At 70.7% G+C, this 112,764-nt stretch carries 101 protein-coding genes, 1 rRNA gene and 2 pseudogenes (1 of these 104 only partly in view); 60 read left to right on the forward strand and 44 right to left on the reverse strand.

All coding sequences use genetic code 11. The features are described from left to right. The 10 genes from rrf to ACWD5Q_RS11805 all read left to right on the forward strand — a co-directional run. A 5S ribosomal RNA gene (gene rrf, locus ACWD5Q_RS11760) occupies positions 1-95 on the forward strand; the annotation flags it as partial. A 62-nt stretch (positions 96-157) separates the two neighbouring features. Further along, positions 158-814 (forward strand): HAD family hydrolase, encoded by a 657-nt coding sequence (locus ACWD5Q_RS11765; RefSeq protein WP_451426847.1) that lies wholly within the window; start codon positions 158-160, stop codon positions 812-814. A gap of 93 nt (positions 815-907) precedes the next feature. After that, positions 908-1,642: a VC0807 family protein gene (locus ACWD5Q_RS11770; protein ID WP_451426848.1), complete on the forward strand. Its 735-nt coding sequence runs from the start codon at positions 908-910 to the stop codon at positions 1,640-1,642. Between the two features lie 111 nt (positions 1,643-1,753). Beyond that, positions 1,754-2,995, forward strand: a complete 1,242-nt coding sequence (locus tag ACWD5Q_RS11775) for an MFS transporter (RefSeq protein WP_451426849.1) — start codon at positions 1,754-1,756, stop codon at positions 2,993-2,995. Beyond that, a complete protein-coding gene (locus ACWD5Q_RS11780; RefSeq protein WP_451426850.1) occupies positions 2,946-4,118 on the forward strand; it encodes an acetoin utilization protein AcuC in 1,173 nt (390 codons plus the stop codon). Before ACWD5Q_RS11775 ends, ACWD5Q_RS11780 begins: the two co-directional genes overlap by 50 nt. 229 nt (positions 4,119-4,347) lie before the next feature. Then, a complete protein-coding gene (locus tag ACWD5Q_RS11785) occupies positions 4,348-5,163 on the forward strand; it encodes a phosphatase (protein ID WP_451426851.1) in 816 nt (271 codons plus the stop codon). 129 nt (positions 5,164-5,292) lie between these two features. Then, on the forward strand, positions 5,293-5,505 hold the full coding sequence (locus ACWD5Q_RS11790; protein ID WP_004984898.1) for a helix-turn-helix domain-containing protein: 213 nt from the start codon (positions 5,293-5,295) through the stop codon (positions 5,503-5,505). A 142-nt stretch (positions 5,506-5,647) separates the two neighbouring features. Next, positions 5,648-5,746 (forward strand): 30S ribosomal protein bS22, encoded by a 99-nt coding sequence (locus ACWD5Q_RS11795; protein WP_003948845.1) that lies wholly within the window; start codon positions 5,648-5,650, stop codon positions 5,744-5,746. Between the two features lie 291 nt (positions 5,747-6,037). After that, complete coding sequence (locus tag ACWD5Q_RS11800; protein ID WP_451426852.1) at positions 6,038-7,099, forward strand: NAD-dependent epimerase/dehydratase family protein; 1,062 nt, start codon at positions 6,038-6,040, stop codon at positions 7,097-7,099. 14 nt (positions 7,100-7,113) lie between these two features. Then, the gene (locus ACWD5Q_RS11805; RefSeq protein WP_451426853.1) at positions 7,114-8,160 is read left to right on the forward strand and encodes a lysophospholipid acyltransferase family protein; all 1,047 of its coding nucleotides are present in this window, start codon (positions 7,114-7,116) and stop codon (positions 8,158-8,160) included. A gap of 114 nt (positions 8,161-8,274) precedes the next feature. Here ACWD5Q_RS11805 and ACWD5Q_RS11810 read toward each other — a convergent pair whose 3' ends face one another. The 3 genes from ACWD5Q_RS11810 to ACWD5Q_RS11820 all read right to left on the reverse strand — a co-directional run bounded on the left by ACWD5Q_RS11810 (position 8,275) and on the right by ACWD5Q_RS11820 (position 12,179). Continuing rightward, on the reverse strand, positions 8,275-9,498 hold the full coding sequence (locus tag ACWD5Q_RS11810; protein ID WP_451426854.1) for a DUF5667 domain-containing protein: 1,224 nt from the start codon (positions 9,496-9,498) through the stop codon (positions 8,275-8,277). 400 nt (positions 9,499-9,898) lie between these two features. Then, on the reverse strand, positions 9,899-10,672 hold the full coding sequence (locus tag ACWD5Q_RS11815) for an ECF subfamily RNA polymerase sigma factor, BldN family (RefSeq protein ID WP_451426855.1): 774 nt from the start codon (positions 10,670-10,672) through the stop codon (positions 9,899-9,901). A 580-nt stretch (positions 10,673-11,252) separates the two neighbouring features. Next, a complete protein-coding gene (locus tag ACWD5Q_RS11820; RefSeq protein ID WP_451426856.1) occupies positions 11,253-12,179 on the reverse strand; it encodes an HAD family hydrolase in 927 nt (308 codons plus the stop codon). A 172-nt stretch (positions 12,180-12,351) separates the two neighbouring features. Between ACWD5Q_RS11820 and ACWD5Q_RS11825 the strand changes: the two genes are divergently transcribed. The 6 genes from ACWD5Q_RS11825 (at position 12,352) to hemB (ending at position 19,430) form a co-directional block, all read left to right on the forward strand. Beyond that, positions 12,352-12,651: a glutaredoxin family protein gene (locus tag ACWD5Q_RS11825; protein WP_451426857.1), complete on the forward strand. Its 300-nt coding sequence runs from the start codon at positions 12,352-12,354 to the stop codon at positions 12,649-12,651. Between the two features lie 307 nt (positions 12,652-12,958). After that, complete coding sequence (locus ACWD5Q_RS11830; protein ID WP_451426858.1) at positions 12,959-13,726, forward strand: redox-sensing transcriptional repressor Rex; 768 nt, start codon at positions 12,959-12,961, stop codon at positions 13,724-13,726. Next, positions 13,723-15,537 (forward strand): glutamyl-tRNA reductase, encoded by a 1,815-nt coding sequence (locus ACWD5Q_RS11835; protein ID WP_451426859.1) that lies wholly within the window; start codon positions 13,723-13,725, stop codon positions 15,535-15,537. Before ACWD5Q_RS11830 ends, ACWD5Q_RS11835 begins: the two co-directional genes overlap by 4 nt. Next, positions 15,534-16,577: a hydroxymethylbilane synthase gene (hemC, locus tag ACWD5Q_RS11840; protein WP_451426860.1), complete on the forward strand. Its 1,044-nt coding sequence runs from the start codon at positions 15,534-15,536 to the stop codon at positions 16,575-16,577. Before ACWD5Q_RS11835 ends, hemC begins: the two co-directional genes overlap by 4 nt. Further along, positions 16,574-18,280 carry a uroporphyrinogen-III synthase gene (locus ACWD5Q_RS11845; protein WP_451426861.1) on the forward strand — a complete coding sequence of 569 codons (1,707 nt, stop codon included), beginning with the start codon at positions 16,574-16,576 and terminating at the stop codon, positions 18,278-18,280. Before hemC ends, ACWD5Q_RS11845 begins: the two co-directional genes overlap by 4 nt. A gap of 157 nt (positions 18,281-18,437) precedes the next feature. Further along, positions 18,438-19,430: a porphobilinogen synthase gene (gene hemB / locus ACWD5Q_RS11850; protein ID WP_451426862.1), complete on the forward strand. Its 993-nt coding sequence runs from the start codon at positions 18,438-18,440 to the stop codon at positions 19,428-19,430. On the opposite strand, the gene ACWD5Q_RS11855 is transcribed toward hemB, so the two are convergent. Beyond that, complete coding sequence (locus ACWD5Q_RS11855; RefSeq protein ID WP_451426863.1) at positions 19,427-20,635, reverse strand: amidase; 1,209 nt, start codon at positions 20,633-20,635, stop codon at positions 19,427-19,429. The genes hemB and ACWD5Q_RS11855 overlap by 4 nt on opposite strands. A gap of 430 nt (positions 20,636-21,065) precedes the next feature. Between ACWD5Q_RS11855 and thrS the strand changes: the two genes are divergently transcribed. Continuing rightward, on the forward strand, positions 21,066-22,304 hold the full coding sequence (gene thrS, locus ACWD5Q_RS11860; RefSeq protein WP_451426864.1) for a threonine--tRNA ligase: 1,239 nt from the start codon (positions 21,066-21,068) through the stop codon (positions 22,302-22,304). Positions 22,305-22,650: 346 nt separating this feature from the next. On the opposite strand, the gene ACWD5Q_RS11865 is transcribed toward thrS, so the two are convergent. Then, a complete protein-coding gene (locus ACWD5Q_RS11865) occupies positions 22,651-23,487 on the reverse strand; it encodes an alpha/beta fold hydrolase (protein ID WP_451426865.1) in 837 nt (278 codons plus the stop codon). Between the two features lie 424 nt (positions 23,488-23,911). Between ACWD5Q_RS11865 and ACWD5Q_RS11870 the strand changes: the two genes are divergently transcribed. From ACWD5Q_RS11870 to ACWD5Q_RS11880, 3 genes are all read left to right on the forward strand, one after another. Beyond that, positions 23,912-26,704, forward strand: coding sequence for a helix-turn-helix transcriptional regulator (locus tag ACWD5Q_RS11870; RefSeq protein WP_451426866.1), 2,793 nt, complete (start codon positions 23,912-23,914; stop codon positions 26,702-26,704). 151 nt (positions 26,705-26,855) lie between these two features. Beyond that, positions 26,856-27,791: an alpha/beta hydrolase gene (locus ACWD5Q_RS11875; protein ID WP_451426867.1), complete on the forward strand. Its 936-nt coding sequence runs from the start codon at positions 26,856-26,858 to the stop codon at positions 27,789-27,791. 125 nt (positions 27,792-27,916) lie between these two features. Continuing rightward, positions 27,917-29,215, forward strand: coding sequence for a helix-turn-helix domain-containing protein (locus ACWD5Q_RS11880; protein ID WP_451426868.1), 1,299 nt, complete (start codon positions 27,917-27,919; stop codon positions 29,213-29,215). 203 nt (positions 29,216-29,418) lie between these two features. On the opposite strand, the gene ACWD5Q_RS11885 is transcribed toward ACWD5Q_RS11880, so the two are convergent. From ACWD5Q_RS11885 to ACWD5Q_RS11895, 3 genes are read right to left on the reverse strand one after another with little or no spacing between them, the layout of a single operon-like run. Beyond that, positions 29,419-30,267 (reverse strand): DUF4253 domain-containing protein, encoded by an 849-nt coding sequence (locus ACWD5Q_RS11885; protein WP_451426869.1) that lies wholly within the window; start codon positions 30,265-30,267, stop codon positions 29,419-29,421. A 35-nt stretch (positions 30,268-30,302) separates the two neighbouring features. Beyond that, positions 30,303-30,542, reverse strand: coding sequence for a DUF397 domain-containing protein (locus ACWD5Q_RS11890; protein WP_451426870.1), 240 nt, complete (start codon positions 30,540-30,542; stop codon positions 30,303-30,305). Then, positions 30,539-31,366: a DUF5753 domain-containing protein gene (locus ACWD5Q_RS11895; protein ID WP_451426871.1), complete on the reverse strand. Its 828-nt coding sequence runs from the start codon at positions 31,364-31,366 to the stop codon at positions 30,539-30,541. Before ACWD5Q_RS11895 ends, ACWD5Q_RS11890 begins: the two co-directional genes overlap by 4 nt. Before the next feature lie 113 nt (positions 31,367-31,479). Between ACWD5Q_RS11895 and ACWD5Q_RS11900 the strand changes: the two genes are divergently transcribed. Continuing rightward, positions 31,480-31,878 (forward strand): ATP-binding protein, encoded by a 399-nt coding sequence (locus tag ACWD5Q_RS11900; RefSeq protein ID WP_451426872.1) that lies wholly within the window; start codon positions 31,480-31,482, stop codon positions 31,876-31,878. Between the two features lie 207 nt (positions 31,879-32,085). Here ACWD5Q_RS11900 and ACWD5Q_RS11905 read toward each other — a convergent pair whose 3' ends face one another. After that, positions 32,086-34,431: an ATP-binding protein gene (locus ACWD5Q_RS11905; RefSeq protein WP_451426873.1), complete on the reverse strand. Its 2,346-nt coding sequence runs from the start codon at positions 34,429-34,431 to the stop codon at positions 32,086-32,088. A 132-nt stretch (positions 34,432-34,563) separates the two neighbouring features. On the opposite strand from ACWD5Q_RS11905, the gene ACWD5Q_RS11910 reads away from it, so the two are divergent. After that, positions 34,564-35,460 (forward strand): hypothetical protein, encoded by an 897-nt coding sequence (locus tag ACWD5Q_RS11910; RefSeq protein ID WP_451426874.1) that lies wholly within the window; start codon positions 34,564-34,566, stop codon positions 35,458-35,460. Between the two features lie 231 nt (positions 35,461-35,691). Here ACWD5Q_RS11910 and ACWD5Q_RS11915 read toward each other — a convergent pair whose 3' ends face one another. Then, entirely contained in the window at positions 35,692-36,459 is a 768-nt protein-coding gene (locus ACWD5Q_RS11915; RefSeq protein WP_451426875.1) for a DUF4232 domain-containing protein, read from the reverse strand. A 162-nt stretch (positions 36,460-36,621) separates the two neighbouring features. Between ACWD5Q_RS11915 and ACWD5Q_RS11920 the strand changes: the two genes are divergently transcribed. Next, positions 36,622-37,995 (forward strand): helix-turn-helix domain-containing protein, encoded by a 1,374-nt coding sequence (locus tag ACWD5Q_RS11920; protein WP_451426876.1) that lies wholly within the window; start codon positions 36,622-36,624, stop codon positions 37,993-37,995. Positions 37,996-38,074: 79 nt separating this feature from the next. On the opposite strand, the gene argS is transcribed toward ACWD5Q_RS11920, so the two are convergent. Further along, entirely contained in the window at positions 38,075-39,835 is a 1,761-nt protein-coding gene (gene argS / locus ACWD5Q_RS11925; RefSeq protein ID WP_451426877.1) for an arginine--tRNA ligase, read from the reverse strand. 228 nt (positions 39,836-40,063) lie between these two features. On the opposite strand from argS, the gene lysS reads away from it, so the two are divergent. Next, positions 40,064-41,809: a lysine--tRNA ligase gene (gene lysS, locus ACWD5Q_RS11930; RefSeq protein ID WP_451426878.1), complete on the forward strand. Its 1,746-nt coding sequence runs from the start codon at positions 40,064-40,066 to the stop codon at positions 41,807-41,809. 89 nt (positions 41,810-41,898) lie between these two features. On the opposite strand, the gene ACWD5Q_RS11935 is transcribed toward lysS, so the two are convergent. From ACWD5Q_RS11935 to ACWD5Q_RS11945, 3 genes are all read right to left on the reverse strand, one after another. Further along, positions 41,899-43,176 (reverse strand): DUF2637 domain-containing protein, encoded by a 1,278-nt coding sequence (locus tag ACWD5Q_RS11935; RefSeq protein WP_451426879.1) that lies wholly within the window; start codon positions 43,174-43,176, stop codon positions 41,899-41,901. A 178-nt stretch (positions 43,177-43,354) separates the two neighbouring features. Further along, the gene (locus ACWD5Q_RS11940; RefSeq protein WP_451426880.1) at positions 43,355-44,290 is read right to left on the reverse strand and encodes a DUF3558 domain-containing protein; all 936 of its coding nucleotides are present in this window, start codon (positions 44,288-44,290) and stop codon (positions 43,355-43,357) included. A gap of 125 nt (positions 44,291-44,415) precedes the next feature. Then, positions 44,416-45,282 carry a DUF3558 domain-containing protein gene (locus tag ACWD5Q_RS11945; RefSeq protein WP_451426881.1) on the reverse strand — a complete coding sequence of 289 codons (867 nt, stop codon included), beginning with the start codon at positions 45,280-45,282 and terminating at the stop codon, positions 44,416-44,418. A 195-nt stretch (positions 45,283-45,477) separates the two neighbouring features. Between ACWD5Q_RS11945 and ACWD5Q_RS11950 the strand changes: the two genes are divergently transcribed. Then, complete coding sequence (locus ACWD5Q_RS11950) at positions 45,478-46,671, forward strand: RtcB family protein (RefSeq protein ID WP_451426882.1); 1,194 nt, start codon at positions 45,478-45,480, stop codon at positions 46,669-46,671. A 27-nt stretch (positions 46,672-46,698) separates the two neighbouring features. Here ACWD5Q_RS11950 and ACWD5Q_RS11955 read toward each other — a convergent pair whose 3' ends face one another. From ACWD5Q_RS11955 to ACWD5Q_RS11965, 3 genes are all read right to left on the reverse strand, one after another. After that, positions 46,699-46,872 carry a hypothetical protein gene (locus ACWD5Q_RS11955; protein WP_451426883.1) on the reverse strand — a complete coding sequence of 58 codons (174 nt, stop codon included), beginning with the start codon at positions 46,870-46,872 and terminating at the stop codon, positions 46,699-46,701. Beyond that, positions 46,869-47,648 (reverse strand): SDR family NAD(P)-dependent oxidoreductase, encoded by a 780-nt coding sequence (locus ACWD5Q_RS11960; RefSeq protein WP_451426884.1) that lies wholly within the window; start codon positions 47,646-47,648, stop codon positions 46,869-46,871. Before ACWD5Q_RS11960 ends, ACWD5Q_RS11955 begins: the two co-directional genes overlap by 4 nt. Positions 47,649-47,833: 185 nt before the next feature. Then, a complete protein-coding gene (locus ACWD5Q_RS11965) occupies positions 47,834-48,169 on the reverse strand; it encodes a YnfA family protein (RefSeq protein ID WP_451426885.1) in 336 nt (111 codons plus the stop codon). Positions 48,170-48,283: 114 nt separating this feature from the next. Between ACWD5Q_RS11965 and ACWD5Q_RS11970 the strand changes: the two genes are divergently transcribed. The 5 genes from ACWD5Q_RS11970 to ACWD5Q_RS11990 all read left to right on the forward strand — a co-directional run bounded on the left by ACWD5Q_RS11970 (position 48,284) and on the right by ACWD5Q_RS11990 (position 53,341). Further along, positions 48,284-48,739: a hypothetical protein gene (locus ACWD5Q_RS11970; protein WP_451426886.1), complete on the forward strand. Its 456-nt coding sequence runs from the start codon at positions 48,284-48,286 to the stop codon at positions 48,737-48,739. A gap of 253 nt (positions 48,740-48,992) precedes the next feature. Beyond that, the gene (locus ACWD5Q_RS11975; protein WP_451426887.1) at positions 48,993-50,135 is read left to right on the forward strand and encodes an LLM class flavin-dependent oxidoreductase; all 1,143 of its coding nucleotides are present in this window, start codon (positions 48,993-48,995) and stop codon (positions 50,133-50,135) included. Beyond that, positions 50,132-50,851, forward strand: coding sequence for an FMN reductase (locus ACWD5Q_RS11980; protein WP_451426888.1), 720 nt, complete (start codon positions 50,132-50,134; stop codon positions 50,849-50,851). Before ACWD5Q_RS11975 ends, ACWD5Q_RS11980 begins: the two co-directional genes overlap by 4 nt. 214 nt (positions 50,852-51,065) lie before the next feature. Next, positions 51,066-51,776, forward strand: a complete 711-nt coding sequence (locus ACWD5Q_RS11985; protein ID WP_451426889.1) for a response regulator transcription factor — start codon at positions 51,066-51,068, stop codon at positions 51,774-51,776. 116 nt (positions 51,777-51,892) lie between these two features. Then, on the forward strand, positions 51,893-53,341 hold the full coding sequence (locus ACWD5Q_RS11990) for a HAMP domain-containing sensor histidine kinase (RefSeq protein WP_451426958.1): 1,449 nt from the start codon (positions 51,893-51,895) through the stop codon (positions 53,339-53,341). Positions 53,342-53,358: 17 nt separating this feature from the next. Here ACWD5Q_RS11990 and ACWD5Q_RS11995 read toward each other — a convergent pair whose 3' ends face one another. Next, entirely contained in the window at positions 53,359-55,311 is a 1,953-nt protein-coding gene (locus tag ACWD5Q_RS11995; RefSeq protein WP_451426890.1) for an amino acid transporter, read from the reverse strand. Between the two features lie 542 nt (positions 55,312-55,853). Between ACWD5Q_RS11995 and ACWD5Q_RS12000 the strand changes: the two genes are divergently transcribed. The 4 genes from ACWD5Q_RS12000 to ACWD5Q_RS12015 all read left to right on the forward strand — a co-directional run bounded on the left by ACWD5Q_RS12000 (position 55,854) and on the right by ACWD5Q_RS12015 (position 59,266). Further along, positions 55,854-56,258, forward strand: a complete 405-nt coding sequence (locus ACWD5Q_RS12000) for a hypothetical protein (RefSeq protein WP_451426891.1) — start codon at positions 55,854-55,856, stop codon at positions 56,256-56,258. A gap of 417 nt (positions 56,259-56,675) precedes the next feature. Further along, on the forward strand, positions 56,676-57,692 hold the full coding sequence (locus tag ACWD5Q_RS12005; protein ID WP_451426892.1) for a cytochrome c oxidase assembly protein: 1,017 nt from the start codon (positions 56,676-56,678) through the stop codon (positions 57,690-57,692). Positions 57,693-57,900: 208 nt separating this feature from the next. Further along, entirely contained in the window at positions 57,901-58,530 is a 630-nt protein-coding gene (locus ACWD5Q_RS12010) for an alpha/beta hydrolase (protein WP_451426893.1), read from the forward strand. A 259-nt stretch (positions 58,531-58,789) separates the two neighbouring features. Continuing rightward, complete coding sequence (locus tag ACWD5Q_RS12015; RefSeq protein WP_451426894.1) at positions 58,790-59,266, forward strand: hypothetical protein; 477 nt, start codon at positions 58,790-58,792, stop codon at positions 59,264-59,266. Between the two features lie 77 nt (positions 59,267-59,343). Here the strand turns inward: ACWD5Q_RS12015 and ACWD5Q_RS12020 are convergent, their stop codons facing one another. Then, positions 59,344-59,937 (reverse strand): sensor histidine kinase, encoded by a 594-nt coding sequence (locus ACWD5Q_RS12020; RefSeq protein WP_451426895.1) that lies wholly within the window; start codon positions 59,935-59,937, stop codon positions 59,344-59,346. Between the two features lie 105 nt (positions 59,938-60,042). Here ACWD5Q_RS12020 and ACWD5Q_RS12025 point away from each other — a divergent pair, with 105 nt between their 5' ends. The 3 genes and pseudogenes from ACWD5Q_RS12025 to ACWD5Q_RS12035 all read left to right on the forward strand — a co-directional run bounded on the left by ACWD5Q_RS12025 (position 60,043) and on the right by ACWD5Q_RS12035 (position 62,403). Further along, entirely contained in the window at positions 60,043-60,807 is a 765-nt protein-coding gene (locus tag ACWD5Q_RS12025; protein WP_451426896.1) for a MerR family transcriptional regulator, read from the forward strand. 122 nt (positions 60,808-60,929) lie between these two features. After that, positions 60,930-61,076: pseudogene (locus tag ACWD5Q_RS12030) on the forward strand (alpha/beta fold hydrolase); the annotation flags it as partial. A gap of 697 nt (positions 61,077-61,773) precedes the next feature. Beyond that, complete coding sequence (locus tag ACWD5Q_RS12035) at positions 61,774-62,403, forward strand: hypothetical protein (protein WP_450702016.1); 630 nt, start codon at positions 61,774-61,776, stop codon at positions 62,401-62,403. Here the strand turns inward: ACWD5Q_RS12035 and ACWD5Q_RS12040 are convergent. Together ACWD5Q_RS12040 and ACWD5Q_RS12045 are read right to left on the reverse strand one after the other, a co-directional pair. Next, positions 62,373-63,599, reverse strand: coding sequence for a hypothetical protein (locus tag ACWD5Q_RS12040; protein WP_450702015.1), 1,227 nt, complete (start codon positions 63,597-63,599; stop codon positions 62,373-62,375). The genes ACWD5Q_RS12035 and ACWD5Q_RS12040 overlap by 31 nt on opposite strands. A 2-nt stretch (positions 63,600-63,601) precedes the next feature. Beyond that, the gene (locus tag ACWD5Q_RS12045; protein ID WP_450702014.1) at positions 63,602-64,708 is read right to left on the reverse strand and encodes an ImmA/IrrE family metallo-endopeptidase; all 1,107 of its coding nucleotides are present in this window, start codon (positions 64,706-64,708) and stop codon (positions 63,602-63,604) included. Between the two features lie 244 nt (positions 64,709-64,952). Between ACWD5Q_RS12045 and ACWD5Q_RS12050 the strand changes: the two genes are divergently transcribed. Further along, positions 64,953-65,435: a DUF5994 family protein gene (locus ACWD5Q_RS12050; RefSeq protein WP_369365184.1), complete on the forward strand. Its 483-nt coding sequence runs from the start codon at positions 64,953-64,955 to the stop codon at positions 65,433-65,435. 52 nt (positions 65,436-65,487) lie between these two features. On the opposite strand, the gene ACWD5Q_RS12055 is transcribed toward ACWD5Q_RS12050, so the two are convergent. The 11 genes from ACWD5Q_RS12055 to ACWD5Q_RS12105 form a co-directional block, all read right to left on the reverse strand. Continuing rightward, positions 65,488-66,681, reverse strand: coding sequence for a PP2C family protein-serine/threonine phosphatase (locus ACWD5Q_RS12055; protein ID WP_387144423.1), 1,194 nt, complete (start codon positions 66,679-66,681; stop codon positions 65,488-65,490). Between the two features lie 132 nt (positions 66,682-66,813). Then, positions 66,814-67,326, reverse strand: coding sequence for a DUF5994 family protein (locus ACWD5Q_RS12060; RefSeq protein ID WP_229865389.1), 513 nt, complete (start codon positions 67,324-67,326; stop codon positions 66,814-66,816). Positions 67,327-67,581: 255 nt separating this feature from the next. Continuing rightward, positions 67,582-68,556 (reverse strand): STAS domain-containing protein, encoded by a 975-nt coding sequence (locus ACWD5Q_RS12065; RefSeq protein WP_190179072.1) that lies wholly within the window; start codon positions 68,554-68,556, stop codon positions 67,582-67,584. Positions 68,557-69,346: 790 nt separating this feature from the next. Next, the gene (locus ACWD5Q_RS12070) at positions 69,347-69,880 is read right to left on the reverse strand and encodes an NUDIX domain-containing protein (protein ID WP_382075918.1); all 534 of its coding nucleotides are present in this window, start codon (positions 69,878-69,880) and stop codon (positions 69,347-69,349) included. Between the two features lie 27 nt (positions 69,881-69,907). Next, the gene (locus ACWD5Q_RS12075) at positions 69,908-70,951 is read right to left on the reverse strand and encodes a serine hydrolase domain-containing protein (protein ID WP_388951338.1); all 1,044 of its coding nucleotides are present in this window, start codon (positions 70,949-70,951) and stop codon (positions 69,908-69,910) included. 94 nt (positions 70,952-71,045) lie between these two features. Next, the gene (locus ACWD5Q_RS12080) at positions 71,046-72,134 is read right to left on the reverse strand and encodes a glycosyltransferase family 4 protein (protein WP_067057800.1); all 1,089 of its coding nucleotides are present in this window, start codon (positions 72,132-72,134) and stop codon (positions 71,046-71,048) included. 23 nt (positions 72,135-72,157) lie between these two features. After that, complete coding sequence (locus ACWD5Q_RS12085; RefSeq protein ID WP_451426897.1) at positions 72,158-72,694, reverse strand: dCTP deaminase; 537 nt, start codon at positions 72,692-72,694, stop codon at positions 72,158-72,160. Further along, a complete protein-coding gene (dcd, locus tag ACWD5Q_RS12090) occupies positions 72,691-73,230 on the reverse strand; it encodes a dCTP deaminase (RefSeq protein ID WP_451426898.1) in 540 nt (179 codons plus the stop codon). Before dcd ends, ACWD5Q_RS12085 begins: the two co-directional genes overlap by 4 nt. Beyond that, positions 73,230-74,465 carry a bifunctional metallophosphatase/5'-nucleotidase gene (locus ACWD5Q_RS12095; protein WP_451426899.1) on the reverse strand — a complete coding sequence of 412 codons (1,236 nt, stop codon included), beginning with the start codon at positions 74,463-74,465 and terminating at the stop codon, positions 73,230-73,232. Before ACWD5Q_RS12095 ends, dcd begins: the two co-directional genes overlap by 1 nt. After that, complete coding sequence (locus ACWD5Q_RS12100; RefSeq protein WP_369365171.1) at positions 74,462-75,781, reverse strand: UDP-N-acetylglucosamine 1-carboxyvinyltransferase; 1,320 nt, start codon at positions 75,779-75,781, stop codon at positions 74,462-74,464. The genes ACWD5Q_RS12095 and ACWD5Q_RS12100 overlap by 4 nt, the downstream gene beginning before the upstream one ends. A gap of 2 nt (positions 75,782-75,783) precedes the next feature. Continuing rightward, complete coding sequence (locus tag ACWD5Q_RS12105; RefSeq protein WP_369365170.1) at positions 75,784-76,221, reverse strand: ATP-binding protein; 438 nt, start codon at positions 76,219-76,221, stop codon at positions 75,784-75,786. 175 nt (positions 76,222-76,396) lie between these two features. Between ACWD5Q_RS12105 and ACWD5Q_RS12110 the strand changes: the two genes are divergently transcribed. Then, positions 76,397-77,668, forward strand: a complete 1,272-nt coding sequence (locus ACWD5Q_RS12110) for a helix-turn-helix domain-containing protein (RefSeq protein WP_079088059.1) — start codon at positions 76,397-76,399, stop codon at positions 77,666-77,668. Next, complete coding sequence (locus ACWD5Q_RS12115; protein WP_355941094.1) at positions 77,665-78,219, forward strand: flavoprotein; 555 nt, start codon at positions 77,665-77,667, stop codon at positions 78,217-78,219. Before ACWD5Q_RS12110 ends, ACWD5Q_RS12115 begins: the two co-directional genes overlap by 4 nt. Before the next feature lie 68 nt (positions 78,220-78,287). On the opposite strand, the gene ACWD5Q_RS12120 is transcribed toward ACWD5Q_RS12115, so the two are convergent. From ACWD5Q_RS12120 to ACWD5Q_RS12140, 5 genes are all read right to left on the reverse strand, one after another. Next, positions 78,288-79,997 carry a relaxase/mobilization nuclease domain-containing protein gene (locus tag ACWD5Q_RS12120; RefSeq protein WP_390682968.1) on the reverse strand — a complete coding sequence of 570 codons (1,710 nt, stop codon included), beginning with the start codon at positions 79,995-79,997 and terminating at the stop codon, positions 78,288-78,290. Then, positions 79,994-80,644, reverse strand: coding sequence for a MobC family plasmid mobilization relaxosome protein (locus ACWD5Q_RS12125; protein ID WP_369365165.1), 651 nt, complete (start codon positions 80,642-80,644; stop codon positions 79,994-79,996). The genes ACWD5Q_RS12120 and ACWD5Q_RS12125 overlap by 4 nt, the downstream gene beginning before the upstream one ends. A 119-nt stretch (positions 80,645-80,763) precedes the next feature. Then, positions 80,764-81,621, reverse strand: coding sequence for a DUF2637 domain-containing protein (locus tag ACWD5Q_RS12130; protein WP_058083974.1), 858 nt, complete (start codon positions 81,619-81,621; stop codon positions 80,764-80,766). 220 nt (positions 81,622-81,841) lie between these two features. Beyond that, entirely contained in the window at positions 81,842-83,092 is a 1,251-nt protein-coding gene (locus ACWD5Q_RS12135; protein WP_451426900.1) for a DUF3631 domain-containing protein, read from the reverse strand. 137 nt (positions 83,093-83,229) lie between these two features. Beyond that, positions 83,230-83,472, reverse strand: coding sequence for a helix-turn-helix transcriptional regulator (locus ACWD5Q_RS12140; RefSeq protein ID WP_094056861.1), 243 nt, complete (start codon positions 83,470-83,472; stop codon positions 83,230-83,232). A gap of 479 nt (positions 83,473-83,951) precedes the next feature. On the opposite strand from ACWD5Q_RS12140, the gene ACWD5Q_RS12145 reads away from it, so the two are divergent. Both ACWD5Q_RS12145 and ACWD5Q_RS12150 read left to right on the forward strand, forming a co-directional pair. Next, positions 83,952-84,248 (forward strand): helix-turn-helix domain-containing protein, encoded by a 297-nt coding sequence (locus tag ACWD5Q_RS12145; protein WP_390682967.1) that lies wholly within the window; start codon positions 83,952-83,954, stop codon positions 84,246-84,248. A gap of 1 nt (position 84,249) precedes the next feature. Then, positions 84,250-85,587: a tyrosine-type recombinase/integrase gene (locus tag ACWD5Q_RS12150; protein WP_058081476.1), complete on the forward strand. Its 1,338-nt coding sequence runs from the start codon at positions 84,250-84,252 to the stop codon at positions 85,585-85,587. A 76-nt stretch (positions 85,588-85,663) separates the two neighbouring features. On the opposite strand, the gene ACWD5Q_RS12155 is transcribed toward ACWD5Q_RS12150, so the two are convergent. Then, on the reverse strand, positions 85,664-86,161 hold the full coding sequence (locus tag ACWD5Q_RS12155; RefSeq protein WP_451426901.1) for a hypothetical protein: 498 nt from the start codon (positions 86,159-86,161) through the stop codon (positions 85,664-85,666). A 571-nt stretch (positions 86,162-86,732) separates the two neighbouring features. On the opposite strand from ACWD5Q_RS12155, the gene hemL reads away from it, so the two are divergent. From hemL to ACWD5Q_RS12195, 8 genes are all read left to right on the forward strand, one after another. Then, positions 86,733-88,052: a glutamate-1-semialdehyde 2,1-aminomutase gene (gene hemL, locus ACWD5Q_RS12160; protein WP_451426902.1), complete on the forward strand. Its 1,320-nt coding sequence runs from the start codon at positions 86,733-86,735 to the stop codon at positions 88,050-88,052. After that, the gene (locus tag ACWD5Q_RS12165) at positions 88,049-88,723 is read left to right on the forward strand and encodes a histidine phosphatase family protein (protein WP_451426903.1); all 675 of its coding nucleotides are present in this window, start codon (positions 88,049-88,051) and stop codon (positions 88,721-88,723) included. The genes hemL and ACWD5Q_RS12165 overlap by 4 nt, the downstream gene beginning before the upstream one ends. Positions 88,724-89,017: 294 nt before the next feature. Further along, entirely contained in the window at positions 89,018-90,349 is a 1,332-nt protein-coding gene (locus tag ACWD5Q_RS12170; protein ID WP_451426904.1) for a hypothetical protein, read from the forward strand. Between the two features lie 66 nt (positions 90,350-90,415). Further along, positions 90,416-91,051, forward strand: a complete 636-nt coding sequence (locus tag ACWD5Q_RS12175; RefSeq protein WP_451426905.1) for a TlpA family protein disulfide reductase — start codon at positions 90,416-90,418, stop codon at positions 91,049-91,051. A 1-nt stretch (position 91,052) separates the two neighbouring features. Then, on the forward strand, positions 91,053-91,826 hold the full coding sequence (locus ACWD5Q_RS12180) for a cytochrome c biogenesis CcdA family protein (RefSeq protein WP_451426906.1): 774 nt from the start codon (positions 91,053-91,055) through the stop codon (positions 91,824-91,826). A gap of 3 nt (positions 91,827-91,829) precedes the next feature. After that, the gene (gene resB / locus ACWD5Q_RS12185; RefSeq protein ID WP_451426907.1) at positions 91,830-93,665 is read left to right on the forward strand and encodes a cytochrome c biogenesis protein ResB; all 1,836 of its coding nucleotides are present in this window, start codon (positions 91,830-91,832) and stop codon (positions 93,663-93,665) included. Then, positions 93,662-94,744: a c-type cytochrome biogenesis protein CcsB gene (gene ccsB / locus ACWD5Q_RS12190; RefSeq protein WP_451426908.1), complete on the forward strand. Its 1,083-nt coding sequence runs from the start codon at positions 93,662-93,664 to the stop codon at positions 94,742-94,744. The genes resB and ccsB overlap by 4 nt, the downstream gene beginning before the upstream one ends. Positions 94,745-94,935: 191 nt before the next feature. Continuing rightward, on the forward strand, positions 94,936-95,346 hold the full coding sequence (locus ACWD5Q_RS12195; protein WP_451426909.1) for an SRPBCC domain-containing protein: 411 nt from the start codon (positions 94,936-94,938) through the stop codon (positions 95,344-95,346). A gap of 11 nt (positions 95,347-95,357) precedes the next feature. Here the strand turns inward: ACWD5Q_RS12195 and ACWD5Q_RS12200 are convergent, their stop codons facing one another. The 4 genes from ACWD5Q_RS12200 to ACWD5Q_RS12215 form a co-directional block, all read right to left on the reverse strand. Then, entirely contained in the window at positions 95,358-96,902 is a 1,545-nt protein-coding gene (locus tag ACWD5Q_RS12200; protein ID WP_451426910.1) for an ABC transporter substrate-binding protein, read from the reverse strand. Positions 96,903-97,029: 127 nt separating this feature from the next. After that, positions 97,030-99,117: a hypothetical protein gene (locus ACWD5Q_RS12205; protein WP_451426911.1), complete on the reverse strand. Its 2,088-nt coding sequence runs from the start codon at positions 99,115-99,117 to the stop codon at positions 97,030-97,032. A gap of 162 nt (positions 99,118-99,279) precedes the next feature. After that, the gene (locus tag ACWD5Q_RS12210; protein ID WP_451426912.1) at positions 99,280-100,338 is read right to left on the reverse strand and encodes a sulfite oxidase; all 1,059 of its coding nucleotides are present in this window, start codon (positions 100,336-100,338) and stop codon (positions 99,280-99,282) included. A gap of 111 nt (positions 100,339-100,449) precedes the next feature. Then, positions 100,450-100,842 (reverse strand): PLD nuclease N-terminal domain-containing protein, encoded by a 393-nt coding sequence (locus tag ACWD5Q_RS12215; protein ID WP_451426913.1) that lies wholly within the window; start codon positions 100,840-100,842, stop codon positions 100,450-100,452. 88 nt (positions 100,843-100,930) lie between these two features. Here ACWD5Q_RS12215 and ACWD5Q_RS12220 point away from each other — a divergent pair, with 88 nt between their 5' ends. The 6 genes from ACWD5Q_RS12220 (at position 100,931) to ACWD5Q_RS12245 (ending at position 109,202) form a co-directional block, all read left to right on the forward strand. Beyond that, complete coding sequence (locus tag ACWD5Q_RS12220) at positions 100,931-102,388, forward strand: menaquinone biosynthesis decarboxylase (RefSeq protein ID WP_451426914.1); 1,458 nt, start codon at positions 100,931-100,933, stop codon at positions 102,386-102,388. Further along, the gene (mqnP, locus tag ACWD5Q_RS12225; protein ID WP_451426915.1) at positions 102,385-103,287 is read left to right on the forward strand and encodes a menaquinone biosynthesis prenyltransferase MqnP; all 903 of its coding nucleotides are present in this window, start codon (positions 102,385-102,387) and stop codon (positions 103,285-103,287) included. Before ACWD5Q_RS12220 ends, mqnP begins: the two co-directional genes overlap by 4 nt. Before the next feature lie 156 nt (positions 103,288-103,443). Then, a complete protein-coding gene (locus tag ACWD5Q_RS12230) occupies positions 103,444-104,127 on the forward strand; it encodes a UbiX family flavin prenyltransferase (RefSeq protein WP_451426916.1) in 684 nt (227 codons plus the stop codon). A gap of 133 nt (positions 104,128-104,260) precedes the next feature. Further along, complete coding sequence (locus tag ACWD5Q_RS12235) at positions 104,261-104,716, forward strand: Lrp/AsnC family transcriptional regulator (RefSeq protein WP_451426917.1); 456 nt, start codon at positions 104,261-104,263, stop codon at positions 104,714-104,716. 78 nt (positions 104,717-104,794) lie between these two features. Next, positions 104,795-105,958, forward strand: coding sequence for an aminofutalosine synthase MqnE (gene mqnE, locus ACWD5Q_RS12240; RefSeq protein ID WP_451426918.1), 1,164 nt, complete (start codon positions 104,795-104,797; stop codon positions 105,956-105,958). A gap of 91 nt (positions 105,959-106,049) precedes the next feature. Then, entirely contained in the window at positions 106,050-109,202 is a 3,153-nt protein-coding gene (locus tag ACWD5Q_RS12245) for a BTAD domain-containing putative transcriptional regulator (RefSeq protein WP_451426919.1), read from the forward strand. Here the strand turns inward: ACWD5Q_RS12245 and ACWD5Q_RS12250 are convergent. Both ACWD5Q_RS12250 and ACWD5Q_RS12255 read right to left on the reverse strand, forming a co-directional pair. Continuing rightward, positions 109,186-109,950: an ABC transporter permease gene (locus ACWD5Q_RS12250; protein WP_451426920.1), complete on the reverse strand. Its 765-nt coding sequence runs from the start codon at positions 109,948-109,950 to the stop codon at positions 109,186-109,188. The two genes, ACWD5Q_RS12245 and ACWD5Q_RS12250, sit on opposite strands and share 17 nt — an antisense overlap. Beyond that, the gene (locus tag ACWD5Q_RS12255; RefSeq protein WP_451426921.1) at positions 109,947-110,885 is read right to left on the reverse strand and encodes an ATP-binding cassette domain-containing protein; all 939 of its coding nucleotides are present in this window, start codon (positions 110,883-110,885) and stop codon (positions 109,947-109,949) included. Before ACWD5Q_RS12255 ends, ACWD5Q_RS12250 begins: the two co-directional genes overlap by 4 nt. A gap of 193 nt (positions 110,886-111,078) precedes the next feature. Here ACWD5Q_RS12255 and ACWD5Q_RS12260 point away from each other — a divergent pair, with 193 nt between their 5' ends. From ACWD5Q_RS12260 to ACWD5Q_RS12275, 4 genes and pseudogenes are all read left to right on the forward strand, one after another. Continuing rightward, a complete protein-coding gene (locus ACWD5Q_RS12260) occupies positions 111,079-111,603 on the forward strand; it encodes an N-acetyltransferase family protein (RefSeq protein WP_451426922.1) in 525 nt (174 codons plus the stop codon). Between the two features lie 121 nt (positions 111,604-111,724). Further along, positions 111,725-112,024 (forward strand): DUF4229 domain-containing protein, encoded by a 300-nt coding sequence (locus ACWD5Q_RS12265; protein ID WP_451426923.1) that lies wholly within the window; start codon positions 111,725-111,727, stop codon positions 112,022-112,024. 140 nt (positions 112,025-112,164) lie between these two features. After that, positions 112,165-112,389 (forward strand): annotated as a pseudogene (locus tag ACWD5Q_RS12270) (hypothetical protein); the annotation flags it as partial. Between the two features lie 223 nt (positions 112,390-112,612). Beyond that, on the forward strand, positions 112,613-112,764 hold the 5' portion of the coding sequence (locus ACWD5Q_RS12275) for an AMP-dependent synthetase/ligase (protein WP_451426924.1). 1,786 nt of this gene lie beyond the right edge of the window; the window shows 152 of its 1,938 coding nt (coding positions 1-152); it begins with the start codon at positions 112,613-112,615; its stop codon lies off the right edge, out of view.

Consider the following 112,764-nt stretch of genomic DNA (forward strand, 5'->3'; position numbering starts at 1 on the left):
AAACGCCCGGTTACATTTCGAACCCGGAAGCTAAGCCTTACAGCGCCGATGGTACTGCAGGGGGGACCCTGTGGGAGAGTAGGACGCCGCCGAACAATCTTTGGAGGAAACCCCCGTGCCAGTCGGCACGGGGGTTTTCTGCGTTTAGGGTCGAGTCATGCGCTACGACCTCGTCATCTTCGACAACGACGGCGTACTCGTCGACAGTGAGCCCATCTCCAACCGGCTCCTGGCCGCCTATCTCACCGAGCTGGGCCACCCGACCACGTACGAGGATTCCATTCGGGACTACATGGGAGCAGCGATGCACCGCGTCCACGACCTCGTGGGGGAACGGACCGGGCAGCGGCTGCCGGACGACTTCGACGACGTCTTCCATGCCCGTGTCTTCGCCGCGTTCGCACAGGAGTTGAAGCCCGTGACCGGAGTCGTGGACGTCCTGGAGAAGCTGAGCGCCGACGGGATCCCGTACTGCGTGGCATCGTCCGGTAGCCATGAGCGCATCCGTGTGGGACACCGCACGACCGGGCTCGACCGGTGGTTCGACGACGGCCGGATCTTCAGCTCGCAGGACGTGGGGCGCGGTAAGCCGGCGCCCGACCTCTTCCTGTACGCGGCCGAGCGGATGGGGGCCGCCCCCGGGCGGTGCGTGGTCGTGGAGGACAGTCCTCTCGGCGTGCAGGCCGCGGTGGCCGCGGGCATGGACGTCTACGGGTTCACCGCCATGACGCCCGCTGCCCGGCTCACAGGCGCCACCCGACTCTTCTCCAGCATGGGTGAGTTGCCCGACCTGCTGGAACGGCCGCGGTCATGACCCCGGCCACCGGACCGGCACTGACATATGTCATGCCGAGTTCCGGACGATCGTTTCTACTGGCGTACCCCTGCCTTCCGTGAAGCTGAGGGCATGACGACGAAGACGGTTCCCCAGCGCCAGAGCAAGAAGAGCACCTTCGCGCCGCTGATCATGGACGTGGCGATACCGGTCGGGTCCTACTACCTGTTCAAGGACGGGCTCGGAACGAGCACCCTCATGGCTCTCGGCCTCAGCAGCGTCGTGCCCGCCGTGCGGACCGCCTGGAGCGCAATCCGGGAGCGGAAGGTCAACGCCTTCGCCGCACTCATCCTGTTCGTGAACGTGGTCGGGCTGATGCTCAGCTTCGTCGCCGGCGACCCGCGGCTGATGCTCGCCAAGGACAGCGGCGTCAGCAGCGCGATCGGGATCGGGATCCTGGTCTCCGTGGCGCTCGGAAAGCCGATGATGACGGCCGGCATGAAGCCGTGGCTCGTGAAGGGCGACGCGGACAAGGAGGCCGCCTGGGAGCGGCTGCTGATCGGGTCCCCGGCCTTCCGGCGGTTCGAGCGGGTCTTCTCCGTCGTCTGGGGCGTGGTGCTGCTCGGTGAGTGTGTCGTGCGGGTCGTGGGCGCGTACACGCTGCCGGTGGACACGATGGTCTGGCTCGGGAGCATCATCCTCGCCGCCGCCATGGTCCTGGGCTTCCTCGTCAGCGGTGCCCTCGCCGCCGGTCCCATGGCGCGGATGCTCGCCGCCGAAGGGAACGCGGACGCCCGGACGTTCGCCCCGGAGGGCGAGGCGGGCGAGATCCGGTCGGCAGCTCCCGCACCCTTCCTCGCCCGGTGAGACCGAACCTCACCGGTGAGGCCCGACGACGAAGCCGGATGACGAAGCTGAGCGAAATTCATCTTCCGCTGGATCTATCCAGCGGTAACCAGGGGCCCTACCCTCGCCGCCATGACAGATGTGCTGCGGCGCGGCAGGGCCTCTCTGGCGTTCAGCTTCTTCGCCCAAGGCGCCACCTTCGCCCTGCTGGTGACCCGGATTCCGGCCATCCAGGACAGGTACGGGGTCTCCGACGCGCTGCTGCCCGTGTTCCTCGCCGCGGTCCCCGTCCTCGCGGGCGTCGGCAGCGTGACCACCGAGCAACTCGTCAAGCGCGTCCGGCCCAGTCGGCTGCTGCGCTGGTCGCAACCCGTGGTACTGCTGGCCCTCCTCGGCGCCGGGTCGGGGGACCAGGTGGGGGAGCTGGCGGTCGCGCTGGGCGCGTTCGGGCTGACCGTGGGGGCGCTCGATGCCTCCATGAACATGCTCGGGGTGAGTCTTCAGCGGGCCTACGGGCGCAGCATCATGCTCGGTTTCCATGCCACGTACAGTCTCGGCGGGATCGTCGGGGCCTCGCTGGCCTGGGCGGGCGCGCACTGGCATCTCGCGCTGTGGGTGTCGTATCTGCCCGTCGTGGCGGTGCTGCTGCCGGCCACGCTGGTGGGGAGCCGGTGGTACGCCGACGGTGAGGAGCCGCCCGCGCAGGAGGAGCGGGCCGGGACCGGCACCCCCACCGACACCAGCAAAGCCACCGACACCGTCGTCTTCAGGCTGCTGCTGCCGCTGTGTCTGGTGATGACCTTCGCGTACATCGGGGACTCGACCGTCTCCAACTGGAGCGCCAAGTATCTGCAGGACACCCTCGGCAGCTCGGAGCAGCTCGCGACCGTTCCGTACAACGTCTACATGGTCACCACGCTGCTCGGGCGGTCGATGGGGGACTTCGGGGTGCGGCGGTTCGGGGCCGCAGGAGTCGTACGGGCCGGCGCGCTGGTGGCGGCGCTCGGGTTCGCGGTGGTGGCGGGGGCGCCCGGACCCTGGGTGGGGATGCTCGGATTCACTCTGCTGGGCCTGGGGCTGTGCGTGCTCGTGCCGCAGACGTTCGCGGCCGCCGGGCGGCTGTTCCCCGGGACCTCGGACGCGGCGGTCGCGCGCCTGAACATCTTCAACTACGTGGGTTTTCTGATCGGTTCGCCCTTGGTGGGCGCGCTCGGCGACGCCTGGAGCTATCGGGGCGCCATGCTGGTGCCGATGGTGTTGGTCCTGGCGACGCTGGCGCACGCCCGTTCGTTCACGCCCGCGGCGGACCGATACGGTGGCGGGCATGAGCGGCCGCGCACAGCTGATGTGGGACGAGGCAGTAACGCGCTATGACTTCGGACCGGACCATCCGATGGACCCGGTCCGGCTCGCGTTGACGAGGAAGCTGGTCGACGCCTTCGGGCTCGAGAAGGACATCGAGGTGGTCGGGGCGAAGCCCGCGGGCGACTCGACGCTCAGGCTGGTGCACCGGGAGGACTACGTGGAGGCGGTGAAGGCCGCGTCCGCGGACCCGCGGTCGGCCGACGGGTCGTACGGGCTCGGGACCGTGGACGACCCCGCCTTCGCCGGGATGCACGAGGCGTCCGCCCTGATCGCCGGGCAGTCGGTCGGTGCGGCCGAGGCCGTGTGGCGCGGGGACGCCCTGCACGCCGTGAACTTCGCCGGGGGCCTGCACCACGCCATGCCGGGCGGCGCCTCCGGGTTCTGCGTCTACAACGACGCCGCCCTCGCCGTCGCCCGCCTGCTGGAGCTGGGCGCCGAGCGGATCGCGTACGTGGACGTGGACGTGCACCACGGGGACGGGGTGCAGGCCGCGTTCTGGGAGGACCCCCGGGTCCTCACCGTCTCGATGCACGAACATCCGCGGACCCTCTTCCCGCAGACGGGTTGGCCGCAGGAGACGGGTGCCGCGGGGGCCGAGGGCAGCGCGGTCAATGTGGCGCTGCCGGCCGGGACGGGGGACAGGGGGTGGGTGCGGGCCTTCCACGCCGTCGTACCGGAGCTGATCGCCGACTTCCGGCCGCAGGTGCTGGTCACCCAGCACGGCGCCGACTCCCACTTCGAGGACCCGCTCGCGCACCTCGCCGTGTCGCTGGACGCGCAGCGAGCCGTGCAGATGGCGTGCCACGACCTGGCGCACGAGTACGCCGAGGGGCGCTGGGTCGCGCTGGGCGGGGGCGGGTACGCGATCGTCGAGGTCGTACCGCGTTCGTGGACGCATCTGGTCGCCATCGCGGCGGGGCGGCCGATCGAGCCGGAGACCGTGATCCCGGAGAGCTGGCGGCAGGAAGTCTTCGCCCGCACCCGGCAGTTGGCGCCGGCCCGGATGACGGACGGGCGGTGGCCGGTGGGGTACGCGGACTGGGAGTCGGGGTACGACCCGGCGGACCGGGTGGACCAGGCGGTGCTCTCGACGCGCAAGGCGGTGTACCCGCTGCGCGGCCTGCTGCCGTAGCGGGCCCGCACGAGCGGACGCCGCATGATGACCGTGTGGTCCCGGGGCGTCGTACGAACGCGTCACTGTGGGGCGCCGTACGAGCGGGGCGTCCAGGGCGCCGTACGACCGCGCGGCCTGCGCCGAAGGACGGGGTGCCGGGCGGGCGGGGGCGTACCATTACGCCGACCGTGGGGTGTTTCCCGCATTCCGGTCATGCGGGGCCGGCGATTGGGCCAGCATCGCTGGCGTGTTGAGCACCGGAGCGCTGCGTGCGCATCTGCTGTCCGCCCGGCTGGCCGGACCCGTGGCCACGTCGCGCGAGGAAAGCCTGCGCAGCTATCGGCTTTTCGCCGCTCGTGACCCCCGCGTACTGATCGGACTCGATCCCGAAGGGACGTGGGAGCCCCAGGACCTGATCGAATTGATGGCGGACAAGTGCGGGGTCTCGGCCGATCCCCGTCATACCTCCGGCCATGATGTGATTGACCCGGACCGCACACTGGCGGGCCTCGACGCCTTCGCCGAGCGGGTCGGCGGGGCCGCGCGGCGCGGGGAGGCGGTGCTGTTCGGCACCGGTCATCCGCACCGGCTGACCGGGTTCTACGTCGCCCTCGCCCATGCCCTGTCGGCGGCGGGATGTGTTGTTCTCACCCCGGCGCAGGGGCACCGTGTCGACATATTGACCCGGTTCGGCCTACGTACGCACCGCCTTGATTACGTACGAGGAGTCGCTCTCGTACGGAAACCGGATCCCGGACGAGCCGGTTGTGAGCCGGGCGCACACACGCACTCACCGCTGCCGGTCCGTACCGCGCTGGCCGCCGCGGCGGAGGCCGGCGGGCCGCTGCCGGACCTGGTGATCGGGGACCACGGCTGGGTCTGCGGGGCAGGTCAGCTGGGGTTCGAGGCGATCGGGCTGGCCGACACGGACGATCCCGCGCTCTTCGTCGGAGAGGCGGAGGGGCGCGTGTCCGTCGTCGTTCCGCTCGATGACGCTGTGCGGTCTGATTACTACCGGCCGCTTACTCGCTATGTACTCAATCGAGCGTGTCTGTCACAGTAGGCCGCGGATGGCATCCCCTCTTCCCCACTTGCATCACCCGCACCTAGTCTGGGGAGTGAGCACGCAACGACGAAGAGTCACCGGAAGGGGAAGCCGGTGGCCGTCGAGTGCGGAAGGTTCAGGTGTGTCATGGCTGCAGCTGGCGAGAGGCCTCTGAACGAGGTTCAGTTCCTGACCGTGGCGGAAGTCGCCTCGGTGATGCGCGTGTCGAAGATGACCGTGTACCGTCTGGTGCACAGCGGTCATCTGCCGGCGATCCGGGTGGGCAGGTCCTTCCGGGTGCCGGAGCAAGCGGTTCACGAATACCTCCGCGAGAGTTATGTGGGGGTGGAGACGGCCTGACGGCGGTCCGGCGGGGCCCGTCGGGACCTGCCGGGCCACCTCGATTACGACCTCAGCGCTCGGGCGGGTAGGCTAGCCCCTCGTAGGTCGTATGGGCCCATGGCGCCCAGCACCGAGTGATGAGAAGTGAGCGAGGGTAGTCGTGGGCTCTGTTATCAAGAAGCGGCGCAAGCGGATGGCGAAGAAGAAGCACCGCAAGCTGCTCAAGCGCACTCGCGTTCAGCGTCGCAACAAGAAGTAAGGCGCGGCCCCGTCAAGGGACGCCCTTACTTCTGTGCGCGCACGCGCGTCGGCCCCCCACCATCGGTGGGGGGCCTTGCTCTTTTCCGGAGGCGGGAAGGCGCTGTGCGGATGCCTGTGCGGCCGAATGGCCGGGTCCGGTCGTACGTACGGGGGTGTCGTCACTTCGTGCATCAGGCGGTCATCACAGTGCAACATCGACCGGCTAAGTTGGCCGCACAGGGGGAACGCGGCAGGCTGAGGGCAGAGCTCAAGTCCATGACGGGACGGGACGGGAAGAGAGGCGCTGATCTTGGGCAAGGTCGTGCTCGTGACCGGAGTGGCCCGCCGGCTCGGTGGCCGGTTCGTACGACGGATCCAGCGTGACCCGGAGGTCGACCGGGTGGTCGCGGTGGACGCGGTCCCGCCTGAGCACCATCTGGGCGGCGCCGACTTCGTCCGGACGGACATCCGCCAGCCCGCCATCGCCCGCGTGCTCGCCGAGCACGCCGTCGACACGGTCGTCCACCTGGACGTGACCGGTACCCCGCTGGGCAGCGGCAGCCGGGCCACGGTGAAGGAGACCAACGTCATCGGCACGATGCAGCTGCTCGGCGCCTGCCAGAAGTCCCCGGCGGTCAGACGGCTCGTGGTGAAGTCCAGCACCAACGTCTACGGGTCGGCGTCCCGCGACCCGGCCGTCTTCACCGAGACGACCTCGCCCAAGTCCCTGCCCAGCGGAGGCTTCGCCAAGGACACCGTCGAGGTCGAGGGGTACGTACGGGGCTTCGCGCGGCGCCGTCCCGATGTGGCGGTCTGTGTGCTGCGCTTCGCCAACATTCTCGGCCCGAACGCCGATACGCCCCTCGCCTCGTACTTCTCGCTGCCGGTGCTGCCCACGGTCCTCGGCTACGACCCGCGGCTGCAGTTCGTGCACGAGGACGACGTGATCGAGGTGCTGCGGATCGGCTCGCACGAGCCGCAGCGCGGCACGCTCAACAGCGGCACGTTCAACGTGGCCGGAGACGGTGTGCTGCTGCTGTCGCAGTGCGCGCGGCGTCTGGGGCGGCCCACCGTGCCCCTGCTGCTGCCGGCGGTCACCTGGGTCGGCTCGGCGATGCGCAACCTGGGCATGACGGACTTCTCGCCCGAGCAGATCCGGCTGCTCACCCATGGCCGGGTGGTGGCGACGGACCAGATGCGCGAGACACTGGGGTACGAGCCGAAGTACACGACCGCCCAGACGTTCGCGGACTTCGCGCGCAGCCGCGGGCCCGGACTGCTGCCGCCGGAGGCCCTCGCGGGGGCCGTGGACCGGATCGCCGCACTGCCCGCCCTGGGCGGTGGCCACCCCCCGGCGCAGAGCACCGACTGAGGAGCGCAGCAACGATGGCGGACGCCAAGGTCATTCCGTTCGACGACGACCGGTCCCGCGGTGCTGCCGCGCAGCGGCGCCGGAGCGCGGGGAGCCGGCGCAAGGGCGAGCCCGCGGCGGTCCGGGAGGTGCAGCCGCTGCCCGGCGGCGAGACGCCCCGGGATCTCTCGGACGACGTCCCCGGGACGCGGGGGGAAGAGCCGCCGGCCCGGCCCCGGGACGGGGGCCTGGAGCGGCGCCTCGCCGCGGGCCTGTCCTTTCTGCGACGCCGGCTGGCGGGCGACTACGAGGTCGACGACTTCGGCTACGACGAGCAGCTCACGGACCAGGTCCTGATGTCGCTGCTGCGGCCGGTGTACGAGAAGTACTTCCGGGTCGAGGTCAAGGGCATCGAGAACATCCCGGCGAAGGGCGGGGCGCTGATCGTCGCCAACCACTCCGGCACGCTGCCGCTGGACGGCCTGATGATGCAGGTCGCCGTGCACGACAACCACCCGGCGGGCCGCCATCTGCGGCTCCTGGCGGCCGATCTGGTCTTCGCGCTGCCGGTGGTCAACGAACTGGCCCGCAAGCTCGGTCACACCCTTGCCTGCGCCGAGGACGCCGAGCGGCTGCTCGAGCAGGGCGAACTGGTCGGGGTGATGCCGGAGGGCTTCAAGGGCATCGGCAAGCCCTTCGGCGACCGGTACAAGCTCCAGCGCTTCGGGCGTGGCGGTTTCGTCTCCACCGCGCTGCGCCAGGGGGCGCCGATCGTTCCGTGCTCGATCGTCGGGGCCGAGGAGATCTACCCGATGATCGGCAACGCGAAGACCCTCGCCCGGCTGCTGGGGTTCCCGTACTTCCCGATCACTCCGACGTTCCCGTGGCTGGGGCCGCTGGGCGCGATCCCGCTGCCGACGAAGTGGACGATCCAGTTCGGTGAGCCGATCCGGACGGACGGCTATCCGCCGGAGGCCGCCGACGACCCGATGCTGATGTTCAACCTGACGGACCAGGTCAGGGAGCAGATCCAGCACACGCTGTACAAGCTGCTGGTGCAGCGCAGGTCGGTCTTCTTCTGACGCGTCCCGCCGGATAGCCGGGACCCGGGGACTGGCGGCGGGATTTTCCGGTACGACGACGGGGGCGCCCCTCGTGCGGGGGGCGCCCCCGTCGTCGTACGGGCCCTGTGTGCCCTATCTGGTCTCTTCGCTGTCGATGCCGAGTCCCGGCAGCAGGCCGGGGAGCAGCGGGGGCAGGGTCACGTGCGGTTCCGTCGACGGGCTCTTGCTCGACGACGGGGAACCGCTGGCGGAGTCCTTCGGCGGGTCCAGCAGGCCGCCCGTGCTGCCGCCGAGCAGGCCGTCACCGTCGCTCTGGGACGCGGACGGTTCGGGCGTACCGCTGGCGGCGGAGCGGCTGTCGCCGGTGGCGCCGCCGGAGGTGCTGGGGGCCGCGCCGCCCGTGCCGGCGGAGCCGGTGGGGGCCGGGCCCACGTCCCCCCGGTGCGTGCCGGAGCCGCCCGGGGACGGGGGCTGCGGCAGCAGCGACTGCAGCGGGGCGACCTCCTGGTCTATGGCGTCGAAGACCGACGAGACCTGTTGGCTCACGTCGCCGAGCTGGACCGGCAGCCGGTCGCGCAGGGTGCCCCAGGTCACGCGGTGGGACCGGGAGAAGGCGGAGAGGGCCTGGATGGGGGCGAGGGAGCCGTTGTGCTCGTATGCCTCGTGCAGCAGGCGGTGGCCTTCGGACGCGTCGTGCTGGACGCCGGACAGGGTGCGCCGGATCTCGCCGATGGACTCGTGGTCGAGCTGGCCGGCACGGCCGCGCTCCATCAGCCGACGGGCCTCGTTCAGCCGGACGGAGGCCTGGTCGAGGTAGAGTTGCCCGCGCTCGTTGTCCCCCTCGGCCATGCCGAGTCTGACGTCCTCGATGCCGCGTTTGAGGCCGTAGAGGGAGTCGCCGGGCAGGGCGTCGGAACTGGCGGCGGCCACTCCTCCGAAGGAGGCAGCGGCCACGCCGACGCTGAGCCCGCCCGCGGCGAGGCCCTTGGTGAGCCGGGTGCGCGGGCGCAACTTCCCCAGCGGATGTGCCCGGTGAGCACCCCGGGCCCGGTGGCCGCGCTGCTCGGGCACGGAAGGATCCGCGGCCTCGCCTCCCGCGCCCTCCTGCAGCATGGCCTCCATCGCGGCCACCAGACGCGCGCGCTGGACGACCTTGACCTCGGGGTCCAGCACAGGTCTGGGCAGCTCGCCGAGGCCGGTCGCGAGGGCCAACAGGCGGGTGCACTCGGTCCGTTCCGCGGCAGCCGGGGCCGATCCGTCGGGCTGCCCGGCCGCCGTACCCCGGTCGTCGGACTGCTCCTCCAGGGCCTGGGCGAAGGCGTTCGCCCGCCGGTGGGCCGATACGTTCGCGATCACTGGCGGCACCTCCTCTCGTCATGACGGTCGACTCCCCAGGGGGTCCTGAGGGTTGCACACCCTGGCCGCATACACCCGATCGGGTGATCGGAGGCGGCCAGGGGTGACCGCAGGGAGTCTGTGTCCCGCACAACGAGCGGCTCGGCACTTGGGTTACGGACGACGGATGATCGGACCGCGAACTCAACGAGCATACACAGAACGTGAGTTGACTGTTGCGGTGCGTGTACGGCGGGTGGGGTGGGCACGGTCGCGAGGCGGCTCGGTGGCGGGACGGGGAGGCCGCTCGCCGCAGTGGTGACGCGGCGGTGCGGCGGCTCGGGGGATGGTGCCGGGGACGGTGGGGGCGCTGTGGGGGACGGGGGTGGCTGGACGGGGCCAGGGGCGTGGTTCGCGGATCTCAGCGGGCGTCTTCGGGCAGGAGCCGGGCGAGGGTGCGCACGGCCCGGTACTGGAGGGTCTTGATCGCACCCTCGTTCTTGCCCATCACACGGGCCGTCTCGGCGACCGAGAGGCCCTGGAGGAAGCGGAGCGTCACGCACTCCTGCTGCTGGGGGTTGAGCCGCCGTACGGCATCGAGGAGGGCGGCGTTGGAGAGGGACTCGAGGACGGAGTCCTCCGGGGAGCGCTCGACCTCGTTGGCGTCGAGCATCTCGCCGGTGGTGACCTCGAGCCGGAAACGGCTCGACTTGAAGTGGTCGGCGACGAGGTTGCGGGCGATGGTGACGAGCCAGGCGCCGAAGTCGCGCCCCTGCCAGGTGAAGGTGCCGATCCGCCGCAGGGCGCGCAGAAAGGTCTCGCTGGTCAGGTCCTCGGCGGTCGCCTTGCTTCCCACCCGGTAGTAGATGTAGCGGTACACGGTGTCGCTGTACTGGTCGTACAGGCGCCCGAAGGCCTCGGCCTCGCCGGCCTGGGCGCGCTCCACGAGGTCCATCATGCGGGCGCTGTCACTGTCCGCAGCCGGGCGGCGCGCGGTGGCCGCCGAGCCGGAACGGCTCCGTCTGCCGCCGACCGCGGCGCTGCCGTCGGCCAGTGCGTAGCACGGGCCGACGGGGGCGGCGGTGGCGAAGGCGGGGACGGCGTACGCGGTGGGGACGATGCCGCGCAACAGGTCGTTGACCGCCGCGCGCAGCGTAGCCAGGCCCGAGGCGTCAACCCCGACGTGTGGGTACACGGGACTCCCAGAGGCAGAGCTTCCATCACGTGCAGTGCGGAACCATTCACCCGTCGTAGCGACGGAGGGGTACCGGTTTGCGTCTGAGGAGAATAACGCTTAGTACAGGCGGCGCTACACCCAGTTGCTCAAATCATCGATTACGTCGCTTCTGTAACCGATTGACGTCCGCTCAAGTGCCGCACGGTGACCGCTTGTTGATCGAATGAGTTCGACTTCTGTCCGGGTGCGGGGCGTGTTGTGGCCGGGTGCGTGCGAGGGGCGTGGTGGGAAGGGGTGTGGGGTAGAACACCGCGAATGCGGGCGTGGCCCGGAGCCGGATCGGTCCCGGCGCGCCTTCGGCCGCGGTTCGCTCGGGGTCCGTTCGCGAATCGTCCATGGATCGTCCACAGTTTGTCCACAGATCGTCCGCGGTCCGCAGACCGTCCGCGGCCCGCCCGAGGGGACGGTGGGCAGCGGTCACGGAGTGTGATGGTCGCGCGGACGCCTCGACCGGCACCCCGCTCAGCGCTTCTGCGCTTCTGAGCTTCTGAGTTTCAGGGGTGGTGCGGTCCGGCGGAAGGGGTGGCCTGGCGCTGGTTCAGCGGCGGCGGCGGTGCAGGGCGATGGCCGCTGCCGTGCCGCCCGCCACCGCGCCCACGCCGGCCGCCGCCGGGAGGCCGACCTTGGCGGCCTTGCGGGCCGTGCGGTAGTCCCGCAGGCGCCAGTCCTGGGCGCGGGCGTGCTTGCGGAGCTTGGGGTCCGGGTTGATCGCGTAGGGGTGACCCACCAGCGACAGCATCGGGATGTCGTTGTGGGAGTCGCTGTACGCCGCGCAGCGGGACAGGTCCAGGCCCTCCGCCGCCGCCAGGGCGCGCACCGCCTCCGCCTTGGCCGGGCCGTGCAGGGGCTCGCCCACCAGGCGGCCGGTGTAGACGCCGTCGACGGACTCCGCCACCGTGCCCAGGGCTCCGGTCAGGCCCAGCCTGCGGGCGATCACCGTGGCGATCTCCACCGGTGCCGCCGTGACCAGCCACACCTTCTGACCCGCGTCCAGGTGTGCCTGTGCCAGCGCCCGCGTACCCGGCCAGATCCGCTCGGCCATGTACTCGTCGTAGATCTCCTCGCCGATCGACATCAGCTCGGAGACCCGATGGCCCTTGACGATCGACAGCGCCGAGTCGCGGGCGTCCTGCATGTGTTCGGGGTCCTCGACCCCGGCCAGCCGGAACCACGCCTGCTGCCAGGCGAACTTCGCCAGGTCGCGCGTCTCGAAGAACTTCCGCTTGTACAGGCCCCGTCCGAAGTGGAACAGCGCGGCGCCCTGCATCACGGTGTTGTCCAGGTCGAAGAACGCCGCGGCCTTCTCGTCCCCGAGGACCGGGAATTCCGGTTCCCGATCGGGGACGTCCTGGGCGACGGTGTCCTGGGAGGTCTTGCGCGCTGCCTCAGCCGAGGCCTCGCCTGCCAACACACTCCGCGCCGTGGCGGAGCGCCTACGGGGAGTGAGCCATCCGAGAGCGGCCATGACGCGAGCATAGCCAGTCTGTTCGGTGGTTCCGGAGTCGAGAGGTTGGAAGGCTGTGAACTCTCCGCGACCGTGCCGTTAAAGAAGCGATCCGACCGGCGTGGCGGCGTGGCGGTGACCGGCGGTCGCGCGGTACGCGCTCGGGACCCACTCGGGCCCTTCCGGGGTGAAAATGGCCGACATGAGTCCCATCTTTCGGCGGAAGAGCGCCCAGGGCGGCGATCCTCGGGACCGCCTCGTCACCCTCGTCCGCAAGCCCGGCTGCCATCTGTGTGACGACGCGCAGACCGTCATCGAGAAGGTCTGCGGCGAGCTGGGCGTTCCCTGGGAGCAGAAGGACATCACCGAGGACGAGGAACTGCACCGCCGGTACTGGGAGCAGATCCCGGTCGTGCTGGTCGACGGCGCCCAGCACACGTTCTGGCGCGTGAACGAAGAGCGCCTGCGCAAGGCGCTCACCGCGACCGGCTGAGCGGTCGTGGCGAAACTGACCGTTCAGTCCAAGTGGGCCGGAAAGTCGCTTAGGATCATCGGCGACCGGTCTCGGGGGCGTGGATCGTCGAGGAGAGTGGGCGGCTTTGCCCCGAGGAGTAGAGGAACGGCTGGGGCCGTGCGGCGGTTCCCTGCCGGTGCGCCGGAGGTGCGTGACCCCGGTCACGTTGGCCGGGCAAATCGGACACAATCTTTGTGCACGCGTTCACAAAGACATAGCCTGCAGTCGACGGGGCGGTCTGGGGACGTATGACCGCCTGCAGCCCCGCGCTACCCGCAGGAGCACCGTGGCAACTGGCCGAACTCACCGACCGGCGACCCGCAGCCGAGGGATTCCCGAGGCCACCGTCGCCCGGCTTCCGCTGTACCTCCGCGCTTTGACCGCACTGTCGGAGCGCTCGGTACCCACGGTCTCCTCCGAGGAGCTGGCCGCCGCCGCGGGGGTCAACTCCGCGAAGCTGCGCAAGGACTTCTCCTACCTCGGCTCCTACGGCACCCGGGGCGTGGGCTACGACGTCGAGTATCTCGTGTACCAGATCTCCCGTGAGCTGGGCCTGACCCAGGACTGGCCGGTTGTGATCGTCGGTATCGGCAACCTCGGCGCGGCGCTGGCCAACTACGGCGGGTTCGCGTCCCGGGGTTTCCGGGTCGCCGCGCTCATCGACGCCGACCCGGCGATGGCCGGAAAGCCCGTCGCCGGCATTCCGGTCCAGCACACCGACGACCTGGAGAAGATCATCCAGGACAACGGTGTCTCCATCGGTGTCATCGCCACCCCCGCGGGCGCCGCCCAGCAGGTCTGCGACCGGCTCGTGGGCGCGGGCGTGACGTCCATCCTGAACTTCGCGCCGACCGTGCTGTCCGTCCCGGACGGCGTGGACGTGCGCAAGGTCGACCTCTCCATCGAGCTGCAGATCCTCGCCTTCCACGAGCAGCGCAAGGCCGGCGAGGAAGCCGTGGAGGTCATGACCGACGGCCTGCCGACCGCCGCCGCGGCCAAGGGTTCCGCCGACCAGGGGCCTGACGGGGACGTCCCCGCCGTGATGCCGGCATGAGTCTCCTCGTCGTCGGGCTGAGCCATCGCAGCGCTCCGGTCAGCGTGCTGGAGCGGGTCGCGCTGGCCACGGACGCCCAGACCAAGCTGCTCCAGGACACGGTCGCCGCCGAGCCGGCCGCCGAGGCCGCGGTGCTCGCCACCTGCAACCGCATCGAGCTGTACGCCGACGTGGACAAGTTCCACGCGGGCGTGGCCGAGCTGTCCACCCTCCTCGCCCAGCACAGCGGGGTGGGGCTGGACGAGCTGACCCCCTACCTCTACGTGCACTACGAGGACCGGGCCGTCCACCACCTCTTCTCGGTGGCCTGCGGCCTGGACTCGATGGTCGTCGGCGAGGGTCAGATCCTCGGTCAGATCAAGGACTCCCTGGCCATCTCGCAGGAGGTGCAAACGGCCGGCCGGCTGCTGAACGACCTGTTCCAGCAGTCGCTGCGGGTCGGCAAGCGCGCCCACTCCGAGACGGGCATCGACCGCGCCGGGCAGTCGCTGGTGACCTTCGGTCTGGAGCAGCTTGCGGCCGGCACGCCGGTCGGGACCTGGGCCGCGGGCAAGCGCGCCCTCGTGATCGGCGCCGGCTCCATGTCCTCGCTGGCCGCCGCGACCCTCGCGCGCGCCGGCGTCGCCGAGATCGTGATCGCCAACCGCACCCTGGAGCGCGCCGAGCGCCTCGCGCGGATTCTGACGGAGGCGGACGACACGGACGTGGTGGCCCGTGCGGTACCGATGGAGTCGGTCCCGGACGAGCTGACACGTGCCGACGTCGCGGTGTCCTGCACCGGCGCGACCGGCCTGGTCCTGACGGCCCAGGCGGTCGCCGAGGCCCTGGAGGGACGCGTGGAGGGGCCCCTGGCTCCGCCGCTCCCGAGGCCCGCGGGCTCCGGGCCCCGTACGGGCGACGCCGGTTCCCCTCGTACGAGCGCTCCGGCCGCCGTGCGCGACGGTCTTGTGCCCACCGGCCCCGACACCGAGGACGGCTGCCCGCTGGAGAAGCCGGCCGTGCAGGGTACGGCAGGCTTCTCGGTGCTGGGCGAGGCGGCCGTGGCCGGGATGGGCGCCGCCGAGCTGGAGCAGCACGCGGCGTGGGTGGACAAGGGCGCCGAGGAGCGCACCGCCCGCCCGGCCGGCGGTGTCGTACCGGACCCCGAGGCCGAGGCCGAGGTCATCACGGCGCTGGTCGCGACCGTCGCCACCGTCGGCCGTATCCCCGAGCGCCGCCGCCCCGAGGCGGTCGTGCCGGCTCCCCGCCCCGAGCCGGTTCTGTCGCTGCTCGACCTGGCGATGCCGCGGGACGTCGATGCCGCCGTGCACCGGCTGCCCGGCGTGCGGCTCGTCGACATCGAGTCCCTCGCCGAGGCGTCCGCGGACGCGCCCATGGCCGCCGACGTCGAGCTGGTGCGGGGGATCGTCTCCGACGAGGTCGACGCGTTCGGCGCGGCCCTGCGTGCCGCGCACATCACGCCGACCGTGGTGGCGCTGCGCTCCATGGCCGCCGACGTGGTCGCGAACGAGATCGCGCGCCTGGAAGGGCGGCTGCCGGGCCTGGACGACAAGCACCGCGCGGAGATCACGCAGACCGTGCGGCGCGTCGTCGACAAGCTGCTGCACGCGCCGACCGTACGGGTCAAGCAGCTCGCCGCCGAGCCCGGCGGCGCCGGGTACGCGGACGCGCTGCGCACCCTGTTCGACCTGGACCCCGAGACGGCCGCCGCCGTCTCCCGGGCCGACGAGAACACCGAACAGACCAAGAACGTCCAGAACGTCCAGAACGTCAAGAACACCGAGAACGCCGAGAACCGAGGCCGAGCATGAGTGAGCCACGAGAGCCGAAGGGGCACGCCCCCCGAGAAGAAGGGGCACTGAGGCTCGGGACCAGGCGCAGCAAGCTGGCCATGGCCCAGTCCGGGCTGGTCGCGGACGCCGTGCGCCGTGTGACGGGACGGCCCGTGGAGCTCGTGGAGATCACGACGTACGGCGACGTCTCGCGCGAGCACCTCGCTCAGATCGGCGGCACCGGTGTGTTCGTGACGGCGCTGCGCGACGCGCTGCTGCGCGGCGAGGTCGACTTCGCGGTGCACTCGCTGAAGGACCTGCCGACCGCGCAGCCCGAGGACCTGGTGCTGGCCGCCGTGCCCGAGCGCGAGGACCCGCGGGACGTGATCGTCGCCCGGGACGCCCTGAAGTTCGCCGACCTGCCCCGCGGGGCCCGGATAGGCACCGGTGCGCCGCGCCGCATGGCGCAGCTCAACGCGTACGCGCGCAGCCACGGCCTCGACATCGACACGGTCCCGATCCGGGGCAACGTCGACACGCGGATCGGATACGTCCGCAGCGGCGAGCTGGACGCCGTGGTCCTCGCGGCGGCCGGACTGAACCGGATAGGCCGGAGCGACGAAGTGACCGACTTCCTGTCGGTCGACACGGTTTTGCCCGCCCCCGGCCAGGGGGCCCTGGCGATCGAGTGCAGGGCGGGGAACACCGCCCAAGACGCTGCCCTGATCGCCGCGCTCGCGCAGCTCGACGACCCGTTCACCCGGGCCGCCGTGACCGCCGAGCGGTCCCTGCTCGCCGCCCTGGAGGCCGGATGCAGCGCCCCTGTGGGCGCGCTGGCCGACCTTTCCCCCCTCTCGGCTCCGCTCGAGCGGGGGGACTCCCAGGCCGACGGGCAGATTGTCAAGGAAATGCGCCTGCGCGGCGTCGTCGGCACGGCCGACGGCCGGACGCTGGTGCAGCTGTCCACCACCGGTCCCGTGCCCGAGACGCACGACCAGGCGATGGCGCTCGGTCGCGAACTCGCCGCCGAGATGCTCAGCAAGGGCGCGGCCGGTCTGATGGGGGAGCGAGCACATTGAGCCCCACCACCCTTCCCGCCGGCCTTGCCCACGGGCACGTCACCTTCCTCGGTGCCGGACCCGGGGATCCGGGACTTCTCACACTGCGCGCCGTGGAGGCGCTGGCGAACGCGGACGTCCTCGTCGGCGAGCACGAGGTGCTCGACGTGGTGCGCACGCATGCCAGGGCGAGCGTCGCCGTCCTGAACACGGGTCCGGACCCCTCTACGGGTACGTATCCGGGCACGGGCACGGCTCAGCCGACGGTTGTTGACGCTGTGTCAACAGCCACTGGTGTCCCTGTGTTGCGGGACGCTGCACATCTTGTCATGGAGGCTGCGCGGAGCGGCAAGCGGGTCGTCCGTGCGGTGACCGGCGACCCGGGCCTGGACGCGTACGCGGCCGGGGAGATGCTGGCGTGCGCCGCCGCCGGCGTTCCGTTCGAGGTCGTGCCGGGGATCGCGACCGCCGTGGGTGTGCCCGCGTACGCGGGTGTGCCGCTGCGGGACGCGCAGGGCGCGGACGTACGGTTCGTGGACGCGCGGACCGCCTCGGACCGCTGCTGGACCGAGGTCGGCGCGTCCGACGGCACGGTCGTGGTCTCCACGACGCTGGACTCGGTGGCGGCCGCCGCCGGGGAGCTGGTGGCCGCGGGCCGCAAGCCGGACACGCCGTTGACGGTGACCGTCGCCGGCACGACGACCCGGCAGCGCACCTGGACCGCGACGCTCGGCTCGATCGCGCAGACGCTCAAGCAGGCGAAGGTCCTGCCGTCCCCGGACGGCGGGCGCCCGGTCATAGCCGTGGTCGGTGAGCGTTCCGCCGCCGCCCAGCGCGACCAGTTGTCGTGGTTCGAGAACAAGCCGCTGTTCGGCTGGAAGATTCTCGTCCCGCGGACGAAGGAGCAGGCGGCGTCGCTCTCCGACCAGCTACGGTCCTACGGGGCCGTGCCGCACGAGGTGCCGACGATCGCCGTCGAGCCGCCGCGTACGCCCCAGCAGATGGAGCGGGCGGTCAAGGGCCTGGTGACGGGCCGCTACGAGTGGATCGCGTTCACGTCGGTCAACGCGGTGAAGGCGGTCCGGGAGAAGTTCGAGGAGTACGGGCTCGACGCACGGGCCTTCGCGGGCATCAAGGTGGCCGCGGTGGGCGAGCAGACGGCGAAGGCGCTGGTCGCCTTCGGTGTGAAGCCGGACCTGGTGCCGAGCGGGGAGCAGTCCGCCGCCGGCCTGCTGGAGGACTGGCCCCCGTACGACCCGGTGTTCGACCCGATCGAGCGGGTGTTCCTGCCGCGCGCCGACATCGCCACGGAGACCCTGGTCGCCGGCCTGATCGAACTCGGCTGGGAGGTCGACGACGTCACGGCGTACCGGACGGTCCGCGCCTCGCCCCCGCCGGCCGACACCCGCGAGGCGATCAAGGGCGGCGGCTTCGACGCGGTCCTGTTCACGTCGTCCTCGACGGTCCGGAACCTGGTGGGCATCGCGGGCAAGCCGCACAACGTGACGGTGATCGCCTGTATCGGCCCCGCCACCGCGAAGACCGCGGAGGAACACGGCCTGCGGGTGGACGTGATGGCCCCGGAGCCGTCGGTGCACAAGCTGGCGGAGGCCCTGGCGGACTTCGGCCTGAAGCGCCGCGCCGCCGCCCTGGAGGCCGGCGATCCGGTGTCCCGCCCGAGCGAACGCCGCCCGGGCGCACGGCGCCGCCGCACCACCTCGTGAGACACGGCGGTGCGCCCCCGCGGGGGGCGCACCGCCGTGCTGGTGTCGGCGCCGCAGTGTCGGTTGTCGGCGCCGCGGTGTCGGGGTCGGTTGTCGGCGTGCGCGGTCGACAGGGCGTCGGCAAAAGGGGGTACGGGTCGGGCGTAGCGTAGAAGTCATGACGAAGTACGGTTCTTTCCCCGGTACGCGTCCCCGTCGGCTGCGGACGACGCCTGTCATGCGGCGCATGGTCGCCGAGACCCGTCTGCACCCGGCCGACTTCATCCTCCCCGCGTTCGTGCGGGAGGGCGTGAGCGAGCCCGTGCCGATCGCCGCCATGCCCGGTGTCGTCCAGCACACCCGGGACAGCCTGAAGAAGGCGGCGGTGGAGGCCGTGGAGGCCGGGATCTCAGGGATCATGCTCTACGGTGTGCCGGAGGAGCCGAAGAAGGACGCGCTCGGCACCGCCGGGACCGACCCGGACGGGATTCTCCAGGCAGCCCTCCGGGATGTGCGGGCCGAGGTCGGGGACGAGCTGCTCGTCATGTCCGACCTGTGCCTGGACGAGTTCACCGACCACGGGCACTGCGGTGTGCTCGACGCGAAGGGCCGGGTCGACAACGACGCCACCCTGGAGCGGTACGCCGAGATGGCCCAGGTCCAGGCCGACGCGGGCGCCCACGTGGTCGCGCCCAGCGGCATGATGGACGGTCAGATCGGCGTCGTCCGGGACGCCCTCGACCAGATCGGGCACGAGGACGTCGCCGTCCTCGCCTACACCGCCAAGTACTCCTCCGCCTTCTACGGGCCGTTCCGCGAGGCCGTCGAGTCCTCGCTCCAGGGCGACCGGAAGACCTACCAGCAGGACCCCGCCAACTGGCGCGAGTCCCTGCGGGAGCTGGCCCTGGACCTGGAGGAGGGCGCCGACATGGTGATGGTCAAGCCCGCCGGTCCCTACCTCGACATTCTGGCGAGGGTCGCGGACGCGGTCGACGTGCCCGTGACCGCGTACCAGGTCTCCGGTGAGTACTCGATGATCGAGGCCGCCGCCGAGAAGGGCTGGATCGACCGTGACCGGGCGATCCTGGAGACGCTGACCGGCATCAAGCGGGCCGGCGCCCGCACGATCCTGACGTACTGGGCCGTCGAGGCCGCCCGGAAGCTGCGCTAGGCGGTACGGCCTCGCGCCGCTGCGGATCGCTGCTGCGGGCCTTGCTGCTGTGGATCGGCGCTACGGGCCTGCCGCCACGGATCGGGATCGGTGCAACGGGTCTCGCCGCTACGGGAGATCGTCTCGGCGCGCAGCGCGACGGCCAGGAGGTCGGACTCCCGGCCCGGCGGGGCGATCAACTGGAGGCCGACGGGTTCGCCCGCCTCGGTCCGCCCCGCGGGAATGCTGACGGCGGGGTGCCCCGTGATGTTGAAGGCCCACGTCAGCGCGACGCTCATGGCCGCTCCGGGCCCCTGGTGACCGTGCGGCGGGTTGGGCGTCGTCGGCGTGGCGAGAAGGTCGTACTCCGCGAAGAGGCCGTCGAGTGCGTGCAGCAGGGCGGTGCGGGTCCCCGTCGCGGTCTCCGTGTCCGTGCCGCTGTTCCCGGCGCCGCGCAGGGCCGTCCAGCAGGGTGCGGGGTCGGGCAGGTGCAGGGAGACGTCCCTCGGGGCGACGGCGTCCGCGTCGGCCAGGTCGTTCAGGAAGGCACGCGCGGTGCAGGCGATCCGCCGGGCCGTGTCGGCGAAGCCCAACGTGGCCGACCAGGCCGTCCGCAGCGGCCGTCGGGGAGGCGCGAGACCGGGCAGGGTCGCGGTGCCGGCGAGGGCGTCGAGGTAGGCGGCGGCGTCCTCGGCGGTGCGGGCGAGCGGGCCGGACACGTTCAGCCCGGCGCGATCGCGGGCGGGGACGAGGCCGTTCGTGGGCTTCAGACCGATGACCCCGCACCAGGCGGCCGGAATGCGTACCGATCCGGCGCCGTCGCTTCCGGTGGCCAGGGGCACCATCCCGCAGGCCACCGCGGCGGCCGAGCCGGCCGAGGAGCCGCCGGGGCTCCAGCGCGGATGGTGCGGGTTGAGCGTGGGACCGCGGTCGGTGGCGCCCCAGGTCTGCCAGGCGGTACCCCGGCCCGGTGTGGCGGTGGCGCCGACGGGGACGCAGCCGGCGGCCAGCAGCCGCGCCGTCTGGCGGGCGTCGAGCCCTTCGGTGGCCTTGACGGCGAGGGGGACACCGGCCAGCAAAAGCCGCTCGCCGGCCCGGACACGGCGGTCGACCTCGGCGGCGTGGGCCGCGGCCCGCTCGGGCCACAGCTCGGTGAAGGCCCGCACCGAGCCGTCCCGACGGGCGATGTGCTCCAGGGCCGCGCGCGCCGTCTCGCGGGCCGGCACCTCACCGGCCAGGACGCGCGCGGCGATCTGCCGGGCGGACAGCTTGGCGTACTCCTCCAGCTCCCCCGTCGTCTTCCCCTTCCCGCGTGTGTGTACGTCTCAGTACATCAGCGCCGCCTCGCCATGGGAGAGCCAGTACGTCACCGTCAGGGCGTCGTCGACGTGGCCGCCCCCGCGCCGGAAGCGGCGGGCCGTGACGCTGCGGACCCCTCACCCCTGCCCTCTGACCCCGACCAAGCACGCCCGCCGGGGAAATGACCGTGTGGACGTCGCCACGGTCTGCTAGCGTCTCCGGCATGAAGCGCGCTGCTGTGACGACGACGCCGGAGAGTGTCCCGGCGCGCTGACAGATGTCTGGTCCGAAGCCCCGGGGCGAGTGCCCCGGGGCTTCGCCGTGCGGTCACTCGCCCACAGTCCGCGAGGAGACGCCATGCACGACCACAGCAGAGACCACCGCAGACTCGGCCGTGAGCTGGGCCTGTTCGACACCGATCCGCTGATCGGCGCGGGACTGCCGTACTGGCTGCCCGACGGCGCGACCGTACGGCACACCCTGGAGGAGTACATCCGCGCCGCCGAGCGACGTGCGGGGTACCGGCACGTGTACTCACCGGTGCTCGGCAAGCGGGAGCTGTACGAGATCTCCGGGCACTGGGCGCACTACAGCGACGACATGTTCCCTCCGATGGACCTCGGTGGTGAGCAGGTCGTCCTGCGGCCGAGCCTGTGTCCCCATCACGCGCTGATCTACCGCTCCCGCTCCCGCAGCTACCGCGAGCTGCCGTTGCGCCTGGCGGAACTCGGCGGCATGTACCGCTCGGAGCTCTCGGGCGTCCTCGGCGGACTGACCAGGGTGCGCGCCATCCAGCTCAACGACGCGCACATCTTCTGCACCCTGGACCAGGTCGCCGAGGAGGCGCAGGCGGCGCTGGAGATGATCCGCCGAGCGTACGAAGCGCTCGGCATCACCCCGGCCCGTTTCCGCCTCTCCCTCCCGGGCCCCGGTGGCAAGTACATCGCCGCCCCCGAGAAGTGGCAGCGGTCCACCGCCCTGCTGACCGAGGTCCTCGACCGGTCCGGACTTCCCTACGAGGCGGCCGAGGGAGAGGCCGCCTTCTACGGCCCCAAGATCGACGTCCAGGTCGCCGACGCCGCCGGCCGGGAGTCCACCCTGTCCACCGTCCAGGTCGACTTCCACCAGCCCGAGCGGTTCGACCTGCACTACATCGGCGCGGACGGCGGCAAGCACCGCCCGGTCATGGTCCACCGCAGCATCCTCGGCAGCGTGGAGCGGGCCGTCGCTCACCTCATCGAACAGCACGGCGGCGCCTTTCCCGCCTGGCTCGCCCCCACCCAAGTGGCGATCCTCCCGGTCTCCGACACCGAGTTGCCGAACGCCGAGGCGCTCGCCCGTCGCTGTGCCGAACGGGGGCTGCGGGCCGAGATCGCCGCCCCGGAACGCGGCAGTCTCGGCGCCCGCGTCCGGGACGCCCGTCTGGTCCCCTACCAGGCCGTCATCGGCGCCAGGGAAGCCGCCGACGACCACGTCGCCCTGCGGCTGCGGGACGGACGGCGGCTCGATCCGCGGCCGTACGGTGACGTGCTCACCCGCATCGGCGCCCTGGTCTCGGCCCACAGCACCGAGCTGTGGGCCGACTCCGCCGCATAGACGGGACGACGTCCGCCAGGCGTTCTCGTGCGTCTCACACGCGTCCAGCGGCTCGGCCGACCACGGCACCCGCTGGTAGAGCGTGTGCAGATCAGCACGGACCTGAGTCAGTTCGTCCTGAGCGTCGACCAGATCCTGGGGGAAGTCGCCTCGAACACGGCGTCGTCTCCCGGCACCCCGGTGTCTTGGGCGGACCTGTCCGGCTGCCGGGACAAGGCGCCGCCCTGCTGTGGCTGACGCTGGCAGAGGCCGGCATGTTCCGGGGGGCCTTGCGCATTCCCCGTCCCCAGCGATCCCGATGGCAGCCTCGATCCGCAGGCCCGCAGGGCGGGCCTGCGGCCGGGGGTCACTTCCGCAGGAAGGCGAGGAGTGCCGCGTTGACCTCTTCCGCGTGGGTCCACAGCAGGCCGTGCGGGGCGCCCTCGACCTCCACGTAGTCCGCGGACGGAAGTGCCTTGTGGAACGGCCGTGCGGTTCCCTCGACGGGCAGGATGCGGTCGCCCGTGCCGTGCAGGATCAGAGCTGGCACGTCGATGGCCGGGATGTCGGCACGGAAGTCGGTGTACCAGGTCGACGGCGCGGCGGCGGCGGCGAAGAAGCCGCCGCCCGCGGCGACGTTCCAGCTGTTGCGGACCGCTTCCTCGCTGATGCGGGTGCCGAGGTTCTCGTCCAGGTTGTAGAAGTCCTTGTAGAAGGCGGTGTAGTACGCGTAGCGGTCCGCCTTGACTGCCGCGACGACACCGTCGAAGAACTCCTTCGGGGCGACCCCGTCCGGGTTGTCGTCGCTCTTGAGCAGGCAGGGTTCCAGCGAGGCGAGGAAGGCGACCTTGGCGACCCGGGCGGAGCCGTAGGCGGACACGTACCGGGCGACCTCACCGGTGCCCATGGAGAACCCGACCAGGACGGCGTCGTGCAGGTCGAGGGTCTCCATCACGGTGTTCAGGTCGGCCGCGAAGGTGTCGTAGTCGTAGCCGGTCGTCGGCTGGCCGGACTGTCCGAAGCCGCGGCGGTCGTAGGTGATCACGCGGTAGCCGGCCTCGAGCAGCACGGCACTCTGCCGCTCCCAGGAGTGGCCGTCGAGCGGGAAGCCGTGGATGAGGACGACCGGCTGTCCGGTGCCGTGGTCCTCGTAGTAGAGGTCGATGGTGGTGGAGTTCTCCTGGCCCACGGTGATGTACGGCAAGGTCTCGTTCCTTCGTCCGGAGTGACTGGCGCGCGCAGGACCACGCTCCGTCTCGATGAGACAGGGCTCTGTACGGACGGCATCAGCCCATCGGCTTTTGACGTCCGGGCGTTCGCGCCACGGGATGCCGTCACGCTAGGGCGAAGATCTTGCGGCCTGTCGCTCTCGAACGCACCGCTTTTTTGCCGGGAGTGCCAGGAACGCCCTCGGCCGGTTGGCGTCGGGCCTCGGTCGCAGGCCGACAGCCCCTCCTCCGGGCCCTGGCGCAGGCCGGGTAGGATGCGGCGTATGGCACGATGTGTGCCGCCTGCCTCAGGCGCTGTGGCAGACAGAGTGGTGTGCATGGGGCAGGGGAGAACATCGTTGGCTGAACCCAGGGATGTTCCCCGGATACCGTCCGCGGGCGTCGTGACCGAGGTCCGCCGTGGACAGTAGCCACATCACCCTGCGCCCATCCGAACCTGGTGGGTCCCTGGTGGGCCGGGAGGCGGAGGTCGCCCGCCTCCTGGAGATCGTCGAGGGCCGCGGCGAACCGCGGATGCTGCTCCTCCTCGGCGAGGCCGGCACGGGCAAGTCGAGACTGCTGACGGCCATCGGCGACCACGCACGGGACAGCGGGATGCTCGTCCTGGCTTCCCAAGGCATCGAGGCAGAGTCGCGGCAGTCGTTCGCGTCCCTGCACCAGTTGCTCCTCCCCGTTCTGCCCGATGTCGCCACGCTGGCCGACCATCTGCGCAAGGCACTCGAAACGGCGTTCGGCATCGCTCCCGCCGAGGGACCCGCCGACCCCATGCTGCTGCGCATGGCGGTCCTGACGTTGCTGAGCGAGGTCTCCCGCCGAAAGCGGGTCCTGCTGGCCGTCGACGACGTCCAGCACTTCGACCGGGACTCCCTGGACGTTCTCAGCTTCGTGATGCGCCGCCTCACGGCAATGGACGTGCCGGTCCTGTTGGCGGCACGGGGGCAGACGGCGCCCGCCGGGGTTCCGGCGGTCCTGCCCACCCTGCTGCTCGGGCCGCTGAGCGAACAGGCCGCGGCCGAACTCGTGGACGTGCAGCCGCACGCACCCACCGGCCGGGCGCGGAGCGAACTGCTGCGGCAGGCCGACGGGAACCCGCTGGCCATCATCGAACTGAGCCGCGCGCGCGGAGCGGGCGGCACGGCACTGCTGCCCGGTGGCGGACTGCCGCAGACGGAGCGTATCCAGGAGCTGTACGCGGCGCGGCTGCGCGCTCTGCCCGAGGTGACGCAGCGGCTGCTGCTGTACGCCGCGGCGGCACAGCACGAAGACCTCGCCACGATCATGGCGGCCGCGGGCGTCGGCCCGGACCTGTCGGCATGGGCCCCGGCCGAGGAGGCCGGCCTCGTGGCCATCGTGGACGGGCAGGTGCTCTTCCGGCATCCGCTGGCACGCACAGGTTGCTATCACGCGGCGCCTGCCTACCTCCGGCACCAGGCGCACCGGGATCTGGCGGACGCCCTCACGGCCGACCCGGCCCGCCGTGCCTGGCATCTGGCCGCCGCGTGCGTCGGTCACGACGAGTCGGTGGCGGCGGCTCTGGAGGACACCGCCGAACTCGCCGAGCGGCGAGGCGGCTTCTACGCGGCGGCCCAGGCTCTGCAACGCTCCGCCGAGTGCAGCCCCACACCTGCCGGCCGGGCGCGCCGGTACGCGAAGGCGCTGAGAGCAGCCAGCAACGCCGGCGACGCCTCGTGGGTCGGCGAGCTGTACGACAAGGTCACCGCGCTGACCGAGGATCGGGACGTGCTGGGCATGGCGGCCTGTGGCGCGGGCATGGCCCTGTCGTTGTTCGGTTACCAGCGCCAGGGGTTCCGGGTGCTGATGAGCGCGCTGGAGCCGGATCCCCCCAGGGACGCCATGACGGTGGTCGCTCTGGCCAGCGTGCTTGGTGCAGTCGCGTACCAGTCGGGCCTGCCCGAGGTCAGGCGCCCGATCGCGGCTCTGCTGGACGGGGTGGAGGCCGGGAACGACGACACCCCCTACGCCGAGTTGACGACGGCCGAAGCCTTCACCGCGGTGCGGGCCGCGACCCTGGCCGGGGCCGAGCCGACCGACGCCACCGAGTTGCTGCGGGGCATCCACCGACGGGCGGGCGCGCCGGAGCCGGCGACCAGCGTCGCGGAGATGACCTGGGCCCTCGGGATCGGCGGGTTGGCCTGGTACGCCGACGAGTCCGACCTGTGTGTGGAGACCTTCCGTCAGGTGTACGCCCTGCTCAGCGCGTACGGTGCCATGGGCCCGGCCGCGCCCTCGCTCGTGGCGGTGGCTGCGACGCTGATCGACACCGGCCGGTGGGTGGAGGCCGACGAGCACCTGGAGAAGGCCGCTGCGCTGGCGGCGGTTCACAAGTGGAGGCATCTGCAGATCGACGTCGAGGCGCTGCGGGTGACCCTGCGGGCCCTGCGCGGCGAGCCCGTCGACATGACGGCGGACCCGGCCTGGACGGCGGTCGGCCTTGAGGAGAACCGTGCCACCCACGCACGCATCCTCCGGGCCGCCGGTACCGCCGCCGGGGCGGCCGGTGACTTCGACGGCGCGTTCCGGCAGTTCCGGTCGCTGTTCGATGACGATGGCACCCCCGTGCACTACTTCCTGTCACCGCGGTCGGTCGCCGACCTCGCCGCGGCCGCCCAGCGGACGGGCCGGCAGGAGGAGGCGGCGCACATCCTTGCGGTGGTGCGCGCCGCGGTGGGGCCGCGGCCGACGACCCGGATGACGCTGCTGATGCACCACGCTGCCGCGCTGGTCGGCGACCCGAAGGACGCCGAACACCATTTCCGGCTCGCCACGGTGAACCCGGTGGGCGATCAGTGGCCGCTGGCCCGGGCCCAGGCCAGGCTCCACTACGCGCAGTGGCTGCGCAGACGGCGGCGCCCCCTGGACGCCCGCCCGCTCCTGGCCACCGCGCTGGAGTCGTTCACCCGGCTCGGCGCGTCCGCCCTGGCCGAGGAGGCCCGCGCCGAGTTGCGGGCGAGTGGCGTGGCCACCGCCCCCGTCCGGGCCGATCCGCTGGCGGAGCTGACCGCTCAGCAGCGCCAGATCGTACGGATGGCGGCCCGGGGGCTGCGCAACCGGGAGATCGCGGAGCAGCTGATGCTCTCCCCGCGCACGGTTAGTTCACATCTCTACAACGTGTATCCGAAACTGGGTGTCAGCAGCCGCAACCAGCTCCGCGATCTGTTCGACGAGCTGTAAGCCCCCGGAGCGCATCGCCGGAGGCGATATGGTGGCCGTTCGGCGGACGATGGCTGCTTGCGATGGCGGAAGGAGCGTGAGTCGTTTGAGTTCCGGGCCGGTGAGGGGGCGGGACGAATCCGAATGCCCTGCCGTCGTCCTGGATCCCCTCGTGCAACGGCTCGTGGACGCCTGTGCCGCACCGCCCTACCTGCACCAGCTGGGTCCGGCCGACGGAAGGCAGGCGCTGCTGGAGTTCCAGGGCCGTACGCTCGACGACCTGGACCTGGACGCCGAGTTCCTGGTGGCACCGGTGGGCCCCAGCGGGCTCGTCGGCTTCTGGCTGTTCCGGCCGACGAGGCCGGCGGCGACAGGTCCCCTTCCCGTGGTCGTGTATCTGCACGGCGGCCGGTGGATGCTGGGCGACGCCCGGACCCACGCCGACATGATCGGCGAGCTGACGGCCTTGAGTGACGCCGCCTTCGTGGTGCCCGAGTACACCCGCACACCGGAGGCACGCTACCCGGTCGCACTGGAGGAGTCGTACGCCGTCCTGACCTCGGTGGTCGAGCAGGCCGACGCCCTGGAACTGGACGGTCGCAGGCTGGCGCTGGCCGGCGACTGCGCCGGCGCGACCATGGCCACGGCGCTCACCATGATGGCCAAGCAGCGGGGAGGCCCCCGGATCCGTGCCCAGTTGCTGTACTACCCGATGACCGACCCGCAGGTCGCCACCGCGTCGCGGGACCAGTTCGCTTCCGGCTACCTCCTGACGCGTGAGGCTCTGGACTGGTACTGGCGCGAGTACACCGATGACTCCCGTGAGCTGGCCGAGCCCACGGCCGCCCCGCTGCGGGCGACTCCGGCGGACCTCGCGGGACTGCCTCCCGCCCTGATCGTGACGGCCGAGGCGGCCGTCGCACGAGACGAGGGCGAACAGTACGCGCGCCTGCTGCGGAAGGCCGGCGTCCCGGTGACCGCCGTCCGCTACCTGGGCACGGTCCACGACTTCGTGTCCCTGAGTTCGCTGCGGGACAGCCCGCCGACCCGGACGGCGCTTCAGCAAGGCGGCCACTTCCTCAGGGAGGCTCTCGCCGACCATCGCTGAGGGCCGGCTCGGCGCGAGGGCGGAGATGGACCGTCAACATACGGATGCGTCCGGAGTGGGCTGCTTGCGAGGGTGAGGGGCGTAAGGCCGCCTCGGCGGCACGTCCTGCACAGCACGGGGGCTGTATGTCCACCATCCCACTGGTCCTCGATCCGGCCGCCCAGGATTTGGCCGACGCGACAGCGAACCCTCCGTTCCTGTACGACCTCGGCCCGGTCGACGGGCGAAAGGCCGTCGACAGCGTCCGGGAGGGCGACATATCGTGGCAGCTTCCGGCGCCCTTCCACCCGAGCCGGGCGCACGCGCCTGCCAGGCTCGTCGGGGCGGGAGCAGGGGCCGACCTCATGACGCCGGACTCTCTGCTCCAAGAGGGCGGAAACCGCCCCGGCAGCTTCCACGACATCATCACACTGCCCGCCCACCGCAGACGCGTGGACTGGCGCGAAGCCCTGTCCCGGACCTTCGGCGCCGTGGAGGCGGCCATCCCGGACGAAATGTACTCAGGCACAATCCGTACGGCACCGCTCGGCCGACTCCAGGCCGTCACCGTGGACGGAGACAGCCTGTCCATCCTGCGAACTAGCCGACTCGTCGCGCAGAGCGCGGACGAGCACGTGGTCGTCAAACTGCTGGACAGAGGAGTCGCCCGACTCGAGCAAGACGGCCGCGAAGCGCACCTGGGGCCGGGGGACATCTTCGTCTACGACATGGCGCGCCCCGCCCGGCTGGACCTTCCCCAGCCCTTCCGGATGAAGTCCCTCGTCCTGCCGAGAGACGTTCTGGGCCTGAGCGAGTCCGACTTGACTCACATCACGGCCTCACCGCTCGGCCCCGACACCCCCCTCGGCAGCCTGCTCTCGCCCTTCCTGGCCGAGCTCGTGGGCAGTGCGGAAACCTACCCGCCACGCACCAGTGAACTGATGGCCCATAACGTCGTGGGCCTGCTCGGCGCGCTGACCCACGAGCTGCTCGACCGGACCAGCACGGACGTGCCCAGCGAGAACCGGGCACTGCTGCTGCGGATCCAGACGTTCATCGACCGACACCTCGCGGACCCCGATCTGACCCCACAGGCCATCGCCCGAGCCCACCACATATCCCTGCGTTATCTGCACAGGCTGTTCGAGAGCGAAGACGCCACTGTCCGCCGGTGGATCCAGCGGCGTCGCCTCGAGGAGTGCCGGCGCGCTCTGGCGCGCCGCAGGAACGATTCCACGATCGCCGCGGTGGCGCATCGATGGGGTTTCACCAACGCCTCGCATTTCAGCCGGGTGTTCCGGGCCGCCTACGGGATGCCCCCCCGGAAATGGCGCGACACCCAAGGCCTGACTGTTCCCGGGGTCTCCCCGACATCTGGTCCGGACTCCGGCTCCTGGCGCGCCACCCGCGAAGCTTCGGCGGAACGCTCGGCAGTCATCAGCTGACCGAGCCTCCCCAGGCGACGTCCGTCTTCGACATCGATGACCTCGCCGAAGACGGACCGGGCCTCACCGCGGCCACCTCCGTCGTCGCCGCCGGCCTGATCCAACCCGAGTGGCTCGGCATCGTGAAAGGGGGCCTGCCTGCCACCTTCCTCCGACAGCCCGAACCCGCTCGCTGACGCACGCCCGTGAGCCGGTCCGTCGGGTCAGTCCCACCAGAAGGACCACACCCGCTGGCCCAGGACCTCGTGCTCGGCGTACTCCCGCAGGGTTTCGCGGTACCCCTGCGTGATGGTGTCCGGGCAGAACGCGAAGTGCTCGGCGGCCACCGCCTCCGCCTCGGCGGGGGTGGTGGGCGGCGCCGCGACCGACAGGACCAGCCGGTCGTAGGTGAGCGCGACGACCCGTATACCGAAGCGGTCCTCCCAGGAGCGGAGCACGGAACAGAGCACGGCCGTGTCGTTCTCGTAGTTGAGCGGGCCGGTCCAGCCGATGGCGGCGGGGAGGTCGGCGGAGCGGCGGGCCGGGACCAGGGCGAGGCGCGGCTCCTTGAACCAAGAGCCGTCGTCCAGAAGACGGTCGGCGACCTCGGCGGCACGGCTGTCGGGGTCGGCCTCCAGCCGGGGCGCGTCGGCGAGGCCGGGCCAGTCCGGGCCGTGGGGCGCGAGCATCTCGTCCAGGTCGTCGAGTGCCTCGTCCTCGTCGTCCTCGGACGCGTCGGCGACGTACTCGTCCCACAGCTCGGCCAGCACCTCCTCGGCGTCGTGATCGCCGGGATACGACATGCTGCCGGGCGTCAGAAGCCACTCCCGCGGGCTGCCCCCCTCCCCGCCGACATCGATGAGGACCGGAAGGAGCCCGACCCGCGCGCCGGGCGCACCCAGCCGCGCCCAGTTGCCGGAGGACGCGGGGCGCCCGGCGTGCCACAGCAGCGGCTCGTGCCACGGACCCTCGTCCGTGGCATCGATCAGGCTCCCCGGAGGAAGCTCAAGCCCGAGCGCGCGCCCGCTCGGATCTGCCGCCAGCTTGGGCAGCGGATTGGGAAGTGTCGCCATGCCAGTGACTGTAGGGCCAGCCACTGACAACGCCCTTAGCGGGCCACGTAGTCGGCGAACGCGACCCAGGCCTCCGGCGAGACGGCGAAGGTGGGGCCGGTGGGGTTCTTGGAGTCGCGGACGTGGATGGTGTGGGGGCAGGTGGCGACTTCTAGGCACTGGCCGCCTTCGTCACCGCTGTAGCTGGATTTGCGCCAGGTGTAGGCGACTTCGAGGCATTCGCCGCCTTCGCTGCCGCTGTAGGACGACTTGAACCACTGAAGTGCGGTGCTCATTGCTCTCCTAGCAGTCGGTCCAGCAGGCACTTCGACTCTCGGGGCGTGAGGGCCTGGGCTCGCAGCATCGCATACTTGCACGCCAGGATGGACACCTCGCCTGAGTCGGAGACCCACTGGCTGCCGCGCTGCCCCTCGATATAGGCCAGGTGCTGGTGGTCGGGGGTTTCCAGGAGAACGAAGGGGCCGTCGAGTCCCGCATGGGATGGACTGGCCAGTGGAAGGAACTGCACCGACAGGCCAGGAAGTTCGGCGTACTCACGCAGGTGGCTCAGCTGCTCGCGATGCACCTCCGGGCCGCCGATCTCAAGGTGCAACACCGGTTCCCAGACGACGAAGCTCACCGTCGGCGGACTCTTACGGTGCAGTACGTCCCGACGACTTACGCGGGCCGCGGTCCTGGTCACGATCTCGTCCTCGTCAAACGCAGGCACACGTTCACACAGGACAGCACGCGCATACGCCTCGGTCTGCAGAAGTCCGGGCAGAGCCTGGTTGGCGTACAAAGAGAGAGCGATGGCCTCCCTCTCGTGTTCCACATACAGCTCCGCCCACATCGGGAACTGGTCGATCTCCGGCAGGTTCTCCACCCCGGCCGACAACAGCCCCTTGATCCCCAGGAGTTCGTCCAGCAGCGCGGCCAGATCCGGCTTCAGCGGACGCCGGCCCTGTTCGATCGACGCGATGGTCTCCTCGTCGAGCATGAGGCGCTCGGCGAGGGCCCGTTGGGTCAGGCCCGCCGCGCGGCGGGCGGCGGCCAGTTGGGCCCCCAGCATCTTCATGGCCGAGAGGTTCTTCTTTCGTGGATGCTTCCTGGAGTTCATGTTGGACCAACTCCCCACACCTGTCCGTACGCGATCCCGAACGAACCCGTACAAAAAATCTGTACGGGATCACGTAGTGATCTACTGTAGTCACTCTCAGCGACTATCGTCCCGTGAACGAAGCGATTCAACTCCCGCCGCTGCGCGAGAGGTTCTTCCGGCGCGAGCGCCGTTCCGTTCCCGCCGCCCGGCGGTTCGCCCAGGAGACGCTGGCCGGCTGGGGCCTCGCCGAGGCCGAGCGCGGCGACGACGTGCTGCTGTGCGTGAGTGAGCTGGCGACCAACGCCCTGGTGCACGGGGTACCGCCCGGCCGCCAGTTCCGCCTCTTCCTGCGGTACGACGGCGCCGTGCTGCGGGTGGAGGTGCACGACAGCGGCGGTGGCGTCCCACGCATCCCGGAGCAGGCGGACGAGGGCGGGCGCGGCCTGCTGCTGGTCGCGGCGCTCGCTGACAAGTGGGGGGTGGCGGAGCGGGACCCGGGGAAGGTGGTGTGGGCGGAGTTCATGGAGTGACGGTGGGGGCCGCCCGCTTCTTTGGCAGTGTCGTGCTTCCGGGTGGCGCGGCGGGATCGAGCTTCACATGCACGCCGGGTCGGCTCGGCGTGCAAGCGGACAGTGAGTGATGCGGCGCGCTCGCGCCCCGCCTGCCGCCGAACCCGTCCGGCGTACGTGGATGATGGCCCGCTTTGCCGGCGCTCGCCCTGTGGTCCGACCCCGCCGTCAGCTCCCGGCGGGGGCGGCGCGCTGCTCGTACGTCCACACCGCCAGTTGCGTGCGCGAGGTGAACCCCAGTTTGCCCAGGATGCGTTCGACGTGGTTCTCCGCGGTACGCTGCGCCATCGTCAGGCGCGCCGCGATGTCCTTGTTGGTGAGGCCCTCGGCGACCAGCTCCGCGACCTGGCTCTCGCGCCGCGTCAGCCCTGGCACCCCGGCCGTGTCGGCGAGTACGTAGGCCATCGCCTCGTCCACGGTGGCGCGCGCCCCGCGGCGGAACTCGCGGTCGAAGGCGGCGGCGGACAGCGCCTCCCGTACCGCGGCCTCGAAGCGCAGATGCTGCGCGCGCATGAACGGCGCCGAGCCGAGTCGCCCGCCCAGCGACTCCCACAACAGGTGCAGCACGCCCAGGAGCCGGGCCGCGCGCCGCGGGGCGTCCTGGGTGCTCCACGCGATGACCTCCACGCACATGGCCACGTCCCACCAGTCCTGGAACGGGCGCAGCCGGGCGATGGCCGCCCTGGCGTGCGCGATCGCGTCGGCGGGGGCGTCCGCGCGCCGGGCGAGCAGGGCGCGGGCGAGCAGGGCCATGCCGTACAGCCATGACTCGTCGTGCGCGCGGGCGGCCGCCTCGACCTCGCCGCACGCCTCGTCGGCCGCGGCGACCTCACCTCCGTAGGCGTGCGCGATGGCGAACTTGACCCGGCATTCATGGGCCGCGTCGAGGCAGCCCTGCGCGCGGAACTCGGTGTGCGCCCGCGCGAACAGCTCGGCGGCGCTCGCGAAGTCCTCACGCCAGACGGCGAGGATCCCGTGGTGGTGCCATACCCACGCCGACTCCCGCCGGTGGCCGCCGCGCCTGGCCGCCGCCTCGCACGCGGCGAGCGCGCGCTGGACATCGGTGTCCGGGTCGCCCTGCAGCAGGATGCCCAGATACGTGTGGGTGACCTGGGCCTGTACGCGGACGGCGGCGTCCGGGCCGGCCGCGTCGTCGCCGGCGTCCTGCGCGTGGTCGGCGGCGAGGAGCTGCGACAGCCAGCGGCGGCCCTCGGACAACAGGCCCGCGGTGATCCAGTAGTGCCGGGGCGACACGGCCAGGGCCAGACCGGCCCGCGCCTGCCCGGGCCGCTCCAGGCAGAACTCCAGGGCCGCGCGCAGGTTCGGGTGGTCCAGGCGCAGCCGCGTGAACCAGTCGACCTGCCGGGGCCCGAACCACTCCCGCCCGGCCCGTGCGGTCAGTTCGGCGTACCGGTCCCGGTGGCGGGCGCGCAGCCCGTCGAGCGAGCCGGACGCCGCCAGCCGCTCATGCCCGTACTCCCGTACCGTCTCCAGCATGTGATAGCGCGAACGCCCATGCTCCTGAAGGCAGTTGACGATCGACCTGGCCACGAGCGCGTCGAGGGTGTCGAGCAGGGCGGCGGGCGGCAGTTCGGCGTCCGTGCAGACCCGTTCGAGGCTCTCCAGGTCGAAGCCGCCGCGGAACACCGAGGCCCGCGCCCACAGCAGCCGCTCGCGCCCCGTGCACAGTTCATGGCTCCAGTCGATCAGCGCGCGCAAGGTGCGCTGCCGGTCGGCGGTGACGCGGCTGCCCCCGGTCAGCAGCGCGAACCGGTCCGTGAGCCGCTCCAGGATCTCCTGCGGCGTCAGGCTCCGGATGCGGGCCGCGGCCAGCTCGATCGCGAAGGGCAGCCCGTCCAGACGGCGTACGAGCTCGGCGACGGCAGCGGCGTCGGACTCGGTCACGGCGAAGCCGGGCAGCACGGCGGCGGCCCGGTCGGCGAACAGCGCGACGGCCGGATTGCCGCTCAGGGCGCGCACGCCGTGACCCGCGTCCGCGTCCGGCACCGGCAACGGCTCCACGGAGAAGACCTGTTCGCCCGCGACACCGAGCGGCTGCCGGCTGGTCGCCAGGACGCGCAGCCCGGGCGCGGCCCGCAGCAGCGCGTCGGTGAGGCGGGCGGACGCGTCGATCAGGTGCTCGCAGTTGTCCAGGACCAACAGGGCGCGCCGCTCGCGCAGCCGGGCGGCGAGGACGGCCGTCGCATCGGTGCCGGGGCGCCCCGGGTTCGCCACGTCGAGGGTGCCGAGGACGCTCGGTGCGAGCAACTCGGGGTCCCGCAGGTCGGCGAGTTCGGCGACGTACACGCCGTCGGGGAACGCGGAGTGCGTCGCGTCCGCCGCCACGCGCAACGCCAGCCGGGTCTTGCCCACACCACCGACCCCGCTGAGCGTGACCAGACGCGCACCGGAGAGCAGCCGGGCGATCCGGGCCGTCTCCGCCCGCCGCCCGAACAGCGGCGTCAGTTCACGGCCGAGGCCGACGAACGTCCCCATGGCTGCCCCCGTTTCCATGAGCGGCCATCTTACGGACGCACGGCCACGGCACCGCGGACGCACAGGAATTGAGTAGTTCTCCCGTTGTCCCCCGCGCGCACCCGCCCGAGACTCGACGACGCGGTATCGGACGAGCATGCGAGGTGTGTGTTGTCAGCAGGGCGGGAGCGGGCCGGGCGGCTGGGGGAGCGGGTGTGGACCTACCAGGGGACCCTGCCGCGCAGGTCCCTGACCGCGCTGGTCCCGCTCGTCATCTCGTTCATCGTGCTGTGCACCATCGCCGGCGACCACTACGACGAGGAGTCCTCGTTCCGCCTCGCGTTCTGGGCGGTGCCCGGGGCGGCCGCGGTGTGCGTCGCCCTGTGCGTGCGGCACACCCGGATCCGGATCCGGGAGTACGAGCACGGCTTCGAGCTGCACCGCCCCGGGCGCCGCACGCTGCGGTACGCGTGGCAGGAGATCGCGTCCGTCGAGTCGACCCGGGTGTCCGTCAACATCAACCTGGGGCACTCGCACGACGTGCTCAAGACGGTGATCCGTCCGTACGCGGGCGGCCGGATCCGTGTCAGGGGCCTGGACTACGTCAAGGTCCGCGAGGAGTCCGGCTTCTGGCGGCTGCTCTCGGGCGCGACCGGCGACTCCGGTGAACGCTTCGTCAAGAACGCGACGCAAGCCGTCGGCGAGGCCCTTGCGCAACGCCATCTGGACGAGTTCGGCGCGGGCGGCTCGTTCCGCTGGGGCGCCTTGACCTTCACCGGCGAAGGGCTGACGCTCGACCCCTTCCCCGGGCTGGTGCCCTGGTCCCGGATCGCCTTCGTCTCCGGGAGCCCGGGCAGCGGCATCCGGCTCGACGTACGGGGACTGGCCGCGCACGTCGGCAGCCGGGCCCTTTCGGCGCGCGCGACGAAGGCGGGCTACCGGACCGAAGGGGACCGGCTGGAGGTGTTCATGCCCGCCCGCCGCCCCGGATCGGATTACGTGGCGCTGAGCATCCTGCTCGCCCCCGACTCCGCCTTGCGCGGCGAGCGGCACGAAGGACGCGAGTAATGACAGAACGAGGGACGCGCCAACCGGCCCGTCCCCGATGCCTGACTTCCGTTCTCCGTGATTGGAGGATTTGGGCCAGGCACGGGGCAGCGGACTGGCCTTTCCTGGCCCACCCGTGGCACAAACCCTCCAATCCCTGCCCGAACTCGTGGCGTATGGGGTGGGGTGTCGACAAGCGGGACCCCGGCAAGGTGGTGTGGTGCGAGTTCGCCACCGCACCACCCGGAGGCGTCACCAGGTGAGGGCGTCGGTCGCGTTGGACTGCCAGTACGTCGCGGTCAGCTTGCTGTCGTAGTACACGCCTTTGGCGGGCAGCGTCACGGTGGCCGTGGGGCCCCCGTTGCTGCTCGGGGTGCGTCCCTGGAAGATGATGCTCAGCTTGTGCCCCGTGGTCCCGTTCTCTCCGCTGCCGTCGGCGGCGGAGAGGCGCACGCCCGCGTAGCCGGACTGGCCGGGGGTCAGCGTGACCACGGCCTGCGGCCGGCTCTCCTCGAACGCGCCCGGCGCCCACTGCATCTCGTCGAACCGCAGATAGGGGAAGTACGTCAGGTCGCACGGCCGGGAGCCGATGTTCTTCACGGTGAGCAGCATGTGGTTGAGGGGGCTGGACACCGGCTGCGCGGTGACCCGGGTGTTGGCGCCGTTGCACAGGACGCGAGTCGTGGTCGTCGTCCCATGGCCCGAACCGGAACCGGAGGCGCGGCCCGTGGAGCCCTGGCCGGCCGTCGGTCCGGTGTGGGACGTGGTGTTCGTGCCCTGCGCGGCCGACGAGCCGGAGTCGGAACCGGAGTCGGAACCGGAGTCGGAACCGGAGTCGGAACCGGAGTTGGAGCCGGAGGCGGTGTGCGAGGCCTGGGTGGTCTGTGTGGCGGGCGTCGACGCCTTGCCCTCGTCCTGCGTGCCCGTGCCGCTCTGGCACGCCGTCAGGGCCAGGGCCGCGAGGGCGACGGTGGTGGTGAGCAGCCCGGTGCGGGAGCGGGCGGTGCGGAAGGTGCGCATGAAGGGAAACCTCTTCGCGGATCCGGTCGGTGCGTGCCGCCGGGCCGGTCGGCGGGGCGGCGTGCTTGGATGGCAGGAGCCTGCGGGGTGATCCGTCCCAGCCGCCACGACGGGCGTACCGTCAGGGACGCTGGGACGCCCGCACTGCTTTGAACTGGGAAAATGTGCTGTTCCTGGGACGCGCGCAGGGACACGGGGAGTGGAGGAACGGTGTCGGGGGCGGATGCGGCAGACGTGTTCGGGCAGCTGCTGAGGGAACTGAAGGAGCGGTCCGGGCTGAGCTACGGGACGCTGGCCAAGCGGCTCCACATGAGTACGTCGACGCTGCACCGGTACTGCACCGGGGACGTCGTACCGACGGACTACGCGCCCGTGGAGCGGCTGGCCCGGCTCGGTAAGGCGTCGCCCGAGGAACTGGTCGAGCTGCACCGGCGATGGGTGCTGGCCGACGCGTTGCGGGAGAGGAAGGGCAAGACCGCCGCCGTACGGCCTGGTGACAAGGCGGGACCGGAGCCCGGTGGCGAGCCGGAACCGGAATCCGGCGGCACCGGGGAGCCGGAGCCCGGTCCGGAGACCGTCCTGGTGGGGGCGAGTGCCCCGGCAACTCCCGGCGGCCGTCGGCGTATCCGTGCCAGGGTGCTCGTCCCGGCCGGCGCACTCGCGCTGCTGGGCGCCGCCTTATTCCCGTGGACCCCCTCCTTCGGCCTCGGAGGGGAGCACGCCAAGAACCCGGCGGGAGCATCGCCCGCCGTACGGCGAACCATGGACGGGGGCGGCACGACGGGCCCCGCGAGCCCCTCGCCGTCGCGGTCCGGTCGGGACGCGGGCAAGAAGGCCGACGGGAAGGGGAGCCCGGGACCGAGCGCCGGGACCGGGGCGAGCGCCGGGACCGGGGCCCCGAGCACCGGTGCGGCCACCACCCCGGCCGCCGTCCCCGCCGTACCGCTGACGGTCAACACCCGTCCGTACGCCTTTGAGGACCCGTGCAGCCAGCACTACCTGATCGACCGGGCGCCGCAGCAGGTACCGCCGCCGCCCACCGAACAGGACGCGCCGGGCTGGGTGTCGGCGCTCGGCGCGGTGTCCTCCGGTGGGCAGTACGTCGTGCTCACGGTGCAGGGCACCGGCGCGTCGACCGTGGTCCTGGAGGACCTGAGGGTCCGGGTCGTCTCGTTGGACACGCCCCTGGCCTGGAGCGACTACTCCATGGGCGTGGGCTGCGGCGGTGGTGTGGAGACCAACGGGTTCGACGTCGACCTGGACGCGGGGCGCCCGTCGGCGGCGCCCGCCCAGGGACAGCGCGACTTCCCGTTCAAGGTGAGCGAGTCCGACCCGGAGGTCTTCCAGGTCCGGGCCCGCACCGCCGCGCACGATGTGCACTGGTACCTGGAACTGGAGTGGTCCAGCGGCGCCCGGCACGGCACCGTCCGGATCGACGACCACGGCAAGCCGTTCCGGACGAGCGGCAACACGGGACGGCCGGGCTACGACTTCCCGAACGGCGGCGCACAGTGGATCGTCCGCGAGGGCGGCTGACCGGACGCCGCCGCGGGCGGCCCGGAGACGACCGCGGCCCCGCCGGACGTGTCCGGCGGGGCCGCGTCACGCGGGAAGGTCAGAGCCGCTCAGGCGTCCTGATGCCCAGCAGGGACATGCCCTCGTGGAGGGTGCGGGCCGTGACGTCGCACAGGAGCAGGCGGTTCTCCACCTGCTCGGGCGTCTCGGCCTTCAGGACCGGGCACTTGTCGTAGAACGACGTGTAGAGCGACGCGAGTTGGTAGAGGTACCCGGCCAGCTTGTGCGGGGCGTACTCCGCCGCCGCCTCCGCGACCGTCTCCGCGAACTGGTCCACGTGCAGGCCCAGGGCCCGCTCCGCGTCCGTCAGTGCCAGCTCCGGGTGCGCGGCCGGGCGTACCTCGCCGGCCTTGCGCAGGATCGACTGGATACGGGCGTACGCGTACTGGAGGTACACCGACGTGTCGCCGTTCAGCGACACCATCTGGTCCAGGTCGAACTTGTAGTCGCGGTTCGCCGATGTCGACAGGTCCGCGTACTTCACCGCGCCGATGCCCACCTGGGCGCCGCGCTCGGCGATCTCCTCCTCGGACAGATCCTGTGCCTTCTCCCGTACGACGGCGGAGGCGCGCTCGACCGCCTCGTCCAGGAGGTCGACCAGACGGATCGTCTCGCCCTCACGGGTCTTGAACGGCTTGCCGTCCTTGCCGAGGACCGTGCCGAAGGCGAGCTGGTACGCCTTCACGCCGTCGTTCAGCCAGCCGGCCCGCCGCGCGGTCTCGAAGACCATCTTGAAGTGCAGCGACTGGCGGGCGTCCACGACGTAGATGATCGCGTTCGCCTTGAGGTTGAAGACGCGGTCGCGGATCGCGGAGAGGTCCGTGGCCGCGTAGCCGAAGCCGCCGTCCGACTTCTGCACGATCAGCGGGACCGGCTGGCCGTCCGGGCCCTTGACGTCGTCGAAGAAGACGCACAGGGCGCCCTCGGAGCGGACCGCGACGCCGGAGTCCTCCAGCAGCCGGCAGGTCTCCTGGAGCATGTCGTTGTAGCCCGACTCGCCGACGATGTCGGGGTCCCGGATCTCCATGTCCAGCTTCTCGAAGACGGAGAAGAAGTAGATCTTCGACTCGTCCACGAACTTCTGCCACATGGCGAGGGTGCGCGGCTCGCCGGCCTGGAGGTCGACCACCCGGCGGCGGGCGCGCGTCTTGAACTCCTCGTCGGAGTCGAAGAGCTTGCGCGCGGCCTTGTAGAGGCGGTCGAGGTTCGACATCGCCTCCTCGCCCGTGACCTCGCCCGCCTTGTGGTCCAGCTCGTGCGGGTGCTCGTCCAGGTACTGGATGAGCATGCCGAACTGGGTGCCCCAGTCGCCGATGTGGTGGCGGCGGATCACGGTCTCGCCGGTGAACTCCAGCAGCTTGACCACGGAGTCGCCGATCACCGCGGAGCGCAGATGGCCGACGTGCATCTCCTTCGCCACGTTCGGCTGGGCGTAGTCGATGACCGTGGTGCCCGGGTTCTCCGCGTACGGCGCGCCGAGGCGGCCCTCGGGGTCGGCGGCGCGGGCGGCGAGGTTCTCGGTGATCGCCCGGTCGGTGACCGTGATGTTGAGGAAGCCGGGGCCGGAGACCTCGATGTCCTTGATCACGTCACCGGTGACGACGTGGGAGACGACCTGGGCCGCCAGCTCCCGCGGGTTCGCCTTCGCCTTCTTCGCGAGCGCCAGGATCCCGTTGGCCTGGTAGTCCGCCCGGTCGCTTCGTCGCAGCAGCGGGTCCGCCGCGGCCTCCGGCAGGGTGGCCGAGAGGGCGCTCGCGAGGTGCTGGTGGACGGAGGCGGTGAGGGACGTGACCGAGGCCATGAGGTGGGTGCCGTTCTCCTCGTGCGTGCGGATGGATGCGGTCAGTATCCCATGGGGGTACAGCGGTTTTTCCGGGTGCGGTTCCGCGTGTGCCGCGCCGTGTGCGCGGTGACGCGTGGGTAAGAGCTTGAGAAGCGGTTTTCGTGGATGCGGTGTCGGCAGGGACAATGGACCGGTCAGCCGTGTGACCGTGCGGCTGGTCCCGAGGAACCCTGGAAAAAAGAGGACGTGCCGATCGTGGCTCAGAGCACCGAGACCACCGACTGGGTCTCCCGTTTCGCGGATGAGGTCATCGAGGAGTCGGAGCGTCGGTCCCCGGGCAAACCGGTCGTCGTCGCGTCCGGGCTCTCCCCCTCGGGACCCATCCACCTGGGCAATCTCCGCGAGGTCATGACGCCCCACCTCGTCGCCGACGAGATCCGGCGGCGCGGGTACACGGTGCGCCACGTGCTGTCCTGGGACGACTACGACCGGTACCGCAAGGTCCCGTTCGGCGTGCCGGGCGTCGACGAGTCCTGGTCCGAGCACATCGGCAAGCCGCTGACCTCGGTGCCCGCCCCGGCGGGTTCCGCGTACGCGAGCTGGGCGGAGCACTTCAAGGCCGCGATGACCGCGTCGCTGGCGGAGCTGGGCGTCGAGTACGACGGCATCAGCCAGACGGAGCAGTACACCTCCGGTGCCTACCGCGAGCAGATCCTGTTCGCGATGAAGCACCGCGGGGAGATCGACGCGATCCTCGCCCAGTACCGGACCAAGCCGAAGGCCGCCGGGAAGAAGCAGCAGCAGAAGCCCGTCGACGAGGCCGAGCTGGAGGCCGAGGAGGGATCCGGTGCCGCCGCCGAGGACGACGGCAGCTCCGGCTCCGGCGGGTACTTCCCCTACAAGCCCTACTGCGGCCGGTGCGGCAAGGACTTCACCACCGTCACCGGGTACGACGACGAGACCACCGAGATGACGTACACGTGCTCGGCGTGCGGTTTCTCCGAGACGGTGCGGCTCGCCGAGTTCAACCGCGGCAAGCTGGTCTGGAAGGTCGACTGGCCGATGCGCTGGGCCTACGAGGGCGTGGTCTTCGAGCCCTCCGGCGTCGACCACTCCTCCCCGGGCTCCAGCTTCCAGGTCGGCGGACAGATCGTCGGGATCTTCGGCGGCAAGCAGCCCATCGGTCCGATGTACGCCTTCGTGGGCATCAGCGGCATGGCCAAGATGTCCAGCAGCAAGGGCGGGGTCCCGACCCCGGCCGACGCGCTCCAGATCATGGAGCCGCAGCTGCTGCGCTGGCTCTACGCCCGCCGCAGGCCCAACCAGTCCTTCAAGATCGCCTTCGACCAGGAGATCCAGCGGCTCTACGACGAGTGGGACAAGCTGGCGGGCAAGGTCGCCGACGGTTCGGCGCTGCCGGGGGACGTGGCCGGGTACACCCGGGCCGTCGGCACCGCCGCCGGTGAGCTGTCGCGTACCCCGCGTCCGCTGCCCTACCGTACCCTCGCGTCCGTCGCCGACATCACCGCCGGCCACCAGGACCAGGCGGTGCGGATCCTGTCCGACCTCGACCCGGCCAACCCGCTGACCTCGCTCGACGAGGTCCGGCCGCGCTATGACCGGGCCGAGGCGTGGATCAACACCCAGGTTCCGGCGGACCAGCGCACCATCGTGCGCGACGAGCCGGACGCCGAGCTGCTGAAGTCCCTCGACGAGCAGGCGCAGCAGTCGCTGCGGCTGTTGCTCGACGGCCTGGCGGAGCACTGGTCGCTGGACGGGCTCAGCCACCTCGTGTACGGCGTGCCCAAGGTCCAGGCCGGGTTCTCCGCGGATGCGACGCCCAAGGAGCTGCCCCCGGAGATCAAGACCGCCCAGCGGTCGTTCTTCGCGCTGCTGTACCACCTGCTCGTCGGCCGTGACACCGGCCCGCGCCTGCCCACCCTGCTGCTCGCGGTGGGGCAGGACCGGGTGCGGGAGCTGCTCGGTGAGTAGTCCCGCGCACAGGGACGAGTAGTCCCGTGCCTACGACAGGGGGCGCCCGGTGATCACCGGGCGCCCCCTGTCGTAGGCGGCCGGGCCGCCTACGCGACGTGGTCGTCCTGCAGTTCCGCCGTGTGGCGGTTGGTGAAGCGGTTGACCATACGGTCGGCCTCGCGCTGCGGGAGCGTGGTGCCGAAGGTGGCCTCTACGTCGCCCCTGAACTGGCTGGAGCTGGGGTAACCGCCGTCTATCGACTTCTTGAAGACCAGGTAGAAGTCTTCCTCGGTCGGTTCCGGCGGGCCGCCGCCCTCGCCGAGTTCACGGGTGCGGCCCGGCCCGGAGGGGATGGGGAAGCTGCCGGTCGTCTCCGACGGGGACTCCTCGGGGAGCGGCTGCTGCTCCTGGGGCGCCTGGGGGAGCTGTTCCTGCTGGTACTGCTCCTGCTCGTACCAGGCCGCGTACTGCTCCTCGGTGTACTGAGGGTCGTACGGCGGCTCGTACGTGGGGTCGTAGCCGCCGTGGTACTCGATCTGCTGAGGGTTCCTGGCGTGCAGCCAGGGGTTCACCTCCGGATCGGGTTCCGATGCCGCCGCGGGTCCGCTGGCAGGCTGCTCGGCACGCGGAGCGGGGGCCAGCTCGGGACGCTGCTCGCCCTGGGGCGCCGCCGGAGCAGGAGCGGGCGCCACGGGGGCGGCGGCCGGCAGGAGCACCGGGATCTCTATGCCGGCGGCCGCGAGGCCCGCCCCGGCCGTGTCCGCCAGCGGTACGCCGTAGCGGGCGAGCCGCAGCGGCATCAGCGACTCCACCGGGGCCTTGCGGCGCCAGGCGCGGCCGAAGCGGGAGTGCAGGCGGGCCTGGTAGACGAGGCGTTCCTGCTCCAGCTTGATGACCTGTTCGTAGGAGCGCAGTTCCCACAGCTTCATCCGGCGCCACAGCAGGAACGTGGGTATGGGAGAGAGCAGCCAGCGGGTCAGCCGGACGCCCTCCATGTGCTTGTCCGCCGTGATGTCCGCGATCCGGCCGATCGCGTGGCGCGCCGCCTCGACCGCGACCACGAACAGGATCGGGATCACCGCGTGCATGCCCACGCCCAGCGGGTCCGGCCAGGCCGCCGCGCCGTTGAACGCGATCGTCGCCGCCGTCAGCAGCCAGGCGGTCTGGCGGAGCAGCGGGAACGGGATACGGATCCAGGTCAGCAGCAGGTCCAGGGCCAGCAGGACGCAGATGCCCGCGTCGATACCGATCGGGAAGACATAACTGAAGTTCCCGAAGCCCTTCTTGACGGCCAGTGCACGGACGGCCGCGTACGAACCCGCGAAGCCGATCCCGGCGATGACGACAGCACCGGTGACGACCACACCGATCAGAATCCGGTGCATCCGTGTCAGCTTCAGTGGCCCGGCCACCTGTATTCCCCTCCCGTTGTGTGTTGTTGCGCGCAACAGGGTGGCACACACGTGCGGCCTACGGGCGGCCGGTGTGGCCGGAGTCCGGCCCGCACGGGGCCGGACTCCGGCAACGTCCCTGGTGGCGCGGGCAGTCGCGGTGCCGGCCGGGTCAGTTCTTCTTCGAGGCCGACGCGGACGGGGACGCGCTCTTCGACGGGCTCGCGGACGCGCTCTTCGACGGTGAGGCGCTCTTCGACGCGCCCTTCGACGGGGACGAGCCCGTCCCGGCGCCGTCGTGGTTGGCCGCCGTCACCGAGGACACGACCTCCTTGACGGCCTTCTCCGCGGCCTTCGCCAGATCGTTGGCGTCCGGTGTCTGGTCACCGGCCAGACCGGCGCCGTTGTAGTCGAGGGTGATGACGACGTTCTCCACCCGCGCCACGACCGTCTCCTGCTTGAAGGCGCCTTCCTTCTTCTTCAGGTCGTAGCGCACCGCCGTCGCCTGGTCGCCCGCCCCGGTGACCGGTCCCGACGTGGTGTTCTTCGCGCCGTCCACGGACTGCGCGTTCTGCACCTGCTTGTCGTAGTACTCCTGCGCGAGCTTGTTGCCCGAGCCGCGCGTGGCGTCCGACGTGAAGCGGAGCAGGGAGACGTTCAGCCAACGGAACTGGGAGCCCTTGACGCCGTTGTTCTGCAGGCTGCTCCACGAGCAGTTCGAACGCGTCCCCGCCTCGTCCGACGAGCCCTGCTTGCCGGACTTGGCCCCCTTCGGTACGAGGCTGCCCAGGGTCTTGGCGGACAGGACGGCACACGGCTTCGGCAGCGTCGCGTACGCGGCCGGCTGCACCGCGTCGGCGGAGGCGCTCTGCGAGGGCTTGGCGTCGGCGGTGTGCTGCTTCTGCGCCTGCGGCTTGGTGCCGCCGCCCGAGCCGGAACCGGAGTCCGAGGAGCAGCCGGCGGCGACGAGCACCGCCGGAACGGCCGCCGCGCAGACGAGGAGCCGGCGCAGGCGCGCGCCCGGCCGGCCCGGCCGGAGGCCGCCCTGAACGTCCTGAACGTCCTGAACGTGCTGATCTCTCTGGTCTCGCTGTGCAGGTCGGTGCATGGTTCCTTCACTCATGACGCTCGTGGATCGTGCGGTCGGATCGGGTCCGAGGGGCCACGGTACGCGGTGGGGACGCATGCGGTGTGAGGTCCGGTTCCCCGGCGGGGGCGGGCGGCGGGGGTGCCTCAGCCGAGGGAGCCGGCCAGCTGCTGAGCCAGCTTCCGGGCCTTGTCCTGCATGTCCTTGCTGCTCGGGGCGGGTCCGGAGGCGGTCGGCTGTTCGTCGTACGCGATGGTCACGATCACGTTGGACGTGCGGAACACCACAGTCACCGTGCGCTGCTGGGAGGTGCTGAGCTGGTCGTTGAGGAACGCCTCGTCGCCGAGACCGTCGAGCGTGCGGGGCTGGAGGTCGGTCTCGGTCCCATCGGAGGACGGGCTTCCGGAGCCGGACGCGGACGCGGAGCCGGAGGCGGGTGCCGAGGCGGAGCCGGAGCCGGAGGCGGAGGGGGCCCCGCCGGCGTGCGGGCTGCTGTCGCCCTTCGAGGAGGCGGAGGCGGAGGCGGAGGCGGAGGTGGAGGTGGAGGGGGAACCGGAACCGGTCTCGGGGAGGTCCGCCGCCCGCTCCTCGGAGGCGTAGACCTCGTGCGCGCGGTTGTCGTCGCTGACCGTGTTGTCGTACGACACCACCCGCTCGAAGTCCACGAACAGATGGTCCGTGGCGTCCGTCGACTCCGCCTTCCAGCGGCAGCCGGAGCGGCGGTCGTTGTTGTACGTCAGCGCGGCCTCGCCCTGGTAGGCGGTGTCACGCTGGTCCTGGTCCGCTATCTGCCTGATGCCCGGCAGCAGCGAGTCGAGGGTGCCGTGGTTCACCGCGCCGCAGGCGTCGGCGAGGGTGCGGTACCTGCCGGGCTGGGCGGCGGTGGCGCTCGCGGTGGAGTCGCCCGCCTTGGCCGCCTCCGCCGCGCCACCGCTGCCGGAGCCCGAGGTGCAGGAGGTCAGCAGGGCCGCGAGGAGCACGGCGGCGCTCGGTACGTACGCCTTCCGCTGCACGGTGAGGCTCCTCTCGACGGTTGGGCGGGCACGGCGGCCCGCCGGCCTTAATCGGTTGCCGCCCGGGGCGGCTGCCTGGAGACAATGTGTATCGCACGCACTGCCGTGGACGCCGGTCCGTTGTCCTATACGTCGACCTTGGCGCTGGTTTTGCGATCAGAGACTTATGTTCTTGTCCGGGGGAAAGAGGCTGGTATGTCGTACGTAGAAGTGCCGGGCGCCAAGGTCCCGATCCGTCTGTGGGCGGATCCGGCGACGGTCGAGGGCGCCGCGATGCAGCAGTTGCAGAACGTGGCGACGCTGCCGTGGATCGAGGGCCTCGCGGTGATGCCGGACGTCCACTTCGGCAAGGGCGCGACGGTCGGCTCGGTCATCGCGATGCGGGACGCGGTCTGCCCGGCGGCGGTGGGCGTGGACATCGGCTGCGGCATGTCGGCGGTGAAGACGTCCCTGACGGTGAACGACCTCCCCGGGGACCTCTCCCGGCTGCGCTCGAAGGTCGAGCAGGCGATCCCGGTGGGGCGCGGGATGCACGACGACCCCGTCGACCCGGGGCGGTTCTTCGGGGTGGCCACCGCGGGGTGGGACGACTTCTGGGGGCGGTTCGACGGGGTGGCGGAGGCGGTCAGGTTCCGAGAGGAGCGCGCCACCAAGCAGATGGGAACCCTGGGCAGCGGAAACCACATGATCGAACTCTGTCTCGACGAGACGGGGACGGTCTGGCTGATGCTGCACTCCGGTTCCCGGAACATCGGCAAGGAGCTGGCCGAACACCACATCGGCGTGGCCCAGAAGCTCCCGCACAACCAGGGCCTGATCGACCGCGACCTCGCCGTCTTCGTGGCGGACACCCCTCAGATGGCGGCCTACCGGAACGACCTGTACTGGGCTCAGGAATACGCCCGGTACAACCGCATGATCATGATGGCGCTCCTGAAGGACGTGATCCGCAAGGAGTTCAGGAAGGCGAAACCGACCTTCGAGCCGGAGATCTCCTGCCATCACAACTACGTGGCCGAGGAGCAGTACGAGGGCATGGACCTGCTGGTCACCCGCAAGGGAGCCATCCGTGCGGCAGTCGGCGACCTCGGCATCATCCCCGGCTCCATGGGCACCAGCTCGTACATCGTGAAGGGCCTCGGCAACGAGAAGGCGTTCAACTCGGCGTCGCACGGTGCGGGCCGCCGTATGAGCCGCCACGCGGCGAAGCGCCGTTTCACGGTGCAGGACCTGGAGCGGCAGACACGGGGCGTGGAGTGCCGCAAGGACTCCGGGGTGCTGGACGAGATCCCGGGCGCCTACAAGGACATCGACCAGGTGATGCAGCAGCAGAGCGACCTCGTGGAAGTCGTGGCGAAGCTGAAGCAGTTCGTGTGCGTCAAGGGCTGACGTGAGGGGCCCGGCCGGAAGCCGGGCTCACTTGGCGTGCCGCACCGCGTAGATCATGACGAACGCCACGATGTGGATGCCGAAGAGGAAGTACGCCAGGTAGTACCAGACGTAGCGTTCGCGCTTCTTCTCCAGGGCCAGGCGCTCGCGTTCCGCGGCGCGGTCCGGGTCGGGGGACGGGGCGGAGGCCGGGTCGGTCATCGTGGCTCCCGGTGGACCTTGGTGTTGGACGCCTGGGCCCGGGGCCGGACCACCAGGAGGTCGACGTTGACATGGCTGGGCCGACTGACCGCCCAGGTGATCGTGTCCGCCACGTCGTCGGCCGTCAGCGGCTCGGCGACACCCTCGTACACCTTGGCCGCCTTCGCCGCGTCGCCGCCGAAGCGGGTCAGGGCGAACTCGTCCGTCTTCACCATGCCCGGGGCGATCTCGATCACCCGCACCGGTGTGCCGACGATCTCCAGGCGGAGGGTCTCGGCGAGGACGTGCTCGGCGTGTTTGGCGGCGACGTAGCCACCCCCGCCCTCGTAGGTGCCGTGGCCGGCGGTGGAGGAGAGGACCACCACGGTGCCGTCGCCGCTCGCGGTCAGCGCGGGGAGCAGGGCCTGGGTGACGTTGAGGGTGCCCAGCACGTTCGTCTCGTACATCCGGCGCCAGTCCTCGGGGTCGCCGCTGGCGACCGGGTCGGCGCCGAGCGCGCCGCCCGCGTTGTTCACCAGGACGCCGATCGTCCGGAAGGCGGTCGCGAACTCGTCGACCGCCGCCCGGTCCGTGACGTCCAGCGGGTAGGCCGTCGCCGAGTGGCCCGCGGCGGTCAGTTCCTCCGCGAGCGCCTCGATCCGGTCCTTGCGGCGGGCGGTGAGGACGACGCGGTAGCCGGCGGCCGCGAGCTGCCGGGCCGTCGCGGCACCGATCCCGCTGCTCGCGCCCGTGACGACGGCGATGCGGGAGGCGGCGGGGGGTGCTGCGGCGGTCATGGCGAGGCTCCTCGGACGGCGGGCTCGTGCGTGCGGCGCCGCGCACGGCGATGCGAGCGGCGTGCGACCAGGATAGGTCGCGGACAGGTGACGGCCGGAGGGTCCGGCTGGTCAGCCGGCAGTCGCCCGGCCGGGGTGCCCGGCGGGTGGTCGGTGTCCGCGCCCGGCGGCCGGGGTGCCCGCGTTCAGCGGCCCCGGGGCGCCCACATGATGACGGCCATCCCGGCGAGGCAGATCAGTGCGCCGGTGACGTCCCAGCGGTCCGGGCGGTAGCCGTCCGCCACCATGCCCCAGGCGAGGGAACCGGCCACGAAGACGCCGCCGTACGCGGCGAGGATGCGGCCGAAGTGCACGTCCGGCTGGAGGGTGGCGACGAAGCCGTAGACGCCGAGTGCCATGACGCCCGCGCCGATCCACAGCCAGCCGCGGTGTTCGCGCGCGCCCTGCCAGACGAGCCAGGCGCCACCGATCTCGAAGAGCGCGGCGACGACGAAGAGGACGGCGGAGCGGAGGATCAGCATGCGGTCACCTTCGCACGCGGGCCGGCGCGCGGGTCACCTGCCCGGCGGTGCCTGTCCCGTCGTACACGTGGGATACATCCGGTGATGTCAGGCCTGATATGGAGGAAAGCGACCATGAGGAAGTGGATTGCCGGCGCACTGGGTGCGGCCGTGGTGGTGGGTGCGGCCCTGCCCGCCGCAGCACTGGGCGCGGAGGCCGACCTCGTCTATCACGGGTACGTGACCATGGGGCGCGGTGAGGTCAACGTACGGCTCACCCCGTGGAATCAGGGACCGTCCGGCGTGGAGGACTCCACCGTGCGGCTGCGCTGGTCCAAGCCGCTGGCGGACGAGCAGCTGCTGCCGGGAGGCTGTGCGCGGTACGACGCGAGCGCGGTGCTGTGCCGCACGGGGGCGATCGCCCCGATGGGCAAGGGCAAGGAGATCCATCTGCGGGTGCGTCTCGCGGACACGTCGACGGACGAGGTGCGGATGGAGATCGACTCCCTGTGGGGCGGCGGTGCGGTGGACCGCACCCCGGGCAGCCAGCGGGTGCTGGCTCTGGGCACCGGGGACCGTTACACCTTCTGAACGCGGCCGGTCCGGGGCTCGGCGGCCGCGGCCCGCCCGAGGGGCCGAGGTCCAGTGGGCGCTGTGGGACGAGACCTGCCGCCTGCTGGCGAAAGTCCTGTCCACCGCCGTGTGACCCGTGATCCGCGCTGCGGTCATGCGGCCTGGTGGACGGTCCCGGACGGGCCGATGCCGGGGTGCGGAATACGGAGACGGGCGGTGCCGTTTGGGGGTATAGTTGAATCGTAAACCACTCGGGAAGGTGTGAGCGAACATGCAGTTCGGGATCTTCAGCGTCGGCGACGTCACTCCGGACCCCACCACGGGCCGCACCCCGACCGAGCGTGAGCGGATCAAGGCGATCATGGCGATCGCGCAGAAGGCCGAGGAGGTCGGACTCGACGTCTTCGCGGTGGGCGAGCACCACAACCCGCCGTTCGTGCCGTCCTCGCCGACCACGATGCTCGGCTACGTGGCGGCCAAGACGGAGAAGCTGATCCTCTCCACCTCCACCACCCTCATCACCACCAACGACCCGGTGAAGATCGCCGAGGACTACGCGATGCTCCAGCATCTCGCGGACGGCCGGATGGACCTGATGATGGGGCGCGGCAACACCGGCCCGGTCTACCCCTGGTTCGGGCAGGACATCCGCGAGGGCATCAACCTCGCCGTCGAGAACTACGCGCTGCTGCGCCGGCTGTGGCGTGAGGACGTGGTGAACTGGGAGGGCAAGTTCCGCACCCCGCTCCAGGGCTTCACCTCCACCCCGCGTCCGATGGACGGAGTCCCGCCGTTCGTCTGGCACGGCTCGATCCGGTCGCCCGAGATCGCCGAGCAGGCCGCGTACTACGGCGACGGCTTCTTCCACAACAACATCTTCTGGCCGGCCGAGCACACCAAGCGGATGGTCGAGTTCTACCGGAAGCGGTTCGCCCACTACGGGCACGGCACCCCGGAGCAGGCGATCGTCGGCCTGGGCGGACAGGTGTTCATGCGGAAGAACTCCCAGGACGCGGTGCGCGAGTTCCGTCCGTACTTCGACAACGCGCCGGTCTACGGGCACGGGCCGTCCCTGGAGGAGTTCACCGAGCAGACCCCGCTGACGGTCGGCTCGCCGCAGCAGGTGATCGAGAAGACGCTGAGCTTCCGCGAGTACGCGGGCGACTACCAGCGCCAGCTCTTCCTGATGGACCACGCGGGTCTGCCGCTGAAGACCGTCCTGGAGCAGCTCGACATGCTCGGCGAGGAGGTCGTGCCGGTGCTGCGCGAGGAGTTCGCCAAGGGCCGTCCGGCCGATGTGCCGGAGGCGCCGACCCACCAGTCCCTGCTGGCCGCCGCCCAGGAAGCGAAGGCAGCGGAGGCTGCGAAGGCCGCGGAAGACGCGGAAGAGGCAGAAGAGGTGAAGGCCGCATGAAGCTCGTCGTCGTCTCGGCGGGGCTGAGCGTCCCGTCCTCCACGCGGCTGCTGGCCGAGCGGCTGGCCGCCGCCGTGGAGCGGCAGGCTCCCGTCGAGGTCCAGATGGTGGAGCTGCGTGATCTCGCGGTGGAGATCGCGCACAACTTCACCAACGGCTTCCCGGGGCGGGCTCTGTCCGCCGCCCTGGAGGCGGTGACCGAGGCTGACGGGCTGATCGTGGTCACGCCGGTGTTCTCGGCGTCGTACAGCGGGCTGTTCAAGTCGTTCTTCGACGTGCTCGACAAGGAAGCGCTGGTGGGCAAGCCGGTCCTGATCGCGGCGACCGGCGGCAGCGCCCGGCACTCGCTGGTCCTGGATCACGCCCTGCGCCCGCTCTTCTCCTACCTGCGGGCCATGGTCACCCCGACCGGTGTCTACGCGGCCTCGGAGGACTGGGGAGCGGAGGGCCTGCCCGAACGGATCGAACGGGCCGCGGGCGAACTGGCTCTGCTGATGACCGCGGGCGACCTGCGGGGGCGGGGCGGTTCGGTGGTGCAGCCCGCCGGTTCCGGGGCGGACTCCACCGGGGCCGTGTCCGAGCCTGCCCGGCCCGTGGCCGTCGGTTCCGTGGCCGGAGCCGCCGGGCCGGAGCGCGCGAACGGTCGTCCCGCGGCCGGCGCGCAGGAGTTCCGGGTGGTCCCCTTCGAGGAGCAGCTTGCCGCGCTGCGGAGTTAGAGCTCCGAACAGGCACGGGGGAGACGGCGGTGGGCGGTCCCGGGCGCGGGGGCGGAGTGGGCCGCCCCCCACGGGACGCGGCGCTGTGATATAGCCGACACAGCGGCTCTACCAGGTAAGCCGCCACGCCCGAAGCGGTGAGAGGCCGGTAAGAAGCCCGTCCGTGGCTTGGTCCGCTCGTCGTGTACCGCGTCGGCCTTGGCAGACTGGTGGGGTGACCCAGACAGTGCTGCTTGCCGAGGACGACCGCGCCATCCGCCACGCCCTGGAGCGCGCACTGACGCTGGAGGGTTACCAGGTGCTCGCCGTGGCCGACGGGGTGGAGGCCCTCGCCCAGGCCCACCGCACCCAGCCCGACGTGCTCGTCCTCGATGTGATGATGCCCGGCATCGACGGCCTCCAGGTGTGCCGGGTGCTGCGTGCCGAGGGCGACCGCACCCCGATCCTAATGCTCACCGCCCTGGTGGAGACCGCCGACCGGATCGCGGGACTGGACGCGGGCGCCGACGACTACGTCGTCAAGCCGTTCGACGTCGAGGAGGTCTTCGCGCGGCTGCGCGCCCTGCTGCGCCGCGCCGACGGCACCTCCTTCGCGGCACCGAAGGAAGAGGAGAAGGTCCCCACCGGCCAGGTCTCCGTCGCCGGACTGCGCATGGATGTGCAGGCCCGGCGCGCCTGGCGCGGCGAGCGGGAGCTGGAACTCACCCGGACCGAGTTCGACCTGCTGGAACTGCTCGCCCGCAACGCCGGCATCGTCCTCGACCACGCCACCATCTACGACCGCATCTGGGGCTACGACTTCGGCCCCGGTTCCAAGAACCTCGCCGTCTACGTGGGCTATCTACGGCGCAAGCTCGACGAGCCGGGGGCCCCGGCTCTCATCCACACGGTGCGCGGCGTGGGGTACGTCCTGAGGGAGGACTAGTGCCTCCGCCACCGCGCCCCGGCGCCGAGGACGACGCCGGGATCGGGATGCGTTTGTGGCGGCGGCTGCCGAGCGGACTGCGCCGGCGGCTGCGGCTGCGGTCCCGGCTGCGCCGGATGTCGTCGCTGCGGGCCACCTTCACCCTGTCGTTCGCGGCCGTGGCCGCCGGTGTCACCGTCCTGGTCGGCTTCCTCAGCTACGACGCCGCCGCCCGGCTGGTGCGGGTGGACCAGCAGACCGTGTTCGCGCAGGTCGTGGCCGATCTACGGGACCAGGTCAGCCAGAAGCAGCTGATGCCGGACGACTTCGCGATCTCCGACAAGGACCACGACACCCCGCGCGACGACATCATCCGGCCCAGCCGCACGGTGGTGCAGGTGCTCGGGTCCGGCGGCACGGTCGTCGACCACGCCAATCCGGCGCTTCCGGTCGACAGCGCGGACCGGCGGATCGCCGAGACCGTCACCGCGGGCAAGCTGGTCGAGCACAAGAACGTCAGCGTCGGCGGCGACGTCTACCGCGTCGCGACCGTGGCGCTCGGCCACCGCCAGGGCGCGGTGCAGGTCGCCCAGGAGCTGAGCAGCACCGAGGACCTGCTGCGCAGCCTTCAGCAGCGTACGGCCGTGCTGATGGGCGGGGTCGTGATCGCGGCCGGGCTGTTCGGCTGGTGGCTGGCGCGGCGGATCACCCGGCGGCTGGTACGGCTCGCCGGTGCCGCCGAGGACGTGGCGCGCACCCGGCGGCTCGGCATCCAGGTCCCGGTCACCGGGAACGACGAGGTGGCCCGGCTCGGCCGCTCGTTCGACCGTATGCTCGGGCGGCTCGCCCAGTCGGAGGAGGACCAGCGGCGTCTGGTGCAGGACGCGGGCCATGAGCTGCGCACGCCGCTGACGTCCCTGCGGACCAATATCTCCCTGCTGCGCCGTATCGACGAGCTGCCGCCCGCCGCCCGCGAGGAACTGGTCGCCGACCTCGCCGAGGAGTCCCGTGAGCTGACCGACCTGGTGAACGAGCTGGTCGCCCTGGCGGCCGGCCAGTCGGACACCGAACCGGTGCAGCGGCTGATCCTCGCCGACCTCGCCGAGGACGCGGCGACGATCGCCCGGCGCCGCACGGGCCGGGAGGTCGTGGTGCGGGCCACGGGTGACACCACGGCCGACGGGCGTGCCACGGCGCTGCAGCGGGCGGTGTCCAACCTGGTCGAGAACGCGGCCAAGTTCGACCGGGAGGGCGAGGCGCCCATCGAGATCGCCGTCACCGGGCCGGTGCACCCGCCCAGGCTGGAGGACTCCGACGAGCCGGACACCGGGCTGCCGCTGGGCAGCGTGCGTGTCGAGGTCCTCGACCGCGGTCCCGGCATCCAGGAGGGCGACCTGCTGCGCGTCTTCGACCGTTTCTACCGCGCGGCGGACGCCAGGAGCCTGCCCGGCTCGGGCCTCGGCCTGGCGATCGTGCGGGACGTGGCGATCTCGCACGGGGGAGCGCCGTTCGCCTACCGGCGCGAGGGCGGGGGATCGGTGATCGGGTTCACGGTCGGCGGAGGGGCCGTGCCCGGGGGCGTGTGAGGCGGTGTGCGCCGTGGTCAGCCGACGTGGACGCGGGGCCGGCGCTTGCGGTCGGGTTCCGCCTCGCGCAGCACCTCCCGGGTCACCGGGGCGACCTCGCCCTGGCCGAAGAGGAAGAACCGCAGGAAGTTGGCGAACGGATTGCCCTCGGTCCACTCGAAGTAGATGTGCGGGGTGCCGCCGGTCTGGTCGCGGACGTGCAGGACCAGCGCGGCGAGGGCGTTGGGGATGGAGGACGACTCCAGGGTGAGCACGCGGTAGCGGCCGTGCAGGACCTCGCCGCGCACGGTCAGACCCGCCTCGAACTCCGAGGGGTCGGTGACGGTCACCTCCACGAAGACGAAGTCCTCCTGCGGGGGCAGCTCGTTGTCGGCGCGGATCTGCTCGATCTTCTGGCGGTACTCGGCGGCGTCCCGCTCGTCGGGCTCGTTGGCGATGAAGCGGATACGGCGGCTGGCGATGTCCCGGACGAAGCGTTCCGCCAGGTCGTCCAGGGTCACGCTGGTCACCCGCAGCTCGAAGGCCCGGGCGAGGCGGGACAGCAGCGAGACGAGCATGATCCCGGTGATGAAGCAGGCACCGATCTTCACACCGTCCGGCCGCTCGATGACGTTGACGACGGTGGTGTAGAGGAAAACGGTGGCGATGACGGCGAAGCCGAGGGCCCAGCGCCGCTGGCGGGCCTTGCGGGCGGCGATGGTCACCGCGATCGCCGCGGAGCTGATCAGCACGAGCACACCGGTGGCGTAGGCGCCGCCCTGGGCGTTGACGTCGGCGTCGAAGATCCAGGTGACGAGGAAGGCGATCAGGGTGAAGACCATGACCATGGGCCGTACGGCGCGGGCCCAGTGCGGGGCCATGCCGTAGCGGGGGAGGTAGCGCGGCATCAGGTTCAGCAGGCCGGCCATGGCGGAGGCGCCCGCGAACCACAGGATCGCGATCGTCGAGACGTCGTAGACCGTGCCGAAGCCGCCGCCCAGATACTGGTGCGCGAGATAGGCGAGGGCGCGGCCGTTGGCCGGGCCGCCGGCCTTGAAGTCGTGCGCGGGGATCAGCAGCGTCGTGATGAAGCTGGTGGTGATCAGGAAGACGCTCATGATGACGGCGGCGGTGGTCAGCAGCTTCCTGGTGTCCCGGATCCGGCCGGTGGGCTTCTCCTCGGTGTCGGCCGGGTCGCCCTGCACATGGGGCATGACGGCGACGCCGGTCTCGAAGCCGGACAGGCCGAGCGCCAGCTTCGGGAAGACGATCAGGGCGAGGCCGACCATGACGAAGACGTTGCCGTGCTGGGCGGTCAGGGCGCCGGACCAGTCGGTGACGACGTGTTCGGCCGTGAGCACGTGCCACAGGCCCACGACGACCACCACGGCGTTCAGGGCGAGATAGATGCCGACGAGGACGACCGCGACACCGATCGCCTCCATGAACCCCTTGAGGAACACCGCGCCCAGCAGGGCGATCATCAGCAGGGTGATCAGCATCTGATGGCCGTGGAGGGTGCCGGTGAGGTGAGGGTTCTCCACCAGGTGGGTGGCGGCGTCGGCGGCGGAGAGGGTGATGGTGATCAGGAAGTCGGTGGCGGCGAAGCCGAGCAGGGTCAGCACGAAGAGCTTGCCCTTCCAGAAGGACAGCAGCCGCTCCAGCATGGCGATGGAACCCTGGCCGTGCGGGCTCTCCCTGGCCACCCGCCGGTAGACGGGCAGGGCACCGGCCAGGGTGACGATCACCAGCACGACGGTGGCGATGGGGGAGAGCAGACCGGCGGCGAGCGCGGCGATGCCCGGCTGGTAGCCGAGGGTGGAGAAGTAGTCGACACCGGTCAGACACATCACCCGCCACCAGCGCTGGCCCCGGTGCACGGGTTCGGGCTGGGCATACGGGCCCTGCGAGGTGCCCTTGCCCATGTCGGACAGCCCCTCCAGCATCCACGATCGCAACCGGCTCGGGCGGGCGTGCTCCGTAGCGGCCATCGGCGTGCTCTCCTGGCGTACGGCTCTGCGAACGATTCCGGCCATCGAGAAGACCGCGCTACCAGCCTAGGCAGAGAGCGTTCCGGGGGCCTCCGCAAGGGAACCGGGCGAGGTGGCGGGGTCGTCCGGGCCCTGGCACTTCGGCCGCGCGCGGTATCGGGCTTGGGAGCAACCGCCCGTGGCCGCAGCCGAGTTCAGTGAGCGCGTGCCCCTGCCGGACGGGAGGCCGGGGAGGCCTGGGGAGGCGCGGGTCTGGCCGCGGCGGGCACGGTCCCGTCGGGTGTTGGGGGTGGGAGCGGCGTCGCGGGCGTCGCGAGCGTCGCGGGCGGCCCGGCCACGTGAGCCGCAGGTAAGAAGTGAGACGCCCATAATTACGGAAATGACCTGGGTATATAACGGAAAGTGACGGCTTTGAGGGCTCCTTGGTTACTGCATTGCAGTGACGGCCGGGTCGCCGCCCGGTCGGCTCCATGGAAGCCTCAAAGGTGCGCGCAGTTGGGGGAATCCGTCAGGGGGGATCTGTCACAGCACAGGAGAGAAACGTGAAATCCTCGCTTCGTACCCGCTCCGCCCGTGTCCTTCCCGCTGGTGTGCTCGCCGTCGCGCTGCTGACGGCCGGGGCGCCCGGTGCCTTCGCCGCCACCCACACGGAGGCGAAGAACGTGAACGTGGTCGCTGCCTCGATCACGGTGCAGCCCTCCCAGACCGAGCTGAGGCTGGGCGAGTCGGTGTCCTTCACGGGCCGTACCCAGGGCCTGAAGACCGGCGACGTGCTCAACCTCGAGCGGTACAGCGGTGGCAAGTGGGTCATCGTGAAGAGCGTCAGGGTCGCGCAGGGTGACACCTACCGCATCGCGTCCACCAAGCTCGCCAACAGGGGCACGGAGAGGTTCCGTGTCATCCACGGCAACACCATGTCGCCGACGGTGACCCTCACCGTGAAGTGACGTGACGCCACAAGGCATCGCGCGCGAGTGACGCCGAGAGGCATCACTTCGATGTGACGCCGAGAGGCACAGGGGCGCCCCGGGCCCGGGGCGCCCCTTCACATGCCGGCCGAGCCCGTGCCGGCCCGGCTTGCCGGTCCTCGCCGCAGAACCGCCTGGTGGGCAAGGGCGTATGGCGGCTCATCAGACTCGTTCCCCCGATGGCTCGTTGACGACAGAAGTGGACCAGCGGGTGAGTGCGGCGCCGCCACCCGCGCCCGGTGGTCCGCAGCCGCGCTCCGGCCGCCCGGGCGGTGGCGTTCTGCTGCCGCGCGCCGTCGGACACCCCGCCGTCCGGCGGCCGGCCGGCGGGGACTACCTTCCCCTCTGGGAGCCGAGCCGGCTCGCTATGGTACGGGCCGAAGGAGGACGATCCGCATGGTTGATCCCGCAGTGACCGATCTGTCCGCTGGCCCGCTCGCGGAGCTGACCACGGGACGCCTGCTGTCCTCGTGGCAGCCGGACGTTCCCGCGCTGCTGCTGGTCGTCCTCCTGGGCGGGCTCTACGGCTGGGGGGTCGCCCGGCTGCGGCGGCGGGGCGGGACCTGGCCGTTCGCGCGGCTCGCCGCCTTCGTGCTGCTCGGGCTCGGCGCGCTGGTGGTGGCCACGATGTCCGGGCTGGCCGTGTACGACGAGGTGCTGTTCTGGCCGGCGGCCGTGCAGAACATCCTGCTCGACCTGGTGGCGCCCCTCGGTCTGGCCCTCGGCGATCCTCTGCGGCTCGCCGTCGAGGCGCTGCCGGAGGACGCCGCCGGCCGGGTCCGCCGGGCGATGACCGGCCGGGTGGTGCGGGTGCTGACCTTCCCCCTGGTCAGCACGGCCCTGGTGCTCGCCACCGAACTGACCGTCTACTTCACGCCGTACTTCGCCACGGCCCTGCGCGTCGGCTGGCTGCACGAGCTGATGTATCTCCACCTGCTCGCGGCCGGCTGCCTGTTCGTCGTGCCGGTGCTCACCCGCGAACAGACGCTGCCCGCCTGGTGCACCCATCCGGTACGGGCCGCGCTGGTGTTCCTGGACGGCATCGTCGACGCGGTGCCGGGGGTCGTCGTCATGACGCACGGCACGCTGATCGCGGGAGCCTGGTATCTGCACCATGCCCCGTCCTGGGCACCGGACGTCCACCACGACCAGCAGATCGGCGGCGGGGCGATGCTCAGCATCGCCGAACTGGTCGCGCTGCCCTTCCTGCTGGCCATCCTCGTGCAGTGGGCGCGCGCCGAACGTGTCCAGACGGCGGTCCTCGACCGCCGCCTCGACACGGAACTCGTCCCGGCCCCCGCGGCCACCCCGCACCACGGCGTGACGCCGTCCGCCGAGCGGGTACGCCCCTGGTGGGAGACCGAGGAGAACGAGGTGGCGGCCAGAATCCGCCGCCAGCGCGGCGACGGCTGAGAGGTGCGAGCCGGAACGGGGGAGGTGGCCGGGAGACGGCTCCGGAAGGTGGCGCTGCCGGGCCTCCTGGCCACCGGGGTGCTCAGCGCCTGACTTCGGCGTAGGTGCGCGAGCGTGCAGTTGGTTGGGTGGCGCTTTCAGGCAGGGTTCGCGCCGCAGATCTGGGCTTGGTTGACGGCCGGGGCAACGCCGTTGTCCGTCGGCGGTGTTGGCCTTCCTGAAGTTTGCCCAGCAGTGCCGCTCATCCAGGAATATGTTCATGGTCGTGGATGAGCGGACAGAGTCGCCACGGATTGCGGTTGTGGCCCCTGGCGGGATGTACGGCCCCGATGTCCCCCTCCTCATGTACTCGGCCAGCGCGGCCGAAGCCAGGGGGGCCAGGATTGAGCGGATCACCTGGGACCCGCCGTCGCAGTCCGACAGGGGTACCAGCCACTGGGTCCTCGACCAGGTCGCCTCGGTACTCGACCATGTGTCGGTGAGTTCACCGGACGTCGTGCCCGTCCTGATCGGGAAGTCTCTTGGCACGACCGCGGCCGTCCTCGCTGCCGAACGGGGACTCCCGGCGATCTGGCTCACCCCCCTGTTGACCACCACCGAGGTGGCCAAGGCCCTCCGCGCGGCCACGGCCCCTTTCCTCCTGGTCGGCGGCACGGAGGACAGGCACTGGGACGGGGTTCTTGCCGGCGATTTGTCACCGCATGTGCTGGAAGTCCAGGGGGCCGACCACGGCATGCACGTCCCTGGGCCACTTGCCGAATCCGCCGCTGTGCTCGGCCGTGTCGCGACAACGGTTGAGGACTTCCTCGACAGGATCGTCTGGCCTCCGGCGGCCTGACGCCCGATCGGAATCTGTCCTGGTGGACCTCGGCTGCGTTGCGCACTCCACCAAGACCGTCTGTCAGCACAAGATGAGCACCAAGAAGTTCAGCGGCCTTGAGTGCCTCTACGCTCGAGCCTGCGAGCCCAGCACCATCTCCGACAACGGCGGCTATGAGCAAGGGTTTCCGAAGCGGGCACCCGGCGGGGGCCTCTCACGATGAGGATGGGATGGTGATCGCGCCAGCGGCTCCGACCAGGGGCCTGAAAGGAGCGCCATGATGTTCACCCCCTGGCGCAGCGCACTCAGCTACGCCGCCTGGGTCACCTTGGTCTCATGGCTCACCGGGACCGTGGTGCTGACCGCGTCATCACTCGCCTTCGGCGACACACTCGGACCCGCCGGGACCGAGCCGCTCATGTGGTGCAGGGACCAGGCCGTCTTCCTGGTCACCTGCACCGCAGTGCTCACCCTGGGCCGTCGCTTGCTCTCGCCGCTGCCACGCTGGAGGACCGTCCTCGTCGACGGCGCCCTTTACATGCTGGTCCTCGGCATCGCCCATGCGGCCCCCTATGGGGGGATCGACCCGGGAGAACTCCTGGACGCCGCAGCCGTGTACTCGATCTTCGCTCTCTTCACGCTCCAACTGCCCACCGCCTGGTGCCTGTCCGTCTGGCGCTCCGGCAAGCTCGACGCCGTCCTGAAGAAGCGCTACACCCTCGACGGCAATGAGCGGGCGACCCCGAACGTGTGAACACCATCCCTACGACCGAGCCGGTCTGCCGATATCGGCAGGGACCGCACCGCGATGCCCACTTCAACGGGTAACTGTCATGACAACCGGGGTCCTTCCGTGGGGGCAGGTCGTGCGGGCGCCGACGTGAGTACGAGGCGGCGCGCGCTTCGGAGCCGCGCGGCCCGCGGCAGGAACTCCGGTGGAAAGCCGGGGCCTTCGTCCGTGACGCTCACCCGCAGCATGTTTTTCTCGGCCGTCGCCGTGAGGCGGACGGTGCCGCGCCCGTGCCGCAGGGCGTTGTCGACGAGGTTGCCGAGGGCAGGCCGCAGCCACCGGGCGTCGACGTCCACGATCACGCGGGCGGCGTCGACGGTCAGCGCGCGCCCGGCCCGCTCCGCGGTGCGCCGGTGCGGGGCGACGGCGGCGTCGAGGAGGTCGGCGAGGGGCACGGATGTGCGGGTGATGTGGCCCGTGCTGCCGAGTTCCTCCAGCTCCGGCGGTGCGTTGGAGAGGTCGATCAGGCGCTGGACCTCGGCGTCCACGGAGCGCAGGGTCTCGGTGAGTTCCCCCGCGGTACGGGGGCGGTGCAGGGCGACGTCGAGTTCGGCGCGCATCAGGGTGAGCGGGGTGCGCAGTTCGTGGCTGGCGTCCGCGACGAACCGGCGCTCGCGCTCGGCGGACGCCTCCACGTTGGGCCCGTCCGACGGGGCCTCGGGCTTGCGCTTTCCGTTGCGGCAACTTCTACGGTCATGTGTGAGGCCGGAGAGACCGGCCCGGCGAGGGAGGCACCGGCAATGGCCTGGTCGATCGCGGAGGTGGCGCGGATGTCCAAGGTGACATCGCGGACGCTGCGGCATTACGACGAGATCGGCTTGCTGCCGCCCGCATGGATCGGGAGCAACGGGCACCGCTACTACGAGGAGGCCGATCTGCTGCGGTTGCAGCAGATCCTGCTGATGCGGGAGCTGGACCTGGGGCTGCGCGAGATCCAGGCGGTCCTGGACAGCCAGCTCGACCAGGTGGCCGTGCTCCGCGAGCACCACCAACGACTGCTCGCGGAACGGGACCGGCTGGAGACGCTGGCCCGTACGGTCGGCCGCACCATCGCCGAACTGGAAGAAGGTAAGGACAAGGGGCACATGACGAAGATCAACAGGCCGGAGAACCTGTTCGAGGGGTTCCAGCCCCCCTCCGAGGCCGAGGCCGAGGTACGGGAGCGGTGGCCGCAGGAGTGGGAGCAGTCCCGGCAGGCCGTCGAGGCGATGACCGCCGAGGAGTCGGAGCGCTGGCAGCGTGAGGTGACGGCGCAGATGATCCGTATGGCGGAGTTCATGGTGGCCGGCACGCCGGTCTCCGACCCCGCGGTACAGGCCGAGGTGGACGCCAACTACCAGGGCATCCGCCGGTTCTGGACCCCGACCGCGGCTGCGTACAAGGGAGTGGGCCAGACCTATGTCGACGACCCGCAGATGCGGGCCAACTTCGACAAGATCGCCGACGGTCTGGCCGTCTACCAGCGCGATGCGATGAACGTGTACGCCGATGCCCGGCTGAGCTGACCGCACGCGCCCGGCGAAGGCTGTCGTCACTGCACGAACTGGGCAGTGACGAGCGGCGGCGGGGTCATCCGAGGGCGCCGCTCCCGCTCTCGCCGTGAACCTGAAACCGGCGGTCAACCGTGTTGGCCGAGTTGTACCCGCAGGGCCGGCTGATCGAGATCGCCGACTCGTCCACCCTCATCCCTGAGGACCAGCCCGAACGGCTTGCCGACGTGCTGACCGACTTTCTTGTCCGGACCGGAGCGGAGCCGACCCGACACGTCGACTGAGCGCGAGGGCAGTAGCCGGAAACAGCCGCTACTGCCCATCGGTCAACTGAAGCGCCCACACGGGCAACTGGGCCACTCAGTCACGATTGATCACGCTGGGCACCGTGGAACACCGGCGATGGCTCGGGCTCGTCGGTGTCCTTGTGCAGGGGGCGGTGCGGTGGGGCCGTACAGCTTCCAGCGTTTGACTCCGTCGAGTGTCTTGGCCGTCTGACGGCCCCTCCGGGGCGCATGACATGACGAGGGCGGGGCCCGAAAGCCCCGCCCCTACTTCACACGACCTCAGATCAGGGCCACACCAGGCAATACGGCTGATGTCCCGCCTCATGCAGCCGATGGCTGAAGTCCTGCCACTCGTGCAGCGATTGGGGGTGGCGGGGCGCTGACCTGGGGTTACTCGGTGAAGTGTGCGTTGACCTGCGGAAACTCGTCCCGACAGTTCTCACGGGTCAACGCCGTTTCCCGGGCTCATGTGCCCTGGATGTGCCCTCCGGGGACGTGGCTGGGGAGGCGCGTTCAGGCCCAGCTTTCGCGCCTTAGGGCGTCGTGATGAGGGCAGTGATGCGGAGAAGAGCCCAGTCGGGCAGTGTCCGCGAGGCGTCTTGAGCTGTTTGGCAGGTGTGCCCGTACCCATACGGGTTGGATGAACGCGGGGCCGCTGCATGCGGTCGAATCCCAGTGAGGCAGGGTGGGGGCCATGGTGACCTTGGCGAGTTCCCTGACGGGCGGTTCTGTGCGGGAGGCTTCTCGCGCCTTGCTGGAGCCGGGCGGGCAGGCCCGAACTGTTTCTGTCTTCGGGACCGAGGCCCTGTGCTTCTACCGTCTGAACGAGGGCGAGCATGCGCGGCGCGAGGAAGTCTCCGCCGCCCGGGTGGATAAGCTGCCCGACCTTGAGTGCCTGCTGACACTCCCGGTGGACGTTCCTGTTCCGCTGCAATCGCTGGACTCGCCGGCGCGGCGGGCGGTGCGAGGGCTGCCGTCGGGAGCGGTGGAGCGAGACCGGAAGACGGTCACCCGACGTGCCGTGCGGCCCCTGCAGGTGGATCTTGCTGTGGTTCGCGCTTCCGGGTGGCGCCAGGGCCTTGAGCGAGCGGGCCAATTTGCCCCCTTCTGCCGCCGGGCCATGCTGTTGGACCGTCTTCCAGCCCGACTGGATGAGGTCCTCGTCGAGGCCGACTTCTATGGCATCGGCGTGTTCGTCGCCTCTGGAGACGAGGTCGAGCTGGTACTGGAGCCGGAGGACTACAGGCCGCCCCGGCACACCGCTGCGGCCTGGTGGTTCGTCGAGGATGTGTATCAGCGCCTATGCTCGGCGGCGGCTGTCTGAGCCGGTGTCTTGGCGGCTTCGGGAGCGGTCGACGCCCATCGATCGAGCTGCGCCGGAGATTTGAACGCCTTCGGCTGCCTGATGGACGTGTTGATCACTTCGTACTGATCGACAGCTTTACGGCAGCGGTCGAACCACCACCGCTGGCGTGCTGTGCCGGGTTCAACCGAAGTCAGGGCCCGCAGCCACTCCATGAGGACCGCGACGTTGTGTGCCGCCGCTGCGGCAGGAAGCTCGCCGCGGTTGCTTGTGAAGGCATCCAGTGCGAGCTTGCCGGCACAGGCCGAGCAGAAGCAGACCGGAGCGTGGGCGCCACCGTAACGCTTGGCGATCGTCTCGCCCAGGAAGAAGGCCATCAGGTCGGGGAAGAGAACGTGCGGTGACTGGACGGGGATACTCTTGTTGGTCTGCGCTTTTTCGCCGGGGGCGACGACGTGCCGGTAGCGGCTGCTGGCGCCGAAGGCTGTGAAGGCGGCACCGAAGGCCAGCGCGCCGAATGCCGCGAGATCCGTGCGTAGCAGGGCAGCCCCGGGGACTTCCTCGATGACCTGCTTGAGATGGCTTACGGCCTTGGCGTAACGCGCCAGGGGGTCCATCTGTCCGCCCAGCATGATGGCCTTCGGCCCCTTGACCATCCGCAGGTAGGCGATGAGTTGGCGGGTCGATTCCTCGTCGCGTAGCCAGGAGACATCCACCGGAGCGGCGAAGATCACCTCTGGGTCGTCGAGTTCCAGGACACGGGTCACGGCGGCCCGGAGGGCATCGGAGTCCTCGGCCCTGATGTAGCCGGTGGGGGTCATGGGGAGCGTTGCTCCGGCGTCCCGCTGCTCGGCGAGAGACAGTTCCAGGGGATCGTCGAGGAAGAGCGTGGGCTCGGCGTCGTAGGGGAAGGGGTTCTCCTCGGTCGCGGCGCTGACCTCGTACACCGCCGGGTCGATCAGGACCGGAGCGGCGTAGCCCTCCCTGTACCGCAGGGTGCCGGCCTTCTTCACGGCGTCGGTGCCACACAGGATGAGCCCACTGCGTGCCAGGTCGACCTGCCCCTGGACGTAGCCGAGCCGGGCGGTGCTGACCTGGATCAGCATGCGGCCCTGCAGACCGTTCAGGCTGTCCGGCCGGTCTCGCTCACCCACAGCGTCGGGAGGCTCGGTCAGATCGGAGCGCGGACGAGGCAGCGGGGCGGAACGGTCGGTCATGGTCACCTTCGAAAGGCCGGGAATGATGATGAACCGGCGCCCTCGACGTACAGGCGCTGGAAGTCTTCAGGAAGCAGGTGCGCGCAGGCAGCCGTATCCTCCAGAGTCATCTGGCGGTCGGTCAGCAAGGTGTGGACAAGGGCGGCGAGGCGCCGCGGCTGCTCGCGGGGGACATCAACAGGCTCTGCGGTCCGGTAGCCGAGCGCTGACATCTCGATCATCAGGGTGCGGTACTGCCACTCGCTGACGGCGTTGAGCGTTTGGGCACGGCGCAGCAGCGCGCTCATGGAGACACCCCAAACCCGCTTCAGCTCCGTCAGCCTGGCCAGATCGACGCCGCCGGAGAACGCCTGCCGGATATCGGAGGCAGGCATCAAGAACTCGGCAGCGAAGGCGTCGGCCTGCTTCTCCTGCGTGGACCCTGTGCCCGGCTCGTCATGCATCACCAGGTGACCCAGTTCGTGCGCGATGCTGAAGCGCCGTCGGTCGCCCGGTGCACGGGTGTTGACCAGGAGCAGAGGGTGCCCGCCTTCTGCCCACTGGCTTACGGCGTCCAACAGGTCGCTGTCCAGGTCGCGGGTGATCACCAGTGCGCCGGCATGCTCCAGCACCGCGACGATGTCGGGCACCGGACCAGGGGCCACGCACCACTCCCTGCGGACTCGCCGGGCAGCGTCCTTCGGGGTGGTGAGGGCATCCAGCGAGACCCTGAAGAAGTGTTGCGGGACTGGTGGCAATGCCGCTGCGGACGCCAGGCCGTTCAACTGAATCCGTGAGAGCGCCAAATGGGCGTGCACGCGTCGCAGAGCGGAAGCAGACAGAGATGCTTTCTTGCGGTGGTGGACCAGACCCACTCCGATGCCGCTGACCTGCGGATCCAGGCACAGCAGCTCAGGAGGGTAGCCGAGCGCGGCTGCGTAGAGCTCAAGACGCCCGCCGGTGACGACGAGACGACCAGCCTCGGCTCGGCTTACGTAGCCCTGAGAAACCGTAGTGCCACCCGGCGACGCCTTGGTCATAGCCGTCGCGACCTCAGCCTGCGTCAGCCCGCGGGACTCGCGCGCCAGCACGAGCATCCCGGGCTGTGCACGCAGCTCAGCGATCGCCATACACGACACCACCTCGTATCAGACCTCGAAACAGTAGCACGAAATATTCCGCAACTGATTCGCGGTTCTGAGCCCCCTCCGCAAATCTCGACGTGCGACGGACCCCCTGTGTGCTGGATCCGTTCCCTCCGGGGCCGGACGAGGGGGAGCTTCGGAGATGCCGTCGCGCGTGACACCAGGAGTAACGTGGCAGGTGCGGGGCGGAGTCCCGTCGTCGCACCGGCCCTACAGACGGGTGGTCATCATGACCAGCTCGGATACACCACCTGTTCCCCGGCGTCTGCCCAGCGGCGTCCACGAGGCGGTGCGGCCAGGGTGTGCGCTTCTCCGGCTGGAAACGACCGAATCACGCGAAGGCGTCCTCGACGGCGCGTGGTGGCCGCGCTCGCGCGACATCGGTGCTGAGCTGCCCGCGCTCCTGAGCGCCCTCATTGCCCACCTCGGCCCCGTGACCCGTGTGGGACTGGACACCGCGGCCTGGGAAGGTCTCCCGACGCGTATCGCCGTGGACGACCGGGTGGTGCACATCGATGCCTTCCCGGTCGGTGACGACACGGTCCTGATTACCCGGGGCGACACGGACATCTTCTCTCTGCTCGTGGTCCCGCCGGACGCGGCACCGGACGCCGCCCGCGCCGCGATGGCCCAGGCGGTCCGGGCAGACAACATCAGCCAGGCCGAGCAGATTCTCATCGACACCGGGAGCGGGCACGGTTCGCCGGGCTGACGGGCCTGCCGCTGGGCGTGACCGGCCGAGCGGTGTCGGACGGCGGGGGAGATCAGCCGCGCCACTCCACCATGAGCAGCGTTGCGTCATCGCTGGTCTGTCCGCCCCGCGCCTGCTTGAGCGTGTGGGACAGGGAGCGCGTCACCGCCCGGATGCCGCGGCCGGTCCTCTCCAGATGGTTCACGCAGTCGATCAGCTGGTCCTCCCCGAACTCCTCCCCACCGCTCCTGTGCTCCTCGACCACTCCGTCCGTGAAGCAGAGGACTCGGTCCCCGGGCACCAGCCCCAGCTCGCTGATCCGGGGCTCCGAACCACCGAGGCCGACGGGGAGGGTCGTCGGGGCGGCCAGACGCCGCGCGACGCGGTGGTCGCGGACGAGGATCGGCGGCGGGTGTCCGGCGTTGACCCACTGCACCCGTCCCGTCGTCGTGTCCAGCTGCATCATCTGCGCGGTGACGAAATGCTCGGGACCGAATTGCCTGGCCACGGCGCGGTCCATGAACGCGTAGATCTCTGGCAGTCCGATGCCGGCGCGGCGGGCGTGGCGGTAGGCGCCGATGGCCACCGTGGCCATGGTGGCTGCGTCCAGTCCGTGGCCCATCGCGTCGATCATGGCCACGTGGAGGACGTCGTGGTTGAGCGCGTAGTCGAAGCTGTCGCCGCCCACGTCGTAGGCGGGTTCCAGGATCCCGGCCACAGCGACCCGGGGCATGATCATCGCAAGCGGTGGCAGCAGTGACCACTGGATCTCCGCGGCGACGCTCATCGCCTCACCGCGTCGGACGTCGAAGAACAGGTCGGAGTAGCCGTGCTTGGTCACCAGAAGGTCGGCCACCAGGCCGGAGATCCTGAGCAGCAGGCGGCGGTCGTGGGCGTCGATGCTGTCCAGCGTCACCGCCATGACCCCTACCTGGTCACCGCCGTCCAGCAGAGGCAGATGGATCCGGACGCCGTCTTCCTGGGGCACCTCCACGGGGACCGCGTCGAGAAAGCAGCGGCCCGCCTCGGAGTCGTCGATAACCTGCGGTTCCCCGCCGGCGAGGCACTCACCGGGCAGCGGTACGAGCAGCAGCTGGCCGTAGTCCTGCAACAGCACCTGTGGACGGCGGCCACCGAGCCGCTCCACGACGTCGGCGACCAAGGGCCCGATGAGGTGGGGCGGGAGTTCGTGCGCGCTGTCGAGGATCTTTCCCAGGAGAGCTTCCCCGAAGCTTTCGGACCGGTCCGTACGCTGTACTGCCGTCATCCCCTCACCTGCCGCGGTCACGCTTCGTGTGGGGGCGGGCCAGGATGACGAAGGGTCTGTCGGTGCCATGGCTCCATCACGGGGTCGTGGACGCCCGGCCTGCCGGCCACGGAGTCGGCCGGGTCGGGCTGCTCATCTCGGTCCGGCTCCGCCTTCCGACTCCCAAGCGTTCTGTCCGTCGAGGCCGCTCTCGGCGAGTGCCAGCAGGCGCGGAGCCGACAGTGGGTTCCCGGCGTCGGCGGCGGCGGTCAGCAGCCTGGTGGCTACTCCGACCGGCTCGTCCGGGGGGATCACCAGCAGTTCCCAGCGTCCCACGGTGCCGCAGTCCACGGTGATGGCATGCGCCTCGGCGGCCGAATCGGTCAGGACCACCTCGATCACGTGGCCGGGCGCCATCACCTCCTGCGGAGCATCGGGCCAGGCGGCGGACCCCACGGTAACGCGGGTGACGGTGCCGCTGCTCGGATCCAGGGAGCCGACCAGCGCGGGCAATTCGAGTTCGAGTGCGTCGCAGCGCGGCCACCATGCGCCGTCCAGCGGGCCATGGCTGACGTCCGGCGTGAGGCGCAGCCGGGGCATGGGCATCCGGTAGGAGTGTCCGTAACCTGGCGCGGTAACTTCGGCGGGCTTTGTGATGGCGTTCATCGTGCGATCCCGTTCCGGGCGCTGCTTTCCGGCTGCCCGTGTCAGTCACTCGCCGGGAACGGCGCCGCCGTGGTCGTACGCCCGGAAGTTCTCGGTACCTCCCACGCTACTCCCAGCCGTGGCGGGCGGCGTGGTGCGCAGCCATCGCGCCGAGAGGCAGGCAGCCATCGCGTGGAGGCACCTCGGTACGGCGGACGACGGGTCACGTGACCGCCCCGGCCGGTACGACCGCCGGCTCATCGCTCCTCTGCCACGTCATCGGCGTGCCGAGGGCTGCCCTTCGGCGGACAGGGTCAACACGCAGGGGGCTACGGAGCCGGGCAGCCCGACGACCTCACCCATGTTCTGCCAGCCCCAGGACGAGAAGGCGGCTTGTCCTGCCCGGTCGGCAGGATGCAGCAGGGTGATCCCGAGGGAGGAGTGCAGCTCTGTGAGCAGACGCTGTTGCAGCCGGCGGGCGATGTCGCGGTGCTGAACGTGCGGGTGGGCCACGACCTGGGTGAGGACGACGAACCGTGCGCGGGAGGTGAGCCGCTGGATGATCTCCTGGAGCGTTCCGTCGGACCCCCGGCTGCCGGGGCCTTCAGAGCCCATCGGAAAACCGAAGGCGCAACCGACCAGCACCGTCGTCTCGGCGACCAGCAGGGCGAAGCCGGGGCGGCGGGCGGTGATCGACAAGCGGTGCAGGAAGTCCCCGCGGTTGTGGTACCGCTCGCCCGTGGTGCCTGCGACGGACTCCGCAGCCAGGTCCGCGATGTCCGCGCCCATGTCTTCTGCCTGCCAGCGGGTCAGCCGACGAAGGCGGATCCCGTCCTTGAGGACCGGCTGGTCCGGTCGGCGAGCGGAGTCCTCGGGCGCCCCCGTCGCCGCACTCATGAAGCCGTCGGATGCGGCGGGCGGCAGGGGACTCGCGGGGGCCGTAGGGAGCAGCGAAGTCGATCCCGTGGCATCGAGGACCCGGGTAATCTGAGCGCACGGATGGTGCAGCCGCAGGCGAGCGTGGACCCGGCCGGCGCGCTGTGCTGCCGACAGGAGGACGTCCAAGCCCCTGGCGTCGCAGGAGCCGACTGTGGTCAGGTCGATGTCGATCACGGTGACACCGTCCAGCAGACACTGCTCCACTGCGGCCCGCAGCAGCGGCGTCGTGGCCGGCCCGATGTCGCCGGCAAGCGTGACGAGCGTCCGCTCTCCTCGGTTCCGCCGATGGATGTCCAGCCGGGAAAAGGTCATCACGTCTCCCCTCGGCGAGGTTGCGGACCTGCACGGGCGCTCAGCGCGATCCTTGCCGTGATGAGCTTGCGCTGAGTTGCTTCGACCGCGGCGTACATGGCCCCGACCCGTCTCCGCGCCGACCGCTGGGGCGGCCCGGATTCACTCGTCTCTCGCCGAGGACGACCCGGCGTGGTGGCCCGGAGTGCGTGATGCCCTCGGTACTTCAACCGTACGTCTGCCGCAACCGGAAGCGGCTGGGTCGAAGGGCGCGGCACGGTAGGGGCCGCGTCACTTGAAAGGCCGTTCTCCCACGTCAGAACGGTGGTGATGCTGCGGCTGCTGGTACGTGTGCACCTCACAGCCGAGGGCCGGCAGGGTAAGGGGGCACCACCTCGCCCCTGCCCTGTCGCGACAGGTGCCCGGATGCGCGCCGCTCTGGACACAACACTGGCCGCCGCGCAGTTCCCCTGGACACAGCACAACACTGCCGCCCGCGATCGAAGCCGGGCGGCAGAGCGGGCGGACGAATTGAATGCCAGCTCACTTCCGAACCCACACGCGACACGACCTCCACTCACCGGGTCTCCGAACCCATTCGAGCGAAACGTCGCACGCCAGGAGGATCGGTCCCTACGTGAAAGCCAACGCTCATGGAGCAGATGACCCACCTGTTACCGAAACCGTCCCGCGAAGGGGGACGTGGCAGGGGCGAGCATGTAGCGGAGGAAAGCGGCGAGGTCGGCGAACGCTGAACGCGGTCACTCATCTCACCGTGGGGGCGAGACGCTATCCCAGAAGAGGCGCTCGGTCAGTTCCAACCGTCCAGCGACACCTGAGGCCCGCCGGCCAGGTAGCGATGAAGGGCGCTGGCGGTGGTCTCCACGAACTCTTCGGGGATGGCACCGGTGTCGACCCAGCGGACTTGGGCGTGCTTGCGCGGTTCGCGGTTCTCCGGCTCGCCGGACCATTCATGGGCGACGAAGACGACCGTGAGGAAGCCGTTGGGGGCTTCCACGCCCCAGGCGCCGTGGATGACGTGGGCGACCTTGAGCGCTTCCGGCTTGACGGTCATACCGGTCTCCTCGTACAGCTCGCGGACGGCCGTCGCGGTGATCGGCTCGCCGGGCTCGCTCTTGCCGACCGGGAGATCCCACTTGCCCCTGCCGAATTTGGCCTGGTCGCTGCGCTGGAGGAGGACCACGCGGCTGGTGGCCTTGTCATGGACGATGACGGCGGCGACCAGCAGGGTCATGGATTCCAGGGTGGGCATGAGCGCTTTTGGCTGGTCATCGGCTGTCGGCTGAGCCACGGGGGTCCCTTCCCCGACCGGATCGGTGGGCATCTCGGCCGTACCTCTCGATCGGCTCCTCTACTTGAAGGCGAGCTCTCGGAAGTTGTTGCGGACATCGGTCAGCGGTGCGCGGTCGCGGGTGTAGTAGAGCTTGTTGGTCAGGAGCACCGCCCAGCGGTCCTTGGTGGGTGAGATCCACATGCCCGTGCCGGTGAAGCCGTAGTGGACCCAGACGTCCTCCTCGATGGTGGTGCCGGGAGCGGGGTGCCAGAACAGGCCGCGAGCGGGCTGGAGCTGCCCCGTCTCGATGGCCAGGGACCCGTTGATCCACTCGATGCCGAAACCAGCCCGGAGCTGTGACGCTGCGGGGGCGAGCATGTACTGGAGGAAGACGGCGAGGTCGTCGAGGACGGTGAAGGCGCCGGCGATGCCGCAGACGCCGCACAAGAGGCGGGCCGAGAAGTCGTGGGCGACTCCCTTGAGGTGGGTGTCGGTGTCCTGGTCTAGTTCGGTGGGCGCGCAGCGCGTCGCGAGGCTGGCGGGCAAGGGGCCGAAGCGGGTGGAGGTCATGCCCAGTGGGAGCCAGGTGCGGGTGGTGGCCAGTTGGTCCAAGGGCTGGCCGGAGAGGTGTTCGGCGAGATAGCCCAGGATGAGGGCGGCCCGGTCGGTGTACTCGACGGCTTCTCCGGGTGTCCGATGAAGTTGTTCTTGGAGGACGCCTCGGCGAATCTCGTAGGGGTCGGTGCCGTAGAGGTTCTTCAGCTGCGCCCGCAGTGGGACGCCGGCGGTGTGCGTCAGCAGCTGCCGGGCGGTGACGGATCCGAGCGGGTGCCCGGTGACCTCCTGCCAGAAGCTGCCGAGCGGCTGGTCGAGGTCGAGGGTGCCGTCCTCCCACAGGGCTCCGATGGAGGACCAGACGGCCAGGATCTTGGTGAGGCTGGCGGCGTCGAAGACGGTGTCGGTGCGCATCGGCACCCCCGGCTCGTCGGGGTCGAGGACCCCGGTGGTGCCCCGGGCGAGGGTGCCGGTGGCGTCGCCGAGGGCCCACACGGCGCCCGGGTACACCTTGTCGCGGACTCCCTCGTCGAGCAGGGCTTCGATGCGGTCGCGGTCGTACGTCATGGTCTCCCTCTTCGCCGGGGTGTCCCGCCGGTCAGCGTAGTGACGTTCGTGGAGCGGTTCGGGTAGTGACGTGTCGGGTCGTCTGGCGGTCGGTTCAGGTGAGCTGTCGGCCGAGGTCGGTCAGGGATCGTGCGGTCGCCGAGAGGGGATAGCGTGCCGCGTTGGCATAGCCCGCCTGCCGGAGGGCAGTCATCAGCCCGGGTGTCCTTCTCAGCCGGTCGAGGTCGCGCGCGAGTGCGGCGGAGTGGGTGAAGTCGGTGGCCATGCCGGAAGCGGCGAGGGCTTGATTGAGGCCGGGGACGGGCTGGTAGAGGACGGGGAGCCCGCACGCTTGGGCTTCCAATGCGACGAGTCCCATGGCTTCCAGGGTGGTGGACGGCACGACTAATACGTCGTGTTCGGTGAAGGCTTTCCATAGCTGTGGGCGGCGGAGCCAGCCGAGGTAGCGGACCCGTACGCCGGCTCGCTGCAGCAGTGGGGCCAGTACGTGGAACTGGGCTTTGGGCGCTGCGACGCTCAGCTCGATACCGGGCACGGGAGCCAGGCTCTTGATCAGGGCCTCGGCACCCTTTTCGTTGGTCAGGCGTCCTGCGTACAGGAGCCGCAGGTGGCTGGCGGAGGTGCGTGCCGGCCGGGCGGGCGGGGCGGTAAGCAGGTGGTCGGGGATGCCCCAGGGGATGTGGGTGATCTTGCGGCGTTCGATCTGCGGGGCGAGCTTGAGGAGGCGGTCGGCCATTGCGGTGGTCGGGACCACGATGGCGTCGGCGGCCCTGGCTGTTTCGCGTAGCACCTGGAGCTGGTCTCGGTGGGTCTCGGCGAAGAGCAGGTCCGTGCCGTGGACGAGGGCGATCCGGGGATGCGAGGGCAGAGCCCGGATGAGGGCAGGAGTGGCGCCGAATGCGAGGTGCTGCAAGTGGAGGACGCCGATCTGTGTGGGATCGAGCGTGGCTGTAAGCGCTCTGCGCAGGGTGGTGACGTAGCGGCTGAAGGCTGCTCCTTCCAGGCATTTGCCTGCTGCGGGGAGCAGGTTGAGGCCGGCGGGTGGACGGGGAGCGTGACCAGGTGGTGCGAGCATGAAGGCGTGGGCCGGGATGAGGGGTTGCTCGCCGGTGTAGAGGTCGAGGAAGAGTTCGACGCTGCCGCCGGGGCTTCCGGCGGGGAGATCCAGGAAGGTGGCGGCCATCGGGCCGGTGGCCGAGCTGGCGTTCACCGCATTCCTCCGTCGATCTCCTCGTAGAGGCGCGAGATGTCGATGCCTTCCGTGGACGCGTACTTGGCCGGCTGCTGCTGGTAGCTGGCCGGGGCGCCGAAGGTGGTGAGGAAGACGAGCTTGCCGAAGGTCATGCCCGGATACACGCGCACCGGTCGGGTGGCGCGGATCTCCAGCGTCCAGCGGATCGCATGGCCCTGGTGTCCGAGCGGAGCCGACACGTGGACCCAGATGCCCAGGGAGCCGATGGTGCGGTCGCCGTTCAGCAGCTGCGCGTACGTCTCCGAACCGGTCCGTTCCAGGGTGATGCCGAGGTAGAGCAGGCCAGGGCGCAGCACCAGGCCGGCGTCGGGGATGGACTGCTCGGTGAAGGTGGTGGGCATTGCGGCGTCGAGGTCGCCGTCGCAGACGCGGATGGTGTTGCCGAGGCGCCAGTCGTAGGCGTTGGGGGAGACGCGGCTGGGCTGGTACGGGTCGATGGTGATCTCGCCGGCCTGGACGGCGGCGGCGATGGCAGGGCCGGTGAGGATCACGAGGCCACCGCCCGGAGTCGGGTGAGGTCTCGCCAGTAGGCGGAGGGCTGCGGGCCTGTGGCGGCCTGGTACTTGCCGCGGTAGAGGTCGATGGCGCCGGTGGAGAGGAAGAACATGATCTGCCCGATTTTCATGCTGGCGTACACGCGCAGCGGTCGGATCGGGGTGAGCATGAGTGTCCACTGGCCGTGGAAGCCGATGTCGCCGATGGGGGCGGTGATCTCGACGAACAGGCCGAGGCGGCCGACGGAGGAGCGGCCGAACAGCAGCGGGACGAAGGTGTCGGAGCCGACCTCTTCGAGGGTGTGGCCGAGGTAGAGCTCGCCTGGCTGGAGGACGTGCCCGTCCGGGCCGATGGTGGTTTCGCGGGTGGGGTTGGGCCGGTGGGCGTCCAGGACCGTGCTCGTGTACGTGATCAAGGTGGGGCCCAGACGCACGTTGTAGCTGTTGGGGTTGACCTGGTCGGCGGCGAAGGGGTTGATGCGGAGGCGGCCGTCGTGAGCGGCTGCGGTGATCTCCGGGCCAGTGAGGATCATTAACTGCCTCCTTCCGCGGTGTCGGGGGCGGTGAGGACGTGCTGGACAGCCTGGTCCAGACGCAGGCCGGCCTCGTGCGTGCGCTCGCCGAGGTAGTTGTCGGCGAGGTAGTCGGTGGTCAGCACGGTGGTGACGGCATCCGGCAAGGGATCGGGGGCGGTGACGAGCGGGCCGGTCTGGGTGGTCAGATGTGACAGCCAGCCGGGGAGGTCGCTGCGTGCCTGCTCAGGTACGTGGGCGTGCACCAGCTGGTTGGCGAACGGTTCGATGGAGAGCAGGTGGCCCTGGGTGAGGGTGTCGCCGAGTGGTACGGCGCGTAGTGCCGTCTCGTTGAGGATGACCGTGTCTGCCCCGAGTGCCGTACGCAGGCGGGCGGTGAGGTCCACGAGCAGGCTGCGCCGGTCGAGGGACTGGTGGCGGTAGGCCGGTCTGATCGGGCCGAGGACGCCGGCCAGCTGCTGCTTGACGTCCTCGATGCGTGAGTGCAGGCCCGCAAGCTCCGTGGGAACGACGCTCGGGGCCCGATCCGGGAAGGACGTGGTGCCCGCACCCCATCCCGTGCCCACGGGCGTGGCGATGGCATAGCCGCCGGCGAGTTCCCGACCCTTGACGACCAGGGTGTCGTCGACCCGGACCGGCCCGTACTGATCGCTGTGGCAGTGCCCGGCGAAGACCACATCGAGGAACGGACAGGCTGCCGCGAGTTTCCGGTCCTCGTCGAAGCCGGAGTGGCTGAGCAGGACCCAGCTGTCCACCTCGTGGTGGTGAGCGAGCATCAGCTCGCGTAGGGCCTGGACGGGATCAGTGACGCAGTGGCCGGCTCGCTGGGCGACCGGGATCGAGTGGAAGGCTTGTCGGCCGATCACAGCGGTTACGCCGATGCGACTTCCAGTGATGTCCGCGATGTACAAGCGGCGGAAGAGTGCGTCGCCGGTGTTGGCATCGACGGCGTTGGCACAGACAGTGTGCAGGTGGAGGTCGGGTTCGAAGTGGTGGGGCCAGCCGTGGTTGCCAGGGGCCAGCACGTCGTACAGCCCGAGCAGGATCTCGCGCTCGATCGTGCCGCGACCGAGGCGGTAGTACCCACTGCCTTCGAAGAAGTCGCCGCAGTCCACGATGAGCGAGGTCGGGCGCAGCGCGTGGAGGTGTGTCAGGAAGGGCGCGGCGTTGTCGAAGGCGGAGTGGACGTCGGTCGTGGCAATGACCCGGCGGAGGTTCCGGCCGTCGGTGGTCATGGGGTGACCTCGCAGATGTCGGCGCCCAGGGTGCGCAGCTTGCCGGACAGGTCGGCGTGGCCGCGGCGCAGCTGGTCGAGGCCGCCGATGGTGGTGACGCCTCGGGCCGTGAGGCCGACGACCATGAGGGCGGACCCGGTGCGGATGTCGGTGGCTTCGACGCCCGCGCCCGTCAGCTGCTGGGGCCCGGTCAGGCGGCATTCGGTGGGGGAGATCTCCTCGATCCGGGCGCCTAGGCGGGTCAGCTGCGGCAGCAGGTTGCCGTGGCGGCCGGGATTGATGGCGTCGGCGAACAGATGCGTGCCGGGCAGTCCGAGGGCGAGTGCCATGAGCGGTGGTTCGAAGTCGGCGTCGAGGCCCGCAGGGCTCAGAGAGGCGATGGCCCGCAGGGGACGACCAGTGGGGGGTGTCTCATACGCGCGGACAGTAAGGCCACCCGGCTCCGCGTCTGCGGGGATGCCGAGCTGATGAAGGGCAGCCACGAACGGGCCTACGTCCTTGCCCTGCACGCCGTCGATACGGGCAGTACCGCGCGTCGCGGCGATCGCGCAGGCCAGCGTGGCTGCCTCGATCTTGTCTCCGGGCACGGTCCAGGCAGCGGGGGCAGTCGGCGGCGAGGAGGGCGGCGAGAGAGTCAGTACATGCTCGTTGGCGCGCGTCTCCCAGCCCACCGAACTCAGGGCGTCGAGCACGCTCAGGACTTCGGGCGAGAGGTTGGGTTGGCCCAGCCGTAAGGGCCGGCCGGTTGTGAGGGCGCGCAGTGTCGCGGCCACGGTCGCACCGCGAGAGCGGAAGGGCAGTGCGATGGAGACGGTGCCCGTGTGAGAGCTGAGGGCTTCGATGCCGTACCCGGAGCTGTCCTGCCGGCTCCGGTCGCCGAACGCCTCGTACACCTTGAAGTGCAGCTCCATCCCGCGCGCACCGATCCGGCAGCCACCCGGCCAAGGCAGCCGCGCCTGGCCGTAACGCGCGAGCAGGGCGGGGACGAGGTAGTACGAGGCGCGGATGTGGGCTGCCTGCGCCAGATCGGGCAGTCGTTGAGATGCCTCCGTCGGCAGGATCACGTAAGTGGTTGGTTCGCCGACGGGCTGCGTGACATGCCAACCCGCCTGGTGCAGCAGAGTGAGCATGATCTGGACGTCCGTGCTGTCCGGGACGTTGCTCAATCGGCCCGGGCGACCGAGGGCCGCCGCGGCGGCCAGGAGCGGCAGAGCGGCGTTCTTGGAGCCGTCGACGCTCACGGTGCCGGCGAGCGGCGGCCCGGGGCGTACGGCGATCACCTCGGCGGCCACGCCGGGGGCGTGGGTGGTCGTCATCATCAACTCCTCTGGAGGGGCGGGAAACAGGCGACTTCCTGGCTGGGTTTGCTGGTCAGGTCGATTTCGGCCCAGCAGCGCTTGCCGTTCTTCGTCGGTTCGGCGTGGTACCGGTCGGCGAGAGCGGCGACGAGGAACAGACCCCGGCCGCCCTCGCTGTCCGCGTCGGGCAGAGCTGGCTGGGGTAGGACCGGGCTCGTGTCGCAGACCTCGATCCGCAGGACGGCCTCGTCGAGACAGACCGCGAGCGAGACGGATCCGGTGCCGGCGTACTGGACCGCGTTGGTGACGAGCTCGCTGACCAGCAGTTCGGCTGTGTGCACCACCTCGGCGCCCAGTCCCGAGCCCCAGCCCGCTATCGCGTCCACGGCCTGGTGCCGGGCCTGGCTTGCTGCGGCGGGCATCGCGGGTAGGGAAAGAGCGAGCTGGTGCGCTTCCATGAGCGGCCTCCCGGTGTAGGTGGGGCCACACCAAGCAACCAGTCCGTCGCCGCGAGTGGTGAGCCCTGACGCGGGCGATGCATGACTTATGCAGGGGCTGCATCACGGCCAACTACGGCTGATCTATGCTCGATTGAGCAGGCAGGATCAGCGACGGCGGAAGGAGCCGTGGCAGATGGCCGACGCGCATGGGGAAGCGAGACGGATCGGAGACCGGATCCGTCGGGCACGGGTGTTACAGCGGCGTTCACAGCACGGCGTGGCCGCAGCGCTTGGGTATCACCAGTCCAAGGTGAGCCGTCTGGAGAGCGGTCGCGGCACGGAGGACATCCGCGTATTACGCGCCATCGCGCAGGAACTGAACATCCCGCCTCATGAGTTGGGCCTCGCCCCGTCTCAGGACGTCTCCGCCGCCGATCGAGAAGCTGACGACATGCACCGCCGCACCTTCCTCGCCGCGAGCATCGCAGCGCTCGCGGCCCCGGCCGGCTCTTCGGCCTCGCACACCGCCCTCGTCCAGGCCCTCCTGCCCGGTCCCGGCCCCGCGGGCACCGGTGGCCCCCAGGGCACGGCCGTCCTGTACGAACGCGTCGGATCAGCACTGAGGCTCTTCCACACCTGCCAATACACGGAGTTGGAGCGCACCCTCCCGAGCCTGATTGCCGACCTGCGACTGGCGGTCGGTGATGCGACGGACGGGGACACGGTGTCCCGGCTCCTGGCCACGGCGTACCAGACGACGACGAGCCTGCTGCTCAAGCAGCACGACCAGGGCAACGCATGGCTCGCCGTCGGCCGGGCGATGGCAGAAGCCGAACGCTCAGGCGACCCAGTCGTCCTCGCCTCCAGCGTCCGTGTCCAGGCCCACGTGCTGGTCCGTGAGAAGCACGCCACGGAGGCCGTCACCTTGGTCCGGCACACCGCCGACCAGCTCACCGGCTCCTACGACCGGCGTTCACCGAAGTACCTCGCCGCCGTGGGACTGCTGCTCCTGCGCGGTGTGACCGCGGCCAGCAGTCGTGGTGATCGCGCGGCCACGAAGGAATTCCTCACCGAGGCGAAAGAAGTCTCGCGGTACGTCACTCTCGACCGGCCCGACGCCTGGGCCACCTTCAGCCCGACCAACGTCGCCCTGCACGAGCTGAGCGCCCTGGTGGCCTTCGGCGACGCCGGCCTCGCCCTTCAGGCGGCCAGGCCCCTCATGCGCCGGCACATCCCGGTCCCCGAACGCCGGGCCGCACTATGGGTCGAAGCGGCTCGCGCCTACAGCCAGCAGGGACGCCTGGCCGACGGCTACCAAGCCCTGAGGATCGCCGAGACCTGCGCCGCCCAGGACATCCGCCGCCCCGACGTCCGCAACCTGGTCGCCGATATGGCCGCCCGCGACCGCCGACGTACCCTGCCGGAACTGCACCACTTCAGCCGCCAACTGGGAGTCCCCGCGTGACCGAACCGACTGCCCCGGACAAGAAGCCCTTCCTGTACGTCGTCGTGTGCGCGGCAGGCGTGGCCCGTGACGTCGGCAAGCTGATCACGGCCGCCCAGGAGGCGAACTGGGATGTCGGCGTCATCGCCACACCGCAGGGATTTGGCTTCATCGACGCTACGGCGATCGAGGCACAGACCGGCTACCCGATCCGCTCCGCCTGGCGTTCACCGGGAGACCCGCGCCCACTGCCCCCGGCGGACGCGATCGCCGTGGCTCCCGCCACCTTCAACACGATCAACAAGTGGGCCGCCGGGATCTCCGACACCCTCGCCCTGGGCATCCTGTGCGAGGCGTACGGCATGGCCATCCCGACCGTGGCACTGCCCTACCTGAACTCCGCCCAGGCCGCCCACCCCGCCTACCAGCAGAGCCTGGACCGGCTACGGGGGATGGGTGTCCTGATCGGTTCCTGCGAACCGCACCGGCCGAGGGCCGGCGGCGCGGCGGACCGCTTCCGCTGGGAGGAAGCACTGGACTTGCTGGAGCCTCTGGTCAACACGGTGCGGTGACGCTGTTCCCTCGGTGTGGGAAACCTGAAGGGTGGACGCGACAGGTACCTCCGCGCCCGCTGACGGCATCACCGGTGTCGAGCAGGTGCCGCCAGGCCAGGCTGTGACGGGCTGGATGGAGTCTGGCCAGGCTGTGCCGGTCGGGCTGCAACCCTGGTGCGGGCTTGGGCAGCCCGTGCTCGGGCGCTGGGAGCCTGCCGGGCGGCGAGGCGTTGGACGCGCCAGGTGAGGGTCCTGGCGGTGGAGCGGGCGTCGTCGAGGGTGCGCTGACGTGCGGCGTGCTGGAGGAGTTGCTCGGGGTCGTGGCCGGCGTTCTCGGCTTCGGTGAGGACTGCGGCCAGGGCGGGCCAGGCAGGGTCGTCGAGGACCTGTTGGGCGTGGTCTGGCAGGATCACGAGGATCCACTGGGCGTGCCGTTCCATAGCGCGTGCCGGTGGTTGGCGCTGAGCCAGGGCGGCCAGCGGCCCGGCAGCAGCCTGTCGGTAGGCGGTCTGGAGATGGGCCAGGGTCTGGTGGGCGGCGGCGACCTGCTGGTTGTGCCGGCGGGCTTGGTGCCAGCGAGCTGTGGCGATGACGATGAGGACGGCGATGTCGAGGAACATCGCCAGCCCGGAGCCGTCGCTGGTGACCGGCGCGGTGCGCAGGGCTCGGACGGCACCCCGCAGGGCGCGGGCCTGGTCCTGCTGGGCGCGGATGCGGGAGCGGGTGGCGCGCTCGAAGGCGACGGCGGCCTGCTGCAGATGTGGCCGCAGGTGGCTGGGGGCGAGCAGCGGCAGGACGTCGATGGCTTCGCCGAGCGCAGCGATGTGGGCCTGGGCGGCTTCGTCGTCGCCGTGGTCGAGGTGGTGGAGGATGCGCTCGGCTGCTGCCGTGGCCTGGTGCCACGGGTTGGGCCTGCGTCGGCTGCCCGGCTCCGCTGCGGGCGGGGCATCGATGGCGGTGAGGAGTTCGCGGATCTTGGGGAAGGACAGGTCGGGGGCGAGTTTGGCGCCGGAGAACCAGATCGGCTCGCCGGCGGCGTTGGTGTCGCCTTCCACGGCGACCTTGTACCCGCGCACGTCACCGGAGGGAAAGTGCTGCACGTCCACAAGGACGCCCTCGACGCCGTCGAGCAGAAGGAGGAACTCCTCCGGGCTGGTGGCGATGGACACTAGCTGGCGGACGGTGGTGCGCAGGCGTTCGCGGGAGGTCTGGGTCTTGCCGACGCGGCGGGCCTTCTCCGTCTCGGCGCGGGTGGGGCGCTTGGCGGCGGTGCGGTCGCCGCGCACGACCTGCTTGAGGCCGTATTCCTTCTCGATGGCGGCGAGTTCCTTGTCGGCGGTCAGGTAGTCGTTCCAGTGGCGGGCGGTGCGCAGGTCGCCACGGACCTTGGTGGCGGCGATGTGGATGTGGTCGTCGGCGTGGCGGACGGCGACCCACCGGCACCCGTCCGGATCGCCTTGTGGCGCGATGCCAGTGGCCGCCACAACGCGGCGCGCGATGTCCGCCCACTCGGCGTCGGTGAGGTGCCGGTCGCCGGGGGCGGCACGTACCGAGCAGTGCCACACGTGCCGCTCGGGCGCCCGGCCCAGTCGGCGGGCTTGCTTAACCCGCAGGTCGAGGTCGGCCACGAGCCGCTTCTTTGTGGCGTCGAAGCCGTCGGCGCGGCCGGGATCGGGAGCGAAGCCGTCCCAGGAAGCGACCAGGTGCGGGTCGGTGTGGTCCTTGGCCTTCTTCGTGTCGAACAGATACCGGATCAGGCCGGCGGTGCTCTTGCCGCTGCCGATCTTGGCGATCACCAGGCCGCCTTCACGGAGACGGCGTGGTTCATGGTCTGCGCGATGTCGCTGATGGCGCCGCGGACGGCGACCAGGGTGCGTTCGGTCTGGGCGAGGACGGTGGCGTCCACAGGGTGTGGATCGCCTCCGGCGTTGAGGCGGTGCGCGATCTGGTTGACGTTGTTGCCGATGCGCGCGACTTCGGCCCGTAGGGCGTCGAGCTTGTCGAGGCAGTCATCGAGCTGGGTGCGCTGCCCGGCCAGGCCCACGGCGAGATCACCGTCGAGGTAGGCCGTGATCACGGCGCCGACGAGGTGGGCGCCGGCGATGCCCATCTTGCGGGCACGGGTAAGGATCCGGGCCTTCTCATCGCTGCTGTAGCGGACATCGACACGTTGCTTGCGCTGGACGCTCTCGCGGGTACGGCGGCGAGCGATGCGACGCAGGGTGACTTCGTCGGCGGGGGCGGCGGGCGACTGTTCGGCTGCGTCGCCGGGCGTTACCTCCTCGGGCACCCCCTGGTGCCCGAGGTCCTCCGCCACCCCCGGGGCGGAGGTGCCTGCGTTGGACCGGCCCTTGGACGGTCCAACGCCATACCTTGCTGCGCTGGTGGCGATGGTCATCATCTGCGTCCGGTCGGTGGCGAGTTCGGGGTGCTGGTCGTGCATTGAGGGGTTCTCCGTGCGGTGTTGGGGGGCGAGGCCGTGTCGCCTAGTGGGCCGCTCGTCCCCGCTCCGGGCTGTGCGGGAACGAGCGGAGGGGGTCGATCGGGGTGGGGCGGCGGCCCTCAGCGCGTGCCGACGGGGGCCGTGTCGGGCTCGGCCTGTCGCTGGCGGGCAGCCCGGTCGAGTTCGGCCTGTACTCGGTCCTTGAGCTGAGTGAGACGGTCCTTGCCGATGCGGTACTCAGCGGCTCGGATGGCCGCCTCGATGTTGCGGCGTGAGGCACGGTCCCCGCGTCCCAGCGGTGCGGTGCGGGCGATGGCGAGGAGTTCGTCGAAGGTGACATCCCGTTCGTGGCCCTCGTCTTTGGAGAGCGGCTTCGGGGCCCGCGGCACGTTGGCGGCTGCCTCCGCCAGGTCTGGGCGCTCGGCCACGTCACGCGAGCTCTGTGCCTCCTTCGGCAGGAAGTCATCGTCTTGCGAACGGGCAGGCCGCATGGCGCTGTGCGTGCCGTTGTGGCTGTGGCCAGAGGAGTTGTGGCCCGGTGTGGCGGCGGCCTCTTCGCGCAGACTCGTGGGGTGGCGGCGGATGACGAGGTCGAGGTGGACCGCGCCGGCCAGGGCGAGCGGAGCTATCGCGGACAGGGCGCCGACGGTGACATCGTCCAGATGGAGCCCGGCGGTGTGTGCCTGCTGGTTGAGGCGGACGGCGTGCAGAGCGTTCGCCCAGATGCTCGTGACGGTGGCGAGACCGACCAGTGCCCAGACGTACAGGCGAGAACGCCAGGGCGCGGTACGGAGGATGAGCAGGGCGGCGACGCCGATGGCGATGAACCCGTCGATCACGAGGGGGAAGGCGTAGGTGAGGACTCCGCGGATGTGGATGGCGACGGCCATCTGCCGCAGGGCGTCGTAGGAGAGGGCGAAGCCAATCGTGCCGACCAGGGCGACCCCGAGGCGGATCGCTACGGTCACTGGCGGCACGGGGGCTTGGGCGGTGCGTGAGGGCAAGCGTGGTACTCCAGGGGGAGACGGGTGCCTAGGCGCGGTGCGGGGTTGCCAGTGGGGAGGGCGGCGGACTCGTCGCACCCGTCGCATGCCTGGTCAGGGCAGGTACGGGAGCCTGGCGTGATACGGGAGGACCCGTCACAGTTGCCGGACCCGTCACGGGGATGACCTGCGGTGCGACGTGTGCGACGGGTGTTTACGGGTGTACGGCCGACCCGTGACGTGTGGTCTCACCGCCGTCGGGTGGCTGCTCCTCGGGGCAGTAGCGGGCCCAGGCATCGGTGAACTGTGCGTGGGTGAATCCCCGGGCCTGCCGTCCGCCTTCGAAGCGGAGGACGGCTGCCTGGATACCGAAGTCCTTCAGCAGGATCCCCAGGTAGCGCGGGGTCAGACCGGTGTTGCGGTACTCCGCCCACGGCGCCTCCTGGTCCTTGAGTAGCTCTTCCAGCAGGTCCCGCGTGCGCACGGTGTCAGGATCGCCGTAGCACGCGAAGACGCGGCGGATGTCCTTCAGCAGGCGTGTCTTCACGTTGGACTCGTCGTCCTGGCCGACCTCGGCGGCACACATGGCCACGCACGCTTCGCGTGCTCGCTCCGGCCAGGAGTCGCCTGCCAGTTCGGCGACGACCACCAGCGGTTCCCAGGTGTCGGCCGCACGGTCCTGCACCGGCATCGGCGGCACCAGGTCGGCTGCGGTGTCCATCAGCGGGCGCAGCCAGGCAGTCAGCCGGTCACGTAGGGCGTGCAGGGCGGGTATGTCGCGGCGGGAGCGGAACTGTTCCACCCGCTCACCTGGCTTGCGCCGCTGCATTCGGATCACCACGGCCCGGTCCATGACCGTGTCCGGCAGGTCCCCGATGCCGGCGAGCGCGGCCATGGCGAAGGTGGGGAACGCCTGCGGCTTGTGCTCCGGCCCGGAGATCCGCAGGGCGGGCCGGTTGCGCTGGTGGCCGGTGTTGAGGAGGCCACGCAGCTCCTCGTTCTTTTCGGCGGCCTTGATGCTGCCGAAGATGGTGTCGGCCTCGTCCACCAGCAGGGTGGGCGGGTCCGCACCGATGGCGCGGAAGACCACCGCCGGGCTGGTGTTGACCGTGATCAGCGGCTCGCGCACAGTCTCGGTGAGCACGTCCAGCAGGCGGGACTTACCGCACCGCTTCGCAGGCCCGACCACGGCGAGGCGAGGTGCGTGCTGGAGGGCGGGCTGGATGTGCGTGGCCGCCACCCACAGCGTGACGGCGGTCAGCGCCTCACTGCTGGGCAGGATCACGTACCGCGCGATGGCTTCCTGCAGCTCGTCCAGTAGCTGTGCGCCTTCTCCGGGCTGCCCTGGCTCGTCGTCCTCCGAGGTCGAGGCTTTCGCGGTGGCGTCCTGGCCCAGGGCGGCGACGGGCGGCCAGGTGGGTATCGAGGATGCGGCGGAGGAGTCGGGGGACGTAGATTCGTCCATAGGCGTTCCTTCCCGGTGGGCCGGACGGGCAAGGCCCGGCCCACCGATTCGATCGTTCAAGGGCGATGGGGGCGGGGACTCTGTGGCTCTCGGCGGTGGCTCGCGGAGAGCCGCTTCGCTGTCCCGGCAGGGCGGCTTCAGGCCGTGAGGTCGTACGCGGACTGGGCGTTCACCCAGGCGTCCACCTCGGACCAGCGGTAGCGGAGGTGGCGGCCGACCTTGTGCACGTTGGGGCCGAGGCCCCGGTACTTCCACTGGTAGAGCGTTTTCACCGGCACCCCGAGATAGGCAGCGACTTCCGCCGGGGTGGCCAACGGGCCGCGCCGGGCAGCGTCGGCGGAGGAAGGGGCGTTCGCGCTGCGGAGAGAGGTATTCGGCACAGGGCTCCTTTTCGGTCTTGGACAGCGTGCCTGGACAACACAGCCACACCGCCAGCGAAGAAGTCCAGCGTTGGTTCTAAAACTCTCCACTAATTCCCTCGGCGTGGCTGGGAGGGGTAATAACCGTAGAGGTGGATCGGCCGTTGACCAAAAAGTTGGCGACTACCTCCTCATCCCTGATCGCCCGGGGGGCACCGACCGGGCCCGTCTCGTCGGTTGGTGCAGGCCGGAGCCTGTCTGGGCAGGTGATCAGGTGAGCTGAAGCAAGCGGTGAGCACATCATCGGTTACCGGCTCAAAACGCCCAAAGTTCACGCGTGACGGCAAGTTAGCACGGCGACTCCCGGAATTACTCGTCCGTGCCTCGTGAATGGGCGAGATAAACGCCACGCCGCCCCACGGTCACCCTGCAACGACTTCTGTAGAGTTTTAGAGCCAACTCTTGCCATAAAGGTCGGCTGCAAGTTACAGCTACCTGTCATGGCAACTCGACCCGTTGAAATAGGCCCCGCCGGCCTCCACGCCGCCCGCGCCATAGAGCGAATACGCATCGCGCGCGGCCTGACCCAGCACCAGCTGGCTGCCCGATGCACCGCGCTGGGCCGCCCGATGTGTAACACAGCCCTCAGCCGCACCGAGCGCGCCCACCGCCGCTGTGACGTCGACGACCTCGTCGCGATCGCCGCCGCCCTCGGCGTCTCGCACGCAGTCCTGCTGCCTCTGGAGACCTCTCCGCTCCGGACCTGGGAGCGCATTCAGGGGGTCCTTCTTGGCTGACGTGTACGACCGCTGGCACAAGTCCCACCCCAAGCCCACCGAGGCCGAGTGCGGTGAACACAAGAGCCGTACGCGGCAGATGGTCCCCACCGCCGATCATGGCGTCGGCAAGCGGTGGCAGGTCCGCTACCGCGATCTGGACGGCCGCCAGCGCAAGGAAAACTTCGACACCAAGGCTGAGGCGGACAACCGGGCCGCTGAGGTCGACGTCGAGATCCGGCGCGGTTCCTACGTCGTGCCAGCCGAGACGAAGCAGACGCTCGGCGCCTACGCACAGAAGTGGTTGGACGCGAACTCCGTCGGTCCGACGACAGCCCTCCGCTACGAGGCAACGGTCCGCAACCACATCGTCGAGCACCTCGGGCGACGCGAGCTTCGTTCCCTCAACCAGCCCTCGGTCATCCAGGGCTGGATCCGCACCCTCCAGGACGCCCGCCTGGAGGTGTCGACGATCGAGGGCATCTTCGACATCCTCTCCAGCATCCTCGGCGCGGCCGTGGAGGATGGGCTCCTGCCGAAGAACCCCTGCAAGGCGAAGTCGGTCAAGCTGCCGACCGCGACCAAGAAGAAGATCATCCCTTGGCCGCTGGAGCGCGTCCGGGCAGTCCTCGCCGGCCTGCCCAAGCGCTTCCAGGCCGGCGGCAAGCTCGCCTTTGGCTGCGGCCTGCGTCAGGGCGAGGTCTTCGGCTTTGCCGTCGAGGACATCGACTTCAAGACCGGCTGGATCCACGTCAACCGCCAGGTACGGCTCGTCGGCACGAAGCCCGTCTTCGCCCTGCCCAAGGGGAACAAGATCCGATCTGTGCCTCTACCGGCCCAGCTTGCTGCCGCCCTCAAGGCCCACACGAAGGAGTTCCCGCCGGTCGAGGTCACCCTGCCGTGGGCCAAGCCGGACGGCGAGCCGAAGACCTTCCGTCTCCTCTTCGTCGACCAGAAGGGGCGGGCCTACAACCGCAGCGTCTTCAACATGGGCGACTGGAAGCGCGCTCTGGCTGCCGCCGGCGTGATCCCTCCCCGCGAGCGCGGCGCGAGGTACCTCCAGGCGGCCCCCGAAGACGGGATGCACGCCCTCCGGCACGCCTACGCCTCCGTGCTCCTGGACGCGGGTGAGAGCATAAAGGCGCTCTCCGAGTACCTCGGCCACTCGGACCCGGGCTTCACGCTCCGGACGTACACGCACTTGCTGCCGTCCAGCGAGACCCGCACCCGCAAGGCGATCGACGACGCCTTCACGGAAACGGAAGCCGAGGCGGAAAACGACGGCGACCCACCCGCAGCCCAGGGCACATCAGCACCCCCAGCAAAACCAATGTGCCCTCAATGTGCCCTGGCCGCCTGACGGCCCTCCCCGGCACCAAAAAGGGCGAGGCCCGAAGACCCCGCCCAACCCGCAAGAAACCCCAGCTCAGAGCCGATCAGGGCCAAACCAGGCAATAAGGCTGATGCCCCGCCTCATGCAACCGATGCGAGAAGTCCTGCCATTCGTGCAGCAGTTGATACACGTTGAACGCGTCCCGGGGGCCGCCGCGGTCCGGGACCGTGGACCAGATGAACGCCGCCGCGCCCACCGCCTCCTCGCCGATGCCGCGCAGGGGGTCCACGACCGTCATCGGGAGTTTGACCACGGCGTAGTCGGGGTGCAGGACCACCAGTTCCAGCGGCGGGACCTTGTGCAGCGGGACGCCCTCGATGCCCGTGAGGACCATCGCCGCCATCGTCTCCGGCTTGATCTTGGTGAACATGCCGCCCATGCCCAGCTCGTCGCCGCCCAGTTCCTCGGGCCGCATCGAGATCGGGACGCGGGCTGCCGTGGCGCCGTCCGGCGCGCCGAAGTATTTGTACGTCACCCCCACCCGACCACCATTCCCGCTCCCTGCCCTGAGCCGGTCGACCGCGCGGCCTCTCCGCTCCATACGCGTCGCACGCTCGATTCGCTCAGGTTCAGCCGGTGACCCCTTCGAACCCTGCGTACCCTGCGCGCCTTGTGCACTCTGTGAACTCTGCGAACCCTGGGAAACCGGTTGATCCGCCGGGTGTTGGGGAACCTGGGAACCGCGCGAACCCTGCGGCTCCTGCGCCTCGTAAGGCCCCTGCGCCCGATGTGTTTCGGTTGTCTCCTCCGCGTCGCGCCGGTGCCTTCCCCGCCGGGCACGCCGAGGACCCAGATCATCGGTCCCTTCGCCCAGTCCGCCACCGCGATGCATATCTCCACCCGACTGCTGTTCTAGGACGCGTGACCCCGCCGCGCAACCCGATCATCGTGTCAGTGACCTCCCCCACGGCCGCCTGCCGAAACGTGCGGTGAAACACCTGTCCACAGGATCTTCGTGGGCCTCTGACGCCATGGTATGTGAGCTAACCGTACGAAGCCCGTTCCCCCGTGGCAGGCGGGGCTTCGTCATGCCCCACAGGCGTCCGCAGTGGTGAGGCCCTGCCCTAGTCTGGAGGGGTCCGCCGTCCGCTTCGACGTAGAAACCGCAGGTCATGACTGCACTGCCCTATAGCTATGAAGCCCCAGTTTCGCAGACTCTTTTCGAGCGCGCGGCGGCCGTCACGCCCGGCGGCGTGAACTCTCCGGTGCGCGCCTTCCGCGCCGTGGGCGGTACGCCCCGGTTCATGGTGTCCGGCAGCGGTCCCTGTCTGACCGACGCCGATGGACGAGAATACGTCGATCTTGTGTGTTCGTGGGGGCCCATGATCCTCGGGCACTCCCACCCGGAGGTGATCGCCGCCGTCCAGGAGGCCGTCGCGCGCGGTACCTCCTTCGGTACTCCCGGTGAGGGCGAGGTCGCGCTCGCCGAGGAGATCGTCGCCCGGGTGGAGCCGGTCGAGCAGGTGCGGCTCGTCTCCAGCGGGACCGAGGCCACCATGTCGGCGATCCGGCTCGCCCGCGGGTTCACCCGGCGGTCGAAGGTGGTCAAGTTCGCCGGGTGCTACCACGGGCATGTCGACTCGCTGCTCGCCGCCGCCGGCAGTGGTGTCGCCACCTTCGCCCTCCCCGACACGCCGGGCGTCACCGGTGCCCAGGCGGGGGACACGATCGTGCTGCCGTACAACGACCTCGACGCCGTGCGCGCCGCCTTCGCCGCCCACCCCGGTGAGATCGCCTGTGTGATCACCGAGGCGTCGCCCGGGAACATGGGCGTGGTGCCGCCGCTGCCCGGGTTCAACCAGGGGCTCAGCGATCTCTGCCGCGAGAACGGCGCCCTGTACATCTCGGACGAGGTCATGACCGGCTTCCGTACCAGCCGCGCGGGCTGGTACGGCATCGACGGCGTCAAGCCCGACCTCATGACCTTCGGCAAGGTCATGGGCGGCGGCTTCCCCGCGGCCGCCTTCGGGGGGCGCGCCGACGTCATGGCGCACCTCGCCCCGGCCGGGCCGGTCTACCAGGCCGGCACTCTCTCCGGGAACCCGGTCGCCACCGCCGCCGGCCTCGCCCAGCTCCGGCTCCTCGACGACGCCGCGTACGAGAAGGTCGACGCGGTGTCGGCCGAGATCCGTACGCTCGTCACGGACGCGCTCACCAAGGAAGGCGTGGCGCACCGGCTGCAGAGCGCCTCCAACATGTTCTCCGTGTTCTTCACCGACCGGCCGGTGGTGAACTACGAGGACGCGAAGGCGCAGGAGTCCTTCCGCTTCACCGCCTTCTTCCATTCCCTTCTCTCGCAGGGCGTCTATCTGCCGCCCTCGTCGTTCGAGTCCTGGTTCGTCTCCACCGCCCACGACGAGCGGGCGATCCAGCGGATCGCCGACGCGCTTCCGGCGGCGGCCCGGGCAGCAGCGGAGGCCACGGCAGCATGAGTGACATCACCATCGTCCACCTGATGCGGCACGGCGAGGTCGCCAACCCGAGCGGGGTGCTGTACGGGCGGCTGCCCGGCTACCACCTCTCCGAACTCGGCCGGCAGATGGCCGAGCGGGTCGCCGAGCACCTCTCCTCCCGGGACGTCACCCATGTCGTCGCCTCCCCGCTGGAGCGGGCCCAGGAGACGGCCACCCCGATCGCCAAGGCGCACGGGCTCGACCTCGCCGTCGACGAGCGGCTCATCGAGGCCGAGAACGTGTTCCAGGGCAAGACCTTCGGGGTCGGCGACGGCGCGCTGCGGCGGCCGGAGAACTGGAAGCACCTGGTCAACCCGTTCAAGCCGTCGTGGGGCGAGCCCTACGTGGAGCAGGTGGTCCGGATGATGGCGGCGCTGGAAGCCGCCAAGGACGCCGCGCGCGGTCATGAGGCCGTGTGCGTCAGCCACCAGCTGCCGATCTGGATCGTGCGCAGCTTCGTGGAGAAGCGGCGGCTGTGGCACGATCCGCGCAAGCGGCAGTGCACGCTCGCCTCGCTGACCACGTTCACGTACCAGGGCGACAAGATCGTGTCCGTGGGGTACAGCGAGCCGGCCCGGGACCTGGTGCCGGCTCATCTGCTGGCGGGCGCCAAGCCGGTGAAGGGGGCGGGCAAGGCGTTCGGCGCCTGAGCGCGTGAGGGTCTGACGCGGTCGGGGCCCGCCGAGTACGTTGCGGTGTACGCCTTCGGCAAGGCGTACACCCGCGGCACGGCGGACGGCGCGCGGCGCGCGGCGCGCGGTTTGCGGCGTACGGCTTACGGTTTACGCCAAGGCGTACGCTTCGTTACAAGGCGTATTCAGTACTTTCATCCCCTGGGTTTTTCGCAAAATTCCCCCTACGCAGGCCGGTTGGGCGGAACTTTCCTCTCCGTCGCCCCATCTCATGGTGTGACCACTGAGCGGGTGCTAGGAGATGGGGACGGGATGCGGGACATCAGCCGACGGGGACTGATCGGGCTCGGGGCGGGCACCGCCGCCGCTATGGGACTGGCCGCGTGCGGCTCCCAGGGGCTGAACGACAGCCAGCCCGGCCGCGGTTCCGGCAAGGGGGGCTCCGATGCCTCCGGCGGCCCCACGGCCACGGCGCGTCCGCTGGGTGACGGCTCCACCGCCGACACCGGCAAGCAGCCGTACCAGCCGGGCAAGCCGGTGCCCCTGGAGCCCGGCGAGACCCCGCCGCAGTTCGTGGTCTTCTCCTGGGACGGCGCCGGCGAGGTCGGCAACGGTCTCTTCCCGCGCTTCCTGGACCTCGCCAAGGAGCACGGCGCGCACATGACCTTCTTCCTCTCCGGGCTCTATCTGCTGCCCGAGTCGAAGAAGCGCAAGTACCTTCCGCCGAACAACCTGCCCGGCGCCTCCGACATCGGCTACCTCAACGACACGCACGTCAGGGCCACGCTCGACAACGTGCGCCGTGCCTGGCTGGAGGGGCATGAGATAGGCACCCACTTCAACGGGCACTTCTGCGGTGAGGGCCACGGCTCGGTGAAGTGGTGGACGCCCAAGCAGTGGGACAGCGAGATCCAGCAGGCCAAGGCCTTCGTCAAGGAGTGGAAGACCAACACGGGCTGGCACGACCTGCCGCCCCTGCCCTTCGACTACGACAAGGAACTCGTCGGCGGCCGGACGCCCTGTCTGCTCGGCCAGGACAACCTGCTGCCCACCGCCCGCAAACTCGGCTGGCGCTATGACGCCTCCTCGCCCGGCGGCCTCCAGGTGTGGCCGACGAAGCTGAACGGGATCTGGAATCTGCCGCTCCAGGAAGTTCCCTTCCCGGGGCGCAAGTTCCAGGTGCTGTCGATGGACTACAACATGATGTTCAACCAGTCGCAGAACTCGACCAAGGCACCCGCCTACAACTACCCCGCCTGGCGTCAGCAGTCCGCGGGTGCCTATATAGCCGGGTTCCAGCGGGCATATGAGACAAACCGGGCGCCGTTCTTCATAGGCAACCATTTCGAGCACTGGAACGGCGGCATCTACATGGATTCCGTCGAGGAGGCCTTCAAGCACATCGCGCGCGAGAAGGAGAAGGGCGCCGATGTGCGCCTGGTCTCTTTCCGGCAGTTCGTCGACTGGATCGACGTCCAGAAGCCCGAGGTGCTCGCCAAGCTGCGCACGCTCGAAGTCGGCCAGCGGCCGGTCGGCGGCTGGAAGGAGTTCCTCTCCGGCACCGGCACCGGCACCAGCACCAGCACCAGCACCGGCACCGGCACCGTCGCCGGCACGTCGAGCGCCCCCTCAAAGGCCGCCTGAAATGCGGTTTTCCACCCGCAAGGGGGGTGCGCAAGATCCCCGGAACGGACATGCGAAACTTTTCACATGAGTGCCGCCCGCCGCACCCCCCAGCGCCTGAACCGCACCCGTAGCCGCAGTCGCCGCCGCGCGGCCCTGGCCACCGCCGGGGCCGCCGTCGCGGCGCTTGCGCTGTCCGCCTGCGGTTCCGGCGGCACCTCCGGGGGTTCCGGCCAGACCAACTTCATCACGGGCAAGGACGGCATCGCGACCGTCAAGAAGGGCGACCGGGCCGCCGCCCCCGATCTGTCCGGCACGACGATCGACGGCCAGAAGCTCGACGTCGCGTCCTACAAGGGCAAGGTCGTCGTCATCAACGTCTGGGGCTCCTGGTGCCCGCCGTGCCGCGCGGAGGCGACGAACTTCGTCAAGGTCGCGCAGGACACCGCGGACAAGGGCGTCCAGTTCGTCGGCATCAACACCCGCGACACCAGCACCGAGCCGGCCCGCGCCTTCGAGAAGCAGTACGGGGTCACGTATCCGAGCCTGTACGACCCGACCGGCCGGCTGATGCTCCGGTTCAAGAAGGGCACCCTGAACCCGCAGGCGATCCCCTCCACGCTGGTCCTCGACCGCGACGGGAGGATCGCCGCGCGAACGCTGCAGCCCCTCACCGAGGAGAAGTTGCGCGGGATGCTCGACCCGGTCGTCGCGGAGAAGTGACGTGAGCGGAGTGTCCCTGCTCGCCGCGGCCGGCGACCCGAACCAGACGGTCCTCAACGGGGCACTGCTGGTCGCCCTTCCGGTCGCCCTCCTCGGCGGTCTCGTCTCCTTCTTCTCGCCGTGCGTGCTGCCGCTCGTGCCCGGCTACCTCTCCTACGTCACCGGGGTCGCCGGCACCGACCTCGCCGAGGCCAGGCGGGGCCGGATGGCCTCGGGCGCCGGGCTGTTCGTGCTCGGCTTCACCGTCGTGTTCGTGTCCGGCGGGGCGCTGTTCGGGTACTTCGGGCAGACGCTGCAGGAGTACAACGGCACCCTCACCAAGGTGCTCGGCGCGCTCATGATCCTGCTGGGCGTCTTCTTCATGGGCCTGATGCCCTGGCTCACCCAGCGAGAGTTCCGCTTCCACCGGCGCCCCGCCGGCGGACTGGTGGGCGCGCCCCTCCTCGGCGCGCTCTTCGGTATCGGCTGGACCCCGTGCATCGGCCCCACCCTCGCCTCCGTGCAGGCGCTCTCCTTCAGCCAGGCGAGCGCCGGACGCGGGGCGCTGCTGACCGTCGCGTACTGCCTCGGCCTCGGCATCCCCTTCGTGCTCGCCGCGGTCGCCTTCCGCAAGGCGCTCGGCGCGTTCGGCTGGGTCAAGCGCCACTATGTCTGGGTGATGCGCATCGGCGGCTCGATGATGATCGTGACCGGCCTGCTGCTGCTGACCGGCGTCTGGGACGGGATCGTGCAGCAGATGCAGAGCTGGTCCGGCGGCTTCACGGTGGGGGTCTGATCCATGAGCGACACACGGAGCACCGACGTGCACAGCGAGACGACGGACACCACCCCCCACGGCGATCTCGGTGAGGCCGGTTCGCGCCTGTCCACCGCCCCCGCCGAGGTCGTCATGCCCGGCTCCTTCGGCGGCTCCCGGGCGCCCGGCGCCTGGGGCTGGATCACCTGGACCGCGCGCGAGGCCACCGGCTGGGCCCGCTGGTTCTGGCGGCAGCTGACCTCCATGCGGGTCGCGCTGATCCTGCTCTTCCTGCTCTCGCTCGGTGCGATCCCCGGCTCCCTGATCCCGCAGACCGGCACCGACGCGCTGAAGGTGCAGGACTTCCAGGACACCCACAAGACGCTGGGCCCGATCTACGACAAGCTCGGGCTGTTCCACGTGTACAGCTCGGTGTGGTTCTCGGCGATCTACATCCTGCTGTTCGTGTCGCTCATCGGCTGCATCGTCCCGCGCACCTGGCAGTTCGTCGGCCAGCTCAGGGGCCGCCCGCCGGCCGCGCCCAAGCGGCTGACCCGGCTGCCCGCGTACGCGACCTGGCGCACCGACGCCGACCCCGAGCTGGTCCGCGAGGTCGCGCTCAAGGTGCTCAGGCAGCGCCGCTTCCGGGCGCACTCCCCCAAGCTCTCGGCTTCGCTCGAGCAGGGAGGGACCCCCATCGGGGACGCGGTCGCGGCCGAGAAGGGCTATCTGCGGGAGGCCGGCAACCTGGCCTTCCACATCGCCCTGATCGTGATGCTGATCGCCTTCGCCTGGGGCCAGCTCTTCAAGTCCGAGGGCAACAAGCTGATCGTCGAGGGCGACGGTTTCTCCAACACCCTCACCCAGTACGACGACTTCAAGTCCGGCAACCTCTTCACCGACGACGACCTGGTGCCGTTCAGCTTCCGACTGAACAAGTTCACGGGCACGTACGAGCGCACCGGCCCCAACAAGGGCACCCCGCGCACGTACCAGGCGAACATCACCTACAACGTGGGCGCCTACGGCAAGGACCGGCAGACCGCCGTCAAGGTCAACGAGCCGCTGAACATCGGCGACGCGAAGGTCTACCTCGTCAGCCACGGGTACGCGCCCGTCGTGACCGTCCGCGACGGCAAGGGCGACGTCGTCTTCCGCGGCGCCGTGCCGCTGCTGCCGATCGACTCCAACGTCACCTCCCAGGGCGCCGTCAAGGTCTACGACGGCTACCGCAACGCCCAGGGGCAGCCCGACCAGCTCGGCTTCGCCGCCTTCTTCGTGCCGACCTTCGCCGGCGCCGGCAAGGGCACGATGTTCTCCCAGTTCCCGGCGCTGGACTTCCCGGTGCTCGCGGTGTCCGCGTACCACGGCGACCTGGGCGTCAACTCGGGCATCCCGCAGAACGTGTACCAGCTCGACACGAAGAACCTGAAGCCGTTCAAGGACGCCAAGGGCAACCTCGTCAAGGCCCGTCTGCTGCCCGGCGAGACCATGCGGCTGCCCGGCGGCAACGGCTCGATCACCTTCGACAAACAGGTCAAGGAGTGGGCCGGCTTCCAGATCGTGCAGCAGCCGGCGACCGGCTGGGCGCTCGGCGGTTCCGTCACCGCGATCTTCGGTCTGGCCGGCTCCCTGTTCATCCAGCGCCGCCGCGTCTGGGTGCGGGCCACGGCCGGCCCCGACGGGGTCACCGTCGTGGAGATGGCGGGCCTCGGCCGCAGCGAGTCCGCGAAGCTGCCCGAGGAACTCGGCGACCTGGCCGCGCTCGTCCACGACCAGGCACCCACCAAGACCGACGAGATGGAAGACGCCGACCCCGATCAGGAGCCGGGCGCCGACACCCCCGTACCCGCCGCTGAAGGGGCTCAGAAGAAGTGACCCTAGCCACCGCCACCAACGAACACCTCGCGAACATCAGCAACACGCTGATCTACTCCGCGATGGCCGTCTACACCCTGGCCTTCTTCGCGTACATCGCCGAATGGCTCTTCGGCAGCCGCAGCAAGGTCGCCCGCACCGCCCACGCCCTCACCGCGGACGCCGCGCCGCAGGCCCAGGCGCCCGCCGTCACGGTCAGCAAGGCCGGGGGCACCGCGGTGCTGGAGCGCCCGAAGGTCGTGACCCGCGCCGCGGCCGGCGCCCGTGACGTGCCGGACGGTCCCGGCGCCCACGGCGGTGACGTCCAGGGCGACCTCTACGGCCGGATCGCCGTGGCCCTGACCGTGCTCGCCTTCCTCGTGGAGCTGGCCGGTGTCGTCGCCCGCGCGGCCTCCGTGGAGCGGGCGCCGTGGGGCAACATGTACGAGTTCAACATCACCTTCTCCACGGTCGCCGTCGGCGTGTACCTCGGGCTGCTCGCGCTGCGGAAGAACGTGCGCTGGCTCGGCCTGTTCCTCACCACCGCGGTCCTGCTCGACCTCGGTCTCGCCGTCACCGTCCTCTACACGGCCAGCGACCAGCTCGTCCCCGCGCTCCACTCGTACTGGCTGTACATCCACGTCTCCACCGCGATCTTCTGCGGCGCGGTCCTCTACGTCGGCGCGATCGCCACGCTGCTCTACCTCTTCAAGGACTCCTACGAGAACAAGCTCGCCGGCGGCGGCAAGCCCGGCGCCTTCGCCACCTCGGTCCTGGAGCGGCTGCCCGCCTCGGCGACCCTCGACAAGTTCGCCTACCGCGTGAACGCCGCCGTCTTCCCGCTGTGGACGTTCACGATCATCGCGGGCGCCATCTGGGCCGAGTCCGCCTGGGGCCGCTACTGGGGCTGGGACCCGAAGGAGACCTGGGCCTTCATCACCTGGGTCGCGTACGCCTGCTATCTGCACGCCCGCTCCACGGCCGGCTGGAAGGGCCGCAAGGCCGCGTACATCGCGCTCATCGCCTTCGGCTGCTGGCTGTTCAACTACTACGGCGTGAACATCTTCGTGGGCGGCAAGCACTCCTACGCGGGCGTGTAGGTCCCCCGCGGAGAAGGCCGGTTCCCTGCCGCGAAGGCCGGTTCCCGGTGACCTGAGTCACCGGAAACCGGCCTTTGTCGTACGGACAGGGGCACGGGCGTGAGCACGGTGCTCCCGCGGGCCGTGGCCGACCAGGCGGGGGAGCGGCCGTCACACGTGCGGAACCTGGGCCGCCGGGCCAGGCTGGTGTCATGACCAATCCCATCGAAGAGGGCATCGCCGAGCATCGGGGGGATCTGCACATACGCCACTACCTGCTGCGTCTGGCCCGGCCCGTGGAGGAGGTCTGGCCCGCCCTCGCCACCTCCGCGGGCCTGGGGGAGTGGCTGGCCGCCGCCGAGCCGTTCGAGCCACGGCTCGGCGGGGCGGTGGCGCTCCGGCTGCCGGAGGGCACGGCCCGGGGCCGGATCACGGCATGGGACGTGGAACGGGTCGCCGAGTACACCGTGGAGGGCCGCGGCCGTATCCGCTTCCACCTGGAGCCGGGCCGCCCGGCGGGCACCACCGTGCGCTTCACGCACGAGAGCGGGCAGGACGTCGACCCGGGCTGGCGGGAGCGCTTCGAGCGGCTGCTCGCCGTCGTGGAGGCCGACGTCCTCTGACGGGACGGGACTCACGCCGGCGGCAGGCACTCCTTGGCGGGCGGCTTGCCCTCCGGCCAGGCGAGCTTCACGAACCGCGATCCGCCCGACGGTGTCAGTTCCACGATCGCCACGGCCTTGTCGTAGGGGTTGCCGTGTCCGTCGAGGCAGATCCAGCCGCTGGCCCCGTTCACCCGGTGCGAGCCCTTGATGTACGCCCACTCGTTGACCACGTCGGCGAGCGGCGGTACGGCCTGCCCGGACGGTGTGGCCTCCCGCAGCCCCTGCACCGTGAGCCGTATACCGTCGTATCCGATGATCAGCTGTCCGTCCTCCAGGGCCGTCGGCCCGATCGGCCCGACGGGCTCGCTCCTGCTCAGGGCGAGCAGATCGTCCAGCGCCTTCGCGTCCGCGGTGCTGCCGCCCGTCGCCGGGGTGTCCGTCTTCCAGGCGTCAGGGTGGGCCAGCGAGGTGTAGCGGACGGCGAGATTCCGGTTGAGGGCGTCCCGGTTGAGCTTTCCGTCGCCGGTGAGATACGACCCCTCGTCCCCCGTGAGCACGGTGAGCCTGCGGTCCGTGCAGCCCCGGTTCCCCAACGCGTTGACGAACTGGCGCAGTTGGGTGTGGCGTCCGGCGAACAGGATCGTGTTCATGGACGCCGGGGTGTCGCACACGAGGGACGCGATCTGCCGGAACTGGTTCCCGGTCGTGCCGTCCTGCGTGCGGTCGGCGGGTGGAGTGAACGACTGCGCCTCGATCCGCGCCCCGGACAGCAGCCGCTGGAAGGAGTTCTGGAGCGTCCGGGTGTAGGGGTCGCCCGGCTTGTCGTACACCAGCAGCGCCCGCCCGCCCGACACCTTGGCGAACGCCGCGAGGGCACGGGCCTCGTCGGTGTTGGTGGGGGAGACCCGGGCCAGCCCCGGGTAGGGGTCCGTGCCGCCCTGTCCGTTGGCCAGGTCGTCGGCGGTGATCGAGGTGCCGACCACGGGGATGCCGAGCCGGGTCAGCGCCTGGACCGCCTTCTTGTTGGGGTCGGTGCTCTGCCCTATCCCGGCCACCGCTCGCAGGGTGTCCGGGCCTTTGGCCATCGCGTCCAGCCGGTCGACGACGGTCTGCCAGTACGCCCCGTCCGCACCGGGGTTGGCGAGGACGAGCCGGATCGACGGAGACTGGCCCGTGATGTCGTGGTTGGCCTGGTACTGGGCCAGATAGGCGCCCTGCAACTGGTGCTGGATGTCGTTGAGGCTGGCCGGGGCGGACGCCGTGAACGGCAGGAACAGCGCGACGGTCACATAGCTGCCGGGTTTGAGCCGGTGGTTCTCGCGGTCGATCGCCCGCACGGTGGCGGTGAACCGGGAACGCCCGAAGTCGTACGCCGTCGCCGACACCCCCACGCAGTCGTCGCTGTCCTGGGGACGGGACACCCCCGGCGCGCACGAACGGTCCTCCTTGGTCATCACGAGACCGGACCACACGGCGGCGGCCACGACCACCGCGGCCAGCAGCAGCGCCACATACCGGCGGAAGCGAATCTCCCAGACGTCCTCGCGCAGCCATCTCCACAGCCGTACCGCCATCACCGACCCCCGTCCTCGTACGAACCCGTCGTGCCCGTCGTCCCCGGACCGCAGGGCATGCCCCTGACGTCCGCCGCTCCCGTACCGCTCGCCGCTTCCGTACCACCGGCCACGTGAGCCACGCCCGTCACTCCTGCCCCTCGTCCTCGCCCGGGACGCGCAGGGGACGGCCGGCCAGCGCGTCCGCGGGCCAGTCGCGGGAGGCGCGCCACAGCAGGGTCGTGCCGCCGGGCCGCAGATTCGAGAGCTGCTCCAGCTCGAAACGCAGCCGCTCGGCCACCTCGGGGTCGGGCAGCACCAGCGGATCGGTCAGCTGCCACACCGCGTGCAGCAGCCGGCGCACGCGCAGATGCAGGGCGGCGTCCACGCCCTCCGGCGGCCGCAGTGCCCGGTCCGTACGGCCGAGCGCCACCGCGGCCCGGTGGTCGCGGCCGACGAAGTCGTGGCCCTCGGGGTCGTGCGCGTGGTAGTAGGGCGCGGACGCGATGAAGACCAGCGCGGACAGCCAGGCGCCGACCTCCGTGACCGGGAAGGTGTCCCGCAGCTCGTCCACCGCGAAGTCGGCCTTGCCGAGGGCGAGTTCGTGGTGCAGCCGGTAGCGGGCCGCGTCCGCGGTGTCCCGTTCGCCGTAGTGGTCGATGACCGCCCGGTGGACCGCCTGCCACTGCGTGTGGCCCGCGTCGAGGTGGTGCAGCCGCAGCAGGAGCAGCGCCCGCAGGAACGGGTCGCCGACGAACTGCCCGTCCGCCGTCGGCCACCCTTCCTCGGCGAGCCGCTCCTGCAGCCCGAGCACCCCGGCCGCGCCGAAGTCGTCCGGGAGCCGTTCCTCGGCGAGTGCCAGCGCCGAGTCCCGGTCGTGCGCGGCGGCGAGCACGGTCAGCTCGTCGAGCCGGCCGCCCGGCACCAGCCGGTCGAGCAGTTCCCGGTAGGCGGGGCGGCCGTCGTGGTCCGCGTGGAGGGCGACGTCCGCGGTGAGCAGCGCACCGAGGGACCGGGCTCCGTGGGGCAGGTTCTGCCGGGCCGACTCGGCGAGCAGGGTGATGCCGAGCGGGCTGCCGCCGGTCAGCCGGTGGGTGGCGTGCGGAAGCTGGGGCGGCATCTGCCGGCCCTGGCACGCGGCGCCCACGATGTGCAGGGTGTCGTCGGGCGTCAGCGGCGGGAGCGTCACGACCAGTGCGCGGGAGGACGGGGAGGCACCCGGCTCCCAGCCGGTGGTGCGGGCGACCTCGGGCAGCGCGCGGCGCCCGGCGTTCCGGAGGGCGGGGAGGGTGTACCCGCGCAGGGCCGAGAACAGGACGACCTGGTCGCGGATGCCGTCCGCACGGTCGCGCAGGACGGACTCCATGAGGCCGCGCCCGGCGGGCGCCTGCACGTTGTCGATCAGTACGACCGGGCGGCCCAGCCGGTGGGAGCGCTGCACCATCCCGGCGTACGCGTCGTCGAGGTCGGCCAGCAGGGCCCGCACGAGATAGCGCTCGGCGTGGGTGCGGGAGTCGCCGCCCGCCCGGAAGTGCCCCGAGAGCAGGATCAGCCCCAGCTTGGGGTTGCCGCCCGCGTTCGGGTAGTCCCGGTACCAGGTGGCGGCCCTCCGCAGCCGCCGGTGGGTCGGCGAGACCCCCTCGCTGAAGGACTCCAGGGTCGCCTCGATGATCGGCTCGACGACGGGCCCGGTGTTCGACATCGAGGCGATGAGCTTGGCGGCCACCTTGCCCACCCAGCGCCCCGCGAACCCGTCGAGGAAGGACCGGGCGTCGTTCAGCAGCAGGATCCGCTCGGCCTCCTGCCGGATGCGCGGCACGTCCCGGTCGCTCCAGCCGCCCGCCGCGACGGCGAGCAGCCCCGAGGCGAGCCGCGGGAAATTGATCCGTCCCGCGCCTTTCACCGGTTCGGCGAGCTGCTCGGCGATGGTCGTGAGGGCCTGGGCGAGGGGCGACCACGCCTCGCCGGGCCGTTCCGGGGGCGGCGCCGCGAACTGCGCCTCCTCGGCGTCGATCAGCGCGAGGGGCGTATGCCCCTGGTAGGCGGTGCGCGTCTCGGCGAGCACGGCGCTCTTGCCGAGCCCGCGCCCGCCCGCGAACACCACGAACGGCAGGTCGCCCTGATGTTCGTACGGTGAGGAGCGGAGCTGGTACGGACGCAGACCGACGAGCCGCGCAGCGAGGCCGGGCGGGTCGGTGTCGAACAGCGGCCCCCGGCCGTGCAGCGGTCTGTGCACCGCGTCTCCCCCCGGAGCGGTCCGATCCGATGTGCTGCTGTGAGGTCTACCAAGAGCAGTGTAAAAAGGGGGAGTTGGTTCGGACTAGGGCGCGTGGTGTCGTTTGGGTGACGAAAGTCGTCCGCTGTCGGCCGGAGATGATCGCCCCGCTTCAGCCGGCCGTCACGGGTGGCAGGTGACGTGCAGGCCGGCCCAGGAGTTGTTGGCGTACCCCCTGGGGTTCCAGACCGTCGCCGGCGATTCGGGCTCCACGGCTCCGGTGGAGTCCCAGGCGCGGGCGAGAAGCTCCGTCTCGCCCACGGGCAGCGTGAGCGTGGCGCGCCAGTGCTGCCACGTCCAGGGGTTCTCCGGTGGGTCCAGATCGGCGTGGGTCCAGCTTCTGCCGTTGTCGGGGGAGACGTCCACGCGGGTCACGGTGCGGTCGTCCCCGGCGAGGGCGAAGCCGGTGATCTCGGTCGGCCCGGCAGGGAGCCAGGCGTCCTTGCCGGGCTGGAGGATGGCGCAGTGGAGGGCGAGCGGGCCCAGCGTGATGCCGTCGCCCGGTCCGGCCGTGTGCGGATCGGCTTCCGGCGGCAGGATGCTGTATTCGGTCTGGAAGTAGTTGTCGGACGGTTCGGCCTGTGCGGTGATGCGCTGGAGCCATTTGACGCTGCGCGCGCCGATCCAGCCCGGGACGACCACGCGCAGCGGCGCGCCGTGCGCGGCGGGCAGTGTCTCGTCGTTCATCGCCCAGGCCAGCAGCACCTCGCCGGAGAGCGCCTTCGCCACCGGAAGGGAGCCGCCGAAGGGCCCCGGCGGGTCGGCCTGCTGCGATACGTCGGTGCCGGTGAAGGCGATATGGGCCGCCTCCTCCCGCAGTCCGGCCTCCGCCAGTACGTCCGCCAGGCTCACCCCGCTCCAGCACGCGGTGGAGGTGGCCGCCGGGCCCCAGGGGACCTGGCCCGGTATGTCGCGGAACTCCATGAGGTCGGCGCGGCGGTTGCCCGCGCACTGCAGTGTCGCCACCACTGTCCGCTCGGGGAAGCGGCGCCGCAGTTCGTCGATCGACCATTCACCTGTGCGGTCGACCAGGCCGTCCACCCGCAGCCGCCAGCGGGCCGCGTCGATGCGGGGGATCGGCCCGTGATTGCGGCTGTAGAAGGTGTCCAGGGGGGTGAGCTGCGCCACGAGGGCGCCGGGGGGTGGTTCGGCGTTGTACGGCTCGGTCTCATGCACCAGCATGTTGTCCCGTTTGTTCCATATGCCCATATGGAATCCGTTCCCCGAACCCTTCGGGGCGATACGTTCGCCGCCTCCTGAATCCGCCGGCCGCGCGGGGGTGGACCCGGCCGCTCAGTCCCTGGGGTCCTCGTCGCGGTCCCGGCGGCGCAGCTCCTCCTCGCGGCGGCGCAGATCGGCCTCCCAGTCCTTCAGCAGCGCTTCGTCCTTCTTGTTCTCTTCCTTCAGCGACCTGAGGAACTCGGGATTGTCGTCGGGCGCGACCCACTCCGTACGGTGGTTGCGGTGCCACTCGGAGGGCGTGGAGCCGTTCGCCGGGGCCCGGCGCACCTTGCCCGCGACGAGCCAGGCGATCGGGCCGACCAGCACCTCGCCGAAGAGCAGGATGATGATGACCCAGACCACCTTGGGCAGCCCCCGGATCTGCTCCTCCGGGGTGTTCAGGCAGTCGATGAAGGCGTATATCCACAGCGCCAGAACGAGCAGGTAGGGCAGATACCTGAACATGGTGGTGCGATCCCCCAGGAGACGGCGACGGGGCGTGGGACGGCCCCGGTGACGGGGTCAGGTTAGCCGGTACCGGATACTGGACCGCATGGCTTACGACGATCTTCGGTCCCTGCTCCGGGCGCTGGAGCGCGAGGGAGACCTCAAACGCATCAAAGCCGAGGTCGACCCCTATCTGGAGGTCGGGGAGATCGTCGACCGGGTGCAGAAGTCGGGCGGGCCCGCGCTGCTCTTCGAGAACGTGCGCGGGTCGCGCATGCCGCTGGCCATGAACGTGTTCGGCACCGACCGCCGCCTGCTGAAGGCGCTCGGACTGACGTCGTACGGCGAGATCTCCGACAAGATCGGCGGACTGCTCCGGCCCGAGCTGCCGCACGGGTTCGTCGGGATCCGCGAGGCCTTCGGGAAGCTCGGCGCGATGGCCCATGTGCCGCCGAGGAAGGTCAAGCCGGACAGCGCTGTGGTGCAGGAGGTCGTCCTGCACGGCGACGACGTCGACCTCGACGCCCTCCCCGCCCTGTTCACCTGGCCGAAGGACGGCGGGTCCTTCTTCAACCTCGGGCTCACCCACACCAAGGACCCGGAGACCGGGATCCGCAACCTCGGGCTGTACCGCCTCCAGCGCCACGACAAGCGCACGATCGGCATGCACTGGCAGATCCACAAGGACAGCCGCAACCACTACCAGGTGGCGGCCCGGCGCGGCGAGCGGCTGCCGGTCGCCATCGCCTTCGGATGTCCGCCCGCCGTGACGTACGCCTCGACCGCGCCGCTGCCGGGCGACATCGACGAGTACCTCTTCGCCGGGTTCATCGCGGGCCGGCGGATCGAGATGGTCGACTGCAAGACGGTCCCGCTCCAGGTTCCCGCCCACGCCGAGGTCGTCCTGGAGGGCTGGCTGGAGCCCGGCGAGATGCTCCCCGAGGGGCCGTTCGGCGACCACACCGGCTTCTACACCCCCCAGGAGCCCTTCCCGGCCCTGAGGATCGACTGCGTCACCATGCGCAAGCGCCCGCTGCTCCAGTCGATCGTGGTGGGCCGCCCCCCGACGGAGGACGGGCCGCTCGGCCGGGCCACCGAGCGCTTCTTCCTGCCGCTCCTCAAGATCATCGTGCCGGACATCGTGGACTACCACCTCCCCGAGGCCGGCGGCTTCCACAACTGCGCGATCGTGTCGATCGACAAGAAGTACCCCAAGCACGCCCAGAAGGTGATGCACGCCATCTGGGGCGCGCACATGATGTCGCTGACGAAGCTGATCGTGGTCGTCGACTCCGACTGCGACGTGCACGATCTGCACGAGGTCGCCTGGCGTGCCCTCGGCAACACGGACTACGCCCGTGACCTCACCGTCGTCGAGGGCCCCGTCGACCATCTCGACCACGCCTCCTACCAGCAGTTCTGGGGCGGCAAGGCGGGCATCGACGCGACGAAGAAGTGGCCCGAGGAGGGGTACACCAGGGACGGCGGCTGGCCCGACATGGTTCTCTCCGACCCGGAGACATCCGAACGGGTGACGCGACGCTGGAAGGAGTACGGCCTGTGAGCAGCGCTTCCGCCGCCATCCCGCAGCCGGGACGCACCAAGGCGTTCCTGCGCCTGGTGATGATCGAGCACTCCGTCTTCGCCCTGCCCTTCGCGTACATCGCCTCGCTGACCGCGATGTACCAGTGGGACCGGAACATCCACTGGGGACGGCTGCTGCTGGTCACCGTCTGCATGGTGGGTCTGCGGACGTTCGCCATGGCGGTCAACCGGATCATCGACCGGGAGATCGACGCCCGGAACCCGCGCACGGCGCACCGGGAGCTGGTGACCGGAGCGATGTCGGTCCGCCACGCCTGGACCGGCTCCCTGATCGCGCTGGCGGTCTTCCTGGGTGCGGCGGCCCTGCTGAACCCCCTCTGCCTGGCCCTGGCTCCCATCGCGGTGATCCCGATGGTGGTGTACCCGTACGGCAAGAGGTTCACGAACTTCCCGCAGGCCATCCTGGGCCTGGCCCAGGCGATGGGCCCGGTCGGCGGCTGGCTGGCGATCAGCGGCAGGTGGGACTGGGACGCGGTGATCCTCGGTCTCGCGGTCGGCATCTGGATCGGCGGCTTCGACCTGATCTACGCCTGCCAGGACGTGGAGACGGACCGCGAGATCGGGGTCATGTCGGTGCCGGCCCGCTTCGGCATCCCGGCGGCGATCTGGGCCGCCCGGGTCTGCCACGCGATCGTGACGGCGCTGTTCGTCTGGTACGGGGTCGTGACCGGCGCGGGCCTCTTCTTCTGGCTCGGCCTGGTGATCGTCGCGGGCGCCTTCGTCTACGAGCACTCGATCGTGCGGCCCCACGACCTGAGCCGTCTGAACCGCGCGTTCTTCAGCGTCAACGGGTTCATCGGGATTGCCCTGTTCGTGTGCGCGCTGCTCGACCTCCTGGTTCGGGGTCTGACCGTCTGAACACCGTGCGGCCTGCCCTCGAGGGCGGGGACCAGGGGAGGCCACCGTGACCGTCCCGGGCGTCGACCGCCTGCGTCCCGAGGCCGGACCAGGACGTTCGCCCGGCCTGGACCCTTGGCCGGTGGCCCGCTCCCGACGCCGGATAGGCTCGGGGTCGTGAACCCAGCCAAGCAAGGAGAGACGCCGCGTACGCCTTGGATCGTAGGTGTGTCCGGCGCATCCGGCACCCCGTATGCCGCTGCGGTGCTGCGTGGACTCCTCGATGCGGGGGAGAGCGTCGACCTCGTGGTCAGCCGGGCCTCCCGGCTCACCCTGCTCGACGAGACGGGCCTGCCGTTCCGGGACGCCCACTGGCAGGACGACCTGCGGGCCTGGCTGTCCCGCGGCGCCGACGGGAAGCCCGGGACCTTCGACGCGGACCTCACGGGGGTACGGCACTGGAGCGCCGGCGACTTCGCCGCCGGGCCGTCCTCCGGGTCCTATCCGGCCAAGGGGATGCTGATCGTGCCGGCCTCGACGGCGTGCGTGGCGGGGGTCGCGCTCGGGCTGTCGAAGGACCTGCTGCAGCGGGCGGCGAGCGTGACCCTGAAGGAGGGCCGTCCGCTGGCCGTGGCCGTACGGGAGGCCCCGTTGAACGGTCAGACGCTGCGCCACCTGGTGACGCTGGACGACGCGGGCGCGGTCGTGGTGCCCGCCTCGCCCGCCTTCTACGCCGGGGCCGCGCACATCCAGGACCTGGTGGACTTCGTGGCCGGGCGGGTGCTCGACGCGGTGGGCGTGGAGCACGGGCTCTACCGGCGCTGGAAGGGCGAACTGGGCGGTGGGAGCCGGCCGACGTGAGAGCCGGCCGGGCGGCCCACCGGACACGTCGCGGCAGCCCGCAGTACTTTCAGGACCTCTTCAGACCTCTTCGGACCCCTGTATCCGATGTATCAGACCTCTTCAGACCTCTTCAGCGGAAGGCTTCGATCGCATGGACGCGGTGGACAGGCAGCTCATCCAGGCCCTGAGGGAGAACGGCCGGGCCTCCTACGCGGAGCTGGGACGCCTCGTAGGCCTGTCCGGGCCCAGCGTCACCGACCGCATCAACCGCCTTGAGGCGGCCGGGGTCATCACCGGTTACCGCGCGACCGTCGACGCGGCCTCCCTCGGCCTCGGGGTCACCGCCCTCATCGGCATCTCGCTCTCCGACGCCGCGGACCACGAGGACGTGGCGCACCGGCTGAAGGACCTTCAGGAGATCGAGGACTGCTGGTTCATCGCCGGCGACGACTCGTTCATGCTCAAGGTGCGCGCGAGCGACGTGGACGGTCTGGAGAGGACCATCCGCCGGCTGTCCGGCACCAAGGGCGTCTCCCGCACGCGGACCACCATCGTGCTGTCCACGAAGTGGGAGAACCGGGTGGGGGAGCTTCCGGAGGCGCCGTAGGCGCCAGGTGGAGGTGCCGCCCGTCCGCGGGGTGGGAGGTACGGTGGGGTCGGTTCGTCCAAAGGGAGAGGCAGAAGCATGGATGTCGGGCTCAAGCGCGAGCTGGAGGACAAGGTCCGGGCCGGTGAGCGGCTGACCCGCGAGGACGGCATCGCGCTGTACGAGTCGGACGACCTCGCCTGGCTCGGCGGCCTCGCACACGAGGTGCGCACGCGCAAGAACGGTGACGTGGTCCACTTCAACGTCAACCGTCACCTCAACATGACGAACGTGTGCACCGCGTCCTGCGCGTACTGCTCGTTCCAGCGCAAGCCGGGCGAGAAGGACGCGTACACGATGCGCATCGAGGAGGCGGTCAAGCTCGCCAAGGCGATGGAGTCGGACCACCTCACCGAGCTGCACATCGTCAATGGCCTGCACCCGAACCTGCCGTGGCGTTACTACCCGCGGTCGCTGCGCGAGCTGAAGGCCGCCCTGCCGGACGTCTCGCTGAAGGCGTTCACCGCGACGGAGATCCACCACTTCGAGACCATCTCCGGGCTGAGCGCGTCCGAGATCCTCGACGAACTGATCGACGCGGGCCTGGAGTCGCTCACCGGCGGCGGCGCCGAGATCTTCGACTGGGAGGTCCGGCAGCACATCGTCGACCACCGCACCCACTGGGAGGACTGGTCGCGCATCCACCGCCTGGCGCACGAGAAGGGTCTGAAGACCCCGTGCACCATGCTGTACGGCCACATCGAGGAGCCGCGTCACCGCGTCGACCATGTGCTGCGCCTGCGGGAGTTGCAGGACGAGACGGGCGGTTTCCAGGTCTTCATCCCGCTGCGCTACCAGCACGACTTCGTGGACATGAAGGACGGCAAGGTCCGCAACCGCCTCCAGGCGCGCACCCAGATGGCGACGGGTGCGGAGGCGCTGAAGACCTTCGCGGTCTCCCGGCTGCTCTTCGACAACGTCCCGCACGTCAAGGTCTTCTGGGTCATGCACGGCGTGCAGACCGCGCAACTGGCCCTCCAGCACGGCGCGGACGACATGGACGGCTCGGTCGTCGAGTACAAGATCACACACGACGCGGACAACTACGGCACGCCGAACAAGCTGACCCGCGAGGATCTGCTCGACCTGATCCGGGACGCGGGCTTCAGGCCCGTGGAGCGGAACACGCGGTACGAGATCATCCGCGAGTACGAGGGCCCGGACCCGGCCCGTCGTGACGCGCCCCAGCCGATGCGGGTGTGATCCCTTCCCGCCCTTTCGATGCCCGGCCACCGGTCGGCGAGACGTTGCCGGTCCCAGGATGCCCGTCGAACACCCATGGCAAAATCAGCGGGTGCAGATCGGGATGCTGGGCCCCCTGGAAGTGCGCACGGACGACGGCGGCTTGGCCGACGTGCCGGGCGCACGGCTGCGCGGACTGCTCATCGCCCTCGCGCTCAAGCCGGGTCACGTGGTTCCCAAGGCGTCGCTCGTCGACTGGATCTGGGGCGAGCACCCGCCCGCCGATGCGACGAACGCCCTGCAGCGCTTGGTCTCCCGGCTGCGGAAGGCACTGCCGGACGGGGTGGTCGAGGGGCAGACGGACGGCTACCGGTTGACGGTGGAGCCCGACGCCGTCGACGCCGTGCGCTTCGAACGCCTCGTCATCGCGGGCCGGGCCCGCGCCGAGGACGCCTCCCGGCGGGCGCGGCTGCTGCGCGAGGCCCTGGAGCTGTGGCGCGGTGCGGCCATGCAGGACGTCGGTCTGCAGGACAGCGCCGCGTTCGACGCCGCGGCCGTCCGGCTCGAGGGGCTGCGCCTGACCGCCACGGAGGAGCGGCTCGACGCGGAGGTCGCCCTCGGGCGCGGTGCGGAGGTGGTCACGGAGCTGACCGACCTGGTGGCCGCGCACCCGGTGCGGGAACGGCTCGTCGCCGCGCTGATGCGGGCCCTCGCCGCGGCCGGTCGCGACAGCGAGGCGCTGCTGGTGTACCAGCGCGCGAGGGAGGCCCTGGCCGACGCACTGGGCGTCGACCCCTCGCCGGAGCTGTCCGCGGTGCACGTCGCGCTGCTGCGGGGCGAGCTGGGACGGCGTGCGGAGAGCCGCAGGACCAACCTGCGCGCCGAGCTGACCACGTTCGTCGGCAGGGGTGCCGATGTCGCCGCGGCCCGCGAACTCATAGCCGAGCACCGGCTCACCACCGTGATCGGGCCGGGCGGCTCGGGGAAGACCAGGCTGGCCACGGAGACCGCGCGCACGCTGCTGGGCGACCTGCCGGACGGGGCCTGGCTGGTGGAGCTCGCCGCCATCGGCCCGGACGGCGACGTGGCGCAGTCGGCGCTCGCCGGGCTGGGCCTGCGGGACGCCCTGCTCGGCGGGGCCCCGAACGCGGAGCTGACGGACCGGCTCATCGCCGCGATCCGCGAGCGGGAGGCGCTGCTGATCCTGGACAACTGCGAGCATGTGATCGAGTCCGCGGCGGTGTTCGCCCACCGGGTGCTCGGGGAGTGCCGGCGGCTGCGGATCCTGGCGACGAGCCGGGAACCGCTCGGCATCACCGGGGAGGCGCTGTGGCCCATCGAGCCGCTGGCCCTGCCGGAGGGGGACGCGGAGCCGGGCGAGATCGCGTCCTCACCCGCCGTCCGGTTGCTGCGGGACCGGGCCGGGGCGGTGCGCCGGGATCTCGCGGTCGACGCCCGCACGCTGGCGACGATGGTGCGCGTCTGCCGGGCGCTGGACGGGATGCCGCTGGCGATCGAACTGGCCGCGGCCCGGTTGCGCACCATGTCCATCGACCAGCTCGCCCACCGGCTCGACGACCGGTTCCGCCTGCTGACCAGCGGCAGCCGGACCGCGCTGCCGCGGCACAAGACGCTGCGCGCGGCGGTCGACTGGAGCTGGGAGTTGCTCACCGACGCCGAACGGACGGTCCTGCGCAGGCTCTCGGTGTTCTCCGGCGGGGCGAGCCTGGAAGCGGCCGAACGGGTCTGCGCGGGCGACGCGGTCGAGCAGGAGCAGACGCTCGAGCTGCTCACCGCGCTGACCGAGAAGTCGCTGGTGCTCGCCGAGGGCGAGAGCGCACCGCGCTACCGCATGATCGGCACGATCAAGGAGTACGCCGGACACCGGCTCGCGGAGGCGGGGGAGTCGGACCTGGCGCGCCACGCGCACCTCGCCTACTTCACCGAACTCACCGAGACCGCGGAGCCGCATCTGCGCCGCGCCGAGCAACTGGAGTGGCTCGCCACGCTGGAGACCGAGCACGACAACATCGGTGCGGCCATGCGCGGCGCGCTCGCGGCGGGCGAGGCGCAGGCGGCGATGCGGCTCGCGGCGGCCGCCGGCTGGTACTGGTGGCTCAGCGGCCACAAGGCCGAAGGCATGGAGCTGATCACCGCGGCCGCCGAGACGCCCGGCGAGGCGACCGATGAGGTCCGGGCCACGGTGTACGCGCTGGTCGTGCTGTTCGTGAGCTCCGGGCGGGGCGACGAACACCAGGCCGCGGAGTGGATCCACAAGGCGTACCGGTTCAGCCGGCTCATCCCGCGCCGCAACTCGCTCCTGGGGCTCGTCTCCGCGCTGGAACGCATGCTGCAGGCGCCCGACGCGTTCCTGCCCGCGTTCGAACCGCTGCTCGACGACGAGGACCCCTGGGTGCGCGCGCTGGCCCGGCTGCACCTGGGCAAGATGCGGATCATCCTCGGCCGGGACGGCCAGGACGGCCGGGACGCCGACGCGTACCTGGAGCAGGCGCTCGGCGAGTTCCGGGCGCTCGGCGAGCGGTTCGGGATCTCGTTCGCCCTGACGGAACTGGCGGACCGCATCGCCGTGCGCGGCGACTTCGCCGGGGCGTGCGAGCACTACGAGCAGGCGATCGCGGTCGTCACCGAGGTCGGGGCCACCGAGGACGTCATCCGGATGCGGTCGCGGCAGGCGCAGCTGTACTGGCTGCTGGGCGACGAGGACGCCGGCGCGGCCGCCATCGCCGAGGCGCAGCGGTGCGCGGAGCGGGTCACCTGGCCGGGCGCGCTGGCCGAGCTGGCCCTCGCGAAGGCGGAACTCGCCCGGTGGGGCGGCAACACCGAGGAGGCGCACCGGCAACTCGGCGTCGCGGCGGCCGTATGGGGCGACGAGGCGGAGCAGGCGAGCATCCGCGCGATGATGCACCACCTGCTGGGCTACCTCGCCGACGACCTCGGCGAGGCCCGGGCGCACCGCGCGGCGGCCTGCGAGGCGGCGTCCGAGGCGGGACACGCACCGCTGATCGCGGGGGTGCTCGTCGGGGTCGCGGACCTGGCACTGCGCCGCGACGAGCACGAGCAGGCCGCGCGGCTGCTCGCGGCGAGCGCGGGCGTACGCGGCCTGCGGGACCGTTCCGACCCGGACGTGGCCCGGATCGAGCAGACCGCGCGGCGCCGCCTCGGCGACGCGGGGTTCGCCGAGGCGGCTCGGGAAGGGACGCGGACCGGCTGGTCTCAGCTGGTCGAGGTCACGCTCGCTTCTTGAACGTGGAGACCGCCCACACGTAGCCGACGATCGCGAACCCGGCGCACCAGGCGAGGGCCGCGACCGTGTGGCCGGTCGACGCGTGGTGGCCCGACAGCAGCCCGCGCAGCGTCTCGATGATCGGGGTGAAGGGCTGGTACTCCGCGAACTGCCGCACGCCGGCCCCCATCGTGTCCGCGGGGACGAACGCGCTGCTCAGGAACGGCAGCATGATCAGCGGCACGGTGGCCAGGCCCGCCGACTCCGCGGTCTTCGCGGCCAGCCCCAGGGCGACGGTGAGCCAGCTCGCCCCGACGGTGAGCAGCACGACGAGACCGAGCACGCCGAGCCAGTCGAGGGCGCTCGCGCCCGGGTCGAACCCCATCGCGAAGGCCACCCCGACGATGGCGGCGTCGGCCACCAGGCAGCGCACCGTGGTGACGAAGACCTGCCCGGTCAGCACGGCACCGCGGGAGACGTCCATGGCCTTGAAGCGGTTGATGATGCCCTTGCTCATGTCGTCGTTCACGGCCGTCGCGGTGGACCCCAGCCCGTAGCTGACGGCCATCACGAGCATGCCCGGTGTCGCGTAGTCGACGTAGTGTTCACCGACGCTGAAGGCGCCACCGAACACCTTGACGAACATGACCATGATCACAATCGGGAACAGGACCGCGTTGAACATCACGAGCGGGTTCCGCAGGGTGTGCTTGAGGTTGCGGCGCAACATGATCGCCGAGTCGGCCAACGCCGTCGAGACACTGCTCACTGTGCGACCGCCTCCGTGCTCGTGCGCCCGGTCAGGGCGAGGAAGACGTCGTCGAGGTCCGGTGTGTGCACGGAGAACTCCTGGGCATCGATCATGTGCTCGTCGAGCCGGTCCAGCAGGGCCCGCAGCGACTTCGAGTCACCGTTGCCGGGCACCCGCAGGGTCAGCTCCTGGTCGTCCCGCGTGGACCCGGCCAGGACCCGCGCCGCCTTGTCGAGTTCGTCGAGGGCGGCGAACCGGAGCCGGACGTGGGTGCCGGGGACCTGGCGCTTGAGTTCCTCGGGGGTGCCCTGGGCGACCAGGCGGCCCTGGTCGAGCACCGCGATGCGGTCGGCGAGCTGGTCGGCTTCCTCGAGGTACTGGGTGGTGAGGAAGATGGTGGTGCCGTCGGCCACCAACTCGCGGACGATCCCCCACATCGTGCGCCGGCTGCGCGGGTCCAGCCCCGTCGTCGGCTCGTCCAGGAAGATGATCTGCGGGTTGCCGACCAGCGTCATCGCCAGGTCCAGCTTCCGGCGCATTCCGCCGGAGTAGGTCGATGACCTCCGGTCCGCCGACTCCGCCAGATCGAACCGCTCCAGCAGCCCGGTGACCACCTGGTCACCGGAACGCACCCGCCTCAGGTCCGCCATCAGCCGCAGGTTCTCCCGGCCCGACAGCAGCTCGTCCACCGCGGCGAACTGACCGGTCACGCCGATGACCGAGCGCACCTTCTTGGTCCCGGTCACCACGTCGTGCCCGCCGACGCGCACCGTCCCGGCGTCGGCTCTCATCAGCGTCGCCAGGATGTTCACCGCCGTCGTCTTGCCCGCCCCGTTCGGGCCGAGCAGGGAGAACACCGATCCCGGGGCAACATCGAAGTCGATGCCGTCGAGCACGACTTTGTCCCCAAATGCCTTCCGCAGCCCTGAAACTGCGATCGCCGAACTTTTCATGCCCCCACCGTCGCCACCGGGCCTGACACCCCCCTGTCACCGCCCTGACACGCCCCCTGACACGGCGTCGCGCCACCTGGGCGCGGGGGTCCGACGCCGCCGGGACCTGCTGGTCTGTGGGGCGAGGGGGTGCCGGGGTGACGGCCGCCACACTTGCTTGAGCCCGCAATCGCGTAATAGATAGTCTCGTCCTATGCCCCTTACCTTCGTCCTCGATCCGCCCATGACGCCCGCCCTGCGCGACGGCGTCGTCGATCTGTGGACGGATGTGTCCAACGCCGGCGGGGCCGTCGGATTCGTGCCGCCGGTCACCCGGGAGGTGGTACGGCCCGAGCTGCTCAGGCACCTGACGGCGATGAGCGAGGGACGCACCCGGCTGCTCGTCGGGCTCGACCCGCAGGGGCGGGTGGCCGCGACCGCGTTCCTCACCTCCAACACGCACCGGTTGATGACGCACTGGCTGTGGCTCTACACGGTGATGGTGCACCCGCGGCACCAGGGCAAGGGCTACGGCCGCGACCTGCTGGCCGCCGCCGAGGACGCGGCGCGCGGTGTCGCGGGCATCGAGGCGATACGGCTCACCTGCCGCGGCGGCCTCGGCCTGGAGCACTTCTACGGCTCCTGCGGCTACAAGGAGGTCGGCCGGGTGCCCGGGGCGATACGGGTGGCGCCCGGGGACGACCGCGACGACATCACGATGCTGCTGCCGCTGGGATGACCGGGTCGCTCCCGCCGGAATGTCCGGGGCCCCGCACCCCCGTGCGAGATCGGGTGCCGCGCGTGCTTCACTGGACGGTGACCAATGGGGAGATTCCCACGGAACGGAAGAGTGGATTGAGATGCTCCGCTACACGCTGATGCGCCTCGGTATCTTCGCGGGCTGCCTCGTGGTCGTCTGGGGCCTTGTCTACTCGGGCCTCGCGCCGCGCGGCCTCGGCGCCTCCAACGGCCTGTGGATCGTCGCGCTCGCCCTGGTGATCTCGGCCCCGATCAGTTTCGTGGTGCTTCGCGGGGAGCGGGACCGGGCCTCCGTGCAGGTCGTGCGGAAGGTCGACCGGATGAAGGCCAACATCGAGGCGAACCGCGCCCAGGAGGACGCGGCCGACGACACGGCGCGGGTGCAGGGCCAGATTTCGTAGCGGAACGTCGGCCCAGGGCCGGGCTTCGTAGCGGAACGCCGGTCCAGGGCGCAGGGCGCGCCCATCGGCGCAGACGCAACGCGCCCCGGGTGCGCCGCCTCCGGGTGCGCGACTCGGGCCGCCGGGGCGGCTCACCCCACCGCGAGGCCGCCGCACGCACGGCGGCCGTGCGCTCCGGTGTCCTGGGGATATCTCCCTGGTCGAGCGCAGCCGAGAGCTTGGGGGCGGGCCTGCCCGCCGACCGCCCACTCCGGGAAGGGCTGCGCGCGTTCTTCACGCACACCGCGCGGGACCCGGACGGCTGGACGGTGCCGCACCTCCAGGCCCGTACCCACGGCGAACCCTTCGCCGCCGAGGCCGGGGCGAGCGCGCCGCCGTCCCCGGATCGGTCCCGAACCCGCACAGGCCCGTCCCCGGACCATCCCGGGACCTTCCCCGAACCCGCACGGACTCCCCACGCGAGGCCCGTACGATCCGGGTCCTAACCGGTGGTAACAGCGAGCCGCGCCGCCGTTGAACATCTTGGTGCGCTCGGCGCGTACCTCATGCAGCGAAGCAGTGCACCGCTGCAGGCCCCAGGAGCTGCCCATGCCCATCTCGTACTCGTCCGCTCCCGTCCCCGCCGCCCCGGTCGACCTCGACCACGACGGCGGCCCGGTGCTCGTGGAGCCGGAGACCCGGCGGCTGAACGGGGAGGTGCGGGAGGCGTACGTGCCCCCGCTGGTACCGCAGGTGACCCA

The sequence above is a fragment of the Streptomyces sp. NPDC002513 genome (assembly GCF_053595355.1).

What these genes read in the sequence shown, in the direction of transcription:
- ACWD5Q_RS11765 (WP_451426847.1), top strand. Translation starts at nt 158, where the DNA reads ATGCGCTACGACCTCGTCATCTTCGACAACGACGGCGTACTCGTCGAC.
- ACWD5Q_RS11770 (WP_451426848.1), top strand. Translation starts at nt 908, where the DNA reads ATGACGACGAAGACGGTTCCCCAGCGCCAGAGCAAGAAGAGCACCTTC.
- ACWD5Q_RS11775 (WP_451426849.1), top strand. Translation starts at nt 1,754, where the DNA reads ATGACAGATGTGCTGCGGCGCGGCAGGGCCTCTCTGGCGTTCAGCTTC.
- ACWD5Q_RS11780 (WP_451426850.1), top strand. Translation starts at nt 2,946, where the DNA reads ATGAGCGGCCGCGCACAGCTGATGTGGGACGAGGCAGTAACGCGCTAT.
- ACWD5Q_RS11790 (WP_004984898.1), top strand. Translation starts at nt 5,293, where the DNA reads ATGGCTGCAGCTGGCGAGAGGCCTCTGAACGAGGTTCAGTTCCTGACC.
- ACWD5Q_RS11805 (WP_451426853.1), top strand. Translation starts at nt 7,114, where the DNA reads ATGGCGGACGCCAAGGTCATTCCGTTCGACGACGACCGGTCCCGCGGT.
- ACWD5Q_RS11820 (WP_451426856.1), bottom strand. Translation starts at nt 12,179, where the DNA reads ATGGCCGCTCTCGGATGGCTCACTCCCCGTAGGCGCTCCGCCACGGCG.
- ACWD5Q_RS11825 (WP_451426857.1), top strand. Translation starts at nt 12,352, where the DNA reads ATGGCCGACATGAGTCCCATCTTTCGGCGGAAGAGCGCCCAGGGCGGC.
- ACWD5Q_RS11835 (WP_451426859.1), top strand. Translation starts at nt 13,723, where the DNA reads ATGAGTCTCCTCGTCGTCGGGCTGAGCCATCGCAGCGCTCCGGTCAGC.
- hemC (WP_451426860.1), top strand. Translation starts at nt 15,534, where the DNA reads ATGAGTGAGCCACGAGAGCCGAAGGGGCACGCCCCCCGAGAAGAAGGG.
- hemB (WP_451426862.1), top strand. Translation starts at nt 18,438, where the DNA reads ATGACGAAGTACGGTTCTTTCCCCGGTACGCGTCCCCGTCGGCTGCGG.
- thrS (WP_451426864.1), top strand. Translation starts at nt 21,066, where the DNA reads ATGCACGACCACAGCAGAGACCACCGCAGACTCGGCCGTGAGCTGGGC.
- ACWD5Q_RS11880 (WP_451426868.1), top strand. Translation starts at nt 27,917, where the DNA reads ATGTCCACCATCCCACTGGTCCTCGATCCGGCCGCCCAGGATTTGGCC.
- ACWD5Q_RS11885 (WP_451426869.1), bottom strand. Translation starts at nt 30,267, where the DNA reads ATGGCGACACTTCCCAATCCGCTGCCCAAGCTGGCGGCAGATCCGAGC.
- ACWD5Q_RS11890 (WP_451426870.1), bottom strand. Translation starts at nt 30,542, where the DNA reads ATGAGCACCGCACTTCAGTGGTTCAAGTCGTCCTACAGCGGCAGCGAA.
- ACWD5Q_RS11895 (WP_451426871.1), bottom strand. Translation starts at nt 31,366, where the DNA reads ATGAACTCCAGGAAGCATCCACGAAAGAAGAACCTCTCGGCCATGAAG.
- ACWD5Q_RS11905 (WP_451426873.1), bottom strand. Translation starts at nt 34,431, where the DNA reads ATGGAAACGGGGGCAGCCATGGGGACGTTCGTCGGCCTCGGCCGTGAA.
- ACWD5Q_RS11915 (WP_451426875.1), bottom strand. Translation starts at nt 36,459, where the DNA reads ATGCGCACCTTCCGCACCGCCCGCTCCCGCACCGGGCTGCTCACCACC.
- ACWD5Q_RS11920 (WP_451426876.1), top strand. Translation starts at nt 36,622, where the DNA reads ATGTGCTGTTCCTGGGACGCGCGCAGGGACACGGGGAGTGGAGGAACG.
- argS (WP_451426877.1), bottom strand. Translation starts at nt 39,835, where the DNA reads ATGGCCTCGGTCACGTCCCTCACCGCCTCCGTCCACCAGCACCTCGCG.
- ACWD5Q_RS11935 (WP_451426879.1), bottom strand. Translation starts at nt 43,176, where the DNA reads ATGCACCGGATTCTGATCGGTGTGGTCGTCACCGGTGCTGTCGTCATC.
- ACWD5Q_RS11940 (WP_451426880.1), bottom strand. Translation starts at nt 44,290, where the DNA reads ATGCACCGACCTGCACAGCGAGACCAGAGAGATCAGCACGTTCAGGAC.
- ACWD5Q_RS11950 (WP_451426882.1), top strand. Translation starts at nt 45,478, where the DNA reads ATGTCGTACGTAGAAGTGCCGGGCGCCAAGGTCCCGATCCGTCTGTGG.
- ACWD5Q_RS11955 (WP_451426883.1), bottom strand. Translation starts at nt 46,872, where the DNA reads ATGACCGACCCGGCCTCCGCCCCGTCCCCCGACCCGGACCGCGCCGCG.
- ACWD5Q_RS11960 (WP_451426884.1), bottom strand. Translation starts at nt 47,648, where the DNA reads ATGACCGCCGCAGCACCCCCCGCCGCCTCCCGCATCGCCGTCGTCACG.
- ACWD5Q_RS11965 (WP_451426885.1), bottom strand. Translation starts at nt 48,169, where the DNA reads ATGCTGATCCTCCGCTCCGCCGTCCTCTTCGTCGTCGCCGCGCTCTTC.
- ACWD5Q_RS11970 (WP_451426886.1), top strand. Translation starts at nt 48,284, where the DNA reads ATGAGGAAGTGGATTGCCGGCGCACTGGGTGCGGCCGTGGTGGTGGGT.
- ACWD5Q_RS11975 (WP_451426887.1), top strand. Translation starts at nt 48,993, where the DNA reads ATGCAGTTCGGGATCTTCAGCGTCGGCGACGTCACTCCGGACCCCACC.
- ACWD5Q_RS11980 (WP_451426888.1), top strand. Translation starts at nt 50,132, where the DNA reads ATGAAGCTCGTCGTCGTCTCGGCGGGGCTGAGCGTCCCGTCCTCCACG.
- ACWD5Q_RS11990 (WP_451426958.1), top strand. Translation starts at nt 51,893, where the DNA reads ATGTCGTCGCTGCGGGCCACCTTCACCCTGTCGTTCGCGGCCGTGGCC.
- ACWD5Q_RS11995 (WP_451426890.1), bottom strand. Translation starts at nt 55,311, where the DNA reads ATGGCCGCTACGGAGCACGCCCGCCCGAGCCGGTTGCGATCGTGGATG.
- ACWD5Q_RS12005 (WP_451426892.1), top strand. Translation starts at nt 56,676, where the DNA reads ATGGTTGATCCCGCAGTGACCGATCTGTCCGCTGGCCCGCTCGCGGAG.
- ACWD5Q_RS12015 (WP_451426894.1), top strand. Translation starts at nt 58,790, where the DNA reads ATGATGTTCACCCCCTGGCGCAGCGCACTCAGCTACGCCGCCTGGGTC.
- ACWD5Q_RS12025 (WP_451426896.1), top strand. Translation starts at nt 60,043, where the DNA reads ATGGCCTGGTCGATCGCGGAGGTGGCGCGGATGTCCAAGGTGACATCG.
- ACWD5Q_RS12035 (WP_450702016.1), top strand. Translation starts at nt 61,774, where the DNA reads ATGGTGACCTTGGCGAGTTCCCTGACGGGCGGTTCTGTGCGGGAGGCT.
- ACWD5Q_RS12040 (WP_450702015.1), bottom strand. Translation starts at nt 63,599, where the DNA reads ATGACCGACCGTTCCGCCCCGCTGCCTCGTCCGCGCTCCGATCTGACC.
- ACWD5Q_RS12045 (WP_450702014.1), bottom strand. Translation starts at nt 64,708, where the DNA reads ATGGCGATCGCTGAGCTGCGTGCACAGCCCGGGATGCTCGTGCTGGCG.
- ACWD5Q_RS12050 (WP_369365184.1), top strand. Translation starts at nt 64,953, where the DNA reads ATGACCAGCTCGGATACACCACCTGTTCCCCGGCGTCTGCCCAGCGGC.
- ACWD5Q_RS12055 (WP_387144423.1), bottom strand. Translation starts at nt 66,681, where the DNA reads ATGACGGCAGTACAGCGTACGGACCGGTCCGAAAGCTTCGGGGAAGCT.
- ACWD5Q_RS12060 (WP_229865389.1), bottom strand. Translation starts at nt 67,326, where the DNA reads ATGAACGCCATCACAAAGCCCGCCGAAGTTACCGCGCCAGGTTACGGA.
- ACWD5Q_RS12065 (WP_190179072.1), bottom strand. Translation starts at nt 68,556, where the DNA reads ATGACCTTTTCCCGGCTGGACATCCATCGGCGGAACCGAGGAGAGCGG.
- ACWD5Q_RS12070 (WP_382075918.1), bottom strand. Translation starts at nt 69,880, where the DNA reads ATGCCCACCGATCCGGTCGGGGAAGGGACCCCCGTGGCTCAGCCGACA.
- ACWD5Q_RS12075 (WP_388951338.1), bottom strand. Translation starts at nt 70,951, where the DNA reads ATGACGTACGACCGCGACCGCATCGAAGCCCTGCTCGACGAGGGAGTC.
- ACWD5Q_RS12080 (WP_067057800.1), bottom strand. Translation starts at nt 72,134, where the DNA reads ATGGCCGCCACCTTCCTGGATCTCCCCGCCGGAAGCCCCGGCGGCAGC.
- dcd (WP_451426898.1), bottom strand. Translation starts at nt 73,230, where the DNA reads ATGATCCTCACTGGCCCGGAGATCACCGCAGCCGCTCACGACGGCCGC.
- ACWD5Q_RS12095 (WP_451426899.1), bottom strand. Translation starts at nt 74,465, where the DNA reads ATGACCACCGACGGCCGGAACCTCCGCCGGGTCATTGCCACGACCGAC.
- ACWD5Q_RS12100 (WP_369365171.1), bottom strand. Translation starts at nt 75,781, where the DNA reads ATGACGACCACCCACGCCCCCGGCGTGGCCGCCGAGGTGATCGCCGTA.
- ACWD5Q_RS12105 (WP_369365170.1), bottom strand. Translation starts at nt 76,221, where the DNA reads ATGGAAGCGCACCAGCTCGCTCTTTCCCTACCCGCGATGCCCGCCGCA.
- ACWD5Q_RS12110 (WP_079088059.1), top strand. Translation starts at nt 76,397, where the DNA reads ATGGCCGACGCGCATGGGGAAGCGAGACGGATCGGAGACCGGATCCGT.
- ACWD5Q_RS12125 (WP_369365165.1), bottom strand. Translation starts at nt 80,644, where the DNA reads ATGCACGACCAGCACCCCGAACTCGCCACCGACCGGACGCAGATGATG.
- ACWD5Q_RS12135 (WP_451426900.1), bottom strand. Translation starts at nt 83,092, where the DNA reads ATGGACGAATCTACGTCCCCCGACTCCTCCGCCGCATCCTCGATACCC.
- ACWD5Q_RS12145 (WP_390682967.1), top strand. Translation starts at nt 83,952, where the DNA reads ATGGCAACTCGACCCGTTGAAATAGGCCCCGCCGGCCTCCACGCCGCC.
- ACWD5Q_RS12155 (WP_451426901.1), bottom strand. Translation starts at nt 86,161, where the DNA reads ATGGAGCGGAGAGGCCGCGCGGTCGACCGGCTCAGGGCAGGGAGCGGG.
- hemL (WP_451426902.1), top strand. Translation starts at nt 86,733, where the DNA reads ATGACTGCACTGCCCTATAGCTATGAAGCCCCAGTTTCGCAGACTCTT.
- ACWD5Q_RS12165 (WP_451426903.1), top strand. Translation starts at nt 88,049, where the DNA reads ATGAGTGACATCACCATCGTCCACCTGATGCGGCACGGCGAGGTCGCC.
- ACWD5Q_RS12170 (WP_451426904.1), top strand. Translation starts at nt 89,018, where the DNA reads ATGCGGGACATCAGCCGACGGGGACTGATCGGGCTCGGGGCGGGCACC.
- ACWD5Q_RS12175 (WP_451426905.1), top strand. Translation starts at nt 90,416, where the DNA reads ATGAGTGCCGCCCGCCGCACCCCCCAGCGCCTGAACCGCACCCGTAGC.
- resB (WP_451426907.1), top strand. Translation starts at nt 91,830, where the DNA reads ATGAGCGACACACGGAGCACCGACGTGCACAGCGAGACGACGGACACC.
- ACWD5Q_RS12195 (WP_451426909.1), top strand. Translation starts at nt 94,936, where the DNA reads ATGACCAATCCCATCGAAGAGGGCATCGCCGAGCATCGGGGGGATCTG.
- ACWD5Q_RS12200 (WP_451426910.1), bottom strand. Translation starts at nt 96,902, where the DNA reads ATGGCGGTACGGCTGTGGAGATGGCTGCGCGAGGACGTCTGGGAGATT.
- ACWD5Q_RS12210 (WP_451426912.1), bottom strand. Translation starts at nt 100,338, where the DNA reads ATGCTGGTGCATGAGACCGAGCCGTACAACGCCGAACCACCCCCCGGC.
- ACWD5Q_RS12215 (WP_451426913.1), bottom strand. Translation starts at nt 100,842, where the DNA reads ATGTTCAGGTATCTGCCCTACCTGCTCGTTCTGGCGCTGTGGATATAC.
- ACWD5Q_RS12220 (WP_451426914.1), top strand. Translation starts at nt 100,931, where the DNA reads ATGGCTTACGACGATCTTCGGTCCCTGCTCCGGGCGCTGGAGCGCGAG.
- ACWD5Q_RS12235 (WP_451426917.1), top strand. Translation starts at nt 104,261, where the DNA reads ATGGACGCGGTGGACAGGCAGCTCATCCAGGCCCTGAGGGAGAACGGC.
- mqnE (WP_451426918.1), top strand. Translation starts at nt 104,795, where the DNA reads ATGGATGTCGGGCTCAAGCGCGAGCTGGAGGACAAGGTCCGGGCCGGT.
- ACWD5Q_RS12255 (WP_451426921.1), bottom strand. Translation starts at nt 110,885, where the DNA reads ATGAAAAGTTCGGCGATCGCAGTTTCAGGGCTGCGGAAGGCATTTGGG.
- ACWD5Q_RS12260 (WP_451426922.1), top strand. Translation starts at nt 111,079, where the DNA reads ATGCCCCTTACCTTCGTCCTCGATCCGCCCATGACGCCCGCCCTGCGC.
- ACWD5Q_RS12265 (WP_451426923.1), top strand. Translation starts at nt 111,725, where the DNA reads ATGCTCCGCTACACGCTGATGCGCCTCGGTATCTTCGCGGGCTGCCTC.